Origin of the sequence: Salinisphaera sp. C84B14, from assembly GCF_040361435.1 — a bacterium.
Classification (GTDB): Bacteria; Pseudomonadota; Gammaproteobacteria; order Nevskiales; family Salinisphaeraceae; genus Salinisphaera.
The window spans coordinates 1-115,343 of sequence record NZ_APNL01000011.1; the positions used below are offsets into that span (position 1 = coordinate 1).

A 115,343-nucleotide genomic window follows, 5' to 3' on the forward strand; every position below is an offset into this window, starting at 1 on the left:
GTAATGTGCGATGAACCTTTTTTTTATCTAGGACTCATCGAACTCCCGACAGATAACAATTGTTCGACAGCCGCGTAGCGGCTGAATCGTGCAGCTTTAGCTGCACGAGCCCGAAAGGGCGAGCGGCGCAGCCGCGAGTAATCTTCCCGGGCCCGCCATGCAAAGAAGGCTTCCCAGACATGGGGAGCCTTTTTTATTTGCAACGACGCAATTCGAACTCCCGACAGACAACAAGAGAGTTCGACAACCGCGCGCAGCGCGGTTGAACGGGGCGGCGCAGCCGCACCGGCCCCGAAGGGGTGAGCCGCGTAGCGGCGAATAATCTTCCCGGGCCCGCCATGCAAAGAAGGCTTCCCAGAGATGGAGGGCCTTTTTTATTTGCAACGACGCAATTCGAACTCCCGACAGATAACAATCGTTCGACAGCCGCGTAGCGGCTGAATCGTGCAGCTTTAGCTGTACGAGCCCGAAAGGGCGAGCGGCGTAGCCGCAAGTAATCTTCCCGGGCCCGCGATGCCCCAGCGCTCCGTAGCCCGAGCGCGTTCCAGCCATGATCGCTACAACGCTAACTCGCAGCAGAACGCGGGTGGCAGCAAGCGGCGCGCAGCGGCCGCCCGCATGCGTCTCGTCTTAAAGTCGTATTGTCGGTGTTTATACCCATTACTTCCCGATGACAAAGGGATAACGTCTAGCGCTTATCGAGAACATGGGCCTGCCGCGGCGGGGAAGGGGGCGTGATGGGTAAGAAGGCATTCATGGCCGGGTGGGCGCTTGTTCTGTTGTTTGCCATGGGCCTGGCCGGCTGCGGCGATGGCGATGACGGGTCTGTAGACGTCACGAGCTCTCGCGAGCCCGTGGACGGCGGCGGTGGTGATCCTGCCACACCCGCAGCCCTGTTCTGCGACGAGAACGCACCCGCGCTTGAGGCCGGGCGCGTCGACGCGGTCACGCAATCGACCGATATCGATGGCACGACGATCGATGTGGCCATGACGTTGTATACGCCGGCGCTCGACAAAGGCGAGTGCGCGCCGCTGATCGTTCACAGCCACGGCTTTGGCGGCAGCCGGATTACCGCCCTCGACGACGTGGCAGACGACGCCAACGCGTCCGATCTGGCCACTCGCCAGGCGTGGGAATCGGGCTATTTCGTGGTCAGTTTCGATCAGCGCGGCTTTGGCGAGACGGGGGGCCGGGTGATGGTCGAAAACCCCGACTTCGAAGGCCGCGACACGACAGCGGTCATCGACTATGCGATCGAACGATTCGAGGGCCGTCTGGCCTATCGTCGCGGCGAACCCGTGCTCGGCGCGCTCGGCCTGTCCTATGGCGGCGGTTATCAGCTGGTGGGCGCCGGCGTGGACCCGCGCATCGACGCCATCGTGCCCGCGGCCACCTGGCACGACCTGACTTATAGCCTCGCACCGAACGGCACGCCCAAGACCGTATGGCTGGATCTGCTGGTCCTGCTCGGCGTGACCGGCGCCGAAGGTGCGCTCGATCCGTTTCTCTACGAGGGCTTCGTGCAAGCCCAGTTTGGCGAGATTTCAGAGGATATTCTCGCCGAGGTCGAAGGCAACGGGCTGAACGCCTTCTGCGATGGGTTACGCCCGAGCGAAGGCGTACCGCGCGTCGATGCGTTTTTCGTACAGGGCGTGAACGATACGCTGTTCAACATGAACGAGGCCGTGCGCAACGCCCAGTGCCTGCGTGCGGCCGGCAACGACGTGCGCGTGCTCATTCAGCGCACCGGCCATATCCTGCCGCTTTTCCAGGCCGTGCAGGGCGCGTTCGGTTTCGACCTGGACCCGCGTGTTACCTGCGGCAATGCGACCTATGCCACCTCGGAGCGCATGCTCAGCTTTCTCGACGAGAAGCTGCGCGGTGTCGAGGCCCGCCCGCCGGTCGACGACAATTGCTTCGTTCAGGAGGATACGCACGGCGTGGTGACCGACGATGTCCCGATCGGTGGGCAGCGTTACACAATACCTTCCACCACCCTGTCCACCGGCCCGGTGGTGGAAACCGTGGTCAACGTACTCCAGGGCCTGCAGATCAACGGCAGCCCGCTGCTGCCGACCGTGCTCGAGTCGCTGGGCATGACGGTGGCCAACCTGCTGGATACGCTCGAGGCGTTGTTGACCAACCCGGGCGAACTCGACAGCGTGCTGACCGACGAGGTGCTGCAGCTGCTACCGCCGGAATTGCTCAACGAGCTGACCGCGCCGTCGCGGGAACTGTTCCTGTTCACCGCAGAACAGCCGATGACGCTGGCGGGTATCCCCGTGGCGGACCTGAAGATCGAGAGCGCGGCGGAGAATCCCATCGTGTTCGTAGGCCTGGGCCTCAAACGTCAGGGCGAAACCCGCATCGATCTGATCAATACGCAGGTCGCGCCGTTGAGCGGGCACGCCGACGGGGTTTACCAACAGCCACTGGTGGGTATATCGACCCGGCTCAACCCCGGCGACGAGGTGTATCTGATGGTGTACGGCTTTCATAACCAGTACTACCTCAGCTTCAATCGTCTGCCGCGCGTGGTGACGTTTTCGGGCAGCGTGGATCTGCCGTTGCTGTCAGAAGCGATGCGCCCGTAATGACGGGTTGGTGCGTGACCGACGCTGGGTCACGTTCGGCGCGTCAGCCATGGTCGGTCGCCTCTATAGTCTTGCTGTTTGACCCCGCGTGACGGGCGCTACCACGGGGTTTGAACAAGGCGGCGAAGAAGGCGATCGCCATCGCGATCGCGGCCAGGTCGCCGCCGTAGTACATCAGCTCTGCTGCCAGCTGGCGCTGATCGAGCGTGCTCCCCGAGTCGAGCGGATAAGCGTGCAGATACATGTACTTCGACAGGGCGCCGTGGAGCGCCATTGCCACAAAGAACACGAGCAGGCGCAGACGCGGCCCGGGTCGGTGTGGGGCCGGGTCTGGCCCGGCGATCGACCATACGAACAGGCAGCCGGCGAGCAAGAAGTGCAGGTGCAGCAGCGTGCCTGCCCACGGCGTGTCGTGCATGAAGCCATACAGCGGGGTGAGATAGAGCAGGAACATGGCGCCGATATCCAGCAGCGCGGCGCTGACCGGATGGGCGAGCGCGCGTATCGGTACGCTGCCGAGAAGACGCACCAAGGTACGGCCAGCCCGCTGCGGCAGCACGCGTAGCGCCAGGGTGACGGGCGCGGCCAGCACCAGCCCGACCGGGGCATACATGCCGAGCATGAGGTGCTGGACCATATGGCCTTCGATGCGTGCATGGCCAAAATGCATCATGGCCGGGCTCAGCGCGATCAAGGCCAGTACGGCGCCGGCCAGCCAGCTGAGCCCACGTTGCAGGGACCATTCGTTTCGACAGGCATACCAGGCCAGGCCATAGGCCAGAGTTGCCGCGCCCAGGCCCGCGAGGAGCAGCGCATGCCCGATCACGGGGTGTCGCAGTGCCGCCGCGCGTGGCGCAGGGCGACCATTCCCGCCACAAGAATGAGCAGCCCTGCACCAATCCAAGCCACGTCGTAGGGCCAGACGGGGTCGACATAGCGCACCTGGTGCAGGCCGAGAATCTTGTGGTCGACCACCCCGTCGAAGACCTGGAAACCACCCGCGCCAAGCAAAAGGGCGGCCTTGAAATGCCGGGGCGCGAAGCGCTGTGTCTTCAGCAGGGAGCGGGCGATGAACGCTCCGGCGATAAGAAACAGCAGCTCGCCGGCATGTAGTAGACCGTCGGAGAACAGAGCGAAGGCGCCCGAGCGCGCGTCGACGAAGTGGTGCCAGGCCAGCAGCTGGTGGAATACGATCTCGTCGACCGCTGACATCAGCCCGATGCCGATGAGCAGGCCGGACTGGAGGGTGGCACGCGTATTGGCGCGGGTGGGTTCAAAAGCGGACATCGGGGCCTTGAACAAGAAATGGCGGCACGAGGCTAGGCCGGCATGCCGCCGCGAACAATACGCAATTTCCGCAGGCGGGTGCGGCGTGCTGGGTTGGCCATCGATATCAAAATCGATGCCCGCCCCCCGTGGGTACGGTTACGTACTTCTACTCAAGGAGGAAAAGCGCGCAGGGTTTTAGCATGGCGCCAGATTCGAAACGGCGATAACGCAAATGAGCGATGGAACGCTGGTTCTTCGCGAACCCGATGTAAACGACGGCGCGCGGCTGCATGGTTTCGTGCGGGCACTGCATCCGCTGGCCGAGAACTCGGTCTACTGCAATATCCTGCAGTGTACCCACTTCTCGGAAACCACCGTGGTCGCCGAACGCGGCGGCCGCATCATCGGCTTCGTGAGCGGCTATCTGCACCCTAAGAAGGCAAATACCTATTTTTTATGGCAGGTGGGCGTGCACGCCGAGGGGCGTGGCCAAGGCCTGCCGCTGCGCATGATCCAGGCCGTACTGGCGCGCCCGGTCTGTGCCCATGTCACAACCCTCGAAGCCACGGTGACGGCGAGCAACAGCGCTTCGCAGGGGCTGTTCCGACGCCTGGCCCAGGCCGAGGGCGCGCAGTGCCATGTGACCCCGGATTACCTGGAAGCCACACACTTCGGCCCCGACAACGTCTATCCGGAAGAACTGTTCACGGTCACGCCGCTATCGACACCGGGTCGAAGCCAGGCAAACGACGGTGCCTAGCCCAGACGCGGTGCCCGGTCAGTGAGCGGATGGGCCTGCTGTAGTACGCGCCCGGCGCGCATCACGAGATGATCGGCGTGGCGCGGGCCGACGAACTGGGCGCCGATCGGGCGCTCGCCGTCGCCGAAGCCGCAGGGCACGGTGATTGCCGGCTGGCCGCTCATGTTCCAGGGCCAGGCGAATAGTGCCCAGCTGGTCCAGCGCTCGTGCGGCCAGTCGGCTGGTACTTCGCGTCCGGCCTCGAAGGGCAGCACGGGGGCGGTGGGACAGAGCACGAGATCGTAGTCGCGATGAAAGTCGCTCATACGCTGCATCAGCGCGACCCGCTCACTGTCGGCAGCCAAATAATCCGCCGCGCTGGCCTGTAGATAGCGTTTGACCATTGGCTGTAGCGGCGCATCCAGCGTTTCGATCTGGGCCTCGCTCCAGTCGCGGGCCATGACCGCGGTCTCGGTGAAGAACATCTGGTGATAGCTTTCGCGCAGCGCGCCCGTATCCGGATGGATGGGCGGGTCGGTACGCACCACGCGCGCGCCGTGGCTGGCCAGCAGGTCCGCGCTATGCTCGAGCGCGGCAGCGATCTGCGGGTCCACGTCGACATCGAAACCCAGCGCCGGGCTGAAGGCGATACGCAGGCCGCGAATGTCGCCGGCCATGGCCCGATCGGAGCGGCTTTCGTCGCCGCCGTGCTGTGGCGTGCTCGGATCGCTTTCGGTAATCACGTCGATCAGCGTGGCGGCGTCCTGCACGGTCCGGGTGATCGGCCCGCGTTCGGTGAGCTTGTCGTGGTGACTGCCGGGCAGGGTGGGCGCGTGGCCATGCGATGGCTTGAAGCCCACCGCGCCGCAAAAGCTGGCCGGGATGCGTATCGAGCCGCCGGTATCGGCGCCGAGCGCGACCGGGGTGACGCCCGCGGCCACCGCCGCGGCACTGCCGCCGCTGGAGCCACCGCAGGTCATGGCGGTGTTCCAGGGGTTGCGGGTAATACCGGTCAGCGGCGAATCGGTCACCGCTTTCCAACCGAATTCCGGTGTGGTGGTCTTGCCGACGGGCACGAAGCCGTGGCGTCGACAGGCGGCGACCGTAGGCGCATCGAAGGTCTTGGCCCGGGTATCCGTAAGCTTGGAGCCGTCGCGGGTCGGCCAGCCGATCATGTCGAAGGCGTCTTTCACCGCCACCGGCAGACCGTCGATACGGCCCATGGGCTGTCCGGTGCGGTAGCGCTCGTCGGCGGCTTCCGCGGCATCGCGGGTGGCGCGTTCGTTGATATGACAGAAGGCGTTGAGCCGGGCATCCACCTGTTCGATACGACGCAGTGCGCAGTCGGCCAGCGTCGTCGCGCTGACCTCACGACGGGCCAGACGCGCCAGCATATCGCTCGCAGTCAGGCGGATGTAGTCATCGATTTGCATAGCTTTTTTTGGATAGTCCAAGTCTGCCTATCGCGTGCTCGCATTAAACGCCGTTGCGCGCGATTTTTCGATTCCAGTTGTTCGAGTACACGCGCCGCCCGTCTTCGTAGGCATCGAGTTCGGCGTGCACGTGAAAATTCTCACTGTCCGCGGTGAGCACGGTGCGGGTACGCGTGTAAATCGACCAGCCCTCGCGTTCGAGCGTGCGATGTGCCACGACTTCTGCGCTGGGCGAGCCGAAGTCGCCGGTGCGAAAGCTGTAGTACTCGCGCGTATCGTCGGCCACGGTCAGATCGGCGTCGGCAATGTGATAGCGCCCGCCGTCCTTGATGACCTCCAGCGTCGACTCGTTGCTGTCGAGGTCGCGATGCACCAGCCAGCGCTGCTGACCCTGGGTGAGTTGTTCGACGTCGAGCTTGGGCACGTCGCGCGGTGCATCGAAGGCGATATCGGCGTCGCTTGCCTGACGCGCGCGTTCGGGCAGACGCAGGCGCGAGTTCTCGGTATGTACCGTAAGCCGAGTGGACTGCGCCGGCGGCCAGGCCAGCGGGTAGTAGGAGCAGGACACGCTCAGACGCAGGCAGTGGCCGGCCGCGATGATCTGGCCCAGCTCGTTGCATTGAACCGATACGCGATAGCGTTTGCCCGGCTCGAGTTCCTCGACCCGGTCATGGCCGTTGCGATGGGTGAGGTTGAGCAGCCCGTAGGTGCATCGGGTAGCGCTGCCATCCGGGGCAACATCGGACAGACGCACCGCGACCATGCCGGTCGGCTGATTGCAGGACAGCTCCAGTTCGACCACCGGCGCGCCGAGCATTTCGAAATCCTGCTCGAACAGCTCGGTGTCGAACACCAGAGCGCCGCCGTCTTCCTCGCGCTGATCGTGCGGCAGGTCCGGGCCGGCTGCATAGGAGCACCATTTGCCGGCGAACAGGCCCACGCTCAACGGTGACTCGACATCGTGATGGCCAACTTCGGGGTCGTCGAAGTTCTCGGTCAGCAGATCGGGTTCGAGTTGAAACACGCGTTCATCGCGCTGCGGCGGCCACTGGCTTTCGCCGGCCCAGTAGCCGGGGCGGTAGCTGTAGCTGCCCGACGGCGGAATGCTTTCCTGCATCCAGGCCCGCAGGGCGGGCTGGTTTTCCACGCCGTTGTCGATGTTCTTGATCCAGCGATCGCACCAGCGCAGCACCTCGCCCTGGAAATCGATGGCCGGTCCGGGCACGCCCTGGTGCGGATACTTGTGGCTCCAGGGGCCGACCAGCCCCTGAGTGGGCACGTCCAGATTGTCGAGCAGGCGGAATACGGAATTGGTGTAACCGTCCGCCCAGCCGCTGACCGCGAGCACCGGGCACTGGACCGAGGAAAAATCCTCGCAGATCGAGCCGTGGCGCCAGTAGTCGTCACGCGTCTGGTGTGCCAGCCATTTTTCCAGCCACAGGCCACTGCCTTCCAGGCGCTTGAACCATAGGTCGCGCCATTGCTCGCCGACCAGCTGCGGGTCCGGCGGCAGCGAGTTGAAGGCGAACATCACCGACGCCCAGGACAGATTGTCGCCGAGCAGACAGCCGCCCATGTAGTGGACGTCGTCCGCATAGCGATCGTCGGTCGAACACACGCTGATGACGGCCTTCAACGCCTCGGGCTGGCGGGCTGCGACCTGCAGGCCATTGAAGCCGCCCCAGGAGATCCCGATCATCGCGACGCTGCCGTCGCACCAGGGCTGCTTGGCGAGCCACTCGATGATTTCCACACCGTCCTGGAGTTCGAGCTCGAGGTATTCGTCCTCGAGCACGCCTTCGGAATCACCGCTGCCGCGCAGATCCACGCGCACGCCGGCATAGCCGTTATCGGCGAATACCGGGTGCATGGTTTCGTCGCGCGAGCGGGTGAAGTCGCGCTTGCGGTAGGGGATGTACTCGAGGATCGCCGGCACCGGTTGGCTGTCGGCATCGTCGGGCAGCCAGATACGGGCTGCCAGACGGGTGCCGTCGCGCATCGGGATGGTGGTGTGCTCGATAACGCGGTGATTGGCCTCGTGTGCCGCTAGATCGCTCATGAAGTTCGCTTGTTCGACGTCGTGAATGTCAGTCGTAGTTGGTCTCGACCTTACGCGAGAACCGATATCCGAGGATATGCATGGCCTCGTGGAAATACTTGTTCAAGTCGTCGTAGTTGTCCGCGCCCAGGAACAGGTCGCCCAGCTCGAAGCTGTAGCTGTCCTGGTTGGGCAGATCCTCGAGCTGCATGCCTTCGCTGACATGGCTTTTGAACATCGCATGCGGAAAACGCTCGCGTAGCCGTTCGATGTCCTTTTCGCCCGGTACGCGGGTGACGCGCGCGCTGTCGTAGGCACGCGGCATGAATTTGGCCGAATAGTTGTACGGGCCGCCGCCGTTGGGGAAGTTGGGCTGCTTGCCCATGGCCACGTCAATCGCCACCTCGTGGTGCGACGCGCCCTCGACGAGATAGAACAGGGGCGAGTGCGACTTCGAGATACGTGCGTTGACCTCGAGCAGCTTGAGATCGTCACGCTCTTCGTCCCAGAGGAACTCGATATTGAACGGCGTATTGTCCAGCCCTATATGGGTGGCCAGCTCGCAGGATTTCTGGCGCATATGATCGAGCACGGCATCCGGCAGATTCGATGGATACACATAGCCCGTGAAGCTCGAACCACCCGGTGCACGCAGCGAATCGATCACGCCGTACACATGGGCCTCGCCGTTCTGCACATAGCCTTCGACGGTGCAGCCACGCCCGGCGATGATGCCTTCGGCCACGCAATAGCGTCCGCGCAGTAGCGCACGCTGATCGCCCAGCGTGGCGCGCTGGCTGAAGGCTTCGAAGGGCTCGGCGAACTTGTCGATGCCCTTGCGGATTTCGCGCAGCGCATGGCGCAGGTCTTCGCGGCCGTCGATACGAAAGCCCAGCGTGCTCGAAAACGCGACCACCGGCTTGAGCCAGAACGGATAGGGCAGGGGCGGATCGTCGAGCAGCGCGTCGTCTTCCGGATCGACGAGTGCAAAGGGCGGCGTCAGTTCCGGGGCGACTTCCGAGGTCGCCAGACGTGTGCCGTACTTGTTCTCGCACATCAGCGCGGCCTTGAGCGAGGGCGTGGCATGACCGGCGCGGTCACGCAGAATCGGCAGCAGGCTGGTGGTCGGGAAATCCCAGTGGCCGACGATCGCATGCAAACCGCCGGGGACCTTGTCCATGCCGTACTGGGCATCGTGGATGAAATCCTCGACCGGATATTTTTCAGGGTTCACGATCTGGTCGTAGTCGATCAAACCCGAGAAGTTGTAGCGTTCGGCGTCGCGTACCGTGCGCAACATCTCGAGGTTGAAGTCATCCAGACCGATGACGGCGATATTCTGCGGGTCGTCCATGTCGGAGCCTTTCCGATGGTCAAATCTATCTGCAGACGCAGGTATGCGTTCGACGGGCCTACGCCGGCCGCGCGGGTACGTCTGCATGTGAAGTTCACAGGAGCGGGCGAACCCTAGAGATCACGAAAGGCGGGATAAATCCGTATTTTCCCCCGCATTTCGAAAATCTTCGCGAGCCGCGGCGAAATGCGCAGAAACACGGACAGACGACGGCGCGGCCCGATCGCTAATGTGCCGGCAGACAGGCAGAACACGACCATAACGAAGGAGCTGCCCGGTATGGATCGTATCGAAGACATCGCGAATTTCCTGCTGCGTAACGAGGTCAAGCTCGCCACGGCCGAATCCTGTACTGCGGGATTGATCGTATCCGAGCTGGCACGTGTGCCCGGCAGCGGCCAGGCGATCGACTGCGGCCTGGCCGTTTACTCGCCGCAGGCAAAAAACCGCTATCTGAACGTGGCCTATGAACTCATCGACGAGCACGGGTTGACCAGCGAAGCCGTTGCCGACGCCATGGTGGCCGGCGCGCTCGATAACAACGATGCCAACGCGGCTGTCGCCAATACCGGCATTGCCGGGCCCGCGGCCGGCCCGAACGGGCTGGAGCCGGGGACGGTGTGCCTGGCCTGGGCGGTTCGCCGCGGCGACACGGTTCATCGATTCACCGAAACGCGCTATTTCGAGGGCGAGCGCAACGAGGTACGCCACGGCGCGGCCCATTACGGGTTGCAGCGGCTGGTGTTCTATTTCGACGAAGTCTTTTCCGGCCATAACCCGACGGCCGTGTAAGCCGACAACCAAGGAATGATCAATGGCTATGCAATCCCGGACCACGCAGCGAGACATCATCGAAGCGCTGGATGTTTCGCCGCGTATCGACGCCGAGCGCGAAGTCGAGCGCCGTATCGGTTTTCTTGCCGACTATTTGCGCCACGGTGGTTTGAATGCCCTAGTGCTGGGCATTAGCGGTGGCGTGGATTCCACCATCGGCGGACGGCTTTGCCAGCTTGCGGTAGAGCGCATTCGCGATGACGGGGGCGAGGCGCGTTTTTATGCCGTACGCCTGCCGCACGGTGAACAGCACGACGCCGACGATGCTCGTAGCGCGCTCGATTTCATTGCGCCCGACGAACTGCTCGATGTGAATATCGAGGCGCCCACGAGCGGCATGCAGCAGGCGCTCGAGAACAGCAACCTGAGCTTCGATGACGCCGAACAGGAGGATTTCATCCTCGGCAACGTCAAGGCGCGCCAGCGCATGGTCGTTCAGTACGCCATCGCCAGCCGGCATCAGGGCCTGGTGGTCGGAACCGATCAGGCTGCGGAAGCCGTGATGGGGTTCTTCACCAAGTTCGGTGACGGCGCGGCCGATGTGACGCCGTTGTTCGGCCTGACCAAGGGCCAGGTTCGTGCGCTCGGCGAACGACTCGGCGCGCCCGAGGAACTGGTGAACAAGCAGCCCACGGCCGATCTGGAATCGCTGCGTCCGCAACGCCCGGACGAAGAAGTCTTCGGCGTGAGCTACGACGAGATCGACCGCTTTCTCGAAGGTGGCGAGGTCAGCGCCGAGGCGCGTGAAACGATTATCGACGCCTACGAAGCCACCGCCCACAAACGCGCCATGCCGGCCGCGCCCTGAGCCGGCGATAACCGGCCGGCCCGAATGGCGCGGGCGAATGCACGGCGGCTTGCGCGCCTCGGCCTGCAACAAACGCAGGCCGAGGCGGATGGCGTTATTTCCAGACCTGTTCCGCGGTTTCGACCACGCGCTCCAGCTTGGCCCACTGCACGTCTTCGGTGATCTCGTTGCCTTCGGCGGTACTGGAGAAGCCGCACTGCGGGCTCAGGCATAGCTGATCGAGCGGCACGTACTGTGCGGCCTCGTCGATACGTTTGGCCAGTTCGTCGTGCGACTCCAGCGCTTCGCGCTTCGAGGAAACCAGGCCGAGCACCACGTCCTTGCCCTTGGGTACGAAACGCAGCGGCGCGAAGTCGCCCGAGCGTTCGTCGTCGTATTCCAGAAAATAGGCGTCCACGTTCAGCTCGTTGAACAGCACGTCGGCCACCGGCTCGTAGCTGCCCTGGGCAAACCAGGTGCTGCGATAGTTGCCGCGGCACAGATGCACGCCGACGGTCAGATCGTCCGGCTTGCCTTCGAGCGCGGCGTTGATGAGTTCGGCATAGCGGTGCGGCAGTTCGTTCGGGTCGTCGCCGCGATCGGCCGCGGCAGCGCGCATGTCCGGATCGCAGAGATAGGCCAGATTGGTGTCGTCGAGCTGGATATAGCGACAGCCCGCGTCGTGCAGGGCCGCGATCTCGTCGCGATAGCACTGGGCGAGATCCTCGAAGAAGCCGTCCAGTTCCGGGTAGGCCTCGATATCGATCGCCGCGCGGCCACCGCGAAAATGCACCATCGTCGGGGAGGGGATCGAAACCTTGGGCATGACGCCGCTATGGGCTGCCAGATATCGGTAGTCCGCAACCTGGATATTGCGGGCGTGGGCGAGCTTGCCGGTCACGCTGAGCTTGGGCGGCGTGAAGCCGTCGTCCGACGACTTGGCGTTGGGGTTGGCACTGATGCCGCCGGTGACGCTCACGCCATCCAGCTGTTGCAGAAAATCCAGATGGAAATAGGCACGCCGGAATTCGCCATCGGTCACACACGGGAGGCCAACGTTTTCCTGTTTTCTGACGACGTCGGCGATCGCCTTGTCTTCGACAGCGCGCAGCGCATCGGCGTCGATCTCGCCCCGCGCATGCTCGGCACGGGCCTGCATGAGGTTTGCCGGGCGCAGCAGGCTGCCGACGTGGTCGCAGCGAAAGGGAGGTTGGGTGCGATGCATGGGTCGTCCTTTTTTGGCTTTCTATTCAGCGTGATGGCTTGGCTCGGGACGCACAAGTCGACGCGCCGCGGCACGGCGTTGTCACGGCGCCCGATTATCAGAAATCGAAGAACACGGTTTCCTGCGGGCCCTGGAGATGGATTTCGAAGCGATAGCGTGGTGTGTCGGCCTGGGTATCGCGGCGCGCGATCAAGGTGTCGCGCCGACTCGGCGGCAGCGCGTTAAAGAAGCGGCAGCCGGCGTTCGCTTGGTGTTCGTCATCGAAATACAGCCGCGTATGCAGGTGGATATTGATGCCGCGTGCGAAGAGCATGAGGTTGATATGTGGTGCCATCGGCTGGCCGCCCGGGTGCGCCACACGGCCAGGTTTGACCGTATAAAACGTCCACCAGCCGTCGTCGGTCGCCGATGGCGCGCTGCGCCCGAAGCCGCGAAAGGCGTGCTCGGCGCGATAGTCGGTTTGATAGACGCCGTGTGCGTCGGCCTGCCAGGCCTCGACGAAGATATCCTCGACCGGATCGCCGTTGCCGTCGATCACCCGGCCGTGGATTTCGATCGCCTCGCCTGCGGCATCCGCGGCGGCGATCTCGGGGCCGATTTCCGACGCGCGCGGCGGCAGGCCGGCTACATCGAGTGCCAGGCCGATATGCACGAACGGCCCGGCGGTCTGCGAAGGGGTTTCCGGGTACGAAAGTCCTTCATCACGGGTGGGGCGCGTCATATTCAGCTCGCGTTTTCGAAGTAGGTCTGCAGCGCGCCGCGGGTGACGATATCGAAACGGTAGGCGAGACAGTCCATCGGCCGGGCCGCGGCCTTGTCGAGCCGGGCGACGAGGGTGGCGACCGCCTCCGGATCATCGAGCGTGTTCACGATCGGACACAGCGGGATGAGCGGATCGCCTTCGAAATAAAGCTGGGTTATTAGACGCGTACTGATCGACGGGCCCATCACCGAGACGTGGATATGCGCCGGGCGCCACGAGTTCACGTCGTTCGGCCAGGGATAGGGGCCGGGCTTGACGGTACGAAAGCGATACCAGCCGTCGTCATCCGTGATGGTTCGGCCCACGCCGCCGAAATTCGGATCGAGCGGGGCGAGGTAGCCGTCCTTGATATGGCGATACTTGCCGCCGGCGTTGGCTTGCCAGATCTCGACCAGTGTACCGGCCACGGGTTTGTTGTACTGATCCACCACGCGGCCGTGAACAATGATGCGTTCGCCGATGGGCAGGCCGTCCTGTGCCGTGCCCGAGCGAAAGTTCAGGAGCAGGTCGTTGTCGAAGCGGCCGAGCGCAAACCGGTCGAAATCCGGGCCGGTCAGTTCCGAGGCGGTCGGGCTTTGCAGGCTGACCAATGGCTGCTGCGGAGCCCGGGCGACGGATGTCTTGTAGGCGGGGGCATAGGGCCTTGGGTGCCATTCGCGATCACGCATGACGAAGCGGTTGTGCTTGTTCTGCGCCATGACCTCTCCTGGTGGTCGCGTATCAGCCGGCCCGTCCAATCGAATAGGCTGCATTGTGCAACAGATCGGAACCGTGAATCGAGTCCGCGTGTCGCCGCTGCCAAGCCAGGCCTACGCCGGGTCGCTGCGGCCCCAGCCCTGTTCCTTGGCGAGCTTGAAAGCGTGATTGGCCGCCGGCACGCCGGCATAGATCGCCACGTGCATGAGTGCCTGTCGCAGTTCGGCTTCGGGTACGGCCAGACGCTGTGCGGTCTTGAGGTGCAGGATCAGCTCGTCGTCCCGGCCGAGCGCGGCGAGTATGGCGATGGTGATCAGGCTGCGCTGGGTGCGCGGCAGGTCCGTATTGCCCCAGAGTTCCCCCCAGGCATAGCGCGTGATCATGTCTTGAAACGGCGCGTCCAGCGTTGTGGCCGAGTCGGCGGCACGATCGACGTGGGCGTCGCCGAGCACGGCGCGCCTTGTGTTCATCCCGTCGGCATGGGTTGCCGGCGTTGCGGGGCCGGGGTGGGCAGCGCAGGCCGCGACCAGGCAGTCGGCGAAGGCCGCGCTGTCTTCCACCGACGGCACGTGCGCCACGCCTTCGATCGTGGTGAGCGGCGCGCCGCCCAGTTCTTCGGCCAGGGCCTGCAGGGTGGCCACCGGCGTGGCCGGATCATCGCTGCCGGCAATCAGCCGGACCGGCCGGTCGATGGTGTTCAGCCGGCCGCGCAAGTCTGCGTCTGCGAGCAGTTCGCACAGCCGCGCATAGCTTTCGTTGTCGGTGCGTGCGAGCTGATACGTCCAGCCGGCCAGGCCGGCCGGCTGCTGTTGCTTGTAGGCCTGGCCAAACCAGCGCTGGGCAAGCTCGGGCGCCATCTGTGCAAGGCCTTCGCTGCGAACCCTTGCGGCACGCGTCTGCCAGTCCTCGGGCTGGCCGATCACCGCGCCGGTATTGGTCAGTACGGCCCGCTCTACAACGGCGGGCGCATCGAGCATCAACGCCTGCCCGATCACGCCGCCGATGGAGGAGCCCACGAACGTACAGCGTGGGATGGCCAGGGCGGCCAGCAGGGCGCTGGCATCCGCGGCCAGGTCGTGGGCGGTTACGGCGTGGTCGAGTGGCGCACTGGCGCCGTGGCCCGGCAAATCCCAGGCAATACAGCGCCAGCGCCCGCGCAGCCGGGCGGTGACCTCCCGCCATACATCGCGCGACATGCCCAGCGGATGTGCAAACAGCATCGCGGGCAGGTCGCTTTCGCCACTATCGTCGTAGCCAATGGTCCGGCCGTTGCACTCGACAAACGCCATGGTTTTTCCCGCTTGGATCAGACGCGCTCGATCACGGTGGCGATACCCTGGCCTACACCGATACACATGGTGCACAGCGCATAGCGGGCATCGGTGCGCGCCATCTCGTGCAGGGCCGCGCTGACGATGCGCACGCCCGACATGCCCAACGGGTGACCGAGCGCGATCGCGCCGCCGTTGGGGTTCACGTGCGGGGCATCGTCGGGCAGGCCCAGTTCGCGCAGGCAGGCCAACGACTGGCTGGCAAACGCTTCGTTGAGTTCGATGATGTCCATCTGCTCGATGGACAGTCCGAGACGGTCGAGCAGCTTGCGCGAAGCGTATACCGGGCCCATGCCCATGATGCGCGGTTCCACGCCGGCGGTCGCCATACCCAGAATACGGGCCTTGGGCTGCAGATCGAACTGCTTGATGGCCTCCTCCCCGGCCACCAGCAGCGCGCCGGCACCGTCGTTCACGCCCGAGGCGTTGCCGGCGGTCACCGTGCCGTTGCTGCGAAACGGCGTCGGCAGCTTGGCGAGTTTTTCCAGCGTGGTGTTCGCACGCGGGTGTTCGTCGGTATCGAACACGATCGGGTCGGCCTTTCGCTGGGGGATCTCGATCGGCGTGATTTCCTCGGCGAGACGGCCGGCCTGGCGGGCGGCTTCGGCTTTTTGCTGCGAGCGCAGGGCGAAGGCGTCCTGATCTTCGCGCGAAACCTTGTACTGCTCCGAGACGTTCTCGCCGGTCTCGGGCATGGAATCGATGCCGTACCACTGCTTCATCAGCGGATTGACGAAGCGCCAGCCGATGGTGGTGTCTTCCAGAATCTGCTGGCGGCTATAGGCGGATTCGGCTTTGGCCAGCACGTAGGGCGCCCGCGACATGGATTCCACGCCGCCCGCGAGCATCAGCTTCGTTTCCCCCGACCGGATTGCGCGGGCTGCCGTACCGATGGCGTCCATGCTCGAGCCGCACAGGCGATTGATGGTGGAGCCCGGTACGGCCGTCGGCAGCCCGGCCAGTAGCGCGCTCATGCGCGCGACGTTGCGGTTGTCCTCGCCGGCCTGGTTGGCACAGCCCATGAGCACATCGTCGATCGCGGCCGGGTCCAGATTCGGCGCCTGGGCGATTACGGCCTTGATGATATGCGCGAGCATGTCGTCAGGGCGCACGCTGGCCAGCGTGCCGCCGAAGCGGCCGACCGCGGTACGGGCTGGATGACAAAGATAGACGGTGTTGGACATGGCTGGATCTCGTTATGCGGTTGTTCGAATAGACGCGCGTCAGTCGCTGCCTCGACCGCGTCGCGGTCGATACAACCGACGACCCGCCGGTGACGGGCGTTCGAGCGCGTGCTGCAATCGCGGCATGATGTAACCGCAAACCTGCGGCTCTTGATGCAATGGTTCGCCTTGCGAACGTACGTTTGCATCGCGAATAACCTAATCGCTGTATGGTGCTGGCGTCAACGCGCGCCGTGCGCGCGCTGCGCGGCGTGTGGATCACCTTTTGTCGTGGGGTGGGCGATTACATCCGGTTCAGCATCTGGCGTACGCGTTCCACCTGCGCCAGGCTCGCGCCGACATGCGCCATCGGGTCGAGCGCGGCGCGCAGCCGTTGCTCATCGACGTGGGCCGCCACCTCGGGCCGTTCGAGCAGCACGTCGGCCAGCGCCCTTTTTTGGGCGACTGCCTGATGGATCGCTTCGGCGACAAGCCGTGCGGCCGCCGCGGCCGCGAGATGGGGCATCAGCATGTCTGTCGCAGGCTCGGCGAGAAATGCGCTGGCTGCCAGACGCAGATTGTGTTGCATGGCGTCGACGCGCACATCGAGCCCTTCGAACATCACGACCAGCGTATCGAGCATGCCCTCGACCAGCTGCAGGCTGTCGATGAGCGGTGCCCATTCGGCCTGCCATTCGCCGAGCCCGCGCTCCAGCGGCTGGGCGGCGACATTGTGCACCAGCGCCACGTTGGCATGGACCTGCCGTGCGGCCGTGCGCATGCGCGTACAGCCCACGGGGTTGCGCTTGTGCGGCATGGACGATGAGCCGCCGGCGCCGGTGGCTGCGGGTTCGCTCAGCTCGCCGATTTCGGTCTGGGCCATGAGCGCGACGTCGAGCGCGATCTTTTCCGCGGCGATCGCGACCGCGTCGAGCGCGTCTGCCAGGGCCACGATGGGCTGGCGATCGGTATGCCAGGGCAGCAGCGGGCGATTGAGGCCCAGTTCGTCGGCCAGGGCCTCCATCAACGCCGGGCCGTGATCGGGAAAGCCCGTATGTACCCCTACCGGCCCGCCGAACTGTACGAACAGACCGTTTGCAGCGATATCGACCAGGCGCGTTTCGGCTTGCGCAAGTCCCCCGAGCCAGTGCGCGACCTTGGCGCCAAAAGTGATGGGCAGCGCCTGCTGCATGAGCGTACGCCCGATCATCGGGGTGCGTGCATGGGCCGTCATCAGTGCGCTGCCGTGGCCGCGTGCTTCGACGAGGCGCTGTTCAATGCGTGCGAGCCCCGGTTGGATGACAAGCATCAACGCGGAGTCGACGATGTCCTGGCTGGTGGCGCCATAATGAAAATGCGCCCGCAGGTCGGCGTCGAGCAAGGCCTTGGCCTGCTTGACGAAGGGAATTGCGACGTTGCCGCCGTCGGCGGTATCGGCGGCCAGGGCGTCGAGGTCGAAGGCGTCGATATCCAGCCGGGTTTCGATCGCGGCGGCGGTGCCGGCGGGCACCAGCCCGGCGCGTTCCTGTACGCGGGCCAGCGCACATTCGACACGGCACATCGCCGCAAGGAAGTCCCGCGGCGAACAGGCAGCGACGCCGGCGCGGCTCATGAAGGGATGACGGATAAACGCGTCGAGCATGGCGATACTCCCGAACGGATCGCGCGGATTGGGCGCCGACGACCGGGCGTGGCGATCAGCCCACCTGGCGGGCGATCTCGTCGCAGGTCTGCTGCAGCAACGGCAGAAAGCGTGACTTGAGCGTCTTGCGATCCACTCGCGCCGCGTTGGTGCTGATATTGATCGCGCCCAGCAGTACGCCGTGCATGTTGTACACCGGCACGGCCAGCGAGCGCAGGCCCGATTCGAGCTCCTGATCGACGATACAGAAGCCCTGTTCGCGGGCCTTATCGAGATGTGCCCGCAGCTTGCTGACATCGGTGATCGTGCGCGGGGTATAGGTTTCGAACTTAAGATTGGCCAGCACCGCGTCCAGTTCGGCGGGCTCGAGCATGGCCAGGAGCATACGCCCCATGGAGGTGGTCGCGGCCGGCAGCGGGGTGCCGATCGACAGTGCGATCGTCATCAAACGATGCGGGGCCGCCGAGCGCGCCACGTAGATCACGTCCGCGCCCTGGAGCACGCCCATGGATGACGACTCGCCGGTGATTTCGGTAATGCGTTCCAGGTGCTGGCGGATGACCGGCTGGTAGTTGTTCGACGACAGAAACGCATAGCCCAGCTGCAGCGTCTTGGGCGCCAGCTCGAAATAGCGATCCTTGCGCCGAACATAGCCCAGCCCGTGAAGAGTCAGCAGAAAACGACGGGCTTTCGCACGGTTCATACCGGTGCGTGCGGCGACCTCGCTGAGGGTCATGCGTGGGTGGTCGCCGTCGAAGGCACGAATGACCTGCAGGCCGGTATCCAGCGCGGTAACAAAGTCGCGATGGTCGGGGGTCAGCCCCGTAAAACTGTCGTCCTGTTCGCGTGGCACGTCGCTGATCAACTGGTGGAAAACGGACGCCAGTGTAGCAACGACACGGGTTGTTCGCTTGGCGAACAACCATGCGGCGTGCGGATCAAGCGTCGGTCGCTAGCTCCAGGCCGATGCGTAGTCGTCGATATCCACGCCGTAGGCGCCGTTGGCGAGGGTGCGCACGATACGAAAATTGGGAAAGTGGTTGAGATCGCGTATGCGCTGCGGAAAGTAGCGACGCTTGCGATGGTCGAGCACCACCAGCATGGTCGGACGCGGCTGACGTGCTTCGCTCGGTACGACAAAACCGACTTCGCCGGTGTTGAGTTCGATCAGGCTGCCCACCGGATAGGCGCCCAGGGTATGGATGAACTGATCGAGCAGGGTGGGGTTGAAGTCGCCCCGGCTGCGGCTCATGAGCTTCATTACCTCGCCCGGTGCCCGACTTTCCTGATACACGCGATCGCTGGTCATCGCGTCGTAAACGTCGGCAATCGCCACGATCTGGGCGTAGTGCGAGATCTCGTCGCCGGTGAGTCCGTCCGGGTAGCCGTGGCCGTTCAGGCGTTCATGGTGTTCGCGCACGATGCGCAGGCTCTGCTCGGATAGCTGCGAGCCCTGCTCGAGCAGCTGTACACCATATTGCGGATGCTGCTTGATGACCGCGAATTCGGCGGCCGACAGGCGTGCCGGCTTGTGCAGGATATCCATCGGCACCTTCATTTTGCCGACATCGTGTAGCAGCGCGCCGACGCCCATTTCCTCGATATCGGCTTCCGGCTCGCCTCGGACAGTCGCCAGGGCCACCGAGAGCATGCAGACATTGATGCTGTGCAGCGCGGTGTACTCGTCACGGTTCTTGAGGTTTGTGAACCACACCAGCGCATCCGGGTTGCGCGATACGCTTGCCATCATTTGCACGACCAGCTCGCGCGCATCGAGTTGCTCCAGCGGCTGGCCCGCGCGGGCATCGGCCTGGATGTTGCGTACGAAATCGCGGGCCTGTTCGCGAATGAGTCGGGCCTGGGCGAGCTCGGCGCTGAAGCTCTGCGGTGAGCGGCTGTAGACGGCGGCGGGCGCAACCCCGCGGCGGGTGAAGCCGGCCGGTTCCGGGCGCGCGGGCGGCGGCGTACCCGGGGCCTCGGGCGGCGTAGAGACATAGACGTATTCGACGTGCCGGCTCAGACGCGCGATATCCTCCCGTGTCTTTATGTGCAGGCCCTGGAGCGGATAGTCGGTTTCGAGCCACGGCCGGTCCAGTGCCTCGACATACATGCCGAGCTCCAGTTCGGTGACCGGAATTTTTTTCGCATAGCGCAGCATGCAGGTCGAAATCTCGATCGGAGAAGCCTTCATTCTAGGCTGTTACGAAGATTACCGCGATCCGGTGTCCTGCGTAGCTCGGCCAGCGGACCCCATACATGCGCGTACCGTGTTTGCTAGCGGGAGAAGCGCTTATACCGGCGCCGGGCTCATGATTCTGGCGCGTGGGCGCCAAACGAGCGCTGTTTCGGGTGTCGTCAATTGGTCTTAGGCGGCCGCACGAGCCGGCGCATGCTCGAATGCCGCGAGGCCGTGAACGTGGGCCGGTTCTGCCTGTGGCCGGCTGCATTGCGAGGATACGGTGGCTGCCCTAGGCGGCGAATAATGAATTGTCGTTTCACGAACAACGTGATTAGCTTAGCGGCACACGCGCGGCCGGCCGACCGGGGAAGGCGCTGCACGACGCCGCGCACTCTTAGTCAATATATGTGCAGGGGATAAATGCATGGTTTCTCTGACGATGTCGCTTCTCGCGTTCGTCCCGCTGGTACTGGCCGGCGTGTTGTTGATCGGCTTTCGGGTGCAGGCCCGTACCGCGATGCCGATCGTGTTCATCGTGACCGTACTGATCGCGTTGCTGGCCTGGGATATGAGCGTGACGCGGGTGGTCGCGTCGAGCCTGCAGGGGCTGATGCTCACGATCTCGATCCTGTGGATCATTTTCGGGGCCATCCTTCTGCTTAATACGCTCAAGCATTCCGGCGGTATTGCCGCGATTCGCAACGGCTTCTCCGGTATCAGCCCCGACCGGCGTATTCAGGCCATCATCGTGGCGTGGCTGTTTGGCTGCTTCATTGAAGGCGCCTCGGGCTTTGGTACGCCGGCCGCCGTTGCCGCGCCGCTTATGGTGGCATTGGGTTTTCCGGCCCTGGCGGCGGTCGTGGTCGGCATGATGATTCAGTCCACGCCGGTATCCTTCGGTGCGGTCGGCACGCCGATTATCGTGGGCGTGGCAGGCGGCCTGCAGAAGAACCAGATCTCCGAACAGCTCACCGCCAATGGCTCGGACTGGGCGACCTATTTCCAGCTGATTACGTCGCAGGTTTCGATCACGCATGCCATCTGCGGCATCCTGATGCCGTTGATCATGGTCACCGTAATGGCGCGTTTCTTCGGTGAGCGCAAATCCTGGGGCGACGGCCTGGAAGTCGCGCCCTTTGCGCTGTTCGCGGGCGTGAGTTTCGTGGTGCCCTATGCGCTGGCGGGCGTGTTCCTGGGCCCGGAATTTCCGTCGATGATTGGGGCCATGGTCGGCCTGGCGATTGTCGTGCCGGCCGCACGTCGTGGCTTTCTGATTCCCTCCCGGCCCTGGGATTTCCCCGATGAAAGCCAGTGGCCGGCGGACTGGGTCGGCAATATGGAAATCAAGGCCGATCATGTGGCCGGTCGCACGCCGCTGACGCCGACCATGGGCTGGGCGCCCTACGTGCTGCTGGCAATCCTGCTGGTGATCTCACGCACGGTCGAGCCGATCACCAACGCGCTGAAGTCGGTGGCGATCGGTTGGAGCGATATTCTCGGTCAAACCGGTATTTCCGGGTCGATCGAGCCGCTGTATCTGCCCGGCGGCATCATCTGCATGGCGGTTCTTATTACGTTCTTCCTGCATCGCATGCGTGGCGGCGCCCTGGGCTCGGCGTTCAAGGAATCGACCAACACCATTCTTGGCGCGGGCTTCGTGCTGATCTTCACGATCCCGATGGTGCGTATTCTGATCAACTCCGGCGTGAACGGCTCGGATCTGGTGTCCATGCCGGTGGCCATGGCCCAGCTGGTGGCCGATGGCGTGGGGCATATCTATCCGCTGTTCGCACCGGCCGTGGGTGCGCTGGGTGCCTTCATCGCCGGTTCGAATACGGTGTCCAACCTCATGCTCAGCGACTTCCAGTTCAACGTGGCCGCCACGCTGGGGCTGTCGACCGCGATGATGGTCGCGTTGCAGGCCGTGGGTGCGGCCGCCGGCAACATGATCGCGATTCACAACGTGGTTGCCGCCTCGGCCACGGTCGGGCTGCTCGGGCGTGAGGGTACGACCCTGCGCAAGACATTGTTGCCCACGCTCTATTACTGCGTGCTTAGTGGCGTGATCGGCCTGATCGCGTTCTACGGCATCGGCGTGGTCGATGGCTTGATGAACTAAATCGCCGAAATGGACGAAAACGGCCCGCTTATGGCGGGCCGTTTTCGTTTGTCGCGTCGGTTGCTGAGCGCTTGAATACAGCGTTTATAGTAGTGGCCGTAACAACAATCCATTTAACTATCGGGATATGCCCATGAAACAGAAATCCGTAATCACGCTCGACGATGCCCACCAGATTCTCGATGCCGCGCAGAAGGAAGCCGAGAACCAGGGCTGGAACGTGGCCATTGCCGTGGTCGACGACGGCGGGCACCTGATCGCGCTGCGCCGCCTGGACGGCTGTGCGCCGATGGGCAGCTATGTGGCGACCGAAAAAGCGCGCAGCGCTGCACTCGGTGGCAAGGAAACGCAGGCCTTCGAGGATATGATCAACGGCGGGCGTGCGGCGTTCCTGTCCGTACCCGAGCTCAAGGCCACGATGACCGGCGGCGTGCCGGTGATGGTGGATGGCCAGCTTGCGGGCGCGGTGGGCGTGTCCGGTGTGAAGCCGGATCAGGATGCCCAGACCGCCAAGGCAGGCGTGGCGGCCGTCGCCGGCTAGCCTCGCTCGAGCGCTTAGGCGCTTGCGTTCGTAAAAAGGCGCGGCCCGGCTGGGCCGCGCCTTTTTTATGCCCGATGGCCGCGGCTCGCGCCGCTAGGTATAGCCGAAACGGGCTGCCACCGGCCCGGTAATCTCGCGAATGCGGGCCAGTTCGGCATCGCTGAAGGCCGGTTTGTAGTAGCCGGGCAGACGCAGCCGGGATGCGGCTTGTTCGATGGTTGCCGGGTCGGTTTCTAGCCCGCAATGGGCATAGAAGCGTTCGAGCACGGCCTGCGAATCGCCACACAGATCTTCGTAGCGGATGACCAGCGTGGCGTCGCTGAGCTGCTTGTCGCTGCTCAGACGCTGGTCGACATCTGCGTAGATCATGGCCCAGTAGTGGGCCCAGCCTTCGACCTCCTGGCCGTCGTTCCAGAGTTGCTGGATATGATCGACGGCGTCGTCGTCCCCGGTATGGATCGGGCGTCGATCCAGGCCGAATTCGAAATGTCCGACTCGCCGCATATGTTCGAGCGCACGCGGATGCGCGCTCTCGCCGGCCTCGAACAGGGTCTGTTGCTTCATCAGCGAGGCGATATGCCAAACCGGGTCGCGTACGGGCAGCACGAAGCAGGCATCGGAAAACAGCGACTGCAGATACTGCAGCCGCATGAGGTTGTAGTTGCCCTTGGCCGCATAGCGCTGGCGCTTGCGAATGGCGAGCAGCTTGCGGATATGGTCGCGATAGAATTGCTCGAATTCGGGGTTGCGCGTCTGCGCATCGAGCACGTTGCTGTGCGTGCTGTCGTGGATACGTTCGAAAAACGCCATCCAGAGCACTTCCTCGAAGGCTTCCGGGCTCTGGGAGGTGACCGCTATGCCGTCGCCGTGGGCACGCTCGGTCGCGGTTTCGCTGTTCTGCGGCACGCGTGCCAGCCAGCGATCCCACAGCCAGGGCGTGAATACCGGCGGGAAGTCGCGATAGCGATGGGTGGCCACGGTCGGATGCTCGGCGAGCAGCTCGAGCAGTATCGTGGTGCCCGAGCGTGCCAGGCCCGCTACGTAAATAGGCGCGGTGATCGCAATATCCTCGATCGCCTCGGCCGCCATGCGGGTGTCGAAGTTGCCCAGCTTGATCGCGGCCCTGGGGTGGCGATATTGCCAACCGCCGACTCGATCCATCCAGGTGGGCACGGCGAAGCTGTCGATGGCCGCATCACTGGGTTTCGAGCGCGCGGTACGGGGTGCGTCGGTAGTTGCCGTCATTCGATTTTCGCCCATTTATAGATCGCCAGCGATACGATGAACATCACCGGCATGAAAACGAACAGCCAGGAATGCATCCAGGCCGGGCCGAAGGGGATGACCTCAAGTACCGGTAGATCGATATGCACCTGGTCTACGGGGGCGTCATCCGGCAGATAGCCGAGCGGATTCTCGGCCAGCCAGTGCCACCAGGGCTGTTTGGTAACGATGCCCACGGGCGAGGTCATATCGAATTGTGCGATCGGCGCGCTCGCATCGCCTACCGTGAGCCGGGCGGGCTCTGCGCCGTTGCTCCAGCTGGTGGCAACTCCGTCCGGCACGGTGGCGATCTCGGGCGTGACGCCGCTCGGTGGCAGGGTATGGCCGTAGTGGGTTTCCGCCCAGAGCAAAAGCGCGAGCAGCGGCAGAATGGCCAGCAGCGTGCCCGGCACAACCATACCGACATGCTTGAAAGCGGTAGTGAACTGGTTCTTGATCAATGGCCCGGCATCGGCGAAGTCGCCGTCGAATGCGTTCAGCCGCTGCCGTGCGGCCTTGGCCTCGCGCTTGGCCTGGCCGATTTTCGCCTGCGGCGAGCACAGCTTGTAGAGAAACATGGTAAGGACCGCCCCGAACACCGCCCAGATCGCCAGCCTCGCGGCGGCGGGCAGGACGGTGGCCATGGCGCCGTCTAGCGCGTTGAACAACGGCGCCGGTAGGTCGAATAGCCCCATTGAATAATGTCCTTCGCGTGGCGGCCCGATCGCGCCGGGGCGACCGGGCCGTCGAAATGGCTAGTTGCGGGTCGGGCCGTTGCCGGGGTCGTTGCCCGGGGTCGCTGTATGCGCGTCGCGCGCGGCGGCCTGCTCCTTCTTGCGACGGCGCATGCGCCGGATCGGCCAGAGCAGAACGAACAACAGCGCAGCGCCAATCGCGGCTACCACGCCCCAGAGCGCGCCCAGCAGGCTCAGGCCGGCGCCCGGCCCGACATAGGCCTGGGCCGCCGCGAAGGGCGCGAGCACTAGGGCTAGCGCCAGGCCGGAGCGCAGCAGCGGCGCACGACGGTTGCGGGTTTCGAGTTTATCCATGACAGACCTCCTAGGGCGTTTGGATGCTTTCGCGGAAAGCCGGCTCCAGGTCCTCGGCACGCAGCCGCTGACCGGAAGAGACGACGGGGATGTACTGGTCCTGATCGCCGCCACGCACGGGATTGAAGAATTCCCAGACGATATCGCCGCTGGGCGCGACTTCGAACAGGCGCCCGCCGTCGGATTCGGTGATCAACCGGTTGCCGTTGGGCAGGGTGGTGATGGCACCGCGCAGACGGCTGGCGAAAGGATGTTGCTGGGAACCTTCGTAACGCCAGACGATTTCTTCGCTTTCGGGATCGACTTCGAGTGCGCGGGTCATGTTGTCGGCCTGGAAATGGCCGTAATTGTCGAACAGGGTGAAGTGGCCGTTGGGCAGGGCACGCGCCGAGTGCTGGCCAAGCCACGAGCCGGCCATTGCCCAGGTCATCTGGCCGGTATCCAGATCGATGAGCGCGGGTGTGCCGGGGTGGCGAAACGACACCAGCACCTGGTTGCCACGGCCCTGGGCCGGGGCGAAGTTTTTCGCCAGTTCGTTATCGATGAACTGCACGCTGTTGGTATGCAGCGGGTCCTCGAGCGCGAAATGGGCGATATTGGTCAGCAGCGGCTGATAGCGCGATTCGTAGAACGCCTCGAACAGCGGAATCTTGGCCTGCTCCTTGCCCGTATCGCCGTCGAGCACCACCACGTAGTCGTCGAGGAACGGCTTTGCCAGGGCGGGGAAGTTCTCGAAGCGCTTGTCGCTGAATTCATGCGTGAGCACGACGACACGCCCGTCCGGGGCAACGTCTATATCGTGGTGGGTCGCACCGTGATACTTCCAGATGACGTTGGAATCGGCGTCCAGTTTGACCAGACCGTAGCCCCAGGGCGTATCGCCTGCGGTGATATAGATCGCCAGCAGATCGCCGTTGGGGTACATGATGGCCTTGCGCCAGTACATGAGCGCGTCCTTGCGCGCGCCACGTCCGTCAGGCGCGGTATCCCAGAGCTTGCTGTAGTCCAGCTGCCAGCGATGGACTTCCTTGCCGTCCATGTCCACCAGCGAGGCATACGGCGCACCGCCCGAGGTATACAGGGTGTAGCCGTTATAGGCACGGTCGCTGTCGTTGATCGTGACGCCGCGCTTGTCGCTACGCGCTTCACGCCATTGATCGGTCTGCGTGTACGGGTCGTCGATCGAATCCTGAACAATCAGCGCATGACCGGCCTTGTAGGCGTCATTGAGCCATTCGTACGGAAATACCTTGCTGAGCACCACGAGTGTGCCGCCCAGAAAGGCAAGAAAGAGACAGGCCACGAAAAACGCCGCAAAGCCGGCGCGATCCGCTTTATCCATTGTTGAACCCTTGCTAAGGGTCCCCATACGAACGCTTCGACCCTCGAAGCATCCGCCCTCGGCACGATTACGACCGTAGCACGTTGTGAAGGTTCCGTTACGGCGACATCAATTTTTGCTGCGCGCGGCTCTTCTTACCGTCGCCGGCACGGTCTTCGAACGCGTTGGCGGCAGCCGGGGCCTGCCCACGCCAACACGTCAGTTGCGATCGACACGTACGAATACGCTTTCGGTAACGCCATCCGAACCACTGCTGCCGGATACGAGCTTCCACTCGCCCGTACCCATAAGCAGCCGTGTCTGGCTATGCATCTTGCCCTGCGCAATGGCATGGGTGAAGTCGATGGACAGGGCGATATCGCCGCTGTCGCCGGTGGCATCCATCCAGTACTCGAGCACGGCGTCGCGGGTTTCGATCCGCCCGCTGTCGAGTTCCGCTACGGTGGTCTCGATACGGCGTGACCTGGGCCCGTCCGTGGCGGGCCCGGCCGGATCGGCGTTTGCGCCGTAGCGGACTTTCAGCGTGAACGGCTTGTGCGTGTTCACGATCGCCGACTGGGCATGGACGACGCCGGCTGCAAGCAGCAGCAGTATGGCGCCGATGAAAACGTACAGCGGGGCAACCCGGCTGCGACTACGATCGACCATGGTGTGTTCCCCTCGCTGCAAGCCGTTTGTTATGAGCCCGAGGCGGGCGCTTCTGGTCTGGATCTGCAGTTATAGCACGGCGTCGACGCTGGCCCGTGTCAGCAGTCGGGCACGCGTTGCCCGCGGGCCGGGGCGCTGGCCGTGGCAGTGAGCAGATAGCGCGACAGCAGGGCCAGTAATGCGCCGTAGAGCGGCAAGAACAGGCCCAGGCTGATCAGCAGCTTGAATGCATAATCCACGCAGGCGATTTCCAGCCAGTGCTCGGCCATGAAGCCATTCGACGACCCGGCGAAGGCGATGGAAAAAAACAGCAGCGTATCCAGCGCGTTGCCGAACAGGGTCGAGGCCGTGGGCGCGACCCACCACTGCCGCAGCCGGCGCAGGCGCTGGAACACGCCGATATCCAGCAGCTGGCCGAACAGATAGGCGCAGAAGCTCGCCAAGGCGATACGGGCGACCAGGGTGTCGAATTCGGCCAGGGCATCGAGCCCCGCGAAACGCCCGTCCACGTACAGCACCGACAACAGATACGACACCACCAGCGCCGGCGCCATCGCGGCGGCCACCACCCGACGTGCGGTGGCACCGCCGAGCAAACGCACGGTCAGATCGCTCACCAGAAAGATGAACGGGAAGCTGAACGCGCCCCAGGTCGTATGCCAGCCAAACAGCGTGAAAGGCAGCTGCACAAGATAATTGCTGGCCGCGATGACCAGCACATGCAGACAGGCCAGCACCAGAACGACACGACGCCACTGCGAGCCCGATAACGATAACGACATGCCTATCTTCCTTTTTCGTGACGGGGTGAGGGAACCCGTGGCGCCATGCGCCCGAATGATGTGCTCAGTCCGCCGACGGTGCGTCGGCCGGCGGCGGATCGTAGTCGCCTGCGGCAATCTTTTGCAACTCGGCGTATAAATCCGCCTCGGCATGGATATTACGCAGGATCCAGTACAGGCCGCTGAGCGTGCGCATCAGGAAGACCAGCTGCGGGGCCGCGTTGAACAGCCGCCAGTGACGCAGCGAGGCCCGGATTTCGGCGCGTATGGACTCGATCAATCCGTCGTCGGTGAACACGTAAGGCGAGCGGTCACGGATCGGCTCGAGAGAGGCCGCCACGTGGCTGGCATAGATCTGTTCGTAGGTTTCGCCGTGGGCGGCCCAGCTATCGGCCGGCACCACGCCCAGATGTTCCAGCGCGAGGTGCAGATCCTGCCAGCGGCCGTCGAGCGCGGCCGCCACCACGTCGCGCAGACCGCGGCGGGTATCCCGGTCCAGCGTCTTGGTACAACCGAAATCGAAAAGCGCGATCGAACCGTCTTCGGTGACGCCGAAATTACCAGGGTGCGGGTCGGCGTGCAGTATGCCGTGGGTGAATACCTGCAGGTTGATCGCCTGGACGATGGCATGGCCGCGGTCGGGGGCGGCTTCGTCCACGGGGCGCGACTCGATATAGGTGGTGACCAGCACCGCATCGCTGCACAGTTCGGGCACCGGCTCGGGCAGTATGAAGCCGGGCAGCTCGATAGCGCGCAGGGCCTGTAGATGGGCCAGCTCCTGTTCGTAGTTCGTTTCCTCGATGAAACGCTCGCGCAGCTCGTCGAGCACCGCGTCGATATCGCTGCCGCGCATGGGCAGAAAACGCGACAGCTTGAGCAGCCGCCCGAGGTTGTCGATATCCGCGTCCACGGCATCGGCCACGCCCGGATAGCGGATTTTCACGACCACTTCGCGTCCGTCGGCGAGGGTGGCCCGATGGGCCTGGCCGATCGAGGCAGCGGCCATGGCCTCGTGGTCGATATGCGTCACGAGGGCACGCTGTTCGTCGCTCCAGGCCGCATCGATAACCGGCTCAAGGCGCTCGAAGGCCCAGGGTTCGGCGTTGCGTTGCAGCCGGGCGAGCTGTTCGACCAGCGGTTCGGGCAGAAAATCGCGGTACTGGGAGGCGATCTGGCCCAGCTTCATGGCCGCGCCCTTGAGCCCGCCCAGCGTATCGAACCAGTCCTGGCCGGTTTTCTGCCAGCTCTTGGCACGGTCGTAGCCGGGCATGGTCTGGAGCACGCCGCGCCCGAGGCTGCGCATGCCGGCACCGAGAATGCGCCGGCGGCGGGTCCGCTGTTCGCGCTTATCCGACACCGTGCACCTCGATGCCCGTTTCGTTGCGCAGCCAGCCGTAAAGCGTCTGCGCATCGCTGGGGCGCACGGCGGTGTTGGGCAGCACCGCGGTGGGGTGGGGCGTTCTATCGAGAAAGAATTCGCCCTGGCAATTGCGGGCGGCCCGGGCCGCGCCCAGCCAGACGGCGGTATCCGCGCCCATGCGGGCATCGCGCAGCATGCGCCCCATTACCTTGTCGAAGCCGGGCAGCGACTCGGTCACGCCCGGCGTGGCCACCCAGCCGGGATGCATGGCGTTGAAGTTCACCCCGGCATCGCCGTAGCGGCGTGCCCAGTGGCGGGTCAGCGCGACAAGCCCGCGTTTGGCACGGGCATAGGCCTTGTTGCCGCTGAAGGTTTCGTTCTCGAAATTCAGGTCGTCGAGCACGAGCGGCTGCAGATACATGCCGCCGCTGGACATGTTTACCACGCGCGCGTCGGCGGCCAGCAGCGCCGGCATGAGCGTTTCGGTGAGCACGAAGGGGGCGACCAGATTGATGGCCAGGCTGCGCTCGAAGCCGTCGTCGGTCAGCGCATGCTCGTGGAACAGGGCGCCGGCGTTATTCACCAGCACGTCGATCTTGGCGAATTTTTCGACCAGTCGACTGCCGAGTGCAGTGGTGGCGGCCACATCGAGCAGGTCGGCCTGTTCGGTATGGATACGCGTTTTTTCGCCGCCGGCGAAGTCCTGCACCCGCTGACGCGATGCGGCGAGCTTGTCGGCATCGCGGCCCACCAGCACTACGCTCGCGCCCAGGCGCGCGTACTCGGCAGCGATTGCTTCGCCGATACCGCTGGTCGCGCCGGTGACCACCACCACGCGATCATCCATGAACTCGCTATGCGCCTTGTCGTCGAGCGCAAGATAGCCGCGTTCGGTAAAGCCTGGTGCGGCCAGCAGCATGCTGCGATCCGCGGCATAGCTGACCCAGCTCTGGCGCGGCGGTTCGGTGCGAATCGTCAGCGCCTCGCGCAGACCGGCCACGGCCTTGCGTCCGATCCGCTTGAACACCGGCTTCATCGCGATTTCGCTGGCGCCCAACGCGCCGGACAAGGAAAAATCGGCGCGATAGTCGATGGTCGTCTCGCCGGCGCTGTTTTCCTCAAAGCGAATGGTTTCGCTCGAGCGGATGCCGGCACCCTGCATTTCCAGCGCGATATGGGCGTTCGCGGCGAGGTCGGTAATCCGGTAGGACAGCGTCGTGCGCCGGCCGAACATTCGCACGGTCACCTCGAATTCGCCGCCCACCTGCGGCGCGCCGGGGGTGAGCTTGCGTGCCCGGTAGACGCCCGGGTCCCACTGCTCGCAGGTCGAGAAATCGACCAGATAGCGATAGCTGTCGGCGGCACTACGGGCAACGCGAATGGTTTCGTGGAGTCGGATCATGAAATCTCGAAGCTGCGACCAAGGTCGAGTTATACGCCAGTCTGGGCGCGGCGGTTTAATCGTTGCAACCGTCATCGGCCTGTCAGGCAATTGTCATCATTTCGCCTTCTGCCATGGCTAGCCTGCGCATCGAATCTAACCGATGCTTTTTTGGGGGACCCATGACCAGGACGCAACCCGTCTGGCGGCGCGCGCTGCTTGCAATCTGTCTGACCGCGGCTATCGCCGGCTGTTCCGACAGCGATTCAGACATCGAGAATACGAACTCGCCGCAGGACGAGACATATCGCCTCCAGCTGCTGCATTTCGCGGATATGGACGGCTCCACCGCGGCGCTCGACTATGTGTCGAACTTCTCCCGCCTGGTCAACGCCTTCTCCAGTGACGAGGCGCTCGCCGAGCATACGCTGGTGCTCTCCTCGGGCGATAACTTCATCCCGGGTCCGCGTTATTTCGCCTCCGGCGCCCTGGCCGACGAAGACGTCCCGGCCGCGCTGGGTGCGGCGGGCAACGGCCGTGCTGATATCGTGTTCGTGAACCGTCTCGGCGCCGCTGCTTCGGCGCTCGGCAATCACGATCTCGATTCAGGCACGTCGGCGTTTTCCGACCTGATCGCCGGCGACGGCGAGGCGGGCGGCTACGCGGGTGCTGATTTCCCCTATCTATCCAGCAACGCCGATTTCTCGGGCGACGACAATCTCTCCGGCCTGATCGCAGAGAACGGCCAGCCGGCTGCCGAGGTCGCCGGCCGGGTGGCCGGCTCCACCACCGTGGAAGTCGGCGGCGAGACGATCGGCGTGGTCGGCGCGACCACGCCGCTGCTGGCCAGCATCACCTCGACCGGCGGAATCGACATGTCGCCGGACGATTTCGTCATGGACGATGCCGGCTACGACAAACTGGCCGCGGCCATTCAGCCGAGCGTCGATGCGCTGGTCGGCAAAGGCATCAACAAGATCGTGATCGTTGCGCACATGCAGCAGATCGCCATCGAAAAAGCCCTGGCTACGCGCCTGAACGATGTCGACATCATCATTGCCGGCGGCTCGAACACGCTGCTGGCCGACAGCAACGATGTGCTGCGCGACGGCGATACCGCCGCTGATACCTATCCGCTGTCGTTTCAGGGCCCGGACGACACGCCCACGCTCGTGGTCAACGTCGACGGCGACTACAAATACCTCGGCCGACTCGTGGTCGATTTCGACGACAACGGCGTGCTCCTGACCGATTCGCTGGATACGGCCACAAACGGCGCCTGGGCCTCCACCGATGCCGTGGTCGAACAGCTCGCCAACCGCGGTCTGAACACCACCGCCGACAGTGACATCCTGGCCGTGCAGTCCGCGCTACAGGATCTGCTGGTCGAGCAGGACGGTAATGTCCAGGGCATTACCAACGTCTATCTCGACGGTCGACGCACCCAGGTGCGTACCGAGGAAACGAATCTGGGTAATCTCACCGCCGATGCGAACCTCTACTACGCACGCCTGGCCGAGCCCGGTGTACAGGTATCGCTGAAGAACGGCGGCGGTATTCGCGACGATATCGGCCAGGTGGTGGTGCCGCCGGGCGGCACCGGCGACGCCGAACTACGCCCGCCGCAGGCCAACGCCTCCATCGACAAGCCGGCCGGTGGCGTATCGCAGTTCGATATTGCCGGCGCGCTGCGCTTCAACAACAGCCTGACGATCATCAGCGTCACCGCGGCCGAGCTGCGCGACATCATGGAACATGCCGTGGCCGCCACCACCGACGGCGCCACGCCGGGCCAGTTCCCGCAGATCGGCGGCATGCGTATCGCCTTCGATGCCGACCAGACCGCGCGTAGCGGCGGCCAGATGAACATGGGTACGTCGAGCAACGGCAACCGTATTCGCACGCTCGAACTCATCGATAACAACGGTGATACCACGGATACCCTTGTGACCAACGGTGTGTTGCAGGGTGACGCCGGCCGCGAGATTCGCATGGTGCTGCTCGCCTTCACGGCTGCCTGCGTGCCGGGCGACAACTACAATGCCGGCACAAGCGACTGCGGCGATGCCTATCCGCTCAAGGGCCTGTCCGATCCGCAGCGTGTCGATCTCGACCCGAACACCGACGGTGTGGTCGACGCGACGCAGATCAGCACGGCCTACGATCCGGGCCTAGCGATGTTCGCCCCCGCGGGCACCGAGCAGGACGCCTTCGCCGAATACCTGCAGTCGCGTTACAGCCCCGATAACGGCGGCAGCGCCTTCGACGATGCCGAAACCCCGGCCGCCGAAGACACGCGTATCGTCAATCTGAAGGCGCGCCGCAACGTGCGCTGATCGCCGGCGCCGAGTCGGCAAGGTAACGGGCCGCGCTGTTTTCAGCGCGGCCTTTTTCATGGGCGGATTGGGTACAAATCGCTAGACTCGGGGCATGAACGTCTTCGACCGTATCTATGCGCTGCACAAGCAGCTCGCCGGCGCGCGTCGGCCCATTCCCAAGGCCACCCTGGAACAACGCCTGGAATGCTCGCCGGCCACCGTCAAGCGCATCATTCGGGACATGCGCCTCTATCTCGATGCGCCCATCGAATACGACCGCGAGTACAACGGCTACTACTACGCCGGCGCCGATGGCAGTACGTCCGATGACCAGTTCGAGCTGCCTGGGCTGTGGTTCAACGCCTCGGAGCTGGTCTCGCTGCTGGCCATGGACCAGCTGCTCGAAACGGTACAGCCGGGGTTGCTCGCCCTCGATCTCGCCCCGGTACGCAAACGCCTGGAGCGCATCCTCGAAAGCCGGGCAATGGGCACCGGCGAGCTGGCCCGGCGCACGCGAATTCTGCGCGCCAGCGCACGCCGGCCGGGTCCGGCCTTTGCCGAGGTGGCCGGGGCCATGGCCATGCGGCGGCGGCTGCGTATTCGCTATCACGGGCGCGCCCGCGATACCGAAAGCCAGCGCACCATCTCGCCCCAGCGTCTGGTCTATTACCGCGACAACTGGTATCTCGACGGCTGGTGTCACGACGCCGACGGCCTGCGCAGTTTTTCGCTCGACCGTATTCGGTTGGCCGAAACGCTCGATGACGAGGCCATCGATATGGATAGCGATGCGCTCGAGGCCGAGCTGGGCGGCGGCTACGGCATCTTCTCGGGCACGCCCGACCATACGGCGGTGATCCGCTTTTCGCCCCAGGCGGCGCGCTGGGTGGCCGACGAACAATGGCACCCCGACCAGCAGGGCCGGCCGCTCGACGACGGCGGCTACGAGCTGCAGGTGCCGTATTCGGCCAGCGCCGAACTGCTGGCCGACGTGCTCGCCTACGGCCCGGAGGCCGAGATCATGGCGCCGGAATCGCTACGCCGGGCCGCCGCCGGGCGCCTGCGCGCCGCCGCTGAACGCTACGCCGAATACGTTTAATGTAAATTCATACAGCTCTGGGTCGCCGTTTGACCCACCCCCCGCGGCAAGCTCTCCCACGTTGACGACATCACGTGGACAAGGGAGAGCGACCCATGAGCGAAACAACCGCCCAAACACTGATTCATCCGGCCCATGCCGAGCTGGTGCAGGCCGCGCGCGCCGAACGCCGTGCGCTGGTGCGGGCTCTGGCCATCGAAGCCGACTGGCGTTTCCACGACGGCCCCGAATGGGCCGCGCGTTACTGGGCAGCGTTCAGCGACCTGCGTCGTGATGTGGACAGCGCCCCGGAACTGCGCCTGGCTGCCGCCCTGGCACCGCGCAGCGGCTGGTCGCCGCTGGCGCCGGTGGAATCCGACCAGGCCCGGGCCATCTTTCGAGCCCTGCTGGCGGCGCTGCATCCGCAGGTCGCTCCGCGTGCAGCGGCGGCCGATATCCACGGGCTGTGGTCGCTCGCGGTGCGAGCCTATCGTGGCGGGGATGCGGGGCAGCTGCGCGAACTGCTGGGTCGGGCACAGCCGAATGCCTCGACGGCGCGTCTGCCGGCGGACATCGTCGCGCTGCGGCGTGAGCACGACCGCCTGGCCGAGGCACGCGCTGCCGTCGATCGCCGCCTGGCCGAACTGAGCCAGAGTTTTCCATTCAATCTGCGCGACCGGCTCGACGACGCCGACTGGGTGCGCCGCCAGCGTCTGGGGCTGCGCCAGGTGCTCGAATTCGCAGCCCCGCCGCGCCGTCGATCTGCGCAGGGGGATCGCCAGCAGGTATCCTGAGCGGCTTGCCGCAATTACGAATTGATGGTCGCCCATGGCCCAGGCCCAACAGCATCGTCTCGATCTCGACAGCGAAGACCTGCACACGCGGGTCGCCGAGGAAACCCTGTACTGGATCGAACGCGCTCGTGAAATTACGGGCGCCAGCGCACGCCGGCTGCCGGTGCCGGCCGTGGCTTTCGACCTGCGCGGGCGGGCCGCCGGCCAGGCGATATTCGCGCGTCGCAGCCGCGACTGCCGCATACGGATCAACGCCGCGCTGCTGGCCTCGCATCCCCGGGAGATGATTGCCGAAACCGTACCCCACGAAGTCGCCCACGTGGTGATCTATCGGCTCTACGGCCGCCGTGCCCGTCCGCACGGCAAGGAATGGAAAGCGCTCATGCGGGCCTTCGGCGTTGACCCGGCGCCGTGTCATACGCTGCCCACCGAACCCGTGCGCCAGCTCAAGCGCTTTCGCTATGCATGCGGCTGCGACGAACCGGCCTTTCTCACCAGCATCCGTCACAAGCGCGCCCAGAAGGGCACCGATTATGTGTGTCGCGTTTGTGGGGAAAAACTGCGGTTTGCCGACGAGGGGGCGGGTTCGTAGCGATTAGTGGATGGCGCCTAGCTTTCAACCTGAACCGCTCGTTTTTCGGATGAACTGTGCGGGTGAATTCTGGCTTGGGGTTTCGCGCTGCTGTGCGAGTGACTTTCACTTGCTTGTCCAGGTAAGTAACCAAAGCAAAGGACACCCTGTCTTGCGCCGATGCTGCGCATCGGTTCCCTGCGCGGCTCCGTCCGAACGCGGGCCAGCTGGAAACTCGCTTCGCTCAGACATCCGGCTGGCCCTAGGCAATTAACAAGGCCGCGATCGCCTCCGCTGCTCGGCGCTACGCCCAAGGGACCCAAATACAGCCAAGCTCGCTAACGCTCGCTCAAGGTTGCGTCTGTGGTTAATTGTCCGCCTGCGCCAAGGACTGGCGCCCCGCCCAGTCGCGGGCGAACTGCTCGGCGGTACGCCCGCTGCGGGTGCCACGTGCCAGCGCCCACTGCAGGGCGGCCCGTTCCCAGGGCGCGTCGACGCCGATTTCGGCATCGATACCGTGCGCGGCCAGATGCTTGACCGCGATGGCGAGATAATTCGCCTGGTCGAACGGATAGAACGACAGCCACAGGCCGAAGCGTTCCGACAGCGAGATCTTTTCCTCGACTGCTTCGCCGTGGTGTATCTCGCCGTCGATTTGCTGCGCGGCCTGATTCTCGGGCTGGAACTCCGGCAGCAGGTGGCGCCGGTTCGAGGTCGCATAGATCAGCACGTTATCCGGCGCGGCGGCGAGCGAACCGTCGAGCACGGCCTTGAGCGCCTTGTAGCTGCCGTCACCGGCTTCGAACGACAGATCATCCGAGAAGACGATGAATTTCTCCGGTCGCTCGGCCAGGGTAGCCACGAGGTCGGGCAGATCGACCAGGCGATGTGCGGGTACTTCGACCACGCGCAGGCCGTCGTCGACGAAGGCGGGCAGCAATGCCTTGACCAGCGATGACTTGCCCGAGCCACGCGAACCCCAGAGCAGGGCGTTATTGGCGGGTAGGCCGGCCACGAACTGGCGGGTATTGGCCAGCAGGCGCTGTTTCTGGGTGTCGATACCGTGCAGCCGATCCAGCGGCAGCGCCTGCGGTGCATCGATGGCCTGGAGGCGGCCGTCGTCGCGCCAGCGAAACGCATGCGCCGACCAGTCGATATCCGCGCCGACCGCGCGGCGCGCATCGGCAAGCTGTGCTTCCTGTGTATCGGCAATACGCTCGAGCTGGGCCGCGATCCGGCCGAGGATGTCTGTATCTGGCATGCGCTGCAGTCTATGGCAGCCGGCCCGTTTCGTGAAGCCGGCAGGCCATGGGCAGGGTCAATCGGCGCGCCGCGGCCACCCGCCGGGCGGCCGGGCGTATTGCGTCAGGGCTGCATCACCACCTTGATGCAGTTGTCACGCCGGGCCTGGAACATCTCATAGGCCTCCGGGGCCTGATCCAGACGCATGCGGTGGGTGATCACGAAGCTCGGGTCGATATCGCCGCGCTCGACGTGATCCATCAACGGCTTGAGATAGTGCTGCACATGGGTCTGGCCGGTCTTGATCGTGAGTGCCTTGTTCATCAAAGCGCCGACCGGGATCTTGTCGGCAATACCGCCATAGACCCCGGGAATGGATACCGTGCCTGCCTTGCGACAGGCCATGATCGCCTGGCGCAGCACGACCGGCCGTGCCGTTTCCATCTGCAGGCTTTGCTTGATGTTGTCGTACCAGTATTCGAGACCCACGCCGTGGGCTTCCAGGCCGACCGCATCCACGCAGATATCCGGCCCACGGCCGGCAGTCATGTCGCGTAGTGCTTCAACCAGCTGCAACGTATTGCCGACTTCACGCGGGTTGAGTGTTTCGGCGCCGTGCTGGGTTGCTGCCATATCGAGGCGTTCGTCGACGGTATCGATGGCGATCACGCGTGCCGCGCCCAGCATTTTCGCGCTGGCGATGGCGAACTGGCCCACCGGGCCACAGCCCCAGATGGCGACGGTATCGCCGGGCTGCATATCGCACTGGGCGATGGCCTGATAGCCGGTCGGAAAGATATCGGTCAGAAACAGGGCCTGCTCGTCAGATACGGAATCCGGCACGACCATCGGGCCGACATCGGCATAGGGCACACGCACATACTCGGCCTGGCCACCGGCATAGCCACCCAGGATATGCGTATAGCCGAACAGCCCCGAGGGCGATTGGCCCCACATCTTCTCGGCCACACCGGCGTTCGGGTTGGAGTTGTCGCACAGCGAGTGGTAACCGCTGTCGCAGAAGAAGCAGTGGCCGCAGGCGATGGTGAACGGCACGACCACGCGATTGCCAATCGATAGGTTGGTGACCGCCGAGCCGAGCTCGACGACCTCGCCCATGAACTCGTGGCCGACGATATCGCCGGCCTGCATGCCCGGCATGAAGCCGCCGTAGAGATGCAGGTCGGAGCCGCAGATCGCGGTCGAGGTGACCTTGATGATGGCGTCGCGCGGATTGAGAATCTGCGGGTCGGCCACGTTATCCACGCGCATGTCCTGCGCGCCGTGCCAGCATACGGCTTTCATCGTGCGACTCCTTCGTGGGCCGAGGCATGAATGGCACCGGTCGGTACTTCGCCGGCCTCCATCACCTGCTTGAAGTGGCGTAGATCCTCGCGCACGGCTTCGCGCGACAGCGCATTAACGAAATTCAGCGGCGCCGCCGCCAGCAAGCCGTGCGGCAGTTCGTAGCGCAGGTTGAGTTCCACCTGCGTGCCGCGGCCGGCGGGCGCCGGGGCAAAACGGATCTCGCCGGTCTGGGGTACGTCCGACCCTTCGACACTGCGCCAGGCGATGCGCTCGCCGGGCACGTCCTCGACGATTTCAGCCTCCCATTCGTAGGTGCCGCCCAGCGGTGTCTCGGCCTGCCAGCGCGAGCGACCGTCGGGCAGGTTATCTACCGCGGTAATGGCGGTCATGATCCCGGGCAGACGGGTGAAATCGCGCCAGAACGCATACAGCTCTTCGCGCGAACGGGCGATGGTGATGCTGGCCGAGAGATCCAGCGGGCCCGTGCGATGGCCGGTCAATGTACGTTCGGCGCCGCGTGCGAGGGCGCGACCGGTACCTTTGAGCCCGCGCCCGGTGGAGGCGCGATAGGCCAGATAGCCGCTGAAGGCGCCGAGCACCAGGCCCGATAACCCGCCGCGTCGCATGCCGACCATGAGCGAACCCACGCTGGCTGCCAGGGCGAGGGCGCGCTGTTTTTCGCGCTCGCGCGCGCTGTCCAGCTCGGTGTTGTCGTCGTTGCGAGGGTCGATCGGTCGGTATGGGGTCATGCGTGCGCTCCGTACTCTAGGCGACCTTCAATGTAGCGCGCCGGGCAGGGCCGCGCGTCGGTGGAAGTCCTGACATGATTTCAGCGTTGCCGGGGGTACACTCGACAAGGGTTCGACCGGATCGCGAGATGCCGGTCAAGCCACTTGAATACGCCGGGTGCGGATGGCCGCGCCCCGGATCGGGACACGGCCGGCAGACGCTGCAAAGGTCGTGAGCCAGCTGCCTCGGGAGAGATTATGAGTACGGGATTCGAACGCCGGAACGCACGCCCGCTTACCCCATCGCGCGTGGTGGATGAAGTCTGTCGTCACCCGGTAATTACCGGCGCGGCGGTTGTTGGCGCGGCGGTCGTGCTCGGCGCGCTCTTGCACTATGGCCCGCAACCGCGCAAACGGCGCTCGCTTTTCGAACGCGTTAGGGCCTCGCTGCGCTCATTGTTCGACTGAACGCGCCGCGCCGGGTATTTGATTCCGGCCATAAAAAAGCCCCGATCGATCGCCGACCGGGGCTTTTTTTCGTGCGGTTCAGGCAGCGCGGCGATCAGGCCAGCTTGCGGTGCTTGGCCTTCGCCGAGCCCTCGGAGGCATTGCCGAGGCGGCGTTTGCGATCGGCTTCGTAGTCCTGGTAATTGCCTTCCAGGAAGACCACGTCATCGTCCTCGAACGCGAGGATATGGGTGGCGATACGGTCGAGAAACCAGCGATCATGCGAGATCACGAGCACCGCGCCCGGGAACTGCAGCAACGCTTCTTCCAGCGCACGCAGGGTTTCCACGTCCAGGTCGTTCGTCGGTTCGTCGAGCAGCAGGGTGTTGCCGCCTTTCTGCAACAGCTTGGCCAGCTGCAGCCGGTTGCGTTCACCGCCGGAGAGTTCCGATACCCGCTTCTGCTGGTCCGAGCCCTTGAAGTTGAAGCGGCCGATATAGGCACGCGACGGGATCTCGTAGTTGCCGATCTGCAGGATGTCCTGTTCGTTGGAGACTTCCTGCCACACGGTCTTGTCGGAGTTGAGCTCCTCGCGTGACTGGGTCACATAGGCCAGGTCGACCGTATCGCCCACGCGGATTTCGCCCGAATCGGGCTGCTCTTCGCCGTTGAGCATACGAAACAGCGTCGTCTTACCCGCGCCGTTGGGGCCGATGATGCCCACGATCGCGCCCTGCGGAACCTTGAGCGATACGTCTTCGTAAAGCGTGCGGTCGCCATAGGACTTGGTGACGTTGTTCATCTCGAACACGAGATCGCCCAGGCGCGGCCCCGGCGGGATATAGATTTCGTTGGTCTCGCTGCGCTTCTGGTATTCCTTGGACTGCAGCTCCTCGAACTGCTTGAGGCGCGCCTTGGACTTGGACTGACGGCCCTTGGCGTTCGAGCGCACCCATTCCAGCTCGGCCTTGATGGCCTTCTGGTGGGCGTCTTCGGATTTCTGTTCCTGTTCGAGGCGTTTTTCCTTCTGTTCCAGCCAGGAGGAATAGTTGCCCTCGTAGGGAATACCGTGGCCGCGGTCCAGTTCCAGAATCCAGCCGGCGACGTTATCCAGGAAGTAGCGATCATGGGTCACGGCCACGACCGTGCCCGAGAAGTCCTTGAGGAAGCGTTCCAGCCAGGACACGGATTCGGCGTCGAGATGGTTGGTCGGCTCGTCGAGCAGCAGCATGTCGGGCTTGGACAGCAGCAGCCGGCACAGAGCCACGCGGCGGCGCTCACCGCCGGACAGCTTGGAGACGTCGGCGTCCCACGGCGGCAGGTTCAGTGCTTCGCCGGCACGATCCAGCGTGTTGTTGATTTCCCAGCCGTCGGCGGCGTCGATGGCTTCCTGCAGCTCGGCCTGTTCGGTGAGCAGGGCATCGAAGTCGGCGTCCGGGTCGCCAAAGGCTTCGCTGATTTCGTTGAAGCGGGCGAGCTTTTCGGCGATGTCGCCGAGGCCTTCCATGACGTTGCCGCGTACGTCCTTGGATTCGTCGAGCTGCGGCTCCTGCGGCAGATAACCGATATTGATGCCGGGCATGGGCCGGGCTTCGCCTTCGATCTCGGTATCGATACCGGCCATGATGCGCAGCAGGGTGGACTTGCCGGCGCCGTTGTAGCCGAGCACGCCGATCTTGGCGCCCGGGTAGAAGGACAGATAGATGTCTCGAAGAATATGTTTCTTCGGCGGCACGACCTTGCCGACGCCGTTCATCGTATAGATGTACTGAGCCATGGTTTCGCGAGCCTGTGTCAAAGGGTCGTCAGTGTAAGCCAACACGCGCCTCGACTGAATGGCTATCGCGTCCCGCACGAGCGCAAACGATGATCCGGAAAATATCGTTATTCCGGATCAGTCTAAGAGTGCGTCTTTAAAATAACGTATTCGCGCTTATCATAGGCGTCATTCAAGGTAGCGCGATGCGAGGGTTCGCTCGTCGGCGTCGCGCATGAAGCAATTCAAACGAGGTAGCAGCATGCAAGTCGATGTCGCCAACGCCAATGCCGAACTCGCCGGCAAGCATCCGAAGGAAATCGTTGAATGGGCGGTCGGCCTCGGTGGCAAGACCATCGTGACCACCAACTTCGGCCCGGAAGAGGCGGTGATCCTGCATCTGGCAACCCAGGTTCAGCCCGACATGGACGTGGTCTGGATCGACTCCGGCTACGCCACGCGCAAGACCTATCTGTTCGCCGAGAAGCTCATCGAAGACCTCAAGCTGAACGTGCACGTGTTCAACCCGCTGTCTTCGGCCGCACGTCGTGATGCGCTGATGGGCATTCCGGACGTCGACGATCCGCAGCACGAAGAGTTCACCCGCCAGGTCAAGCTGGAGCCCTTCGGCCGTGCCATGCAGGCGATGGCGCCGGATGTGTGGCTGACCGCCGTGCGTCGCGACCAGACCGAGTTCCGCAAGAACATGGATATCGTCTCCCAGGACAAGCCGGGCGGCGTGGTCAAGGTCGCGCCGGTGCTCGAGTGGACCGCCGACGACATGGCGGCCTATCGCGAGAAGCATGGCCTGCCCAACGAGACCAACTACTACGATCCGACCAAGGTGCTGGGCAACCGCGAATGCGGCCTGCATAACCGCTTCACGGCCTGATCAGGTAACGGTTAGTCGAATCGCAAGGGCGCGCGGCTTCGGTCGCGCGCCTTTTTTTTTGCCTGCACGAGGCGTGGAACGCCGTATCGTGCAGGCAGCGACGAAAACTCAGCGCTGTTTCGCTGTGATCCGTTCAGGGCCTTTTTTCTCGGCGACCGTGAGCAGCGGACAGGTGCGGCAATAAACCGGCGGCTGCGTGGCCTTGAAGTACAGACAGCAGGTACGCCGAAAGCGCACGGTCTCGCCATCGGCCCGGCGGGTGGGCGCATACAGGAAACGCGCCAGTGGATTGACGGACCCGCCGAACAGGGCCGGCGGGGCGTCGATGAGAAAACCCCAGTCCGCATCGCGGCGCGCGATCGCCGCCGGTTCGGTGAAGTCGACCATACGGCGTTCATATAAGGAATAGACACGTACTGCCGTGTTTTCCCAGAGCATGCGCATGGGCACGCCGCTGACCTGGTGCAATACCGACCACAGCGGCGCGATGAGGCCGGCAAATACCTGGCCGACAAGCACGCTCCGGGCGCGATCGCGCTGATTGGACGGCAAGGCCTGCGCATCGAGACGATGCAAAGGCAGGCAGGATGTCCAGCGCGTGCCGTCGTGGCTGGGGTCGATACGGCAGTTGTCGGCCGATATGTCCAGGCTGCGATTACAGGCGGACAGGGCATAGAGGCTCGCGCCCGTGATCAGGAAAGCCAGCCGTTTGGATAGCAGCGAGGCAGTGACACGCCGCGACGGCGCGCCGATGACCGGGCCGAGTTCGTCGAGCAGCTGGCGACAGCGCGCCGCGTCGGTGAAATCAGCCACGCTCAATGTCGGCCGATCGAGGCGTGCGGCATCCACAAGCTGCAGCGACCCGGTCAGATATTGCCAGTCAGCCGCGCTGAAACTATTGGTCGCCGGCATCATTTGGTCGCCGGCATCATGAAGACGGGGCGCGGCCGAAAGGAATACACAACGGCACGCCGAAGAACGGGTCGGCAATGACACGGCAGTCGAGTTCGAAAACCTCGCGTACATTGACCTCGGTAACCACGTCATCGGGCGTACCCTGGGCATGAATACGCCCATGCTTGAGTGCCACCATGTGATCAGCATAGCGGCAGGCCAGATTGAGATCGTGCAGAACCAGAACGATCGTCTTGCCGGCATCGCGATTGAGCGCCTTGAGCAGATCCAGCACCTCCAGCTGGTGGGTGAGATCGAGAAAGGACGTCGGCTCATCGAGCAGCATGAGCGGCGTATCCTGGGCCACGGCCATGGCAATCCAGGCGCGCTGGCGCTGGCCACCGGACAACGAATCCACGGGGCGATCCGCCAGCGTCAGCAGGTCGGTGCGCGCCAGTGCGTCGTCCACACAGGCCTCGTCGCGCTCTGACCACTGGGAAAGCCAGCTCTGATGCGGATGGCGGCCGAGCGCGACCAGTTGACGGACGCTTAAGCCTTCGGGTGCGACCGGCTGTTGCGGGAGCAGCGACAACGTACGGGCGACGGCTTGCGTGGGCTGATGGTGGATGTCTGCGCCATCAAGCAGAACCTCCCCGCTCCAGGGGGCGAGCAGCCGGGCAAGCGTTTTCAACAGCGTGCTCTTGCCGCAGCCATTGCTGCCGATCAGAACCGACAGTTGTCCTTCCGGCAGCGTCAACGTCAGTTCGCGCAGGATCGCTTCGCGCTGATAGCCGGCCGTGATATGCGTTGCCGAAAGCTGCGTCATAGCTGCCGCGCCTGTCGCAGAAGCAGGGTGAGAAAGAAGGGGGTACCGATTGCGGCCACGAATATGCCGGCCGGCAGATCCAGGGGCGCGAACAGCGTGCGCCCGAGCAGATCCGAGAGCATAACGAGGGTCGCACCCAGCGCGGCACTGGTGATCAGCTGTGCGGCGCCGGGCGCAGGCGTAATCCGGCGTGCCATATGGGGCGCGATCAGTCCCACGAACGCCATCGCGCCGCCCCAGGCAATTGCCACGCCTGCCAGCAGCGAGGCCAGCAGCGTCAGCAGCACGCGCATGCGCTGAACGCGAACCCCCAGACCGGCGGCGAGGGCGTCGTCGAGCGGCGCGAGCAGGGCATGCCTGAGCAGGGGTACGAGCGCCAGCGCCAGTCCGGCACAGCACAGCGCCAGCTGGCGGACTTCGACCCAGTTTGCGCCATAGACGCTGCCGGTCAGCCAGACGTAGGCCGATAGCGTGGTCGTCAACGGGCTGGAGACCAAAATGAAGGTGGTAGCCGCCCCGCAAAGAGCGGCCATGCCGATACCCATCAGGATGAGCCGAAGTGGCGTCGTGCCCGCATGCCAGGCCAGCCGATAAACCACGGCGATGACGGTGAGCGCCCCTGTGATCGCGGCGATCGGCAGGCCGGCCATGCCCCAGTCCGCGGCCAGATACGACAGATAGGCGATCGCTGCCGCGCTGGCACCGGCCGTGACCCCAAGCGTGTCGGGCGAGGCAAGGGCGTTGCGCATCACCTGCTGGAACAACCAGCCGGAGACCGCCAGCGACGCGCCGCAGAGCAGCGCCAGTAACACGCGCAGACCGCGCAGCTGCACAACGATCACCCCGGCGTGACCGTCGGGTTGGACGAAGGCCTGCAGCAGCGCCAACGGCGATAGCGGCACCGCGCCGAGCAACAACGCGCACCCACCGGCAAGGCCGCAAGCCAGCACCGCGCCAAGCGCATTACGCCAGGAATACAGGTCGAACTGGCGCGACCAGCGACCCAGGCGCAGCGTGCGCGACTCAGGCATGGCCACGTCCTTGCCGACGTACGAGGGCGATGAAAACCGGGGCGCCGATCAGCGCCGTCATCACCCCGATCGGCACTTCGCTCGGGGCCATCAGCAGGCGGGCCGCAACATCGGCCATCAGCGTAAGAATCATCCCTATCAGTGCTGCGCCCGGCAGCCAGATACGATGATCGGCGCCCAACAGTCGGCGGGCGATATGCGGCACGACGAGGCCGATGAACACGACATTGCCGGCCATGGCGACCGATGCGCCGGCAAGCAACACGATTACGCCCATGGCCAGCATTTGCAGACGCCGAAGGCGAAGGCCGGCCGCCGCGGCAACCGTATTGCCGGTGGCAAGCAGATTCAAATCGCGCAGCAGCGGTATACCCACCAGCAGGCCGATGATCGCCACGGCTATCAACGGCCATACCGTATCCAGGCTGCGTCCGGCGACCGAGCCGGCGAGCCAGAACAGCACGGTATCCAGCCCGTGCTGGTCAATCACCAGTAGTGCCTGACTTATGGCGCCGAACAAGGCCGCGAGCGCGGCGCCCGCAAGGATCAGGTGCAGTGGCGCGGCAGTCTGTCGATAGCTTGCCAGTCGCCATACGACGGCCGCGGCAACCGCCGCACCGACAAAGGCTCCGATATAGGGGCTCAGGTGCGCAGCCACGCTATCGATGGTGGCGATGAGCACCACGGCCAACAGCGCGCCGGCATTGATGCCGAGAATACCCGGCGACGCGAGCGGGTTGAGTGTCAGCGTTTGCAGAATACCGCCGGCCACCGCCAGGCTGGCGCCCACCACAATCGCCAGTACCGTACGCGACAAGCGGGTGGTGCGGATGACCAGGTCGTCGACGTTCGTCGCCGAGGGCATCCAGAAGGCATGGCCGATATCGGCCGGACTCATCCAGTGGACACCGGCCATGAGGCTTACCACCGCGCAGCCGATCAGTACGACAACGAGTGCGAACAGTCGCTGCGGTGTGTTCATGCGCGTGCGCTCTCACGATCGAGCCAGTGCTCGATATCGTCGAGCATGTGCATGACCCCGAGGATGCCGCCGGAAAGCACCCAGGCCACGGCATCGACTTCCCAGACCTGCTCGTGTCTCGGGGCGGCCATGCGTTGCCAGAGCGGATGGGCCTGCAAGCGTCGATAGTGCGCAGAGACCGCGCGGCTGCGACTATGCAGGATCACGAAGAACACGTCGGCATCGACCGCGGGCAGGCTTTCCACGCCGCTCAACTTCAGCGATACGCCGTTTGCGCTGCGGCTGGTTTCGTTCCAGCGAAAGCCGAGTGCTTCAAGCACCGAACCGCCGAAGCTGGACGCCAGATAGCTGCGGACCTCGTTGGCCCGGATATCGAGCAGCGACACCGTCAGCGGCCAGCGCCGGTCGAAACGCGTATGTAAGCGGGCGCGCAGATCCTGGATACGGTGATTCAGTTGTGTGATGAGCTCCCGTCGCTGTTGTTCGCGCCCGAGCGCCTCTGCCATGACCGACAGCGTCTGTCGGAACCGATAAATGTCGTCGAGCATCACGACCGGTGCAATCCGTGCGAGCAGCGGCTCGATACGCGCATGCCGAAAACGCGAGGCAACGATGACGTCCGGCTCGAGCAACACGATATGTTCCAGGCTCGGCTGCGTTTCGAGACCAACCACCTGGGCGTTCGCCAGCGCCGTACGCAAGTAGGGGTAGATCGGTTTGTCCTGCCAGGATTCGACCACGCCCACCGGCGCCACGCCGAGCGCGACCGCGGTGTCGGTCGCGCCTTGAAAAAGCGTGACGACGCGCAGCGATTCGGCGCTTCTCCCGATCAGCGGCCAGAGCGTAGCGCCCGCCAGCCCGAGCAACAGCCGCCGTCGCGAGCGAAACACCGCGCGGCTGACTGAAACACCCGCCAGAGAACGATCCATGCCGGCCATCAGGGTGTTAACGACGTTCTGGAAATCGGCAAGAGCGATGTCTCAAGGCATGAGCGACGAGGGGATTGAACGCTACAAGGCGCACAGCGAGCGTCGCACTGTAATGAGAATCATTGTGATCCTCAACGGAAAGCTCCTATGGCGTGCGCGATATTCGAGCCTGTTCGAGACCGGTGTCGGTGCCAGTGCGACCGGGCGAGAGCAACGGCCTGCAACAGGCATGACGAAGAGTTGCGCACAACGGGTTATGCAAATAAGAATCAATATCATTTATATTCGCGGCCGATTTTTGCCAATTGCTACTTGTAAAGGGGATAGCCTTGTCGATTACCTGGGGCCAGGATGCGCGGCGGCGCCGTGTCAAACGTACGGCTGTGGCAAGCGCCATGGTTATTTCGTATAGCGCGATGCCCATTAGCGCGTATGCGCAGGACTCGCTCAAGCCGGTGAGCGAAACGGAACTGGGCCCGATTACGATCAGCGCGACGCGTAACAAAACCGAGAAAGACAAGTCGCCGCGTCGCATAACGGTCATTGATCGACAGCAGATCGAACAGCAGTTGGCCACAACCAACGACCCGGGTCAGGTCCTGTCCAATCTGATCCCGTCGTACTCGCCGAGCCGGCAGAAGCTGTCCAATGCGGGCGAGACACTGCGCGGCCGCGACCCACAGTTTCTAATCGACGGTGTGCCGCAATCCAACCCGCTACGCGACAGCTCGCGTGACAGCTATACGATCGACATGAGCATGGTCGAGCGTATCGAGGTCATCTACGGTGCCAGCGCCGAACGTGGTCTGGGCGCGACGGGCGGCATCATCAATTTCATCACCCGTCGGCCCGAGGGCGGCGAGGTCAACCAGCATGCCGGCCTGAGTCTGACCAGCGACGACGACTTCCGCGGCGACGGGCTCGGCTACAAGGCCGACTACCGCATCAGCGGCGCCAAGGGCGACTGGGATTATCTGGCCGCCGCGAGCTGGCAGGAGCGCGGTGCTTTTTACGATGGCAATGGCGAGAATATCGGCGTTGCCTATCCGGGCGAGATCCAGGATTCCGACAGCTACGACATTCTGGCCAAGGCAGGCTACTGGATCGACGACGACCAGCAGGTCCAGTTTTCCTTGAACCATTTCGACCTGGAAAGCGACGGCGATTACGTGCCCGTGGTCACCGAGGGCGGCCGCGCCAACGGCGTGCCGACGACTGCCCGCAAGGGCGACCCGCTCGGCGATCCGGGCTATAACCGCGTGACCACGGCGCGGGTGTCCTACGAGCATGCCGACTGGCATGGCAATTCGGTAGACGCGCAGATCTATACCCAGCGGTTTCGTGCCCAGTTCGGGACCACGACGTTCTTCCCCTACCAGGTCAATGGCGAAGAGGCCTTCGATCAGACCCGCAACGAATCCGACAAGTACGGCGCCCAGTTCTCGCTCAACCGCCAAGGCATGTTCGACGGCTTCGTCGATGTGGCCACCGGCTTCGATCTGTTGCAGGACGAGACCCAGCAGGTACTCGCCCAGACCGGGCGCACCTATGTGCCGGAAACGCGTTTTCGTAGCTACGCCGGTTTCTTGCAGACCGATCTGCACCCGTTCGAATCGCTGACCCTGACCGGTGGTGTTCGCGAAGAACGGGCACGGCTCGATGTCGACGACTATGCGACCATCGACCGCAGCAACATCGTCAACGACGCTGTGGAGGTGGGCGGCGGCACGCCGCGCTATTCCGAAACGCTGTACAACGCCGGCCTGGTCTATCAGGCCACGTCCTGGGGCCAGCTCTATGCGAGCTACTCCGAAGGCTTCGGCATGCCCGACGTCGGCCGTGCGCTGCGCGGTATCAACAAGGCCGGCCTGGACGTGGACGAACTGATAGAGCTCACGCCGATCGTCACCGATACGCGGGAAATCGGCACGCGCCTGGACTGGGAGCGCTACGGCCTGGAACTGAGCTACTACGAATCCAACTCCGATCTCGGCGAGCGTCTGACCGAACGCAATGGGTCGTTCGTGGGCAGCCGGGAAAAAACCGAGATTCACGGTTTCGAAATTACCGGTCGGGCCCATGTCGGCGACCGGCATCGCTTCGATCTCTCATATGCCCAAGCCGAAGGCGAATCCGATACCGACGGCGATGGCCGTGTCGATACCGATCTGACCGGTATCAATATCGCGCCCGACACGCTCACTGCCGGCTGGAGCGCAAACTGGAATCCGGATTTTTCGTCACATATTCAGGCCGTGCATTATTTCGATCGCGACGTGGAGAACGAGCAGCTCGATTTCGACGGCTTTACGCTCGTCAACGCGTCCATTGGCCACGCCCTGCCGGTGGGCCGGATGAGCCTGGGTATCGACAACCTGTTCGACAAGGACTACTTCACCTACTACTCGCAGGCCGCGCGTATCAGCGACGAGTACTATTTCAAGGGCCGTGGGCGGACCTTCAAGCTCGGCTACGAGGTGGATTTCTAGCGGCGACGCGGCTCGGCGTCGCAGCGTCCGGTCGGGTTGCTAACACCGTGGCCCGACCGTTTTTGTCGTGTTCTGATGTTGGTACGGTCGGTCGGCTGCGGGTCGCGACTCAAAATCGTGCCAGACAAGGCGCGTGGCGCCGGCCGAAGTTATTCCAGGGCCGAGCCGCGCACGGCGTCTTGTCTTGTAAAAATGAGCGCGGCACGACGATTTGATTGGCGTTAACAGGCCTAGAACGCAGGGGAATCGATCGATATCGTCGTCTTGTTTTCGGTGCCGTTTTCGCTTTCGGGCGCGGTGGGCGACTGGCCCTCGTCGAGGGCGGGCGGTTCCTGGGTGGTGCGGTTGTTGGTCATCCACGACAGGATGTCGAAGTAGGCGCGAATATTGCCGACATAGGTCGCGGCTTCGTGGCCTCGGGCATAGCCGTAGCGGGTATCCGAGATATAGCGTTCCTGGGTGAGCCAGGGCAGGGCATCGCGCAGGTTGACCCATAGATTGGGGTCGCGCCCGCGATCCTCGAGCAGGCGGCGCGCGTCCATGACGTGGCCATAGCCGATGTTGTAGGCGGCCAGCGCGAACCAGGTGCGATCGGGCTGCTGTATTTCATCCGGCATGCGTTCGAGCATGCGCACGAAGTAGCGGGCTCCGCCGTCGATGCTCTGGGCCGGATCGCGGCGGTTGGTTACGTCCATGTCGGACGCGGCGGCCTGTGTGAGCATCATGATGCCGCGCACGGTGGTGGGGCTGACCGCGTTCTTGTCCCAGTGCGACTCCTGATAGCCGATCGCGGCCAGCAGGCGCCAGTCGAGGCCGTATTCGTTGCCGGCGCGCTTGAAATAGTTTTCCCAAAGATGCAGCCGGTTATCCACCTGGCGGGCGAACTCGTGGCCGCCCACGAAGCCGAGCCTTTTTACATGGCCGAAGTAGCGGTCGCGCAGGATATGCAGCCGGCCGTTTTCCTTGGCCTGTTCGAGAAAGGCGATCGCTTCGTTATAGAGGGTATCGTCGCCGTTCATGTCGCCGCGGCCGGCCACGGCCCAGGCGGTGTGCTGGCGCACGTCGTCGAGGGTGAATGCCACGCGCAGGTTCGGGTAGTAGCGCTGGTTCATGTCGACGATATCCGCGCTGGCTACCGTGGCCACAAGATCGCCCGCGGCCACGCGGTCCATCAGCTCTTCGGTGTTGGCCTGATCATCGACGCGGAATACGATCTCCGGACGGTTGCTGCGCAGCCAGTCGGCGAATGCCGTATGTGCCGGCAGCACCAGGTCGCCGGATAGATCGGCCAGGGTTTTCGGCTTGTGCTTGTACACCCGGTAGACGGCCTCGAGCGCGGAGTCGTCGTAGGGCGGGGTGAAGCGCACGCGCTGGCGGCGCGGCTCGCTGACCGCCACACCCACGCCGATATGCGCATGGCCGGAGGCGACAGCATCGATCACGGCCTGCTGATCGGGCATCACCACCATATCGAAGCGCAGCCCCAGCGACTGGGCGAATTCGCGAATCAGATCGTATTCGAAGCCGGTGGGGCCGTCGGCGTCGAGATAGTAGGTGGTCGCGGAATTGACCGTGGCCACGCGCAGCGTGCCGAGGGTGTCGATCTGTTCGAGCAGGCCGGGGCGTTCGATACACGTCGACAGCGCCAGCGTGAGCGCGGCGATGGTGGTCAGCTGCAGAATGCGCAGCAGTTCGCGCAATCCGCTCATCGCATCGCGGACCGAAAAAAGCGCAGTGGCGGGCGTTGTGGCAAGAACCGGGTCATGTGTTCAGGCTATCTTGCACGCAAGTCTTGGGAAAGCCGTCTTAATCATTTAACATACGCGACTTCGCAATAAGCCTGCGGCCAGCGTACCCCGCAAAAGCGCCGGCAGGCTGAACGAGTTTCAGGAGAGGTACCGAAGCGGTCATAACGGCACCGACTCGAAATCGGTTGGGGGCTAACCGCCCCACGTGGGTTCGAATCCCACCCTCTCCGCCATCTTTTGACCCCCTGGATCGGCCCTGCCATGTCGTCAGCAGACTCCAAGCAGCGTCTCTACCGCGTGGCGTTCTTCAACCAGGGTGAAGTCTACGAAGTATTCGCGCGCTCTGTCTCCCAGGGCGCGCTGTTCGGGTTCGTCGAAATCGAAAAGCTCGTCTTCGGCGAGCGCTCTTCGCTGGTGATCGACCCGGCCGAGGAAAAGCTCGCCGATGAGTTTGCCGACGTCGAGCGCTCCTATATTCCCATGCATTCGGTGATCCGTATCGACGAAGTCACCCGGCGCGGTACGGCCAAGGTCACGCCCGCCAACGGCGACAGCAAGGTGCGTCCGTTTCCGGTGTATACGCGCCAGGGGCCAGGTGGCGGCAACCCCGGGTCCGGCGGCGGCCAGGGCGGCCGCTAGTGCAGCGTTGCAGCAAGCGCGCATGAACCGGGTTCACTCGGACATGCGGTTCGCGCTGCTGGGCAGCGGCAGCAAGGGCAACGCGCTGGTGGTGGAATACGGCCAGACACGGCTGCTCATCGACTGCGGGTTCTCCGCCCGCGAGATGGAGCGCCGGCTCGCGCGCCTGGAACTCATGCCGTCGGATATCGATGCCCTGGTCATCACCCACGAACACGACGATCACTGGCGCGGCGTATCGCGTTTTTCGCGCCGTCACGAAATTCCCGTGTGGCTCACGCCCGGCACCCAGGCAGCCAAGGCCAGCGACGCGCTTGCTGCCACCGAGCTGTATTCCCCGCACGAGCCGTTCGCGATCGGCGATCTGGAGCTTTTTCCCTATCCGGTGCCCCATGACGCGCGCGAGCCCGCGCAGCTGATCGTGGGCAACGGCGACAAGCGCCTTGGCATTCTCTCGGACAGTGGCTATGCCACGCCGCACGTGCGCGAAATGGTCGATGCCTGCGATGCGCTCGTGCTCGAATGCAATCACGACCCGGACATGCTGGCCACCGGCCCGTATCCGGCGTCGCTCAAACGACGGGTGGCCGGCAAGCTCGGCCACCTGAGCAACCAGCAGGCTGCCGAGCTGCTGACGCAAATCGATGCCACCGGCCTGCAGCAGCTGGTCGTGGCGCATATCAGTGAATCCAACAATCGCCCGGAACTGGCCCAGGCCGCGCTTGCCCAAGCGCTGTCGACCACGGCCGACTGGGTGCATGTGGCCAATCAAAGCGAGGGTCTGTCGTGGCGCAGTCTGGTCAATCGGTAGGCGAACACGCGATCGCCGCCGTACACGTCATCGTCGGTAAGCCGGCGCTGGCAGAATTCGAACTCGAACGCCTGCGCGGCGGCCTGTCTGGCGCCGGCATCGACGTGGCCAGCCTGGTGGCCCGCGAAGTGTTCGTTGCGGCGTTCAACCATACGCCGAGCGACGACGATCGCGCGCGCCTGCATGCGCTGCTGGGCGTCGATGCCAGTGACGACATGCCCGAAGGCGTGATCGCGATTCCGCGGCTGGGCACGGTATCGCCGTGGTCGACCAAGGCCGAGGACATCGCCCATAACAGCGGCCTTGATGCGCTGGCGCGCCTCGAACGTGGCGTGGTGTTCTCGTTCGGCAGCACGCCGGATTTCGAAGCACTCGCCCAGAGTGGTGTGCTGCACGACCCGATGACGCAGTCGCTGCTGCCCAACGCCGAACGCCTGCCGCGGCTGTTCGATACGCTGGCTCGGCGCGGTCTGCGCCGGGTGCCATTGGCCGAGCAGGGCATGGCGGCGCTTCAGGCCGCCAATCGCGACTGGGGTCTGGCCCTGGCCGACGAGGAAATCGAATACCTCGCCGAGCAGTATCGCGCGCTCGATCGCGACCCGACCGATGTCGAGCTGATGATGTTCGGCCAGATCAACTCCGAGCACTGCCGGCACAAGATCTTCAATGCCGCGTTCACGATCGACGGCGAGACCCGTGCCAAGTCGCTGTTCGACATGATCCGCGATTCGCATCGGGCCGCGCCAGAGGGCGTGCTTTCGGCCTATCGCGATAACGCATCGGTGATCGAGGGCCATCACGCGACCCGCCAGCTGGTCGGCGCGGATCGGGTCTATCGCCTGCACGAAGAACCCGTGCATCTGCTCATGAAGGTGGAAACGCATAACCACCCGACCGCGATTGCGCCCAATCCGGGTGCGGCCACCGGTGCCGGCGGCGAGATTCGCGACGAAGCCGCGACCGGGCGTGGCGGCAAGCCCAAGGCCGGGCTGACGGGTTTTTCGGTCTCCGATCTGCGCCTGCCGGGCGATATCCAGCCCTGGGAAATCGACGATGCCCGCCCGGCGACCATCGCCACGCCGCTGGAGATCATGCGCGATGCGCCGATCGGCGCGGCCCGCTACAACAATGAATTCGGGCGGCCGGCGCTCGGCGGCTATTTCCGCAGTTTCCAGTACCAGTCCGAGGCCACCGGCATCCGCGGCTATCACAAGCCGATCATGATCGCCGGCGGCATGGGCAACGTCCGCCCCGACGACGTCGAAAAACACGTGGTGCCGGTCGATGCCGCGCTGATCGTGCTCGGCGGGCCGGCCATGCTGATCGGCCTGGGTGGCGGCGCGGCCTCGTCGATGGCCAGCGGCACCTCGTCGGCCGAGCTGGATTTCGCCTCGGTACAGCGCGCCAACCCGGAAATGGAGCGCCGCTGCCAGGAAGTCGTGGAAGGCTGTATTGCGCTCGGCGCCCACAATCCGATTGCTTCGATCCATGACGTGGGCGCAGGCGGGCTGTCGAACGCGCTGCCCGAAATCATCGATGCCGACGACCGCGGCGGGCGTATTCGCCTGCGCGACGTGGACGCGGCCGACGTGAGCCTGTCGCCGATGGAAATCTGGTGCAACGAATCGCAGGAGCGCTATGTGCTCGCGATCGCGGCCGACCAGCTCGACGCCTTCGAAGCGCTGTGCGCACGCGAGCGTTGCCCCTATGCCGTGGTCGGCACGGCCACGGCCGAGTCGCGGCTCACCGTCGAAGACGGCGAAGCCGACAACGAGGACGCACGTTATCCGGTCGATATGCCCATGGGCGTATTGCTCGGGCGTACCCCGCAGATGCAGCGCGACGTCGAACACCAGCGCCTCGAGCTGGACGCCTGGGATCACAGCGAGATCGACGTGGCCGAGGCTGTCGAACGCGTGCTGCGCGTGCCCAGCGTGGCCAGCAAATCGTTTCTGATCACCATCGGCGATCGCAGCGTGGGCGGCATGACCGCACGCGATCAGATGGTCGGGCCCTGGCAGGTGCCGGTGGCCGACGTGGCCGTGACCACGACCGCTTATACGGGCGACACCGGCGAAGCGATGGCCATGGGCGAGCGCACGCCGCTGGCCCTGATCGATGCGCCGGCCTCCGGCCGGATGGCGGTGGCGGAAGCCGTGACCAATATCGCGGCCGCCCGTATCGACAAGCTCACCGATATCCGTTTGTCCGCCAACTGGATGGCGGCCTGCGGCGAACCGGGCGAGGATGCACGGCTCTACGACACCGTACAGGCGGTGGGCGAACAGCTGTGCAGCGAACTGGGTCTTGCGATTCCTGTGGGCAAGGATTCCTTGTCCATGCGCAGCGTCTGGCGCGACGACGACGGCAACGAACGCCGCATGAGCGCGCCGCTGTCGTTGATCGTGTCTGCCTTCGCGCCGGTGAGCGCGGCCCGTGCCACGCTCACGCCTCAGCTCATCGCGCCGAGTGAAAACAAGACCGCGCTCGTGCTCGCCGATCTGGGCAACGGCAAGAACCGCCTCGGCGGTTCGGCTTTCGCCCAGGCATTCGGGGCGCTCGGTAACGTCGCACCGGATCTGGATCAGCCCAAACAGCTGCGCCAGTTCTTCGGCGTCGTCCAGCGCCTGGCCGGAGAGAACCGGATCAAGGCCTATCACGACCGCAGCGATGGCGGCCTGCTGGCCTGCGTGGCCGAAATGATATTCGCCGGCCGGGTAGGCGCGGATATCGCGCTCGACGACCTCGGCGACGATGCGCTGGCCGCGTTGTTCAACGAAGAACTGGGCGCCGTGCTGCAGGTCGGCGCGGACGATGCGTCGGTGGTGGTCGGCGAACTGCGCGCCGCGGGCCTGACCGCGCATGCGATCGGCACGGTCACGGCCGAGCCTGGCCTGGTGGTGCGTCACGCAGGGCAAACGATCTATACGAACACGCGCGCCGCGCTGGAACGGACCTGGGCCGCGACCAGCCATGCCATGGCCGCGCTGCGCGACGACCCGGCGAGCGCCGATCAGGCGTTTGAGGCGCTGCTCGACGACGAAGATCCCGGCCTGCCGGCGGCGCCGTCGTTCGATCTCAGCGAAGACCTGGCCGCGCCGTTCGTGAATACCACACGCCCGCGGGTGGCGATTCTGCGCGAGCAGGGCGTCAACGGCCATAACGAAATGGCCTGGGCGTTCTCGCGCGCCGGTTTCGAAGCGGTCGACGTGCATATGAGCGAGATCGCGGCCGGTCGTGATCTGTCGGACATGCAGGGGCTGGCAGCCTGTGGCGGCTTCTCCTACGGCGACGTGCTCGGTGCCGGCCAGGGCTGGGCCAAATCGATTCTGTTCAACGCCGGCGCACGCGCGGCTTTTGCCGACTTCTTCGAACGCGACGAGACGTTCACGCTGGGCGTATGCAACGGCTGCCAGATGCTGGCGGCGTTGGCCGAGATCATTCCGGGCACCGAACACTGGCCGCGTTTCGTGGCCAATGCGTCGCGCCAGTTCGAAGGGCGCACCAGCGGCGTGGAAATCGTCGAGTCCAAGGCGGTCCTGCTCGAGGGCATGGCCGGCACCCGTGTGCCGATCGCGGTGGCTCATGGCGAAGGCCGGGCCGAATTCGCGGATGCCAACGATCTGGACATGCTCGCCGCCAACGCCCAGGTCGGCATGCGCTATGTCGACGGTCGCGGCGCGCCGGCGAGCACCTATCCGGCCAACCCGAACGGATCGCCCCAGGGCGTGACCGGGCTGTGCAATGCCGATGGCCGGGTGTTCATCACCATGCCGCATCCCGAACGTGTCACCCGCAGCGTGAACCTGTCCTGGGCGCCGAAGGGCTGGGGCGAACTCAGCCCCTGGGCACGGTTGTTCGGCAACGCGCGGCGTTTCGTCGGCTAGCGGTCGCGGCTTTCAGGGTGGCGGGTTTTACGCTGCGGGCGTTCGCGCCCGATGACCTAGAGCAGCTGGTGGCCTTGTGGCAGGCCTGTGGCCTAACCCGCCCCTGGAACGACCCGTATCGCGATATCGAGCGCAAACTGGCGGTCGATCCGGAACTGCTACGGGTGGCCGAGCGGGCCGGCGAACTCGTTGCCAGCATCATGATCGGCTATGAAGGCCATCGCGGCTGGGTCAACTATCTGGCGGTCGCACCCGCATGCCAGCGCGAAGGCATCGGGCGTGCGCTCATGGCGCACGCCGAGCACCTGCTGCACGAGCGCGGCTGCCCCAAGATCAATCTGATGATCCGGGGCGACAACACCGAGGCGCTCGCTTTCTATCGACGCCTGGGCTATGTGGCAGACGATGCCATCCCGCTGGGCAAACGCCTGGTCGCCGACGACTAGCTTTCAGCGTAAATCCGTCGCAGATCCTTGCGCGACACCTTGCCAATGGCGTTGCGCGGTACGGCGTCCACCACGCGCGTATCGTTCAGGCGCTGGAACTTGCCCAGGCGTTCGTTGGCCCAGGCCTGAATCGCCTCGGCATCGATATCCGCACCTGGAGCGAGGGTGACGAAAGCCACGGGGGTTTCGCCCCATTGCTCGCTGGCCACACCGAACACGGCCACATCGGCCAGCGCTTCGTGCTCGCGCAGCACCGCCTCGATATCGCTGGGAAAGATATTGAAGCCGCCGGAGATGATGGTTTCCTTGGCGCGGCCGACGATGTTGAGAAAACCGTCCTCGTCGAAGTAGCCGATATCGCCGGTGCGGATGAAGCGGGCGCCGGTGTCGGGCTCGTACCATTCGGTTGCCCGCGTGCGCTCGGCGTCGCCGTGATAGCCGCGCATGATGAAGCCCGAATGACCGACGATTTCGCCCACGCGGGTGCGATCGATCTCGACGCCGTCTTCGTCGATGATGCGCAGCTCGTGGCCCGGCATGGGCTGGCCGACGGTATGCAGCTTGTCCGGATGCTCGTGGGCAACGAGCATGCAGCTGCCCCCGCCTTCGGTCATGCCATAGAATTCCAGCAGCCCGCCCGGCCAGCGCTCGAGCACTTCGGCTTTTACGTCGGCGCCGAACGGCGAGCTGGTGCAGCACTTGACCTGGAAGCTGGACAGATCGGTGCGATCGAAATCGGGATGATCGAGCAGGCGCCGATACTGCACGGGCACGAGCATGGCATGGGTGACGCGGTGTTGTTCGGCGAGCGCGAGAAAGCGTGCGGCATCGAATTTCGGCATCAATACCAGCGTGCCGCCCGCCGCCAGCGCCGGCATGAAGCTCACCAGCGTGGTGTTCGAATACAGCGGCGTGGATACCAGCGTGACCGAGGTTTCGTCGTAGAGCTTGACCACGCCGCCGGCGATCTGCGGCCAGCGCAGGCGGTTGGTATGCACGATGCCCTTGGGCGCGCCGGTGGTGCCCGAGGAATAGATGATATTGAAGATCGTATCTGGATCCGGCTCGACCGGGGTCGGCAGCACGCCATCGTCGGCAAGCCAGTCGTCGATGCCTTTATAGCGTGTGTCGCCGTTGATGCTGATCGTGCGAATGGCAGGGCGCGCCCCGAGCGCATCACAGGCATTGCGGCCGTAATCGTCGACGAAGGCGAACGTGGCGCCGCTGTTGTCGAGCATCAGCCCCAGGGCTTCAGCCGTGCTCGAAGGCGCCAGCGGTGCGAACGAGCCGCCGGCCCGCAGCGCGGCGAGCATGGCCACCACATAATCGATGGAGTTGGCGGCGCAAAGGGCGAGGACGTCGCCCGGTGCGAAGCCGTCACGCTGAAGCGCGGCGACGGCGCGGTTTACCACGCTGTCCAGCGCACCGAAGGTCGTGCTGCGCTCGGCGTCGATCAGCGCAACGGCGTCGGGTCGGCTGAGCGCGTGCTCATGAACACGGCCGGGCAGGGTGCCGAATTCGGCCATGGCCTCGGTGGGGGCGTAGCTGGACATGAAAGCTCCTCGTGCAGAGCCGGCTGTTCTGCGCCGGCGGATTTTAGTCGTTGTGCTGCGGAGTCTTGCACGCGGCCATGCCGATCGCAACGAAAGTGAAACCGTGTTTCGTTGGTTCGTGTGGCGTCGTGTCCAATGGCTCGGAAAATCGCGAGCGGGCCGGCAACTCAAAGCAAATGCGCGCCAATCGGGACGATCATTCGATAGGAGTCGCGCATTTGCTAAGCCGGCGCCTGCTACGGGCCGGGCGCGGCGCCGGTCCCGAGCAAAAGAAAGGGCCGCGCTAGGCGACCCTTTCTTGCAGTGACTCGATCCGCTGACAGGCGCTACGGCTTGGCCGGGCTTCTCAGGCGAATCACGTCGTTGAGCGCACAGAAATCGATGATGGCGCGCATCTGTGCCGGGGCGTTGATGAAGCTCAGCGACGCGTGGTTGGCATGGGCATCGCGTACCCATTCGAGCAGCAGCGCCACGCCGGCGCTATCGACGCGCTCGACGCCGGACAGGTCGATCACCGTTTCTTCCCCGTGCACGAACCAGTTTTCCGATTCGCGCAGACGGCGAGGTACGGTTTCCGCGTCCAGCTCACCCGAGAGCTGGACGTGGTCGGTGTGCGTATCCTGATCGGTCATGTCGAGCGCGCCGTCTGCGACTAGCTGCCGGTGTTGTAGCGCGATTCCATGCGCTCGATGAGCTGTTCGAGGCCGCCGTTGCGAATCTGCGAATTGAACTGCCCGCGGTAGTTGGTCACGAACGACAGATTGCCGACGCTGCCGTCGTAGATCTTCCATTCGCCATCGACCACGTGCAGCTGGAAGGTCACCGGCGTCTTCTGGCCGTCGTCGGTGGTCACGATCGCGCGGAAGGTGACGTCATCGGCGCCTTCGGCAGCACGCACGGGCTGGTATTCGATTTCCTGGCTGTCGTCGAAGCTGAGCAGACCGTTGCCGTAGGTCCGGATGAGCATGTTCTTGAAGGCCGTCTGGAAGCGGTCGCGCTGCTCGGGGGTCGCGGTGCGCCAGGCACGGCCGAGCACCAGCTGCGACATATACGGCAGGTCGACCAGGGGTACCAGTTCACGATCGATGAGCTGGTAGAGTTCCTGCGGATTCTTGCGCAGTTCGTCGCGCCGGCCTTCCATCTTGGAAAGCACCGACTGTACCGTTTCGCGAGCGAGCTGGTCGGGCGGTGTGGGGGCTGCCAGGGCCAGCGCCGGCACGAGCAGCGCCACGGCGAAAGCAGTAATCAGAGAGCGCTTAATGCGTAACATCGCGAATCCTCGCAGGGTTGTTCGACAGGAGTGTTCGAATGGCATCGAGTATCGCCGACAGCGATGAATCGAATCTGAATTGATTGTGCGCGAGCGAGATCGCCCGCCCACGAACTAGGGGGCGGGTAGGGCGTTGTTGCCGCTGCCACCGCCGCTCGAACCACCGCCGTTGCCGGAACTGCTGTCGTCCGAGCCCATGCTGGTCATGAACTGGCCGATGAGGTTTTCCAGCACCACCGCACCCTGGGTGATGATGAATTCGTCGCCGTCCTGCATGTTGTCCAGCGAGCCACCGGGGCCGATACCCACGTACTGCTCGCCCAGCAGCCCGGAGGTCAGTACTGAAGCGTCCGAGTCCTTGGGCAGCTTGTACTGGCTGCCGATACGCAGGCGCGCTTCGGCGCGATAGGTGTTCTGGTTGAGGCTGATATCGGCGACACGGCCCACACGGACGCCGGCCAGATTGACCGGCGCGCCAACCTTGAGCCCGCCGATATTGTCGAATGCGGCCACCACGGTATACCCGCCGTCCACATCGCTGGTATCCGCCAGGTTGCTCACCCGCATGGTGAGGATAAAGATCGCCGCGATACCGAGGCAGACGAAGAAACCGACCAGAAGCTCTACTGCACGAGACTGCATAGACGAACCCTAATTACTGCCGAAAAGCACGGCAGTCAGCATGAGATTGGCGCCGAGGATCGCCAGGGATGCGATGACGACCGTATTGGTGGTCGCGCGCGACACGCCCTCGGATGTCGGCGGCGCATGATAGCCCTGATAAACGGCGACCCAGGTGATGATCGCACCGAACACGCCGCTTTTCAGAAAGATGTTGACGATGTCTTCGCCGAAGTCGACGTTGCTCTGGATACCCGACCAGTACGAGCCGGCGTCCACGCCGAGCATGTCCACGCCCACGAAATAGCCGCCGCCCGCGCCGATGGCCATCACGCAGAATATCGAGGTCAGCAGCGGCAGGGCGATCACGCCGGCCAGAAAGCGCGGCGCGACGATACGTTTGACGGGATCCACCGCCATCATTTCCATGCCGGATAGCTGGTCGGTGGCCTTCATCAGGCCGATTTCCGCGGCGAGCGCGCTGCCGGCACGCCCGGCGAACAGCAAGCCCGTGACCACCGGGCCGAGTTCGCGTACCACAACCAGCGCGACCGACGTGCCCAGCGCCTCGGTGGCGCCGAAGCCCACCAGCAGACGGTAACCCGACAGGGCCAGCACCATGCCTACGAAGATACCGGCCACCACCACGATCACCAGCGACAGCACGCCCACCGAATAGATCTGCTCGACCAGCAGGCGCGGCTTGAGCAGCAGCGACGGCAGGCTCATGAGAATACGCAGCAGAAACAGGGCGCCGCGGCCCAGGTCGGCGATCCACGACGTGGTGGTGTTGAAACCGCGTTGCAGCGCACTCATCAGCGTTTGGCCTCGAGCAGGTCGTTGGCGTAGGGCTCGCTGGCCTGATAATGGAAGGGCACCGGGCCATCTGCTTCGGCGTGGATGAACTGCTGGACCCATTTGGAACTGGAGTCGCGAATTTGCTGCGGCGTGCCGTGGTCGATGACCGTGCCGTCGGAGATCACGTACACATAGTCGGCGATGCCCAGCGTTTCCTTCACGTCATGGCTGACCACGATGGCGGTCAGGCCGAGCACGTCGTTGAGCCGGCGGATCAGGCGCAGCAGTACGCCCATCGAAATCGGATCCTGTCCGGCGAAGGGCTCGTCGTACATGATCATTTCCGGATCCAGGGCAATCGCGCGCGCCAGCGCCACACGCCGTGCCATGCCGCCGGACAGCTGGGCCGGGTAGAGCGCGCGTGCGCCGCGCAGGCCGACCGCCTCGAGCTTCATGAGCACGATATCGCGAATCAGCCGCTCGGGCAGCTTGGTGTGTTCGCGCAGCGGGAAGGCCACGTTATCGAATACCGATAGATCGGTGAGCAGCGCGCCGGATTGAAACAGCATGCCCATGCGTTTGCGCTGATCGAAGAGCTCGTTCTGCGACAGCTTCGCCACGTGCCGGCCGTCGAAATAGACCTTGCCGGCGGCGGGGCGCCATTGGCCGCTGATCAGGCGCAGCAGGGTCGTCTTGCCGGTGCCGCTGGGGCCCATGATCGCGGTGATACGACCGCGCGCAATATCCAGATCCACGGATTCGTAGATCACACGCCGGCCAATGGTGAAGTGCACGCCGCGCACTTCGACCAGGTTGTCGGGTACGCCGTCCCGATCGTCAGCCATGGAGGTTTCTGGATTCATTGAGCATTACACACTTAACTTGCGCGCAGCCTATCAGATCGGCAAGGCACCGAGATGTTCCGCGGCACGAACATTTAAAGTGCGGCAGAGCTGCGTACTCAGATCGTCTGCCACCACGTCGAGCGACGCCGGGCCACCCAGCGCGGAAACCTGGGTCATGGCCAGGCCGTGATAGCCGCAGGGATCGATTCGCGAGAAGGGCTCGAGATCCATGTCCACGTTCAGTGCAAGCCCGTGATAGCTCGTGCCCTGGCGAACGCGCAGCCCGATAGAGCCGATCTTGGCTTCGCCCACATAGACCCCGGGTGCGTCGGGTTTGGCGAATGCATCGATATCGTAGCCGGCCAGCGTGGCGACCATGGCCTGTTCGAGCGCGGTGACCAGGCTGCGAATGCCGATACCCAGCCGGCGCAGATCCACCATGACGTAGGCCATGATCTGGCCCGGCCCGTGATAGGTGACCTGGCCGCCGCGATCGATCGGCACCACGGGGATATCGCCGGGCGCGAGCACGTGCTCGGCGCGGCCGTTCTTGCCCTGGGTGAACACCGGGGCGTGATTGAGCAGCCACAGTGCGTCGTGGCTCTGGTCATCGCGCGTTTCGGCGAAATCCTGCATCGCCCGCCATACCGGCTCATAGGGCTGGGGTGCCCAGCCGAAACGGGTGACCTCTATTAACGGGGCGGTCATGCTAGAGCGCCATCAGCACGGCGCTGTCATTGCTCAGATCGCCGTAGATCGCATCCAGCTGAGCCTGGCTGCGGGCCGTGATGTTGGCCGTCACCGCCAGATACTTGCCGCCGCGGCTGTCGCGCGCGCTGACCGCGCTGCGCTCGAGTTCGGGGGCGTGCTGCTTGATCAGCGTATAGATATGTTCTTCGAAATCGCCGGCATGCTTGCCAAAGGCCTTGATCGGAAACTCGCAGGGGAATTCGAGTAGGGTTTCTTGCTCAGTCATGGGGCATAGCTTGCAGCGCGGCGTGCATGCGCGTCCAGAGCGGTCCCGGTTTGCCGTTGCCCACGCACGCGCCATCGAGCTCGGTTACCGGGAAAATCTCGCGCACCGACGAGGTGATCCATATCTCGCTGGCGCGCTGCAGATCCTCTCGCAGAAGGGTTTCGACTTCGGCGTGCTCGACCTGCTCGCGCGCGGCGAGTTCGAGCACCGCCGCCCGTGTGATGCCGGGCAGAATGGTATCGCGCAGGGCTGGCGTGACCAGGCGATCGTCGATTACCGCGAATACGTTTGAGGATGTCCCTTCCTGGATACAGCCGTCGCGCACCACGAGTGCTTCGCTGGCGCCCTGTGCCCGGGCCTGGTCGGCGGCCAGCACGTTGGCCAGCAGCGAAGTCGATTTGATCGTGCAGTAGCGCCAGCGCGTATCGTCATGCGTGACCGCGGCGATCCCGTGCGCCAGTACGGCCGGGTCCACGGGCGCGCGACTCTGGCAGAAGGCCACCACCGTGGGCTCGATATCGTCGGGAATACGATGATCGCGCCTTGCCGGCGCGCCGCGGGTCACCTGGATATACAGAGAAAGGTCGCCGCCGCCATTGGCGTCGATCAAGCCTGCGATGATCTCGTGCCACCGCGGGCGATCGTAAGGGTCGCGGATACGCGACAGCCCCAGGCTGCGTGCCAGACGATCCAGGTGCTCATCCAGTCGAAAGCCCCGGCCGGCATAGAAGGGCACCACTTCATAGACGCTGTCGGCGAACAGAAAGCCGCGATCAAGCACCGATACGCGCGCCTGGGCCAACGGCAGGAACTCGCCGTTCACGAAAGCCGTGTTCATCCGTGCCACTCCCGGCCGGTCATGCCATTCGCTCGCACCGCAGGCCCGCCCGCCTGCGCGATTCGCAGGCGTAAGCCGGCGTTGCCGATCATTCGAACATCATCATCACTTCGTCGGTGAGCTGACGGAAGATGCCGCCTTTTTCGATGTCCTTGCCGGCGAACAGGGGCACCTGCGCAAGCGTCTTCGTGTCGTACTTGATCTCCAGCGTACCCAGGCGCTCGCCTTTCTTGATCGGCGCGAGCAGGGTGGACGGCAGCTCGGCGTTGGTGGTCAGCGCATCGCGCTGGCCACGCGGGAAGGCCACGTCCACCGCGCCCTTGGCGACCACGGGCAGCATGGTGTCATCGCCTTTCCAGACGCGTACTTCGGCGATCTGCTTGCCGGCGTCGAACAGATGGCCGCTTTCATAGAAGCGAAAGCCGTAGTTGAGCAGGGCCGCGGTCTGCGACTTGCGCGCATTGTTCGAATTGGTGCCGGTTACCACCGCGACCGTGCGCATGCCGTCCCGCTTGGCCGAGGCCGACAGGCAATAGCCGGCCGATTCGGTATGGCCGGTCTTGCCGCCGTCCACGCTTTCGTCGGACCACAGCAGCGAGTTGCGGTTGTACTGCTCGATACCGTTATAGGTGAACTTCTTCTCGCTGTAATACTTCTTGTAAAGTTCCGGGAAGTCGCGGATGACCGCGCTCAGCAGACGCGCGATATCGTGCGCCGACATGTAATGGTTTTCGTGCGGCCAGCCGCTGGCGTCCACGAAATGGCTGTTTTCCAGCCCCATCTCGCGCCCGTACTGGTTCATGTAATCGGCGAACGTCGCCTCCGTACCGCCGACATACTCGGCCAGCGCGACGGTGGCATCGTTGCCCGATGCGGTGATCATGCCGTGGAGCAGGTCATCGACCGAGACCTGGGTGCCCACCTCGATGAACATCTTCGAGCCGCCCATGCGCCAGGCTTTTTCGCTGACCGTGACCTTGTCCTCCAGCGAGATGTTGCCTTTCTTGATCTCGTCGAAGACGACATAGGCCGTCATCAGCTTGGTGATGCTCGCGGGCTCGATGCGCTTTTCGGCGTTCTTGGCCGCCAGCACCTGCCCCGAGTTGAAGTCGACCAGGATGTAGCTGCGCGCATCGAGCGTCGGCGGTTCGGGGATCGGCAGCGGCTTGGCCAGCGCGCTGGCCGTGACCAGGAGAAGAAAAACGAGATAAAGCAGGCGTTTCGCGTGGCTCATCGACTTCGGCTCTTTGACGGACAAACAAGGACGGTTCCGAAGCGCGGCAGTTTAGCGCTTCGAGGCCATTCGGGCTAACGATCGACTTCCTGGGCGGAAAATCCCTGCTCGCGCAGAATCTGGCGGTTCAGGGCACGGCTGCGTTCATCCGGATAAGGCCCGAGTTGAACGCGATAGATCGGTGTGGCGCCGCCGGACTCAACCACGCGCACCTGCGCAAAACCTGCATTCTGCAGGCGCCGGTTCAGACGCTGTGCATTGGTCGGGTTGCCGAAGGCGCCGGTCTGCAGATAGAGCGTGCCCTCGCTGCGATTCGCCGTCGAGGCGCCGGCCGCGGAGGCATTCGTACGATTGGCGACCTGGACGGCCCGGCCGGGCGTATTCGCGGCCGGCGTTGCGCGGGCGGGCGCCGAGGCCGGCGCGCGCGCACTCGACGAGGCGGGCGGCTGATTGCGATACGGCGGCGTGGCGGCGGCGACCTGCCGGTCGCTCTGGGCCTCGCGCTGCTCTGCCTTCAGGGTGGCGGGCGTAACCGTTTCGATACGCACCGGCACGCTGCCATGGGCGACCACGTCGAGCCGGCGAGCGGCCACATAGGACAGATCGATGATGCGGCCATCGTGGAACGGGCCACGATCGTTGACGCGCACGATCACCTGCTTGCCGTTGTCCAGATTGGTCACCCGCACATAGCTGGGTACCGGCAGGCGTTTGTGCGCCGCGGTCATCTTGAACATGTTGTAGGGCTCGCCGCTGGAGGTGCGCCGCCCATGAAACTGCTTGCCATACCAGCTGGCGCGTCCGGTCTGGGTAAAGCCGGCCGCGCTGGGCAGTACGTAATAGGTCTTGCCGAGAGCTTCATAGCTGGCCGGGTTGCCATAGCGTGAAGGTGGCTCGTCGCGGGGCACGGCGTCCGGTATCGCGTCGATATCGATATTCTCGTCGTCCGGCGGGCCATCGTTCTGGTAGTAGCCGCCGCCCTTGCTCGCCTGTGGCGAGGGCGAACCGGCGCTCGAGCCGCCGCGCGGCTGGCTCGCGCAGCCGGCCACGACCAGGGCCAGAAAGGCCAGTCCCAGCGTTCGGCCTGTGCTGATCATCGGTCCGTGTCGCCGCCAAGGGCGGCGTTCTGACGGGCGAAGGCGATTTCCTGGCCGAGCTGGTAGACGGCCATGGCATACAGCGGGCTGTGGTTGTAGGTGGTGATCACGAAGAAGTTGTTCAGCCCCAGCCAGTACTCGGTGCCCTGTGCGCCTTCGAACTGCAGCAGGCCGACCTGGGCATCATCGGCCGGCGGATCATCCACCCGCACGCCCAGCTGGTCGAGCGCGTCCCAGCGATAGGCGGGTTTGCGCTTGCTGCGTTCGATCTTATCGAGGTTCTTGTCGCTGCCGATCCAGGCGGGCAAGGCCACCGATTCGTCGCGCGCCCAGCCGTGTTCGGCGAGGTAGTTGGCCACCGAGTAGATGATATCGGCCGGCTCTTCCCACAGATCGCGCTTGCCGTTGTCGTTGCCGTCCACGGCATAGGCGCGATAGCTCGAGGGCATGAACTGGGGCAGGCCCATGGCGCCGGCATAGGAGCCGATCTCGCGGTCACAGGCGAGGTCTTCCTCCACGCAGAGCACCACGAAGTTTTCCAGCTCCTTGATGAAATAGTCGGCACGTTCCGGGTAATCGAAGCCGAGCGTGGCCAGGGCGTCGAGCACGCGATCACGGCCGAGAAAGGCGCCGTACTTTGTTTCCACGCCAATGATCGCGGCGATGATATTGGCTGGCACGCCGTACTTGGCGACCGCGCGGTCGAACAGTTCGCGGTGCTCTTCGATATAGGCCGCGCCCTTGCGCGCCCGTTCGGGCTGCAGAAAGATCGGCCGATAATCCGCCCAGGTCAGCGTGCGCTCGGCGGGTTTGCGCATGGTGGCCACGATCTTGGGCTGGTACTTGGCGTCTTCGAGCAGGGCGCGAGCCGCGTCGATATCCACACCGTCGGCTTTTTCCAGGCGTTCGAGCAGCGCCTTGCCTTCCGGGCGTTCGGCATAGTTGCCGGTCGCGGCCGTGGCGATCACGGGCGCGCTGGCCAGCGCCAGCACGAGCAGTAGAAGGGATCGTGTCATGTGGCGAGCAGTTTCCGATGGGTATGAATGGACATGAGAATGCCGAACGAGGCCAGCAGGATCACCATGGAGGTGCCGCCATAGCTGATCAGCGGTAACGGCACGCCGACGACGGGCAGCAGCCCGGCGACCATGCCGATGTTGACGAAGACGTAGATGAAAAACGTCAGGCTCAGGCTGCCCGCCGCCAGACGCTGGAAGGTGTCCTGGCTCTTGAGCGCGATATACAGCCCGCGGGCGACGATGAAGCAGTACAGCCCCAGCAGCGCCATCACCCCGAACAGACCCGTTTCCTCGGCGAATACCGCGAACACGAAGTCGGTATCCGACTCCGGCAGGAAGTTCAGGTGGGCCTGGCTGCCGTTGAGCCAACCCTTGCCGAACAGCCCGCCCGAGCCGATGGCGATCTTGGACTGCGAGATATGATAGCCGGCGCCCGTGGGGTCGCGTGCCGGGTTTAAAAACGTGAGCACGCGTTCCTGCTGGTAGTCGTGCATGTTGTACCAGAGCAGCGGCGCGGTCGCGGCGGCCACCAGCACCAGCAGCAGGATGATGCGCCAGCGCAGCCCGGCAAAGTACAGCGCAAAGCTGCCCGCCGCGGCGATGAGCAACGCCGTACCCAGATCCGGCTGGTCGGCCACGAGCAGCACCGGAACCGCTACCAGCAGCGCGGCCACGCCGACGTCCTTCAGGTTGGGGGGCAGGCTGCGGTCACGAAAATAGGCGGCCACGGTCAAGGGCGCGGCCAGCTTCATCAGCTCGGAGGGCTGAAAGCGCACCACGCCCAGGTCCAGCCAGCGGCGTGCGCCCATGGCGGTATCGCCCAGCAGCACCACGAGTACGAGTAGAAAGACGCCGAAGCCGAACACCCAGGGCGCGGCAACCCGAAACCACTCGGGCGGTATCTGGGCGACCACCAGCATGCCGAGCAGGCCGATGCCCAGACGGATCGCCTGGTTGATGACCACGGCGGTGGACTGGCCCGAGGCGCTGTAGAGAACGAACAGCCCCAGCGCGGCACAGCAGGCCAGCGCTACGAGCAGCTGCAGGTCGATGCGCCAGTAGACCAGCCATTCCGACAGCGTCGACGGCGCATTGGTGGCGTTGGCGCTCATCGGCCCGCTCCGGCCGATGCCTGCAGTACCGGCGGCTGACTGCGGAATGCGTCGATCACCTTGCGGGCCACCGGCCCGGCGACGCTGGAGCCGCCGCCGCCGTGTTCGACGAGTACCGCCACCGCGATTTCGGGATCGTCGATGGGGGCAAAGGCAATGAACAGCGCGTGGTCACGAAACTGGTGTTCGACGTCCTCGATATCGGGCGCGGCCTGGTTCTGGGTCAGCTTGGTCACCTGGGCGGAACCGGACTTGCCGGCGATCGTATAGTCCAGGTTCTGGCCCACGTAGTAGTGCGCGGTACCGCGGGGGTTGGTGATGACCTGTTCCATGCCGCTGATGATCACGCCCCAGTGCGAGGCGTCTTCCAGCTGGATCGGCCGCAGGGCCGTGGGCTTGGTCTGGTGCATGGTGCCGTCGAGCGGATCGCGCCAGCCGCCGAGCACGTGCGGTTTGTAGCCTTCGCCGCGTTCGGCGATACGGCTGGTCATCTGTGCGAGCTGCAGCGGCGTCGTCGTCATGAAGCCCTGGCCGATGATCGTATTGAGCGTTTCGCCGGGGAACCACGGCTGATTGCGGGTGCCGTTCTTCCAGGCGCGAGACGGCATGATGCCGGAATTCTCCCGGGGCAGGTCGATCCCGGTGCGCGATCCGAGGCCGAACATGGCGCCGTAGCGATGAATATTGTCGATGCCCAGCTTGAGCCCGAGCTTGTAGAAATACACGTCCGAGGAGCGATAGATCGCCTCGGGCATGTCCACCCAGCCGTGGCCTGAGCGTTTCCAGTCGCGATAGCGATGATTGCTGCCCGGCAGGGTGATGAAGCCGGGGCACCACACCTGCTTGTCGGCGGCGATCTGGTCGGTTTCGAGCCCGGCCAGCGCCATCACCGGCTTGACCGTCGAACCCGGCGGGTACTGGCCCTGCAGCGCGCGGTTGAACAGCGGTTTGTGCGGGTCGGATATCAGCTGCTGGTAGTTCACATGGCTGATCCCGTCCACGAACAGGTCCGGGTCGTAGCTGGGCTTGGACACCAGGGCCAGCAGCCCGCCCGTTTTCGGGTTCATGGCCACCACCGCGCCGTCCTGATCGCCGAGGGCGTCGTATGCGGCCCGCTGCAGGCGCGCGTCGATGGTCAGGAACAGGCTTTCGCCGGCCACCGGGCGATTCATTTCCAGTTCGCGCAGCGCACGACCGCTGGCGTTGGTTTCGACCACCCGCGAGCCCGGCTCGCCGTGCAGGCGCGATTCGTAGCTGTACTCGACGCCCGACTTGCCGATGTGGTTCGAACCGCGATAGCGCTTTTCATCCACGCGCCGCAGGTCTTCCACGGTGATGCCGCCGACATAACCCACGAGATGGGCCGAGACATCGCCCAGCGGATAGTGGCGGGTCAGGCCGGCGCGCACCTCCACACCGGGGAAGCTGCCGCGGTTGACTTCAAAGCGGGCTACCTCGCGCTGGCTGAGGTTCAGCCGTATGGGCACGCCGCGAAAGCGCGGTGTCTTGGCCATGCGATCGCGAAAGCGCTGTCGGTCGGCATCGCGTATTTCCACGATGCGCGACAGACGATCCAGGGTGGCGTCCACGTTCTCGACCTGCTCGGGCACGATCTCGAGACGGTAGGCGGGCAGATTGTCGGCCAGCACCACGCCGTTGCGGTCGTAGATCAGCCCGCGTACCGGCGGCATGACCTGTACCCGCATGCGGTTGTCCTGCGAACGGGTTTCGTAATAGCCGTAGCGCAGCACCTGCAGAAAACCCACGCGAAAGAGCAGCACGCCCACGAGCACCATGATCACCGCGCCCGCCACCGCGGTGCGCAGCAAAAACATGCGCCGCTCGGCCGCATGGTTTTTGATCGCGTTATCGGAGACCATGCGGCGTTGAAAACTCCCGTGCCCCAAGGGCCTGCATTAATCTATTGAAGTATGACCTGAATCGTCGCATTGCGTGCGAACGGATGCAGCGCCGCGACGCAGCGCAGGATCGCGCCCAGCGGATTCGACCGTGGACCCCGGCAGCGATCACGAACCTTTTTGAATTCCCTCGCCTATCCGACCTCTAATTCGGCGATGCGTTCCAGCAGCGATGCCCACACCGGCCAGACGAGCGTGGTCGTTGCCACCGGCAGCCAGCGCCACCACTGATTGACTTCGGCCCCGGTCACGCCATCGATCCAGAACAGCACGAACTCATAGAGTAAGAACACCGGCAACAACAGCACGCTCTGCTGCCAGATCGGAAAACTCCACAGCAGCTCGCGCATGCGGATGACGGCATAGCCTGCCACGGCGAGCGCAAGCCCGTGTTCGCCCAGCGGCGTGCCGTAGATCACGTCGATCAGAACGCCACAGGCCCAGGCTGCGAGCAGGCCAAACCGCCCCGGCTGCATCAAGACCCAGAACAGCACGGTCGCCGGGTACATGGCCGGGCGGATCGCCGACAGCGCGTCGGGCAGCGGCAGAATCGCCAGAAACAGCGCGCCGCCCAGCGTAGCCAGAATAAGCAGGCCGCTGACGCGGCGCTCGGTAATCATGGAGCCGGGGTGTCGCCGTTCGCATTGCCGTTCGCATCGCCATTGGCCGGGCCGGCACTCTCGGCCTGAGCCTCGGCAACCGGGTCGCTCGTGTTATCGGTCCACACCAGCAGCACTTCCCGGCCGCGATTGAGGTGGGCCGTGGGGCTGGCCACCACTTCCAGAAACTCGTCGCCCGGCTGGTGGACCACGCTGGTGACCTCGGCCACCGGGTAGCCGGCGGGATAGCGCCCGCCCAGGCCCGACGTCACCAGCAGATCGCCCACCTGAATATCGGAATTGTTGGCCAGAAAAGGCAGCCGCAGCTCGTTCGACTTTCCGCTGCCCTGGGCAATCGTCTGCAGGCCGGTACGGTTGATCTCGACCGGAATGCCGTGATTGGCATCGGTAATCAGGATCGCGCGCGAACCCATGGGCGTGACGTCGGTGACCTGGCCCATGATGCCGTTGGCGTCGACCAGTGCCTGGCCAACGAACACGCCGTCGGTGGAACCCTTGTTGAGCTTGATGTAGTGGCGATACGGGTCGGGGCTCACCGACAGGATGCGCGCGATCAGCACGTTCTGGTCGAGCGAACTGGCCGAGGCGAGCAGGGCACGAATACGCTCGTTTTCTGCCTGCAGGGATGCCAGGCGCTGCAGGCGTGCCTGAAGCAAAAGCACTTTCTGTTCAAGCGCTTCGTTGTCGGCAATGAGCTGGCCGCGATCGAAATAGCGGCCCATGTAGTGGGCCATCTCGCCCGGCAGTTCGGCGATCATCTGAATGGGCTGGGTCGCGACCGCCAGCGTGCTGCGGATCGGCTTGAGCGAAGTGCTCGCGTGATCGACCATCATCAGGATAATCGATATAACCACGATCGCGACGATCCGAAGGCCCGGCGTGATGCGTCGTCCCAGCAGCGATGATTTGTCGTCCTCGGCGAGTCCGCGCACTCAACGCCCCTGAAACCGTGGAATAAACCGTAATTATCGCGCCAGATTAGGCCGGCGCACGGACCTTCGCAACTTTCATGCAGTTGCGAAGGCGACAGACCGCGGTCTTACTCCAGCGCGAGCAGCTGGCCGGTCTTGCGGTCGATCATTTCCAGGAGAATGCCGCCACCACGGGCCACGCAGGTCAGCGGATCGTCGGCCACGATCACCGGCAGGCCGGTTTCTTCGGAGATCAGTTTGTCCAGGTCGGCCAGCAGCGCGCCGCCGCCGGTAAGCACGATTCCGCGCTCGGCCACGTCCGAGCCCAGCTCCGGCGGGGTGGACTCCAGCGCCAGCTTCACGGCGCTGGTGATGTTGGACAGCGGTTCCTGCAGCGCATCCAGCACTTCGTTGGAATTGAGGGTGAAGGCACGCGGCACACCCGCCGACAGATGCCGGCCCACGACCTCGATTTCCTTGACCTCGTGGCCCGGGAAGGCGGTGCCGATCTGCTGCTTGATCGATTCGGCGGTGGATTCGCCGATGAGCATGTTGTACTGGCGCCGCACGTAGTTGACGATCGCTTCGTCGAACTTGTCGCCGCCGGTGCGTACCGACTCGGCATAGACGATGCCGTTGAGCGAAATCACCGCGACTTCCGAGGTACCGCCGCCGATATCCAGAACCATCGAGCCGCGTGCCTCGCCGATGGGGATACCGGCGCCGATGGCCGCTGCCACGGGCTCTTCCACCAGATACACGCGGCGCGCGCCGGCGTTGGAGGCCGATTCGCGGATCGCACGGCGTTCCACCTGGGTCGAGCCATAGGGCACACAGACCAGAACGCGCGTCATCGGACGCAGCATGCGCTTCTTGTGCACCTTGCGGATGAAGTGCTGGAGCATCTTCTCCGTGACGGTGAAGTCGGCGATCACCCCGTCCTTGAGCGGACGGATGGTGGTGATGTGGTTGGGTGTGCGCCCGAGCATGCGCTTGGCGTCGTGGCCGACCGCCTCGATACGCTTGCCGCCGCGCGCGTCCATGCGCACCGCGACAACCGACGGCTCGTTGAGCACGATGCCCTGATCGCGCGCATAAATCAGCGTGTTGGCTGTACCCAGATCAATCGAGAGATCGTTGAGGAACAGGCCGCGAAAATTGTCGAACATGTAGAGCACACCCGAGGGCAAGTACAAAAAAGCGCGTGATCGGCACGCGCGGCGGGCGCCGCGAAGTTGCATGGCGGCGCACAAGCGAACCCGTGAATAGGTCAGAGGTTCTTCAGGAGCGCAATGCTAGCAACGGGCTTGCGTAACGGCAACGCTGACGACGGCCGCCATGGCACTTATGCTAGTTTTAGCCGCGCGCGGCGGCGCTGCGCTGTGTTTTTACGCCCCCTGTACTGGTTGGAAGAATTACTGTGAGTCTGAGCGAAGAGCAGGTTCGGAATGTGGCGCGTCTGGCCCGCCTGGGCCTCGATGACGACCAGATCGCCGAATATGCCGGCGAGTTGTCGAACATCCTCGACGTCGTGGCAAGCCTGGAACAGGCCGATACCACCGATGTGGAGCCCATGGCCCATCCGCTGGATCTGGCCGCGCGGCTGCGCGCCGACGAGGCGGTGGCGGTGCAATCGCGCGAGGATTTTCAGGCCATTGCGCCCGCGGTGGCCGAAGGCGTCTATCTCGTGCCGAAGGTGATCGAATGAGCGACGAGCGCAGTATCCGCCAGCTGGCGGGCGATCTGGCGGCGAAAAAGCTCAGCGCCGTCGAATTGACCGACCACTTTCTCAAGCGCATTGCCGCCCATGACGAGCGGCTCAATACGTTGATCAGCCACAGCGAGTCGACCGCGCGCGAACGCGCCGCGGCCATCGATGCCGGCACCGACGCCGGCACGCCGCTGGCCGGGGTGCCCATCGCGCACAAGGATATCTTCTGCACCCGCGGCGTACGCACCAGCTGTGGCTCGCGCATGCTCGACAACTTCGTTGCACCTTATGATGCGACCGTGGTCGAGCGCCTGGCGGCGGCGGGTACGGTGTCGCTCGGCAAGACGAACATGGACGAATTCGCCATGGGTTCGTCCAACGAAACGAGCTTCTACGGCGCGGTACGCAACCCCTGGCACACCGACTACGTGCCGGGCGGCTCCTCGGGCGGCTCGGCCGCGGCGGTGGCCGCCGGCCTGGTTCCCGCGGCCACGGGCAGCGATACCGGCGGCTCGATCCGCCAGCCGGCCGCCTTCTGCGGCGTGACCGGTATCAAACCGACCTACGGGCGTGTATCGCGCTACGGCATGATCGCCTTTGCATCGAGCCTGGACCAGGGCGGCTGTTTTGCCCGCTCGGCCGAGGACTGTGCCGCGGTTCTACAGGCCATGGCCGGCTTCGACGAGCGCGATTCCACCAGCGTCGAACGCGCGGTGCCCGACTACAGCGCGGCGCTTGACGCCCAGGGCGATGATTTCCTGAAGGGCATGAAGGTCGGCCTGCCGAAGGAATACTTCGCCGAAGGGCTGGACGACGCCAGCCGCCAGGTCATTAACGCCGCGATCGCCGAATTCGAGGCGCGCGGTGCCGAGATCGTCGAGATCACGCTGCCGCATACCGATCTGGCGGTATCGACCTATTACGTGCTGGCACCGGCCGAGGCCTCCTCCAACCTGGCTCGGTTCGACGGCGTGCGCTATGGCTATCGCTGCGACAACCCGGTGGACCTGGAAGACCTGTATACCCGCTCGCGCGGCGAGGGCTTCGGCCGCGAAGTGCAGCGGCGCATCATGGTGGGCGCCTATGTGCTGTCGGCCGGCTATTACGATGCCTACTATCTCAAGGCGCAGAAGACCCGCCGCCTGATCGCCCGCGACTTCAGCGATGCCTTCGACAAGGTGGATCTGATTGCTGCGCCGGTCACCCAGGCGCCGGCCTTCAAACTGGGCGAAAAGCTCGACGACCCGGTATCGATGTATCTCAACGACGTCTACACGCTGCCGGCGAGTCTGGCCGGCCTGCCGGGCATGTCGGTGCCGGCCGGCTTTGTCGACGGTCTGCCCGTCGGCCTGCAGCTGCTCGCACCGTGGTTCGAGGAAAGCCGTCTGCTGGGGGCCGCGCATGCCTATCAGCAGTCCACCGATTGGCACAGCAAGCGTCCGGCAGGGTTCGAATAATGGCCTGGGAAACCGTCATCGGGCTGGAAGTGCATATCCAGCTCGCAACGCAGAGCAAGATCTTCTCCACGGCGCCGACCGCCTACGGGGCCGAGCCGAACACCCAGGCCAGTGCGGTGGATATCGCGCTGCCCGGGGTGCTGCCGGTGATCAACGGCCAGGTCATTCGTATGGCCACGCTGTTCGGCCTGGCCATCGATGCGGATATCGCGCCGAAATCGGTGTTCGCGCGCAAGCATTATTTCTATCCGGATCTACCCAAGGGCTATCAGATCAGCCAGTTCGAGCTGCCGATCGTGGCCGATGGTCACCTGGATATCGTGTTGCCGGATGGCACCGAAAAACGGGTGGGCATCACCCGGGCGCATCTTGAGGAAGACGCCGGCAAGTCACTGCACGAAGCGTTTGATCGCGATACCGGCATCGACCTCAACCGGGCCGGCACGCCGCTGGTCGAATGTGTCTCCGAGCCGGATATGCGCAGCGCGGCCGAGGCGGTGGCCTATGCCCGCAAACTGCATGCGCTGGTTCAGTATCTGGGTATCTGCGACGGCAACATGCAGGAAGGCTCCTTCCGCGTGGACGCCAACGTCTCGGTACGCCCGGGCGGCTCGACGGAGTTCGGTACCCGTACCGAAACCAAGAACGTGAACTCCTTCCGTTTTCTGGAAAAGGCGATCGAGTTCGAGGTCGAGCGCCAGATCGACGTGCTCGAATCGGGCGGCACCATCGTGCAGGAAACCCGGCTCTACGATCCGGACGCCGACGAAACCCGCTCCATGCGCAGCAAGGAAGAAGCCCACGATTATCGCTACTTCCCGGACCCGGATCTGCTGCCCGTGGTCATCGACGAAGAGTTCGTCGCAGCCGCGCGCGCCGATCTGCCGGAGTTGCCGGACGCCAAGCGCGAGCGTTTCATGGCCGAATACGCCCTGGGTCGCGAAGACGCCGCGGCACTGACCAATTCGCGCGCCCTGGCGAACTATTTCGAGGCCACGGTGGCCGCGGTCGGTGGCGACGCCGCCACCCATGGCAAGCCGGCCGCGAACTGGATCATGGGTGATCTCTCCGGCGCGTTGAATCGCGAAGGGCTGACGATCGCCCAGTCGCCGGTCAGCGCCGAGCAGCTTGGCGGCCTGATTGCCCGCGTGGCGGATAACACCATCTCCGGCAAGATCGGCAAGGACGTGTTCGAAGCCCTGTTCAAGGGCGAAGGCGAGTCCGCCGACGCGATCATCGAAGCCAAGGGCCTGAAACAGATCACCGACAGCGGCGAAATCGAAGGGTTCGTGGATCAAGTCATCGCCGACAACCCGGATCAGGTCGAACAGTACCGCGAAGGCAAGACCAAGGTCATCGGCTTTCTCGTCGGCCAGGTCATGAAAGCCTCGAAAGGCAAGGCGAACCCGAAAGAAGTCAATCAGATGATGGCGGCGAAGCTCGCCGAATAGCGCGGCCGGCCGGTTTGTCGGCCGCAGATTTCGCAGGCTGGCTGTACCGCTTGTCGGGAAGAGGGTCGTCTTGCGGGGCGCGAGGAACCACCGGCTATGTTCGTCTGTGGGTTCGCACTACGGTCGGTTTGCTTGTTTGTCCGCAGATCAACGCAGATCGACGCAGAAAAAATCAAAGGTTGGATCGGATTGCCAGGTACACCCGACCACTCGATGGCCTTGTCTTTCAATCTGCGTAATTCGCTTAGTCTGCGGATTGTCTTCGGGGAACACCGACGCCGTTCTGTCCGGTGCCTGAAGGCGCGATAGCCTGTCGCGCGTGATCAACCGTCTTCATCTGTGTAGATCTGCGTCGATCTGCGGACAGTATTCCGCGGCAGCAGTTGTCGTGCGTTGCTTGCATTGCTGCGGGAAGTGTTTGTCTCGTCGGTCGCCTGGGTTGTTTGTCCGCAGAGCAACGCAGATACAAGTAATCACATGCTTTTGGCGTGTTTGGACCGTTAGCTTGGCGCACTTGAGGGAATCCGCGTAATTCGCGAAGTCTGCGGTTTGTTTCATGAAGCGGGCGCTATTCTTCCGTATGACAGAAGGCGCGATCACTTTTCGCGCGATAAACCGTCTTTATCTATGTAGATCTGTGTAGATCTGCGGACAATATTCCGCGGCCGTAGATTTCCTGCGTTGCTCGTATTGCTGCGGAACGTGGTTGTCTCGTCGATCTGCGGACAAAAAATGCCCCATGTGCAACGCCCTTGTAATCCCGGTGAAAGGCGCCACGATTAAACGCATGCAACGCACGCTTTCATTCCAGACGCCCGGCCGTTCGACACGGGATATCACCGAAGACGTCAACGCGGTGGTACGCGAGGCGGGCGTGGCGACCGGCGTATGCCATGTATTCATTCGGCACACGTCGGCGTCACTGATGATCTGCGAAAACGCCGATCCGGATGTGCGCGAAGACGTGGAACGCTGGATGGCCAAGGCCGTGACCGATGGCGACCCCATGTTCGTGCACGACATGGAAGGCCCCGACGACATGCCCGGCCATATTCGCAGCATTCTGACCGGCATGGATCTGACCGTGCCGATCACCGACGGCGCGCTCAACCTGGGCACCTGGCAGGGCATTTATCTCTACGAGCACCGCAGCGCGCCGCATAACCGCGAGGTGGTGGTGACGCTGCTGCCGGCGGCAGGGTAGAGCGCGAGCGCCAGGCGCAAGCAGCCGGCCGTGTCGGCTACGGCTCGCCGCGAGAACCACTTACCGGCCTGACTATCTTCGACTTGTAGGTCGCTGCGCCCGCGAGCGGTTCCCCAGCTCAGGCAGTAACGCAACGGCCCCGCGTCTATTCGATCACGCCACAGTACATGCGTGCGCCGCCCTTGCCGTGGGCGTGGTTCGACGCCGCGTGGTGCTGGTAGCGGTCGGCGCCGGCGTGGATCATGATCGAGCGCCCGGCGAGATCGGCGACGCGCAGGCGTGGCGCCAGAACCGGAATGGTCGCCGAACCGCCGGGCTCGACCGCGAGATTGGGCAGATCGCCGAGATGACCCTGACCGTAGGGGCCGCCATGCCGGCCGGTATCGTGCGGGTCGTAATGGCCGCCGGCAGCGGCACCTATCGTCATGTGCCCGTCTTTCGCTGCGGCGCTGCAGTCGGCATGGCTATGGATATGGGCGCCGTGCAAGCCGGCCGGTTCGAGATCGTGAAGATCGGGCGTTACCAGCAGCCCGTGTTCAGTGTCGGAGAACGTTACGACGCCGACGAATGCGCTCGGCCCATCGTGGCTGAGGCGATGCACTTCGACTGTCTTGGCGCCGGCATCTGCGACCGCGCTCATTGTCAGTGCCAGTGATGCCGCGATGGCGAGGCGCCCGGCGTTCACGGCGCTCGGGCGATCGGCGCCACCGGCTTCCATTCGGTGACGCCTTCGATCGCATCCTCGCGTTCGCCTATCGTCACCGGGATCGACCAGCGCTTGATCACGTTGTCATTGTCATCGGACTCGACCTCACCGAGGTGGCCGATACGAGGATCGACCCAGCCATAGCGTGGCTGGCTCGAAACCTCGGCCCAACTCACGCCATTGCCCGCCTCGTAGCCGGGCGCGCCGGCAGGCGCGGCCTGCTGCCAGGTCGTGCTATGCCGGTTCACCGCCACGCCGCGCTCGTCGAAGCGCAGCATGGGCTCGGCGTCGGCGCCGTGCACCACCAGCGCCGCGTCGCCGGCATAGGACAGGAACAGCCCGGCACGCGCGCTGCCGTTCATGGCGCGCACCACAACGTTCGAGGCCAATGCGTTCGTCACACGGGCCTCCGGAATGCCGGTGGGTTCGGGCACGAACTGAAAACGGCCGCTGATGGCGCTGCGTGTATCGCCATATTGCACGGGGATGCGCCATTCGCCGACGTCGGCGCTCTTGCCTTCCCGGCGAACGGTGTCCGCTACGGCGACGGTGTCGGTGCGCAGACGCAGATCGAACCAGCCCCAGTTCGCGGCCGGTTCGACCTCCTGCCAGTTCGGTGCCCGGGAGGCATCGGCAGAGAAGGTGCCCGGCGCCATGAGCGTATTGCTGCGGTGAAACGCCGCGGCGCCCAGGTCGGCTTCGACAACGCCGCCGCCGATGCGCAGAAACGCACGCCCGTTGTCATCCAATATCGTCAGCGGCCGCTCACCCGGATTGGCCACGAGCAGCTGCGGGGCGAGGGTACGACGCAGCTGTACCCGTACGCCCTCGAGCTCGGCCGGCAGCGGGTCGAGCACGGCACGCACGGTGGCGTCGTCTTCGTTGCCGGAATGCCCGGCATGGCCGTGGGCCAGCGCGCTCGCGCCCAGAAGTATCAGGAGGGTAAAGTGCCGGCTCGTGGCAACGAGCCGGCGTATGGATAGACGGCGCATCATTCGCCGTCTGCCTCGTTGTTGCCGGCGCTTTCGCCGAGATCCTCGGCAAGGCCCTTTCCGGCTTCGGGCAGGCTCGTGGCGGTATCGACGCCCACACCCGCGGCGCGCTTGCCGGCCTGGGTGAGTTCCTCTCCCACCGCGGGCGCGCCCTCGATCAACTCGCCCGGTGCCGGAATGATGCTGGTCACGCCCGACAGCAGATCGGTGATCGGCATGATCGGCGAGACGTCGTCTGCGGCCTGGCCGCTGCCCAGCAGGCCGTCGCCGGCTAACAGGCCGCCGACCAGCCCTTCGCTGTCATCGCCGTCGGCAACCGGGGTCGCCGGTTCGGGCTGATTGATCTCACCCTGACCGGCCGGGTTCGGGGCCACGCCCACCGGCGTCGACACCGACGGTACGCGTTTGCCGTCGGCGGCTTCGAAGCTGGCGAACAGCATGTACTGGCCCGCGGGCAGTACCGCCGGATTGGCCGTCATCTGTACGGTGAGCGCGTTGCCACTACGCGAAACGATCGGCAGCACCACCGCGCGTTGATCGCCGTCGACCAGGTGCGTGGTGGCCGTACGGCGAATGAGCATGACCTGATCCACGGCCAGGTTGCTCACCGTCATGGTGAAGGTGTCGCCGTTGGTTTCGAGGTCGGCGGGCGCGTTCTCGATCACGGGCCGGTCGCTGCGCATGGCGTAGGGCGGGGTATAGATCTCGAAGGAGGGGTCGCGGCTTTCGTAGTTGGCCAGGCCGATACTGTCGAGGTTGATGTTCGATGCGTAGGCCGTGTTGATCGGCGAATGGCCGCCGACGAGCACGCGCCCGTCGGGCATCAGCAACGCCGTGTTGTGGTAGGTACGCTTGCGATGCGCTCGCGTCATCACCTGCCAGGTTTCGGTCTGCGGATCGAAGCGTTCGGCTTCGCGGATCGCGCCTTCCGCCCCGGGGACCACCACGCCGTCCCGATCGCCGCCGGAGAAGATCATGACGCTGTCGTCAGGCATGATCACGGAATAGCTGTACCAGCGCGGCCGGCTCAGCGGTCCGGTCAGTCGCGAGGAATAGCGCATGTCGTCGCCGTTGACCTCGACCGTATCGATACGCGAGGACGACACCGGCAGGTAGCCGCCGGGGCTGCCCACGGTGACATAGGTGGGTACACCGCCGGCGGTCAGGAACTCGGCTTCGTGGTAGCCGCCGTTTTCGTCCGGGCGCAGCGGGAGCATGGCCGAGAAGGTCGAACCGCGCATGCCGGAGCCGATCGTACGTTCCAGCGTGCGGGCGTCGACCGGCGTATCGGCCAGTTGCTCGATTGCGGCCGCGGGATTGCTGACGGTCGTGCCCACCAGATCGCCAAGCAGGCTGGTGACCTGTTTGCCGTTCAGATTGGTCGGGTTGAGGGTGCTGGTCAGTTCCTTGAGTCCGATCTCATTGAACTTGAGCGGCAGCCCGGCATAGCCCAGATCGGTCCATTGCTGGGTGTCCGGATCGTAGGCGGCCACGATATTCCAAAGTGCCTGATCGTAGGCCTGGCCGAACGGATTGAATGCCTGGCCGCCGGCGTTGTAATAGACCTGGCCGTTCGGCAGCAGGTGCAGGCGCGGGAACAGCGGCAGCGAGCGCTGTGCGGCGTCGCCGTTCTCGCTCCAGCGCCCGGTATCCAGGTCGTAGGTTTCGGTTTGCGTGACGTTGCGCCCGGAGTTCAACGGCTGTTCCGGATACACCGGCTTGAGCAGCTTGGTGACACCGCTGGCCACGAACACGTCACCGTCGGCGAGGGTCACGAGGGTGGGGTACCAGCGCCCGAACGTCATGTCGCCGCTTTGCGTCCACGTATTGCTTTGCGGGTCGAAGATACGCGAGGACTTGAGCCCTTCGAGTTCGACCACGCCCACCGGCAGGCCGTCCACGCCGGGCTCGGTGTAGTAGTCGGTCCCGCCTACCGCCATCATGCTGCCATCGGCAAGGAATACCACGTCCGCGCAGAACAGGGCGCCGTCGTTCTTGGCGGTGTTGTCGGCGGTGGACAGAATGCCGTCGGGCACACCCGGCAGGCCGCGCGCGATGGTTTCGCTGTCGTTGCCCTTCGGGTTGGCGCCGCCGTCGATCGGGGAGGGTTTTTTCCACGACGGCGTGTCGCCTTCGCCCAGGCTGAGTACCCGCGACTGATCGTTGACGGTGACCTCGCCGAACTCGGCCACGATCGACAGCTCCACGTTCTCGGTGCCTTCCAGGGCATTGAGATAGACGAAGCGGCCGTCGCCGAGATTGGCCACCGTGCCGGCCGCCGGCTTGCAGCTCAGCGTGCCGTCCTCGCGCGTCAGGCAGCGTTCGTCGGTTTCCACCGTTTTACCGTCGACCACGAGGGTGGGTTCGGCAAAGGGTTCGCTGAAACGACCGCCGATCTGCGGCGGCAGGTTGTTCGCCTCGGCGCCGCGTGGCGCGGCGGCGGGTCTGGCCGTAGACGCAGTGTCCGCGGATGCCGAAGCCGTATCGGTGGAGTCGCTCTGTGCGGGCGTATCCGGCTTACCGGCATTGAGCAGTTTGCCCAATACGCCGTCGTCGAGGGCAGCCAGCGCCGGGCTGGATGACAAACAGAAAGCCAGGGCGGCCGTCGTCGCCGCAGACAGGGTCGTGCGCATCGGGTTCTCCTCCGACAACTTCGAGGCATTTTTGTCGTTTTGCCCGAGTCGTTTTATTTGTGATCGGTCGGAAGCAACCGTTAGCACGCGCCAATTAATTGGCGCAAACACGAAATTCGCGTCGGAAAGCCGTCTGTCGCGGCACAAGGCTTTGACTACAGGGGGTTAGCCAGTCGTCAAATTTTTGGGAAAAATTACCCAGAGACGTTTCTAGCGCCCGATCGGCTCGATCCAGCGCAGTCGGGCCGGGTGTTGCGCCCGGCCCGCAGCGGCCCTAGTGATGAAAGTGGCGAATGCCGGTAAAGACCATGGCAATGCCGGCTTCATCGGCGGCGGCGATCACTTCGTCGTCGCGAATCGAGCCGCCGGGCTGGATCACGGCCTTCACGCCGGCTTCGGCGGCGGCGTCCAGGCCGTCGCGGAAGGGGAAGAAGGCATCCGATGCCATCACCGACCCGGCCACTTCCAGCCCCGCATCGCGGGCCTTGATGCCGGCGATACGGGCTGAATCCACACGGCTCATCTGCCCCGCGCCCACGCCGATCGTGCGCCCGTCGCGGGCGTAGACGATGGCGTTGGATTTCACGTACTTGGCCACTCGCCAGGCAAACAGCAAGTCCTGTAGCTGGGTGCCGTCGGGCTGGGCCTTTGTGACCACATCGAGCTTGTCGCGGTCGAACAGCAGGGCATCGGCGTCCTGTACCAGCAGCCCGCCGGCGATCTGGCGCATGGCCAGCTTCGGCGTGTCGCCGGCCTTGAAGTCGCCGGTGGCGATCACGCGCAGATTCTTCTTCTTGGAGAAGGCCTCCAGCGCGGCGTCGTCGATACGCGGGGCGATGATCACTTCCGCGAACTGGTTGGCCAGAATCTGGTTCGCCGTGTCTACATCCAGGGCCTCGTTGAAGGCGATGATGCCGCCAAAGGCCGAGGTGGGGTCGGTGGCGAAGGCGCGCTCGTAGGCGGTCTTCAGGTCGGGACCGACGGCTACACCACAGGGGTTGGCGTGCTTGACGATCACGCAGGCCGGGGCCTGGTCGAAGGCGCGTACGCAGGCCAGAGCCGCGTCGGAATCAGCCAGGTTGTTGTAGGACAGCGCCTTGCCCTGGCACACGCGGGCATCCACCAGGCTCGCGGCCACCGGGTTGGAGGCGGCGTAGAGGGCCGCCCGCTGGTGCGGGTTCTCGCCGTAGCGCAGATCCTGGCGCTTGGTATAGGTCGCCGCGAAGCGGGCCGGCAGCACGTCTTCGGCTTCGCTGTCGGGCGTGCTCTCGTCGCCCTGCAGATAGTCGGCGATGGCTCGGTCGTAGCCGGCGGTATGGTTGAAGCCCTTGGCAGCCAGACGACGGCGGGTGGCGGTCCGGGTGCCGCCATGGGCACTCAGATCATCCAGTACGGCGTCGTAGTCCGCAGCATCCACGACCAGGGTCACGAAGGCGTGGTTCTTGGCCGCGGCACGCAGCATGGCCGGGCCGCCGATATCGATCGTCTCGATGGCCTGATCGCGCGGGCAGTTCGGGTCGGCCACGGTCTGTTCGAAGGGGTAGAGATTGACCACCACCAGGTCGATGGGCGCGATGCCCTGTTCGGCCATCACCTCGTCGTCCTGACCGCGCCGGCCGAGAATGCCGCCATGGATCTTGGGGTGCAGCGTCTTCACGCGCCCGTCCATGATCTCCGGCGCGCCGGTGTGGGCGGCTACATCGACCACCTCAACGCCGGCTTCGCGCAGCACGCGGGCGGTACCGCCGGTCGAAAGGATTTCGACACCGTGCTCATCGGCCAGCGCCTTGGCAAAGGCGGCCACGCCGGTCTTGTCGGAAACGCTGATCAGGGCGCGGCGGATGGGGGCGTGTTCGGTTGCGGTCACGATAGCCTTTGTCCGTGAGACGGTTTGTATTGGGTTCAAATAAAAACACCCGCAATGCGGGTGGTAGCGTTCTTGCCGTGATGCGACGGTCTAGCGGTCGAGGGCGTAGTTGCGCAGCTTCTTGCGCAGGGTGCCGCGGTTGATGCCCAGCATTTCCGCGGCCCGCGACTGGTTGCCCTGGCTGTAGTCGAGCACGCGCTCGAGCAGCGGCTTTTCGACCTGTTCGAGCACCATCTGGTACAGGTCGCGCGGCGGTGCGCAGCCGTTGAGCGATTCGAAATAACGATCGAGACTGGCGCCGACATAATGACTGAGCGGCTTGGCAGCGTCGGAGTCGGTCTTCGGCATTCGAAACGGGCGCACTGGCGGGACAAGGCGCAAAACTATAACGGCATTTCCCGCCCAGAGAAAGACGACTTTCGGCTATTCGTTACCCAGCCCCGTGGCGCCAGCCGTTCAGGCGTACCCAGTCCTCTTCCACGGCCGGTTCGGCGAACTCGAATGCGCGATCGTAGGCGTTCTTCACATCCTCGATCTGGCGCGTGAGCAGTCCCGACAGCACCAGCGGCGCACCGGGTGCGGCATGGGCGGTCAGCGTGGGGGCGAGGGCGATCAGGGGCTTGGCCAGAATGTTCGCCAGCACGATATCGAAGCGGCGTTCGCCGATGCCATCGAGGGCCGGGGTCTGGATACGCTCGAGCACGCCGTTGCGTTCGGCGTTTTCCTGGGTCGCCCTGACCGCCTGGTCGTCGATATCCACGGCCGTGACCGAGGCCGCACCGAGGCGCGCTGCGGCCACCGCGAGAATGCCCGAACCGCAGCCATAGTCGAGCACGTGCTTGCCGGCAAGATCGGCCTCGGCCAGCCACGCCAGGCACAGGGCCGTGGTCGGGTGGGTGCCGGTCCCAAAAGCCAGGCCGGGGTCCAGGCGCACGACGATGGCTTCATCATCGGCCTCGACCGGGGCGTTGTGGGGCGCGATCCACAGCCGTTCGCCAAAGCGGATCGGCGGATGCTGGGCCAGCCAGGCGCTGGCCCAGTCCTGGTTTTCCAGGCGATCCGTGCGAATGGTTGCCTCGTTGCCCAGCGCTTCGCGCAGAGCGGCTTCGATGGGCTCGGCACGGGTGCCGTCGGTGAACAGGCCGGTAATGCGCGAATCCACAAAAGCCGGCTGTTCGTTGGGCGTGTTTTCCACGGTGATGTCGTCGCCGGCATCGAGCACGGTCACCGCCTCGGCATCAAAGCTTTCGAACACCGCCTCGGCCAGCGACGCCCGCGGCGTTTCCACCGTAATCTGCAGCCATGCGACGGGGGCGTCAGCCACGGCCGCTTTCTTCCTTGAGCTTCTTTTCCAGCCAGTGGATCGATACGCCGCCGGCGATATGGGCCGGATCGTGGATGATGCGCTTGTGCAGGGCGATGTTGGTGTTGATGCCCTCCACGACCATCTCCGAAAGTGCCATATCCAGACGCGCGGCTGCGGCTTCGCGGGTATCGCCATGGGCGATGAGCTTTCCGATGAGCGAATCGTAGTAGGGCGGAATGCTGTAGCCGGCATAGATATGCGAATCCATGCGAATGCCCGGGCCGCCCGGCGCGTGGTAGGCCTGGATCTTGCCCGGCGAGGGCACGAAGGTTTCTGCGTGCTCGGCGTTGATGCGGCATTCGATGGCATGCCCGCGCAGGACGATGTCTTCCTGCTTGTAGCGCAGCTCGTGGCCGGCAGCGATACGCAGCTGCTCGGCAACCAGGTCCACGCCCGTGATCATCTCGGTCACCGGATGCTCGACCTGAATACGGGTGTTCATTTCGATGAAATGGAACTCGCCGTTTTCGTAGAGGAATTCGAACGTGCCGGCGCCGCGATAGCCGATGCGCTTGCAGGCATCCACGCACAGCTTGCCGATATGCGCCCGCTCTTCGGCGGTGATGCCCGGCGCCGGCGCTTCTTCCACCACCTTCTGGTGGCGGCGCTGGGGCGAGCAGTCGCGCTCGCCCAGATGGATGGCATTGCCGTGGTTGTCGGCCAGCACCTGAACCTCGATATGCCGGGGCAGTTCGAGGTATTTCTCCATGTAGACGGCCGGGTTGCCGAAAAAGCTCGCGGCTTCGCGGCGGGCCATGTCGATGGCGCCGGCCAGGGCCTTGGCCTCGTAGACCACGTGCATGCCGCGCCCGCCGCCGCCGCCGGCGGCCTTGATGATGACCGGAAAACCGATCTTCTGGGCCAGCTTGCGGTTGGCGGCGTCGTCGGCGGTCAGCGGCGCGCCGGAGCCGGGCACACAGGGCACGCCCGCGGCCTGCATTTCCTGAATGGCCGAGGTCTTGTCGCCCATCAGGCGGATGGTTTCGGCACGCGGGCCGATGAAGGTGAAGCCGGACTGCTCCACGCTTTCCGCGAAATCCGCGTTTTCGGACAGAAAGCCGTAGCCGGGATGAATGGCGCTCGCGCCGGCCACTTCGGCCGTGCTCATGAGCGCGGCCATGTTCAGATAGCTCTTGGCGCTTTCCGCCGGGCCGATACACACGGCTTCCTCGGCGAGCAGCACATGCTTTTGTTCGCGGTCGGCGGTGGAATAGGCCGCGACCACGGGCACGTCGAGTTCGCGGCAGGCGCGCAGAATACGCAGCGCGATCTCGCCGCGATTGGCGATGAGGACTTTGCCTAACATGGGCGCCCCCTTACTTGACGACGAACAGCGGCTGATCGAATTCGACCGGCTGGCCGTTTTCGACGAGCACGGCGCTGACTTCACCCGAAACTTCCGCCTCGATCTGGTTGAGCATCTTCATGGCTTCGATGATGCACAGCGTATCGCTGGGCCCGATCTTGTCGCCCACGTCCACGAACGGCTTGGCGTCCGGCGCCGGTGCGCGATAGAAGGTGCCCACCATGGGCGAGCGCACGATATGGCCTTCCGGCGTATCGTCTTCTTCCTCGGCGCTGCCGGCGTCGCTGCCAGCGCTTGTCGCGGCGGCGGCGGGCGCCGGGGCGGCCGGCGCCATCGGCTGCGGCGGGGCGGCCGGCATGCTGCCCGGCGCCGGATAGCGGCCGATACGAACGGATTCTTCGCCTTCGGTGATCTCGAGTTCGGCGATGCCCGAATCCTCGACCAGCTCGATGAGCTTTTTCAGTTTGCGGATATCCATGGGGGGCTATTTCTCCTCGGTGGCCTCGGCGGCGCGCGCCATCGCAGCATCCAGGGCCAGGCTGTAGCCCTGCGCGCCAAAACCGGTGATGGTGCCGATCGCGATATCGGCGATATAGGAATGGTGGCGAAACGCTTCGCGTTGCGCGGTGTTGGATAGATGGATTTCGATACAGGCCAGCTGGGTGCCCAGCAGCGCGTCTCGCAGCGCGATGCTCGTATGCGTGAACGCGCCGGGGTTGAACAGCACGCAGGCGACGTTTTCATCGCGGGCGGCGTGAATGCGATCGATCAGGTCGCCTTCGCTGTTGGACTGAAAACTGGCCAGGCTATGGCCGTGCTTGCTGGCGCGTGCTGCCAGGCGCTGCTCGATATCGGCGAGCGTGTCGTGGCCGTAGACCGCCGGCTCGCGGGTGCCGAGCAGGTTCAGGTTGGGTCCATTGAGCAGCAGAAAATGAGCCACGCAGGCCGTCCGTGTCTGGCGATGGCTGGAGTCTGCCCCAAGGAAATTGGCGTTACAACCGAAAAGAAAGTGTTTTCGCGACCGTTCGCTGCCGTATTGTCGGTAATTCGGCGACGTTCACCCCAGCCGGGCCGCATCGTTGCGGCTGTTTCGCGCCATTCGGGGCACTGGCTCAGTCTTTGGTGGCAGATGCCCTTTTTTCGAGCAATGGCTGCACGATATCGGACAATCGCGCATGACCCAGCGCACCGGCGATACGGGCAACGACTTTGCCATCCCGATCGACGATGGCCGTGAACGGCAGCACCCCGGCCGGCGCATCGGCGGCGGTATAGCGATCCTGGATGCGGGCGCCTTCGGTGGCATCCGCCAGCACCGGATAGTTGATGTCGTAGCGCTCGGCGAATTCGCCCGCGGCGTCCGCTGTATCGACGGCAATACCCAGAATCTGAAGGCCCCGATCGCCATATTCGCGCTGGGCGTCGATAAGCATGGGCACTTCTTCGCGACAGGGTTTGCACCAGCTGGCCCAGAAGTTGAGCACCACCACCTGGCCGTCATAGTCGGCCATGGCATGCGGCTGTCCCTGCAGATCGGTGAGGCTGAAGTCGGCACGGTGCGGCGTGTCCTCGGCGCTGTACCCGTAGAGCAGCGCGGCCGCGGCTGCCACGGCGACCAGCACGACCACGCCCAGGATATTGGCGGTGCGACGAGTCATGGCGAACGCTCCAGGCGGTTCAGACGATCGATGAAGCCGGCCGGGTCAATGGTGCCGATCAGGCGCTGGTCGTCGGCTTCGCTGCCGTCGGGGCGATAGAACAGCACCGTGGGCGGGCCGAATACGTCCAGCTCGCGCATGAGCGCGCGGTCGGCGCCGTCGTAATCGGTGACGTCCACCTGCAGGGCCACAACATTCGAAAGCGCTTCGCGCACATCCGGCTCGGCGAACAGGCCATGCTCCATCTGTACGCACTCCACGCACCAGTCGGCATAGAAATCCACCACTGCGGCCCGGTCGTTTTCGCGGGCGTTGGCGAGCGCGGCCTGAAGCTGGTCGAGATCGGCCACGCGGGTGAAGGGGGAGCTCGTATCGTCTTGCGTTGGGCTGCCGGCAGCGGCCGGGCCCGTAGTCAGCGGCGCGAGGGGGCGCACGGCGGTCGCGTTTTTCGCGCCGGCCAGTACGCCCACCGTGGCCGCCCCGGCATAAATGAACAGCAGGAAGACCACGCCGCGCAGAACGGCACGCCCGGCACGCGCGGCCGGGTCCAGCGTGGACAGATAGCTGCCATAGCCTAGGGCCAGCAGACCCCAGCCGGCCAGGCTGACCGGGTTGGGCAGAATACGGGTGAGCAGCCAGAGGGCAACGGCCAGCAGGATCACGCCGGACAGGATCTGGACTTCCTTCATCCAGGCGCCGACATGGGGCATGAGCCGGGCGCCGAACACGCCAATCGCGATCAGCGGTACCCCCATGCCCAGGCCGAGCATGAACAGCGCGGCACCGCCCAGCAGCATGTCGCCGCTGCTGGAAATATAAAGCAGCGCACCCACCAGCGGCGGCGCCAGACAGGGCCCGGCGATCAGGGCCGAGAAAAAGCCCATCAGCGACGCGCCGGCGATGCCACCACGGCGGGCGCCGATGGCGCTGGCACGCTGGCGGATCGGCGCCGGCATTTGCAGCTGGAACAGGCCGAAGGCTGCCAGGGCAAGCAGCACGAACACCACGGCGAAAGGAATGAGCACCGCCGGCATCTGCAGCGCGGCCTGGAGGTTGGCGCCAAAATAGCCGGCGATTACGCCGAATACGGTATAGGCCGCGGCCATGGCCAGTACATAGGCCAGCGACAGCGCGAACGCCCGGGCCGGCGTCGCCTGGGCGCCGACGATCAACCCCGACAGAATCGGGATCATCGGCAGAATGCAGGGCGTGAACGCCAGCAGCAGGCCGAACAGGAAGAACAGCCCCAGCGTAGGCAGCGTGCCGGCACGGGCGAGCCGGCCGGCCAGATCGTCCTGCTGGGTGAGAAAGCCGCTATTGCTTGCGGCCGTTCCCGTGTCGTTTGTATCTGCCGCGTCGCCGACAGGCGCCGTGCCAATCGTCAGCGTTTTCGTCTGCGGCGGATAGCACAGGCCGGCGTCCGCGCAGCCCTGATAGGTCACGCGAATACGCGCGTCGTCGGCAAGCGTCGTATCGCGGGCCACCGGCAACACCACTCGTATACGGTCGCGATACGTTTCGACCGGGCCGAAGAACTCGTCGGTATGTTTCTCGCCGTCCGGAACCTGGGCCTCGCCCAGGGTCGACGGACCGGCGTCGACCAGTTCGAAATCGAAGGCGTGGCGATACAGGTAATAGGCGTCGGCAATCTGCCAGGTCACGGCCACATCGCCCTCGGCGGTGCGCGTCGCCGTGGGGGCAAAGGCTTCGTCTACCGGCAGAAAGTCGCTCGCGGCGGAGGCGCTCACGCTGGCGAGGCTGGCCAGGGCGAGCAGGCAGAGCGCCAGCGCCTGCCAAAGCCATCGCCGATGCGCTGGCCGGGCTGTATCCAACGCGGCGTTCACTGGGGGCGGGTCTGCTCGTCGAGCCAGTCGAGATAGGCCGCCGAGCCCTCGACCAGGGGTACGGCGACCAGCTCGGGCACATCGTCCGGGTGCAGGGCGGCCACGCGCGCCTGGATTGCCGGCAACTGTTCGGCGCGGGTCTTTATGAGCAACAGCAGTTCGCTATCGATTTCGATCTGGCCCTGCCAGCGATAGACCGATTCCAGCCCCGGCACGATATTCACGCAGGCAGCTTCGAAGTGTTCGACCACGGCGCTGGCAATACGGCGGGCGGTGTCGATATCCGGGCAGGTCACATAGACCATACGGGCGTCGGCGGAATGTCGCGTTTCGTTCATGGCCCGCATTCTAGAAGTTTGCGAGGCGTTGCGCGATCACACGGCGGTCTTGTCCACGGCGAACCCGGCCCCAGAATAAAAACCTAAGTGAAAGTTATTTAGTGGCCGCGAATGGCACTGTTATAGTCGCGCCACAACAACGAACGGAGTATTCGACATGAGTTTGCGACTGGGCGATACCGCACCCGATTTCAATGCCGACACGACCGAAGGCAAGATCAACTTCCACGAATGGCTGGGCGACAGCTGGGGCATGCTCATGTCGCATCCCGCCGACTTCACCCCGGTCTGCACCACCGAGCTGGGCGCCGTGGGCGGCCTGACGGAACGCTTTGCCAAGCGCAACGTGAAAGCGATCGTGGTATCCGTGGACTCGGTCGAGGACCACAAGGCCTGGTCCAACGATATCCAGGAAACCCAGGGTAATGCGGTCAACTTCCCGATCATCGGCGATACCGACCGCAAGGTGGCTCAGCTCTACGACATGATTCACCCCGGCGAAGGTGATACGTCGACGGTGCGTTCGGTGTTCATTATCGACCCGAACAAGAAGATCCGCATGACGCTCACCTACCCGAAGAGCGCCGGCCGTAACTTCGACGAAATCCTGCGCGTGATCGATTCGCTGCAGCTCACCGACAACTACAAGGTCACCACGCCGGCGAACTGGCAGGACGGCGACGACGTGATCGTCTCGCCCGCGCTGTCCAACGAGGAAGCCGAGAAGCTCTTCCCGGCCGGTTGGAACGAGCTCAAGCCCTACCTGCGCATGACCAAGCAGCCGAACAAGTAACCCCCTTTTTCGGCAGGCAAACGAAGGCGCGGTCTTTTCAGGCCGCGCCTTTTTTTGTGTGTACTGCACGGGTCGCGGCATACTAGCCGGCTCGATCACGGGCAGGGCCAGAGCATGGCCCGCCGGGCCGCGAGCCCGGGCGGTGCGCAGGCCACGCCCGAGATGAACAAACACACGACTTTTCAGACCCACCACGAGAACACATCATGGCCGAGGACACGCCGAAACAGCGCCGCAGTCACGTCGTCACCCAGGGCACCTCGCGTGCACCCAACCGCGCCATGCTGCGCGCGATGGGCTATACCGACGAGGACTTCAACAAGCCCATCGTAGGCATCGCCAACGGCTACTCGACCATCACGCCCTGCAATATGGGCCTGAACGATCTCGCCAAGCGGGCCGAAGGCGCGCTCGAAAACGGCGGCGCCAAGTCGCAGATGTTCGGCACCGTGACCGTGTCCGACGGCATCTCCATGGGCACGCCGGGCATGAAGTATTCGCTGGTCTCCCGCGAAGTGATCGCCGACGTCATCGAAACCGCTGTGCAGGGCGAATCCATGGACGGCGTCATGGCCCTCGGCGGCTGCGACAAGAACATGCCGGGTGCCATGATCGGCATCGCCCGCATGAACGTGCCCGCCATCTTTGTCTATGGCGGCACCATCAAGCCCGGCCATGCCTTCGGCGAAGACCTCACCGTGGTCTCCGTTTTCGAAGCCGTCGGCCAGCGCGTCGCCGGCAAGATCGACGACGAACGCGTCAAGACGGTTGAATGCAACGCCTGCCCGGGCGCCGGTTCCTGTGGCGGCATGTTCACCGCCAACACCATGTCCAGCGCCTTCGAGGCCATGGGCATGAGCCTGCCGTATTCCTCCACGATGGCGGCGGAAGACGAAGAAAAGGCCGAAAGCGCTGCCCGCTCGGCGGAAGTGCTCATTCAGGCCATCGAGAAGGACATCAAGCCGCGTGACCTGCTCACGTTCGAGGCCTTCGAGAACGCCATCACCCTGATCATGGCCGTGGGCGGCTCCACCAACGCCGTGCTGCATCTGCTGGCCATCGCCCAGGCCGCGGACGTGAACCTCACCATCGACGACTTCGAGCGCATCCGTGCCAAGGTGCCGGTGTTCTGCGACCTCAAGCCCTCCGGGCGTTTCGTGGTCACCCAGCTACACGCCGCCGGCGGCATCCCGCAGGTGCTCAAGATGCTGCTCAACGCCGGCCTGCTGCACGGCGATTGCCTGACGATCACCGGCGAAACGCTGGCCGAACCCCTGGCCGACGTGCCGGACGAACCGCCGAAGAGCCAGAAAGTCATCCTGCCGATGGAAGAGGCACTGTATAAGTCCGGCCATCTGGCCATCCTGAAAGGCAATCTGGCCGAAGAGGGCGGTGTCGCCAAGATCACAGGCCTCAAGAACCCGGCCATCACCGGCCCCGCCCGCGTGTTCGACTCCGAAGAAGAAGCCATGCAGGCGATCGTCGACGAAAAGATCGTCTCCGGCGATGTCGTCGTCATCCGCTACGAAGGCCCCAAAGGCGGCCCGGGCATGCGCGAAATGCTCTCGCCGACCTCGGCGATTGTCGGCCGTGGACTCGGCGAAGAAGTCGGCCTGATCACCGACGGGCGTTTCTCCGGCGGCACCTACGGCATGGTCGTCGGCCACGTCGCCCCGGAAGCCGCCGTCGGCGGCAATATCGCCCTGGTGCAGGAAGGCGACACCATCACCATCGACGCCCACGAACGCAAACTGCACCTGCACGTCAGCGACGAAGAACTCGCCGACCGCCGCAACGCTTGGCAGCCCAAGCCGCCGAATGCGACTCGGGGTGTGTTGGCCAAGTATGCGCGGTTGGTTGGGACGGCTTCGAAGGGGGCGGTTACGGATCAGGGCGACGATTGACTGGCACTGGTTGATTAACCGTCTATTGAAAGCCCGCTTCGTGCGGGCTTTTTTATGTTCATCGATTCTGAGATGCTTTAAGCGAACAGCGGGGAACGCCGGTCGTACGCGTTAAAACCTAATCGAAAAATCGGTATTCCGCTTTTCGATAACTACAAGCTGTAAGTGTTTGAACAATAGATAGCCACGTATTGCTATGCGAAAACAGGTGTAATCGCTATACCTAGCTTCGTCCGTATACTTGGCGTTAAACAACACTCGGGTTAAGGGGCTATATCGACGAATTTAGGGTAGAAAAAGCCGAAAAAGCATGATATTTACGAAGTGACAGCGAGCTGGCGCATAACGAAGTTCATGCGACATCACGCAGCCACTTCGGTCCGCGGACTTTCGCGCCTTTATCTGCTTATTTCGACGCTAGCTATGCGGGAGTCGTTCAGTGTCGTCTAACAGCCCGTTGAAGCGGACGTTACTTACTTCACGGATTTTTTTATGTGCGGCAATACTCAGGTAGCACGTGCCATCTGCGGGTCTGTGCCTGACGCCGCTTAACTGGGTGGCGTTGGGTACTATTCGTATGAAGCTAGTAGTCCTCATGTTATCGACCGCGTTAATTAGCGGATGTGGGGCGCGCAACGATCTATGGCAGCCACATTCAATAACTCCGGCATCGGTAACGGCTAAGCCGCTTGATGATGTGACGTCATTTCCAGCGCGCTTCTTGCCTGCAGTGCTGACTGCTCGGGAGTACTTGGCGAAGAATGGTAACGACCCGGCTGACTTCTACGTTGGCGAAATTTCTGAAGATTCAGGAGAGGTTGAGTTGCCGTTGTGGCACGTTACTGCGTTTGAACCGGAGCAGGCAGCAGTGGGGAACCCCGGCGGAAAGAGTAGAACGCTTCGGTACGATCCGGAGTCAAGAAAGATAACCAGTGAGTTGTACTGGCAGTGAAGCTCGTGTCACCCAACAGGTCGCTGCAGTTGACCGCCCAAAGCGCTGCCGCGCTTCGGCCGGCAACTGAGCTTGGGCGTTGGGCACAATGAGAACCTTCCTTCAAGGGCTTGCTTTGGGGCGTGTGTGTTTCAGCCGCGATATTGGTGGCAGCTTTATCAGCAATATATTTGTCCGACCCTAAGTCGGCAGAGTCCATGGCCAGACTGGCCGCTATCTCTGTGGCCTTGATCGGCGGCTATGTCTACAGAGTAAAAAACGGGCCTCTTATATACGCTGACGATGGCGTCGAAATTGCAGTTAAGTGTTTGGCATTTTTCGTATTGGGCTGTGGCGCCATCCTCGGTCCGTTCAAAACACTAATTATCGGTAACGTTTTCGGCGGTTTTTCTTTCTTCGTTGCATTGGCCGTAGTAGCTATCTCAGTACCTTTGTCGGGCATGTCGGTACTTGGCGCGATGCTCGTCGGTAGCCTTTTTCGCCACGTACAGTCGTAATGGTGCCCAACAAAACGCTGCAGTTGACCGCCCAAAACGCTGCCGCGCTTCGGGTTCCCTCCGCAGCCTACGGCTGCTCCGGCGGCAACTGAGCTTCGGCGTTATGCCTTACGGGGTGCATATGGAAACACCTGAAAAGAACATGGTTAATGCTGGTATCATTTTTATGTTCACCGCATGGCTACAGGGCCAAATGTCGGATCTGATTATATTTAAGAACAATCCAAATTTGATTTCTGACTTCGTGAAGAACCCGGCGCGAGTCCCTCCAGAGTTCCATAGCATCAGGGTTTCTTATTGGGAAAAGCAGTTCGGTCCAGTAAAGAATGAATTCAAGGAATCGTTCTCGGATATTCTTACGGATGACGAGAAAAAGGACGTTGAGGAGCTTTACCACCTCAGAAACATGATTGCACATGCTCATGTTTCCGTCGGCAGGGACTATATGCTTTATCGTCCTTTCGGTGGAGAGCGAAGGGAGCAAAAACTAATTGATGATCTTCAACTACAGCCTATCGACGATCAGTCAGATCCCATGGTATTGAAAATTGAGTTGTGGCGAGAAGACAGATTCAAACATGCTAACGATCTTATCGAGCGTCTTGAACAAGTCACATTAAAGAAAGTAGCGGACAGCATCGGTGTGCCACACAGTAGAATCAGATAGCGGGCATAACAAGGCCAGGCACAGCGACGTCTTTTTCGTTGCGGCTTCGCCTCCACTACAAAGCCGCGCGTGCTGGCGGTGTTAGGCAAAGGGATCGTTGACATGTGTTTACACGTATTTCTTGGGAATAAAGAGGTTAAATTCGAACGCCAGATTGAGCCTCATAACGAACCTAGTGCCTTCGAGTCTGGATTTGATTCGGCGGCACGCCTAGGCGAAGAGTCGTCGTGTCCATTCCCGCCATATTCAACCGCCGAAAAAGACTGGCTAAGAGGCAGGAAACTATTTCAGCTCCGGAAACAACGGTACCGGTGGTTCGTCTGGGATAAAGACGGTTTGCCCGGCGAAAGCACGAACAAATCCTTCACGCATTTGTGTTTAGTTGTAGATACGGCTGGTCTGTATCGACATATGCCATGTCAATTTACGTGGATGGGGCTGGAAGGAGGTATCTGGACGCCTTACAGCGGCCATCAAAAGACTGAAGTCATAGAATGGACCTATGTCGAAAAACCGAATCCGATGCATGGCTTGGCAAGAAAGCAACGCAACGCCTGGTTCGATGGCTCGTTAATCGACGCAGAATTTCTTAATTATGCCTAACAGAGCGCTGCAGCTGACCGCCCAAAGCGCTGCCGCGCTTCAGGTTCCCTCCGCAGGCTTCGCCTGCTCCGGCGGCAACTGAGCTTCGGCGTTGGGTAGAAAAGACAAGGGGGTCAGTTGAATTGGACTTTAATTAACTCATTTGCAGATTGGTTTTCTGCGTTTGGGACAATATCCGCAGTCGTGGTATCGCTGCATTTAGCGCGCCGGGACAAGAGCCCACGCCTTAAAATTTTCGCCGGTCACCGTTTGCTTGTTCAACAGGGTGTACCAAATCCTCAGAATCAAGATTATCTAGTTATCGGTGTTACCAATGTTGGCTTAAGAGATGTGCAAGTAACAAACATCGGGTGGAAGATAGGGGTGCTAAGAAAGCAATTCGGCATCCAAACTATCGAGCCAATACGACTCTCGAGCACGATCCCAACAAAACTTAGTGATGGCGAAGAGGCTCACTACTTAAGACCTCTGTTCGACGGCAAAGACTGGGCGAGGAGGTTCTATAAAGACTTTTTAGCTCCTAATCCAAGTGTGCGAGTTCGGCTAACTTGGCTTCAGGTCCACACGTCGGTCGGAAAGACCTTCAAAGCTCGAATTGAGCCAGGGCTTCAGCGAAAAATCCTTGAACTGGGAGCAACCCAACAAAGCGCTGCAGTTGATGGCCGCTAGCGCGGCCACAACTGAGCTACGGCGTTAGAGATAATAATTGACGTGAGCATGTAGCTAGGGCAATATAAGCACCGGTAGCAAAACATGCTTCGTGTATGTGTTGCGCCATTTCCGAAGCCCGGCATTTATGGCCGGGCTTTCGTGTTTCTGGGGTAAGCATTTCTATGCTTTATGTAGCGTACCTTGATGAATTTGGTCACGTAGGCCCATACGTAGACCACGACCACCCAAGACACAACACGCATCCGGTCTTTGGGCTTGGAGGGTTGGTTCTGCCCTACTCGGAAGTCCGTCGGTTCTCAACTTTTTTCTTCCAGCTTAAAAATCGTCTACTGGATTTTGAGCTCAAACAAAGTGGCGACCATCCCGCCAAATGGGAGAAGAAGGGTTCCTCGCTTTATACGACACGGAACATCGAGAAGTACCGCGAACTCAGACAGGCTACAAACCGCCTCATTAACCAAATCCACAAGATAGATGGTTTTGCGATTTACGTGGGTATAGAAAAGCGTCGAGACGAGCAAAGGCACGATTCGAAACAACTCTATCGCTCGGTTTTGCGCGAAGCGATTAAGCGCATCGATCAGGAATGCGATGCGAAACAAGCAAAGTTTTTGCTATTGCTCGATGAGCAAGAAAAAAACGTCATGCGCGCCCAAATCGTAGAGACCGCTTCGATAGAAATGTTTGGCTCTAATTCGAGGTACAACCTTATTGAGCCACCCATGCAAGTCGAAAGCCATCTTTACCAGACGGTGCAGTGTGCGGATTGGCTCTGCGGCATTTTCGGCCGCTTGGCTTATAACGAATGCGATCCCAGCGCCAAACCTCAGAATGCGGTCGCTGAAAAATATTTTGGCAATCGAATTCGCTCTGTTTGCACCAGAAGTAGCTTACGACGTCTCGAATAGGTCAGCTTTGAAAGCGCCGCTCGACTTTTCTAGCGAGTCTCTAACGGTGATCCGGGGACAGTATATTTAATTCAGCCTATTGGCCGACGAACGTTGGTCTGATCGCATCGCGGAAGCTGTAATCAAATGTACGCTTCCGGATATAAGGTGCGTTAAGCATCTACACGGTGCGCGCCTTATCAGCCGAGCACCAACGCAGTGATGCCACAGACCATCCCGGCGGCTGCGATCAGCCGGCTGCGCAGCTGGCCTTCGTCGAGTAGACGCGAGCCGACTGCAACGCCGATCAAGATACTGACTTCTCTTGCCGGTGCGACATAGCTCACGGGCGTGCACGTCATGGCCGTCAGTACGAGAATATAGGCTAGCGGGCTCATGATCGCGACGCCGAGGATTGCGCCGCGGTTGGCTTTCCATTCGGCCGTGATCTCGTCGCGGCGCCGCAGCGCGTATGGAGTGATGAGCAACATGCGGCCGAGATTGCCGAGCCAGTCGTAGAGCAAGGGTGGGACCAGCAGCATGCCGACCGCGTATTTGTCGAGCAGCGTGTAGCTGGCGATCAGCACGCCGGTAAGCAGCCCGTAGCCGATAGCGGCCGCCGACGGTCGTCGCGCAACGTTGCGTGGGCCGCCGGCCAGGATGAATACGCTAGCCACGATCAGGCCGGACCCCAGCAAGCCTAGTCCGGTCGGCCGTTCTTCCAGCACAACAACTGCCAGCAGCATCGTGAGCAACGGGCCGGTGCCGCGTGCCAATGGGTACACCACGGACAGATCGCCGCTCCGGTAGCCGCGCTGCAGTGGCAGGAAATAGCCCATATGCAAAAGCGATGTGCCAGCTACACACCACCAGGCCGCGACGTCGAGATCCGGCGGGTAGGCCAGAGCCAGCGCCGCGACGAACGGCGCATAGATGAGGCTGGCACAAGCGGCGAACAGCCATACGAAGATTGCGCCGCCGCTGCTTTGCTTGGCGAGGAAATTCCAGCCGGCGTGCAGGAACGCGGCAACGAGAATGAGGGCAAGGGCTAGAAGCGTCATGCAGGAAAGTCTCTTGGGCCGGCACGTACGCGTCGACCGTGTATGAGACCTCCAGGCTTTTATCCCGTCAGTTGTCGGCACCGCGGCGCCGTGACACCGCTCGGTCCAGTCCGCCGAATAGGGCGCGGAACCCTAGGTGTAGTCGCTATGCACGCTAGCATGCGGTGATATCGACGTTCAATGTATGGCGCAGCGAGGCGGCAAGGTGGCTGTCGGCAATAGGGGCGGGCTGCCGGGGCGGGAGCGTTGAGCCCGAAGCGGTGGGCGGAAACAGGTGTATTCGGCATTCAGGCGACCTATTCAGACGACAGTGTATTTATCTCTGTCGTGTGGCTTCGCACGCATCGCGCTTCTCTATCTCCACGGGCCGGGCCGGTCGTTGTCCAGCTTCTGTGACGTTCTAAAAAGACGGGCCTTAATCCATTCGGGGAGTGGAAAATTAAATATTCGGCCTATGAGTATCGGAAATTGTGTCCGGATATGGCGGAGATCGTCGGCTATACTTCGCGTCCTCCGTGTGTTTGCTCCTAGAGCGTGTAGCAGGAATATGAGAGTACTTTCGATCGTAAAATATACTTTTACAGTCGCCGGTCTTGGTATGTTGATCGGTGGTTTTTATTCGTTCAACAGTACACGAGTGTTCTTGAGCGATGCGCTAACCACTCAGGGAAAAGTCGTTGAACTCGTTCGATCAAGATCAAGTGACTCGATCACATATAGACCCGTCGTTGAATTCACAACACGAGAGGGTTTGAGTATTGAGTTTGCGTCATCGTCCGGGAGTAATCCGCCAAGCTACACGCCCGGCGAATCTGTTGACGTCGTGTATCAAGCGTCGTCTCCTGCACAGGCAGAAATAAATAGTTTTTTCTCGTTGTGGGGCGCTGCAACCATTTTTGGATTGCTAGGTTCTGTATTTTCCATCATCGGGTTTTCGATCATGCTCCTGGCGCGTCGGAAGCGTAAAAAGATAGAGTTTTTAAAGAAAAACGGGGTGCCTATCAAGGCAGAAGTCACAAGTGTCGCTATCAATACGTCACTTCAGGCCAATGGCCGGAACCCGTATCAAATCGTATCTCAGTGGCAAAACCCGGCGACATCGAAAGTACACGTGTTTTCCAGCGAGAATATATGCTTTGATCCGAGTGATTACATCAGTGGTGATGAGGTAACGGTTCTAATAGAAAGGAATAATCCCGAGAAATACTACGTCGATATTTCTTTCCTTCCTGAACTTTCAGGCTGAAATGGCGGTGACAAACACGGCCGCTGTCAACCAGTAAATCGCCATTTTTTGTTACTCATGGCCGCTACGGGCAAGAGGTGGAAGCGCCCCTTCTGCTGTGCATCAGTAGGCAGTTACATATCCCGGCGGTTGGGTCTGCGACCGGCGTGTCAGGGCGCAAGGCGGTCTGATTTCGATTAATAGTCAAATGGCAGCAGAGTTTAGGTGTCCGCAGACGGACACGGAACTCAGTAGTAGCTGGGCCGGCAGCGTGGATTGCCGAATCTGTGTAGGGATTTCCACCGCAACCAGCGGCATTGTCCGGACTTGAGTACTACGCGGATTAATGCGCCTGCTCCGTCAGATGGGCATACTAAAAAAGCGAGTGTGTTTTGCCGGGTTCTGTGGGTTTCTATTGGGGGATAGCATGGATTTTCTGCGAGTTTTTGTCATTGCGAGCCTTTTAGTCTTAGGTGGCGCTTCTAACGCGACGCCCGATTCGGGCGCAACTTCGCCGGGCGACATGGCGCCGGTCGGGAGCGATCTCATCGTCGGAACATGGGCGTGGACGCGCCAGAGTAACCGCTGTACGGAGGTGTATCGCTATTACGGCGATGGCACGATGGCGGTGATCAGCGGTAAGGAAGTCACCCTGGGCGAATACGAGATCGCTTCGCAGCCAAACGATGCCGGGCGCTACAAGCTTATCGACACGATTCTCGTCGACCACGGCGGTATGGACTGTGGGAATTCGAATGTCGACAATACGGGCGAGTCGGCGACGACTTATATCCTGTTTCACGAGTCCGGTAATGCACACTGGTCCATGTATGAGCCGACAGGCGATATTGGTTTCGGCCCGCTCTTCCGGATTTCAAAATAGCGTGCTATGCGCACAGGGCGTCGACGCAGTTCTTGCGATATCTTGTATGTGATGTAAGGCGTGATCCTATAGGATGGGTCGCTTGTACAAAGATAGGGACGCCTCAGTACTCGCCAGCCCGAAGACTGGAACGGCTAGTAGGGCAACCATCAATCTAGGCGCATATGCCTTCATCCGCTCACTGCTTGTATCGGAGCATGGGGGTTCGCGTCATGGCTTGTGCATGGCGACTGGCGGTCTTGCTGACTGTTCGTCCAGCTTGCCGTTCAACCGAACACTTGCCGCCATTGTTGCGTTCCGGCGTAGAAGCCCTCTTTGCGAACTCGTCAATCATCGTGATGAAGCTCTGCTGGTGATAGTATTTCCTGGACTACATCAAATACATCAGGGAGTTGTAATGAATCAGGTTATCTATCTCGTCGGTCTCGTGGTCGTTGTGATTGCGGTCCTCTCGTTTGTGGGCGTTATCTAGAACACGGCTTGTGAGGGCGGTGCCCGAGGCGTAGCTGTACGCGGCGGGCGCCACCCACCTCCGATCAGGTCGTCTCTTGTGCATAGAGCGATCTATTTTGACCTTTGGGCGCGTCGCCAGCCGGTTATCGAGTGAAGACCGGAAAAGCGTTGACCCCACGCCGCGTACTTTCTGGCGATTGCCATCCCCCATCGAATACCGCAGCAAAAGCATCTCGCTCATACGGCGTTGGTGTGGATCGATCACAGTAGGGGGTAGATCGCGGCGCAAAAGATCTGGCTGTTACTTAGTCACAGCATGTTGGCGTGTTCTTGTGGATCGCGCCCATTGTTCGTCCCTCCTCGTTGCTTGAGACTTGGTTGAAACGCCGATGGCGAGGCTGTTCAAGCCTCGTACAGCGGCTGTTCCGTCATCACAAGAACAAGAGGAGATGGGCTTTTCCGGTTGCCGGCTCTGAGCCGTCGTGACTGTGTCAGCCCGTTGGACAACATGATTAGAGATCGAACGACGCGATCCGCCGGGATCATTCGTACAGAGGCGGATATCGAAGCGTTGGAGCGGCACGAGCGCTCCGAGCTGATACCGGCACGCAATACCTATGAGTTGTTCGAGACCACGGCCGCGCTGCACGGCGATCGCCCCGCGCTGACCATATTGCATACGCCTGAGCCAGACGGGCCGTCGACTGCCTATACCCATCGGTCGCTGTTGCATGAGCTCACCCGCACGGCGAACTTGTATACCGCGCTGGGTGTTGTTGCCGGCGACGTGGTTTCGATCCTGTCGCGAACGCATCCCGAGGTGCCTACCGCCATATGGGGTGCACAGATCGCGGGGACGGCGAGTTGTATCAATTACCTGTTGGCGGCGAACGTTATCGCGGCATTGCTGACATCCGAAGACGCTAAAGTGCTGGTGTGTCCAGGTCCCGATCGGGATCCTGAGATATGGGCGAAGGTGGAACATCTGGCCCAGGAGTGCGCCTGCCTTGAAACCATTCTGGTACTGGGCGAGATACACGAGAATGCGGACCCGCGCTGCCGCAGTTATGGCCGCCTTCTTGAAGACCAGAGCGGCGATGAGCTATTGCGCGACACCCTGCCGGACAGCACGGAGATCGCAGCGTTGTTCCATACCGGCGGGACGACGGGCATTCCCAAGCTGGTACCCCAGAGCCACGAAAGCCAGATTCACGGCGCATGGTCTTTCGCTCAGGTGTTCGATCTTTGTGAGACGGATACCTGTTTGAACGGATTTCCGTTCTTTCATGTCGGTGGCACTGCGACCATGGGGCTGACGTTGATGGCCGCGGGCGGGCACGCCGTGATCCTCACAGCCAATGGCTTCAGAGACCGTGGCGTGGTGCTGAACATCTGGAAACTCGTCGAATATTTCGGTGCGACAGTTCTGGGCGCGGTACCGACAGCCATCGGAGCGATGACGAACGTGCCGTTGGCCGGTTCAGATATCAGCACGCTGCGCTACATGCTATCGGGTGGGGCGGCGATACCGCGTGCGGTTGCAGACCGGTTCGAGGCCCATACCTGCGTACCGATACTCGAGCAATACGGCATGACGGAAACGAATGCCGCGATTGCGACCACGCCACTGCATGGCTGGAAAGTTCGAGGCGGTTCCGGACTGCGATGCCCGTTTTCCAGGATCAGGATCATGAAGCCGGGCCCCGCGGACGCCTTGAACGATGAATGCGAGAAGGGCGAGGTTGGATTGGTCACCGTCACGGGGCCGCAGGTCGTGAAAGGCTATCTGGCCGAGCAGCACACCCGCTCTGCGTTCACGCCGGATGGCGCGATCATCACCGGCGACCTGGGTTATCTCGACGAAAACGGTTATCTGTTCATCACCGGGCGGCAGAAGGATTTGATTATCCGCAGCGGCCACAATATCGATCCGGCGTCGATCGAAGAAGTCGCGAACCGGCACCAGTCCGTGGCCTTGAGTGCCGCGGTTGCGATGCCGGACGAGTACGCAGGCGAGATACCCGTTCTTTACGTGTCGGCCATTCCCGGCAAATCAATTGATCTGGAAGACCTCGAGGCCTACCTGCGATCGAATATCCACGAACCGCCGGCGCGACCGCGCCATATCTTCGTTCTGGACGAGATACCGGTTACTGGCGTCGGCAAGATCTACAAGCCCGCGCTTCGCAGTCTGGCGATCCGCAACAAGCTGCACATGCTGGTCGACGACCTGAACAAGCCGAACGACGCAATTGCAATCGAAGTCGAGGAACAGGGGGCAGACAAGTTTGCCTTGACGATTCGCTCGGACAACGACAACGACCTCTGTGATTGGCAATCGATACTGCGTCAGCGATGTGCGGAGTTGCCGGTAAACATCGAGCTTCGGCTGAGCTGATCCCTTATCCAGACCCCGCGCGGAGACCGTGCGACGCCGACGGCGCGTGGATGCCGTTCGGCCGTATCCCATAGGCGATAAACACAACAAAGCTCGACAAAGAAACTGATGATCGAGAGATACAAAGAGGAGAACCAAGATGACTATAGCTAAGAAAACAGCATTTCCCGCGGTATGCGCAGCGGCGTTAGGCATGTTGTTGGGAACAGCCGGGCTCCCGCAGCCGGCCGAGGCGCAGACCACGACAACCTGGCGAATTCAGACGCACCAGCCTGCGGGCAGTGGTTCTTACCAGGACAGCTTCGTCGGCATGGCTGAAGCGCTTGAAGAAAGAACAGACGGTCGCTTGAAGCTGGAACTTCACCCCGCCGACTCGTTGATGGGCGCGACCGAGATTTTTCCGGCCGTAAGCCGCGGCATCATCCCGATGGGGTATACCTCGACGGGCTACATCATGGATTACGTGCCGACCGCCGGGCTGGCCTTCACCGTGCCCGGTGTTTTTCGCAGCACCGACGAGGCCGTCCACTTCTGGATGGAGGACGGCTTCGAAGAGCTGCTCAAGGAAGAAGCCGCAGAACACAACGTGATGTATTTCACGGAGAAGCTGTATCCGACCAGTTTGATTCTTAAAAAACCGGTCGATTCGCTTGCCGAATTCAGTCAGCTCAAGATTCGTAGCGCCGGGCTGTTGCAGACGTTCCTGTCGGAAGTCGGCCCCGCCACGACCTATATTCCGGGGCCGGAAATCTATCAGGCGCTGTCCACCGGCGTGGTGGACGGAGCGCATTGGGGCGCCATGCAAGAAGCAAACTCGCTCAGCCTCTATGAAACCGCCAAGTATCAGATGACGCCGCCACTGGGCATCGGCAATCCGGAAGCCTGGATCATCAACAAGGACGCCTTCGAAGCCTTGCCGGATGACGTGCAGAAGATTCTGGTCGACACGATCGAAGAACGGTTCTACTCGCGAACCAAGGAATATGCGCAGCAGGAAGAAGCCATCAAGGCCAAGCTGCAAGAGACCGAAAACGTTCAGGTGGTCGAGTTGCCCCAGGACGTTCAGGACAAGATGAAGCAAGCGAGCGCCACGCTGCGCAGCCAGGAAGCCAAGCGTAGCGAAAACACGGCCGAGGCGGTTCGGCTTCTCGAGCGTTTCATAGAAGAACGCGACGAACGCTAGCCGCTATCCGGCGGGCTGTGCTGGCACAGCCCGCTCTTTTCCAATGACGGTCAGACGAGCGTAACGCCCGCTTCGTGCTACGAGCCGGCGGGCGTTGTCCTCGTGGGAGGAGACCATGAAGTTTCTAGCCGGGTGCGCGACGGCCATATCCTGGATGAATGATCGAATCGGCCGTTGGCTGATCTGTTATCTGCCAATGGTGATGTTCTTGCTCTTGGTTATCGAGGTGGTCGCTCGATATGTTTTTGCCGCGCCAACGATCTGGGCCTCCGAGCTGGCTCAGATGGTCTTTGCGCTTTATGTGATTCTCTCCGGCGGATATCTGCTTTTTCACGACAGTCATGTCCGCGTGGACGTGATCTATTCAAGATTTTCGGCGAAAGGGAAGGCTATCGCCGACATCGCAACGTCACTGCTGTTTTTCGCGTTCGTATTGGTTCTTCTCAAAGAGGGCTGGAACGTTGCCGAAGGCGCGGTAAGCCGCTGGGAAAGCTCGCACTCTGCCTGGGACCCGCCGATATGGCCGCTGAAGGTCGCGATCCCTGTGGGTGCCGGCCTGCTGCTGCTTCAGGGCGTGGCCAAACTGATCCGCGACATCGAGATTCTCGTTTGCAGTTCTCCGGCGCCAGCGCGTAGCGACGAGCGGAGTGCGCCATGAGTACCGAACTGCTTACGTTACTTTTCTTCGGCTCGTTGTTCCTGTTCGTTTTTCTGGGGGCACCGCTTGCGTTCGTGCTGGGCGGGGTGTCGTCGGTATTTCTCTACTGCACCTGGGGTATCGACGGCTTCTTTCTGATCGGCGGCCGCGTGTGGTCGACGATGAACAGCTTCACGCTTGTTTCTATCCCGCTTTTCATTCTGATGGCGCTTATTCTGGAGCGCACCGGCATCGCAGATGCCCTGTATCGGATGATGCATCTGTGGATTGGCAATGTTCGCGGTGGGCTGGCGGTCGGTACCGTGGTGATCTGTACGATCTTTGCCGCCATGGTGGGCATCAGTGGAGCGGCCGTCGTGTCGATGGCAGCCGTGGCGCTACCGGCGATGCTGGATCGCGGCTACGACAAGAAACTTGCGCTGGGGTCGATCAACGCCGGGGGCGGTCTTGGCATTCTGATCCCGCCCAGCGTGGTCATGATCATCTACGCGCTGAATACCGGCACGTCGGTGGGGGCGTTGTTCGCCGCGGGCATCATGCCCGGCATTCTGCTGGCCACACTGGTGTCGCTTTATATCCTTTTGCGGTGCTGGCTGCAGCCTGAGCTGGCACCGGCGCTACCCGACCACGAGAAGGGGGACTGGAACGAAAAGTTCCGCGCTCTGCGAGCCGTGCTGTTGCCAATGGGTATCGTGATGATGGTGCTCGGTTCCATTCTGAGCGGCATCGCGACACCCACCGAAGGCGCCGCGATCGGGGTACTGGGCGCATTGATCGCGGCGCTCGTCCACGGCTCGTTTTCAATATCGATGCTGCGGCAGGCGCTGCTCAAGACGCTCGCTATATCCGGCATGATCATGTGGATCATGATCGGCGCACAGGTGTTCAGCACCGCCTACAACGCCATGGGCGCGCAAAGCTTCATCATGGATCTTGTCGCCAATATTCCCGGTGGTGCTGTCGGCGCGCTCGTTGTCATGCTCACGATCGTTTTTCTGCTCGGGATGGTCCTCGACCCAATCGGCATCATGTTGATCACGCTGCCGGTCTTTAGCCCGATCGTCAGCCAGTACGGGTTCGACCCGGTGTGGTTCGGCATCCTGTTCGTCATCATGATGGAAGTCGGCTACATGACGCCGCCGTTCGGGTTCAATCTCTTCTACCTGAAAGGCGCTGCGCCGCCGGAGATCTCCATGGGCGATATTTACAAGTCCGTGGGCCCGTACGTCGCCGTCATCATCGCGGGTCTCGTGCTGATCGCGGTCTTTCCGCAAATTGCGCTTTGGTTGCCTGGGGTACTGCACGAGTGAGCACCGAACTGATGAGCAGGTCGAGCAGGGCCTGCAAGGTTCTGCTTCGATCGTCCCGGGCGCGTCGAGAGATGCGCTCGGCCTGCGGCGGCAACGCCGCCAAGCTCATGCGGCCGCATGGGCGGCGGCGTTGCCATGGCTGCGGCTTGCCTGAGGTGCGGCCGCTCGCCTTGGCCGCCCGCGGTGCTGCCGTGTTTGTATCGGGCACCGCCTGTTAATATCCATGAACGTCATAAGCAGTGAGCATTCCGTAGAACAAACCTATCAAAGACTGTTCTCCGAGCTTGAGCAGGGCGCTGATCTGGGTACGCTCACCGCGCTGCTTTTGGAGATCGAAACGTCGCAGGTGGATGACGCGTCGAAACAGGGGCTGGTGAATGCCGCCAAGCAGGCCATTGCGCTCTGCCGCCGGCTTGCACAGTACCAGCAGCGTGACCGCGCGCTGCGCTCGGTTTTCGAAATAGCGCAGACGCTGACCGCTCTGGACTGCCTGGACGATGTCCTGTTCAACATCGTCGAGCGTAGCCGCAAGCTTCTGGGTAGCGATCTTGCATGGCTGGCCGGCGAAGAAGATGGCCAGGCCAAGGTAATCGCCATCGACGGCGCCACGACCGCTGCGATCCGCGAGATGGAATGTCCGATCGGCTACGGTATTTCCGGTTATGTTGCACGGCACCGCACGCCGTTTTCGACTCAGGATTACCTGAGCGACGATCGCATCGAACATACGGAGTTCGTCGACTACCGCATTCGCCTTGAAAAGCTGCGTTCCCTGATTGGTGTACCGATCGTCACCGATAATCGAGTCATCGGCGTGCTCATTATTGGCGATCGGAGTCATCGTATTCACCATGCTTGGGAGGTCTCGACACTGGCAACCCTGGCCGCGCATGCCGGCGTCGCTATTCAGAATGCGCGCAACAACGATCAGAAATCGGCCGCGCTGCAGTCGGAGTTACGCGCGAATGCAGAGCTGGAATATCGCATTCGGGCGCTGGAGCAGACCAACGCGGCGCACGAATTGCTATCCAGGCAGCTTGCGGACGGTGTCGATCTTCAGCAGTTGCTTGAGCATATGGCACAGATACTCTCCGGTGCCGTGACGTTTTTCGACCCGGCGGGGAAGATCGTGGCCAGCGCGCTGCAGCCGCCAGACGGTGATGTCCTCGCTGAGCCTGATGGCCGCGATGCCGCACGTCCACGTGAGGTCGGCGGGCTGTACGCGGAGTCGGAAGAGAGTCGCTCCACGGGTCGATCGCTCGTGGTTCACGCGAATCCGAACGAGCGCCTCATGGCCGTATCGAGCGGCGACGATTATCTGGGCCACCTCGTTATACGCACGTCGACGCCTTTGGCGGATCATCAAGTTCGAATCTTCGAACGATGTGCAAACGTCGTCGCCGTACTCAAACTGCTGGAAGAGCGCCGGTTCGCAACGAATCGCGACGACATCAACCTGACCGTAAGAGCGCTGGTCGATTTCGAACAGAACAGCCGAAAAGACCTGTTGCAGCGCGCCAGACAGCACGGCTTCAACCCGGACGAGCCCATGATGCTGGCGGTCGCTGCGCTGGAGCGATCGAAGATCGCGCATGCGCTCAAGGGGCTTCAGGACCGCTTGCGCTGGAAAGCGCTGCTCGTGACGGAAATCGATGACCAAATCGTCATTCTTGTGAATGCAACCGATGCCGAAGCGGTTCGCCTGGAGATCGAAAAAGTTATCTTCCAGACCTGCAAGGCCGCTGGCACGGCATGCTTATCGTTTGTGATGCACGACCCGTCCATGCTCCCGACCCAGTTCAGCCGCGCGAGGCGCGCGAACTCATTGCTGAGGAAACTGCAGCGTGAAAACCGGGTTTTCTACGAGTCGGAGTTGACGGTCTACTCGACTTTATTCGAGCAGACGAGTCCCCAGCGTATCGAGCAAATGATCGAATCGACAATCGGTCCGCTTCTCGCTCACGATCGCGCCAAAAAAGCCAGGCTCGCGAGCACGCTACTCACGTTCCTCGAGAATCGGCAGAACGCGAAAGCGACCGCTCAACGCCTTGATCTGCACGTCAACACGATACATAACCGCCTGGAAAACATTACGAATCTTCTCGGAGCCTGGGATACCGACGGACGCGTAATGGAAATACACATGGCGCTAAAGCTCGAAGCTTTGCGTTCGTCGGACGGTACGATCGGCCTCAATTGAAAGATCGGGTTCGCTAGTCAAAGCCAGGGCGTTGATCGCAGCCGTGGTCTGTGCCCGTTTGCCTGCCCACGCGCTATCGTTGATCAGCTTTCAAGAGCACCGGCCTTCTCCATAGCCTGAACGGGCGAAGGGGCGGGGTAGACACCGGGTCTGCGCCGGTTATCTCCTCTAATAAATGCGTTTGCGCTGCCGATAACTTGATTGCGGTTGCGACTTCGGCGGCGTGCGTTTACAAGCCCGGCCCGTCGGATATGGCGCGTATCGAGGCGCCGCTACGATACACGGGCGGCGCTTATCGCCCGCTAACAACTCGCGCTGCAACGGGAAACAAGACAAAGGACAGGTATGGCGCGTCATCAGGAGTGGCCCTGGCGTATTCTCGATCGGCACGGGTTAACGCTGACCAACCCGATGGACTGGCGTGCGATCGATCGGCACATACTGCTGGCGGTGCTCGTGATGCTCGCCCCGCTGTGCTTGGGGGGCTATCTGCTGGGGACCCTGGTGATAGCGCCGGAATTCCTGCACGTCGACGTGGCGATCGCGCTCCTGGCTTTCTATGCTCTGTTCAGCGTGGTGTTTGGCAGCCTTATCACCAGCGCGTTCTTTCTGCGCCGCCAAGTCGACGAATGGCACAGCTTTGAATACGTCGTCATCTACGGCTTTATCGTGGTCGTGCTGCTGACCGGTTATCTAACCGGAACCTATCTATCGCACGCATTGCTGCTGCTTTTTCTCGGGGTCAATATCACCAGCGCGCTTTCCGATGTCGACAAAATCCGCGTTGCGTACTGGCAAGTCGGCGCTGTGTTGATTGTCATGACCGGTGTGAACCTGCTGGGCTGGACGACCTATGCCCCGCTGTTCAGCCAGTCCGTACACACTCCGGCGGGCGCGCCGTTCATGGGCTGGTTCTTCGCCGAAATTTTTCTGGCCGGCGTGCTCTTTGCGCTGGTCTATCTGGTCACGTCGGCGATCAAGCGTTGGGTGATCCGTGAGGAATTATTCAAGAACATGTCCAAGACGGATGGGCTGACCCAGTTAACCAACCGCAGCACGTTCATCGACCAGGCCAGCAAAGAAATCGCCCGCGGCAAGCGTTTTATAGATGAATCCCGTCCGTGGATAAGCTGTGTGATGATCGACCTGGACTATTTCAAACAGATCAACGACACCCTCGGTCATGCGGCCGGCGATGCCACGCTCGTCGACGTATCGCGGATCCTGAAGAACAACGTTCGTGAATACGACGAAGTAGGCCGCTACGGGGGTGAGGAGTTTTCGGTAATGCTACCGGCGACCGGCCCGGAAACGGCGCGAGCCATCGCCGAGCGATTGCGGCATGCGATCGAAGCCTCGGAGGTTCATTACGGCGACCGACCCATTCGCTATACCGCAAGCTTCGGTGTCGCCTCCCAACGGTATGCCCAACTCGAAGAACTTAACGACCTGCTCAAGGAGGCCGACGCCGCACTCTACGACGCCAAGAGATCCGGTCGAAACCGCGTCGTTTTCTACAATTCCGATGTCGGCGCGGGGCGAAGTGGGAAGCAGGTCAAGGCGCTCGGCTGACAAAGGACGGGAGCCGGGGAGGTTGTGCGTTTTTTGACCGGCGAGGGTAAGAGTCGCCTCAAACGCTTCCTAACGCCTCGGACTGCCAGAATGGGTTGGCTGGTGCTCACGGGTATCGCGTCCTTTGTCGCTATGAAAGTGGCCGATTACAAGGAATATCAGTTCGGTGAGGTGTTCTGTTCGAGCCTGCTTTCGCAACGGGACGAGATCGAGTTCGAGTCCCAAGACTTTGAGAATGAAAAATCCTACGCGAGCTTTCGGTCAACGGAACCGCTTGATTCCGTCGAGCAAGCGCGCGCTTATAGTGCGGAGCTGGATGGCGTTTTGACGGCTACGTTTTGCGAGGCCCGGGCGATAGCGGAACTCGAAGACGAACAGGACCATTTCATGGTTGTTATTAGAGGGTCCTTAGACGGCTCTAATAGGATTATCGTCAGCAAGATTATGTCCGGCGATAGCTGCCAGTAAGCGGGTCGCTTCAGGTTCCAATCGCGATAAGGCCGTTCTGGGCGGGGCTTCGTTAGGCGTTTCGGGGATCGAGGACACTACAAACATCGTGGCGCTCCTTGCTGTCATGACGACCCTTGAGAGCCAATTTCCCGCACCGCTGCAGTAGACTGACCGAAGGATGTCCGTAGCGCGACCACCAATCGCGGTTTGGACGTTGGTCATCACCCAGGGGGCGTCATCGTGGAAGTACAGGCCGATACGCAGCACATAGACGGCATTCTCGAACCCTGGCAGGCGACTATCGGTCGAGATTACGAGGGCTATCGGAATCATGTGGTTCGGATGGCCACGTTCTGCCTCATGCTCAAGCCTTGCAGCCCGCAGGCGCAACGCCGGATCGAGATCGCGGCTTGCTTTCACGATATCGGCATTTGGACCGCCGATACGCTCGACTACCTGGAGCCGTCCGTACCGCCGGCGCTCAGCTACCTCGATGCGCACGGTCTATCTGATTGGGGGCCGGAAATCACCGAAATGATTCTCGAGCACCATCGCGTTCGCGAGATCACGCACGGGCTAACGCCGCTGGTCGAACTGTTCAGGAAAGGCGATCTGGTGGATTTCTCGAAGGGAATCGTTCGGTTTGGCCTGCCTAGACGGGTGGTCCGCGACGTCATGCAGACCTACCCGAACGCAGGATTCCACCGGATGCTCGTCAAGGCTGCCGGGAAATGGTTTGTCAGGCATCCCCTGAATCCAATGCCGATGATGAAATGGTGATTGGCTAGCGCGAGCGCGTCTTGGCGGCGATCGAGCGTCGCGGTACCCGTCGTATTGGAAGTTTCGTTCGTGATACTGGCGCTGACATGGGCACCGACTCGTGGGCCGCGTGAATGACCTTCGCCGCGGACTGCGCTTACGGTGAGCCTGGTTCGCTGTTGCCTGATGCGACAACACCAAACATCGGTCCGTAGCCCCCGTGCCAGGAGGCGTCATATCGGTTGAGGGCGGGGCTGTATATGCCGGCGCCGCGTCCGCCGTCGAGGAACAGGGCATTGGGGCAGTCGAGCCGATCCCGGAACAGCCGGGCGAATTCGTGGAAGTTCACGCTGCTTTCACTGATGGCGAACCGCACAGCGCCGTTTTTGCACACGCCCACGCCGCTGCGGCGTGTGACCGAGGTGGAACCTTCGATCAGTGCGGGGTGCAGCACGTTATCGATGACGAGCATGGGCCCGGACTGGGTGGCGAAGCGAGGCGACAGGTCGGCGTCTGCATAGGCCGAGGTGGGGAGAATGCCCGCGCGGCCGTTCGCAAGATAGAACACGCCGTTGGGTTGCTTGTAGAAGTTGGGCACCCGGGCGGGCATCGCATCGATGCTGCGGGTGTTCAACGGGCGCAGGGTTTCCCCGTTCTCGATATACAGCCCTACGGGCACGAAGTCGGTGGTGTACATGCCGGCATTCAGGGCGAATTGCAGCGTATCGCCTCGGGCCTGTATTTCGTCGGCGAGGCGGTCGAATTGGCGATACGGTTCGCCGTGCGCGTCGTGCCAGAACAGGCGTAGATCGCTAGACGCCGGATCGAAGGTGCAGACGACATAAGCGCTGTGCGCGAATGATTCGCGCTGGCAGCCGTCTCTCTCGGCCGCCTCGGCGCTGAAGATGAGGCCGACGGATAATAGACAGAGCATAAGGAACGGACATATCACCGTCCCGACGAGCTTGCCGGCCAGCGGTCTGGCCCGACGGTAGTTCGACCCATACACCGGCCCGCACTCACGGTCAGAACGCCTGGTCCGGGAACCGGTAGAGCGAAGTGCGACAAGGTATTGCATGGGGCGATCGTATCGCGGACCACGGTATGTTCGTTACCAGGTCCTGGCCAAGACACCCGACGATACGGATAGTGCTTTGCCTGTTGATTGGCTGCGTATGCCGGGGCCGTTGTGGAGTTGGGCAGGTGTTTGTGGCGGTGATTGTTTTCACGTCTGACGGGGTGGTCCATGCCCGCGCCATGATCTATCGCAACCGATGAGCGGCGGCGAGATATAGCATGGCGCCCGAATTCGTCATCGCCATTCTGAATAAAGGGTATGGATTATGGATAAAGACCAAGCGCTGGCGTTCGCGCATGAGTGGGTGGCGGCATGGAATGCCCATGACCTGGGCGGGATTCTGGCCCATTACGAAGAGGATTTCGAAATGACGTCGCCTGCGATCAGTCGCTTGACCGGCGAGGCGTCGGGCAGGCTCAAGGGCAAGGCGGCGGTTGGGGAATACTGGGCGGGCGCGCTGGAAAAGTTTCCCGGTCTTCGGTTCGAGCTGTTGCATGTGCTCCGGGGCGCGGACAGCGTGACGCTGGTCTATCAGGGCGTGCTTGGGTTGTCTGCCGAAGTGTTTCATTTTTCGCCGTCGGGGAAGGTCGCGAGGGCTTTCGCGCATTACGATCTACCATGATCGAATGCGGGTGCGGTCGATGCGAACGGGGTCGAACGCTGCGGCCACGCCTGACGTAACTTTGCACCTGTAATGGCTTTCCAGGTTTCGGCCGGGTTGCCCTTATTCGACGTTGGGCAGGGCACATGGGCGCTTCGAGTTGAGGCTCCGCCTACATTTTTACGTCGAATGAGCCGGCCGCCGTCAGGTTTTCCAGAGCCAGGGCACGTTGTTCAATACCCGGAAAGTCGCCAGCTCGCGCACGCCCGGGTCGGGGGCGGCGATGGTATCGACAGCCATATAGCGGCAGGTCAGGGCGGCTTCGCTCATCTCGAGCACGGCATAGCCATGGGCGGCCGAGTTCCAGTAGCGGATATGGGGGTTGGCCAGGCGCACCGCGGGTTCGAGTTTGTTGGCACGCAGGCCAAGCCGGTCGGCCGGCATGGGCGCGCTCGGCAGGTTCAGCCCGGCGCGAATCTGGTCGTCGAGGTTGGCGGAGGTCACCGAGCCCACCATCAGCTCGACGCCCACCGGGTATTCGAAGAAGTCGTCGAAATCGGTCTTGAGATAGCCGGCTGTGAATGTGTGCAGATCGCCGGTCAGGGCAACCAGGTTGGTGGTGCCGGCGTCGCGCAGGGTCGACAGGATATGCCGGCGCTCGGCGGGGTAGCCGTCCCACTGGTCGAGGTTGACGAATAGCTCGCCTACCTTGAGCTGCATGAGCATCACTTCGTTGGCCCAGAGTTTCCAGCGGGCGGGGGAGCGGGTCACCGCGTCGATAAACCAATCGCGCTGCCTGTGGCCGAGCATGGTGCGGTCAGCGTCTTCGCGGGCACGGCAGCCGAGCGTGGCGTAGCGCTCGCCGACGGTGTCGGTGCCACAGGGCGGGCCGTCGCGATACAGGCGTTCGTCGGTGGCGATCAGCTCGGCGAGTTGGCCGAAGCGAAAGCTGCGATAGATCTGGATCGATTCGTTCCAAGGCCGGTCGGCGTCGAAGGCGGTATTCGCCGGAATGTACTCGCTCCAGGCACGATTGGCGGCCTGGCGCAGGGCCGGTCGCGGCGTGGTCGCACCGGTGTCGGTATCCGGGGGCACGTTGCCGTGACAATCGTTACCGAATTCGTGATCGTCCCAGATGGCGATCATGGCAAAGCGCTCGTGCAGACGCTGCAGCTCGGCATCGCTGCGATAACTGCGATACAGGTAACGATAGTCATCGATGTCGGCCGGCGTGGGGTTGCCGGAAGGCAGCGGGCCAATCGGGCGCGCGCCGCCCTGCTGAAAACCGGCTTCGACGGTTTCGTAGATGTAGTCGCCCAGGTGGATGACGTAGTCCACGTCTTCCTCGGCGAGGCGGGCAAGGGCGTTGTAGAAACCGAAGCCGTAGTCCTGACAGGTGATATAGCCCAGTCGCAGCCGTTCGAGGTTGGCGTTCGCGGACGGCAGCGTCTTGAAGCGCCCGGTGCGGCTGGCCACACCCTGGACGATGAAACGGTAGTAATACGTTTTGAAACCGCTCAGCGCCGAATGGGCGATGGCGAGCTTGACGGTGAAGTCGTCCGCCGGGTTCGCGCCTGCGGCGCCGGCGAGTACGACATCGCCAAACCCCTCGTCCCTGGCGATCTGCCAGGCCACGATCGCGTCCCCGGCTGCGGCATCGCTTTCGGGCGCGAGGCGGGTCCAAAGCACGATGCCTTGTTCCTTCGGGTCGCCCGAGGCGACGCTCTGCGGATACCACATGGTCTGATGCCGTGCCGTGGCGGCGTCATCGACAACGAAGGCCTGGCCCTGCGGGCCGACGTCCGCAGAATCGATGAACGGCACAGGGCTTTCGAATACGCCGCCCAGCGCCCGCGCCCAGCCCTGGGTGGCGGTCAGGCTCCAGCCAACCGCGCCCGCGGCCGATAGAGTCGAAAGAAAACGACGACGATCCATGACAGCCCCCGTAGTGCGAACCAAGTTCAGTGCACTCCACGCTAGCCGTGCGACGTGACAGAACGACGACGCGGCCGATGTGTCGCAAGTGGATTGCTGCCGCGTGCGGCAGGTTCTGCAAAGCGGCGATATGCGATCGGTAGATCCGCGTTCGCGTGAGCCGGCTGCGCTCAGGCGCGCACACAAGCGAGGGCCGGAAAGGCCGAGCCTCGCGGTGGCGAGCGGCCGCAGATTTGTTTTTTGCCACGCGGGCCGACCTTGGGCCGAAGAGAGTACGCTTGATCGGCAGCGCCCGACTTGATGGCGCGTTGTAGGGGTGCCCGTTATCCGCCTGAATGGCCGTGCGGATGATAGTTGCAGTATTCAGCAGTCAAAGATAAAAAAATAAACGCCCGACGCGCTCATTGCTTCAAATGAGACGAAAGGTGACTGCTATTTAAGTGAAATTTCGGATAGGAATAGGGCGACAGTAAAAATTATATATAACAGCAGGGCGCGGATAGCAGGCTCGGCTGACTGCCGGCGACGGCCCTGTGAGAACGTGCTGCCGAACGGTGCGTTTCGGACTCAGCAAGTGCTTGGAGTGGCATGATCGAACAACGGGGGCGGCCCAAACGGCTGTTGGTGCTGGACGACGAGCGCGATGTGGGCGCCACCATCTGCATGATGGCCCGCAACGCCGGCTATGAAACGGACTACACCGACAGCATCGACGTGTTCATCGAGCGGCTGCAAACCACCGCACCGACGCATGTGGTGGTCGATCTGCAGCTTGGCGACGGTGACGGCATCGACGTCATCCATCGCCTGGCAAAGCTGGATTGTGGCGCCGGCCTGATTATCGTTTCGGGCCTGGGTGGGCGGATTCTCGAATCCGCGGCACGTGCGGCGGTCGAAAATGGCCT

104 protein-coding genes, 1 tRNA gene and 1 pseudogene (1 of these 106 running past the window's edge) are annotated in these 115,343 nt (G+C 63.0%); 42 read left to right on the forward strand and 64 right to left on the reverse strand.

The features are described from left to right. The first annotated feature begins 737 nt into the window (after nt 1-737). Nucleotides 738-2,597, forward strand: a complete 1,860-nt coding sequence (locus C84B14_RS10765) for a CocE/NonD family hydrolase (protein WP_353223996.1) — start codon at nt 738-740, stop codon at nt 2,595-2,597. A 43-nt stretch (nt 2,598-2,640) separates the two neighbouring features. Here the strand turns inward: C84B14_RS10765 and C84B14_RS10770 are convergent, their stop codons facing one another. Both C84B14_RS10770 and C84B14_RS10775 read right to left on the reverse strand, forming a co-directional pair. Beyond that, the gene (locus C84B14_RS10770; RefSeq protein ID WP_353223998.1) at nt 2,641-3,423 is read right to left on the reverse strand and encodes a cytochrome c oxidase assembly protein; all 783 of its coding nucleotides are present in this window, start codon (nt 3,421-3,423) and stop codon (nt 2,641-2,643) included. After that, nucleotides 3,420-3,884 (reverse strand): DUF2243 domain-containing protein, encoded by a 465-nt coding sequence (locus tag C84B14_RS10775; RefSeq protein ID WP_353224000.1) that lies wholly within the window; start codon nt 3,882-3,884, stop codon nt 3,420-3,422. Before C84B14_RS10775 ends, C84B14_RS10770 begins: the two co-directional genes overlap by 4 nt. 214 nt (nt 3,885-4,098) lie before the next feature. On the opposite strand from C84B14_RS10775, the gene ectA reads away from it, so the two are divergent. Next, nucleotides 4,099-4,626: a diaminobutyrate acetyltransferase gene (gene ectA / locus C84B14_RS10780; RefSeq protein WP_353224002.1), complete on the forward strand. Its 528-nt coding sequence runs from the start codon at nt 4,099-4,101 to the stop codon at nt 4,624-4,626. Here ectA and C84B14_RS10785 read toward each other — a convergent pair. Genes C84B14_RS10785 through C84B14_RS10795 form a run of 3 tightly spaced genes read right to left on the reverse strand, consistent with a single transcriptional unit; the run spans nt 4,623 to nt 9,430 of the window. After that, a complete protein-coding gene (locus C84B14_RS10785) occupies nt 4,623-6,038 on the reverse strand; it encodes an amidase (protein ID WP_353224004.1) in 1,416 nt (471 codons plus the stop codon). The genes ectA and C84B14_RS10785 overlap by 4 nt on opposite strands. 43 nt (nt 6,039-6,081) lie before the next feature. Next, complete coding sequence (locus C84B14_RS10790; RefSeq protein WP_353224006.1) at nt 6,082-8,097, reverse strand: CocE/NonD family hydrolase; 2,016 nt, start codon at nt 8,095-8,097, stop codon at nt 6,082-6,084. 28 nt (nt 8,098-8,125) lie between these two features. Continuing rightward, nucleotides 8,126-9,430 carry an ATP-grasp domain-containing protein gene (locus C84B14_RS10795; protein ID WP_353224007.1) on the reverse strand — a complete coding sequence of 435 codons (1,305 nt, stop codon included), beginning with the start codon at nt 9,428-9,430 and terminating at the stop codon, nt 8,126-8,128. A gap of 279 nt (nt 9,431-9,709) precedes the next feature. On the opposite strand from C84B14_RS10795, the gene C84B14_RS10800 reads away from it, so the two are divergent. Both C84B14_RS10800 and nadE read left to right on the forward strand, forming a co-directional pair. Beyond that, on the forward strand, nt 9,710-10,222 hold the full coding sequence (locus C84B14_RS10800) for a CinA family protein (RefSeq protein ID WP_353224009.1): 513 nt from the start codon (nt 9,710-9,712) through the stop codon (nt 10,220-10,222). 22 nt (nt 10,223-10,244) lie between these two features. Further along, nucleotides 10,245-11,072: an NAD(+) synthase gene (nadE, locus tag C84B14_RS10805; RefSeq protein WP_353224011.1), complete on the forward strand. Its 828-nt coding sequence runs from the start codon at nt 10,245-10,247 to the stop codon at nt 11,070-11,072. A 94-nt stretch (nt 11,073-11,166) separates the two neighbouring features. On the opposite strand, the gene C84B14_RS10810 is transcribed toward nadE, so the two are convergent. From C84B14_RS10810 to C84B14_RS10845, 8 genes are all read right to left on the reverse strand, one after another. Next, a complete protein-coding gene (locus C84B14_RS10810; RefSeq protein WP_353224013.1) occupies nt 11,167-12,276 on the reverse strand; it encodes a 5-methyltetrahydropteroyltriglutamate--homocysteine S-methyltransferase in 1,110 nt (369 codons plus the stop codon). 97 nt (nt 12,277-12,373) lie between these two features. Beyond that, complete coding sequence (gene pcaG, locus C84B14_RS10815) at nt 12,374-12,997, reverse strand: protocatechuate 3,4-dioxygenase subunit alpha (RefSeq protein ID WP_353224015.1); 624 nt, start codon at nt 12,995-12,997, stop codon at nt 12,374-12,376. A gap of 2 nt (nt 12,998-12,999) precedes the next feature. Continuing rightward, the gene (gene pcaH, locus C84B14_RS10820) at nt 13,000-13,737 is read right to left on the reverse strand and encodes a protocatechuate 3,4-dioxygenase subunit beta (RefSeq protein WP_353224016.1); all 738 of its coding nucleotides are present in this window, start codon (nt 13,735-13,737) and stop codon (nt 13,000-13,002) included. Between the two features lie 111 nt (nt 13,738-13,848). Then, complete coding sequence (pcaDC, locus tag C84B14_RS10825; RefSeq protein WP_353224018.1) at nt 13,849-15,024, reverse strand: bifunctional 3-oxoadipate enol-lactonase/4-carboxymuconolactone decarboxylase PcaDC; 1,176 nt, start codon at nt 15,022-15,024, stop codon at nt 13,849-13,851. Nucleotides 15,025-15,041: 17 nt separating this feature from the next. After that, complete coding sequence (gene pcaF, locus C84B14_RS10830) at nt 15,042-16,250, reverse strand: 3-oxoadipyl-CoA thiolase (protein ID WP_353224020.1); 1,209 nt, start codon at nt 16,248-16,250, stop codon at nt 15,042-15,044. Between the two features lie 283 nt (nt 16,251-16,533). Further along, complete coding sequence (locus C84B14_RS10835; RefSeq protein ID WP_353224022.1) at nt 16,534-17,871, reverse strand: class-II fumarase/aspartase family protein; 1,338 nt, start codon at nt 17,869-17,871, stop codon at nt 16,534-16,536. A 55-nt stretch (nt 17,872-17,926) separates the two neighbouring features. Further along, the gene (locus tag C84B14_RS10840; RefSeq protein WP_348767294.1) at nt 17,927-18,733 is read right to left on the reverse strand and encodes an IclR family transcriptional regulator domain-containing protein; all 807 of its coding nucleotides are present in this window, start codon (nt 18,731-18,733) and stop codon (nt 17,927-17,929) included. Nucleotides 18,734-18,823: 90 nt separating this feature from the next. Then, nucleotides 18,824-20,062: an HD-GYP domain-containing protein gene (locus C84B14_RS10845; protein WP_353224023.1), complete on the reverse strand. Its 1,239-nt coding sequence runs from the start codon at nt 20,060-20,062 to the stop codon at nt 18,824-18,826. Nucleotides 20,063-20,474: 412 nt separating this feature from the next. Between C84B14_RS10845 and C84B14_RS10850 the strand changes: the two genes are divergently transcribed. Then, nucleotides 20,475-22,169, forward strand: coding sequence for an L-lactate permease (locus tag C84B14_RS10850; protein ID WP_353224024.1), 1,695 nt, complete (start codon nt 20,475-20,477; stop codon nt 22,167-22,169). Nucleotides 22,170-22,302: 133 nt separating this feature from the next. Continuing rightward, nucleotides 22,303-22,710 (forward strand): GlcG/HbpS family heme-binding protein, encoded by a 408-nt coding sequence (locus tag C84B14_RS10855; protein WP_348767284.1) that lies wholly within the window; start codon nt 22,303-22,305, stop codon nt 22,708-22,710. 93 nt (nt 22,711-22,803) lie between these two features. Here the strand turns inward: C84B14_RS10855 and C84B14_RS10860 are convergent, their stop codons facing one another. The 8 genes from C84B14_RS10860 to C84B14_RS10895 all read right to left on the reverse strand — a co-directional run bounded on the left by C84B14_RS10860 (nt 22,804) and on the right by C84B14_RS10895 (nt 30,556). Further along, on the reverse strand, nt 22,804-23,955 hold the full coding sequence (locus C84B14_RS10860) for a sulfotransferase (RefSeq protein ID WP_353224026.1): 1,152 nt from the start codon (nt 23,953-23,955) through the stop codon (nt 22,804-22,806). Continuing rightward, the gene (locus C84B14_RS10865) at nt 23,952-24,668 is read right to left on the reverse strand and encodes a hypothetical protein (protein ID WP_353224028.1); all 717 of its coding nucleotides are present in this window, start codon (nt 24,666-24,668) and stop codon (nt 23,952-23,954) included. Before C84B14_RS10865 ends, C84B14_RS10860 begins: the two co-directional genes overlap by 4 nt. A gap of 60 nt (nt 24,669-24,728) precedes the next feature. Continuing rightward, on the reverse strand, nt 24,729-25,022 hold the full coding sequence (locus C84B14_RS10870) for a hypothetical protein (RefSeq protein ID WP_353224030.1): 294 nt from the start codon (nt 25,020-25,022) through the stop codon (nt 24,729-24,731). Nucleotides 25,023-25,032: 10 nt separating this feature from the next. Further along, nucleotides 25,033-26,364 (reverse strand): arylsulfotransferase family protein, encoded by a 1,332-nt coding sequence (locus C84B14_RS10875; protein WP_353224031.1) that lies wholly within the window; start codon nt 26,362-26,364, stop codon nt 25,033-25,035. Between the two features lie 198 nt (nt 26,365-26,562). Then, nucleotides 26,563-27,012, reverse strand: a complete 450-nt coding sequence (locus C84B14_RS10880; RefSeq protein WP_353224033.1) for a hypothetical protein — start codon at nt 27,010-27,012, stop codon at nt 26,563-26,565. A 98-nt stretch (nt 27,013-27,110) separates the two neighbouring features. After that, on the reverse strand, nt 27,111-27,794 hold the full coding sequence (locus tag C84B14_RS10885; protein ID WP_353224035.1) for a 7-cyano-7-deazaguanine/7-aminomethyl-7-deazaguanine transporter: 684 nt from the start codon (nt 27,792-27,794) through the stop codon (nt 27,111-27,113). A 64-nt stretch (nt 27,795-27,858) separates the two neighbouring features. Then, nucleotides 27,859-29,151: an ABC1 kinase family protein gene (locus tag C84B14_RS10890; protein ID WP_353224037.1), complete on the reverse strand. Its 1,293-nt coding sequence runs from the start codon at nt 29,149-29,151 to the stop codon at nt 27,859-27,861. Further along, nucleotides 29,141-30,556, reverse strand: coding sequence for an SDR family NAD(P)-dependent oxidoreductase (locus C84B14_RS10895; protein WP_353224039.1), 1,416 nt, complete (start codon nt 30,554-30,556; stop codon nt 29,141-29,143). Before C84B14_RS10895 ends, C84B14_RS10890 begins: the two co-directional genes overlap by 11 nt. A gap of 161 nt (nt 30,557-30,717) precedes the next feature. On the opposite strand from C84B14_RS10895, the gene C84B14_RS10900 reads away from it, so the two are divergent. From C84B14_RS10900 to C84B14_RS10915, 4 genes are all read left to right on the forward strand, one after another. Further along, the gene (locus C84B14_RS10900) at nt 30,718-32,871 is read left to right on the forward strand and encodes a bifunctional metallophosphatase/5'-nucleotidase (protein ID WP_353224041.1); all 2,154 of its coding nucleotides are present in this window, start codon (nt 30,718-30,720) and stop codon (nt 32,869-32,871) included. 94 nt (nt 32,872-32,965) lie between these two features. Continuing rightward, on the forward strand, nt 32,966-33,952 hold the full coding sequence (locus tag C84B14_RS10905; protein WP_353224043.1) for a helix-turn-helix transcriptional regulator: 987 nt from the start codon (nt 32,966-32,968) through the stop codon (nt 33,950-33,952). Nucleotides 33,953-34,047: 95 nt separating this feature from the next. After that, complete coding sequence (locus C84B14_RS10910; protein WP_353224045.1) at nt 34,048-34,725, forward strand: hypothetical protein; 678 nt, start codon at nt 34,048-34,050, stop codon at nt 34,723-34,725. Nucleotides 34,726-34,759: 34 nt separating this feature from the next. Further along, the gene (locus C84B14_RS10915; RefSeq protein WP_353224046.1) at nt 34,760-35,317 is read left to right on the forward strand and encodes a SprT family zinc-dependent metalloprotease; all 558 of its coding nucleotides are present in this window, start codon (nt 34,760-34,762) and stop codon (nt 35,315-35,317) included. Nucleotides 35,318-35,663: 346 nt separating this feature from the next. Here the strand turns inward: C84B14_RS10915 and C84B14_RS10920 are convergent, their stop codons facing one another. From C84B14_RS10920 to C84B14_RS10930, 3 genes are all read right to left on the reverse strand, one after another. Next, nucleotides 35,664-36,557 (reverse strand): ATP-binding protein, encoded by an 894-nt coding sequence (locus C84B14_RS10920; RefSeq protein ID WP_353224048.1) that lies wholly within the window; start codon nt 36,555-36,557, stop codon nt 35,664-35,666. A gap of 104 nt (nt 36,558-36,661) precedes the next feature. Further along, nucleotides 36,662-37,843, reverse strand: a complete 1,182-nt coding sequence (locus tag C84B14_RS10925; protein ID WP_353224050.1) for a zinc-dependent alcohol dehydrogenase — start codon at nt 37,841-37,843, stop codon at nt 36,662-36,664. After that, a complete protein-coding gene (locus C84B14_RS10930; RefSeq protein WP_353224052.1) occupies nt 37,840-38,595 on the reverse strand; it encodes an SRPBCC family protein in 756 nt (251 codons plus the stop codon). Before C84B14_RS10930 ends, C84B14_RS10925 begins: the two co-directional genes overlap by 4 nt. Before the next feature lie 237 nt (nt 38,596-38,832). Between C84B14_RS10930 and C84B14_RS10935 the strand changes: the two genes are divergently transcribed. After that, nucleotides 38,833-39,042 (forward strand): hypothetical protein, encoded by a 210-nt coding sequence (locus C84B14_RS10935; RefSeq protein ID WP_348766747.1) that lies wholly within the window; start codon nt 38,833-38,835, stop codon nt 39,040-39,042. Nucleotides 39,043-39,136: 94 nt separating this feature from the next. Here C84B14_RS10935 and ettA read toward each other — a convergent pair whose 3' ends face one another. Then, nucleotides 39,137-40,798: an energy-dependent translational throttle protein EttA gene (gene ettA, locus C84B14_RS10940; protein ID WP_353224054.1), complete on the reverse strand. Its 1,662-nt coding sequence runs from the start codon at nt 40,796-40,798 to the stop codon at nt 39,137-39,139. 241 nt (nt 40,799-41,039) lie between these two features. Between ettA and C84B14_RS10945 the strand changes: the two genes are divergently transcribed. Beyond that, nucleotides 41,040-41,669 (forward strand): phosphoadenosine phosphosulfate reductase domain-containing protein, encoded by a 630-nt coding sequence (locus tag C84B14_RS10945; RefSeq protein ID WP_348766749.1) that lies wholly within the window; start codon nt 41,040-41,042, stop codon nt 41,667-41,669. Between the two features lie 108 nt (nt 41,670-41,777). Here C84B14_RS10945 and C84B14_RS10950 read toward each other — a convergent pair whose 3' ends face one another. The 5 genes from C84B14_RS10950 to C84B14_RS10970 are packed head-to-tail and all read right to left on the reverse strand — an operon-like array spanning nt 41,778 to nt 46,331. Next, complete coding sequence (locus C84B14_RS10950; protein WP_353224056.1) at nt 41,778-42,581, reverse strand: (2Fe-2S)-binding protein; 804 nt, start codon at nt 42,579-42,581, stop codon at nt 41,778-41,780. Nucleotides 42,582-42,597: 16 nt separating this feature from the next. Beyond that, nucleotides 42,598-43,389 carry an ABC transporter ATP-binding protein gene (locus C84B14_RS10955; RefSeq protein WP_353224058.1) on the reverse strand — a complete coding sequence of 264 codons (792 nt, stop codon included), beginning with the start codon at nt 43,387-43,389 and terminating at the stop codon, nt 42,598-42,600. Then, a complete protein-coding gene (locus C84B14_RS10960) occupies nt 43,386-44,420 on the reverse strand; it encodes a FecCD family ABC transporter permease (protein WP_353224060.1) in 1,035 nt (344 codons plus the stop codon). The genes C84B14_RS10955 and C84B14_RS10960 overlap by 4 nt, the downstream gene beginning before the upstream one ends. After that, nucleotides 44,413-45,402: a FecCD family ABC transporter permease gene (locus C84B14_RS10965; RefSeq protein ID WP_353224062.1), complete on the reverse strand. Its 990-nt coding sequence runs from the start codon at nt 45,400-45,402 to the stop codon at nt 44,413-44,415. Before C84B14_RS10965 ends, C84B14_RS10960 begins: the two co-directional genes overlap by 8 nt. Beyond that, nucleotides 45,399-46,331, reverse strand: a complete 933-nt coding sequence (locus tag C84B14_RS10970) for an ABC transporter substrate-binding protein (RefSeq protein WP_353224064.1) — start codon at nt 46,329-46,331, stop codon at nt 45,399-45,401. The genes C84B14_RS10965 and C84B14_RS10970 overlap by 4 nt, the downstream gene beginning before the upstream one ends. Between C84B14_RS10970 and C84B14_RS10975 the strand changes: the two genes are divergently transcribed. Both C84B14_RS10975 and C84B14_RS10980 read left to right on the forward strand, forming a co-directional pair. Further along, nucleotides 46,330-46,743: a hypothetical protein gene (locus C84B14_RS10975; protein WP_353224066.1), complete on the forward strand. Its 414-nt coding sequence runs from the start codon at nt 46,330-46,332 to the stop codon at nt 46,741-46,743. The two genes, C84B14_RS10970 and C84B14_RS10975, sit on opposite strands and share 2 nt — an antisense overlap. A 4-nt stretch (nt 46,744-46,747) precedes the next feature. Further along, on the forward strand, nt 46,748-48,820 hold the full coding sequence (locus C84B14_RS10980; protein WP_353224068.1) for a TonB-dependent receptor: 2,073 nt from the start codon (nt 46,748-46,750) through the stop codon (nt 48,818-48,820). A 230-nt stretch (nt 48,821-49,050) separates the two neighbouring features. Here the strand turns inward: C84B14_RS10980 and mltF are convergent, their stop codons facing one another. Further along, on the reverse strand, nt 49,051-50,529 hold the full coding sequence (gene mltF / locus C84B14_RS10985; RefSeq protein WP_353224070.1) for a membrane-bound lytic murein transglycosylase MltF: 1,479 nt from the start codon (nt 50,527-50,529) through the stop codon (nt 49,051-49,053). A 180-nt stretch (nt 50,530-50,709) separates the two neighbouring features. Between mltF and C84B14_RS10990 the strand changes: the two genes are divergently transcribed. From C84B14_RS10990 to C84B14_RS11010, 5 genes are all read left to right on the forward strand, one after another. Then, a tRNA-Ser gene (locus C84B14_RS10990) sits at nt 50,710-50,801 on the forward strand. Between the two features lie 28 nt (nt 50,802-50,829). After that, nucleotides 50,830-51,207, forward strand: a complete 378-nt coding sequence (locus tag C84B14_RS10995; protein ID WP_348766758.1) for a DUF1820 family protein — start codon at nt 50,830-50,832, stop codon at nt 51,205-51,207. Between the two features lie 22 nt (nt 51,208-51,229). Further along, nucleotides 51,230-52,018 (forward strand): MBL fold metallo-hydrolase, encoded by a 789-nt coding sequence (locus C84B14_RS11000; RefSeq protein ID WP_353224072.1) that lies wholly within the window; start codon nt 51,230-51,232, stop codon nt 52,016-52,018. Then, on the forward strand, nt 51,994-55,905 hold the full coding sequence (purL, locus tag C84B14_RS11005; RefSeq protein ID WP_353224074.1) for a phosphoribosylformylglycinamidine synthase: 3,912 nt from the start codon (nt 51,994-51,996) through the stop codon (nt 55,903-55,905). The genes C84B14_RS11000 and purL overlap by 25 nt, the downstream gene beginning before the upstream one ends. Before the next feature lie 32 nt (nt 55,906-55,937). Then, nucleotides 55,938-56,351, forward strand: a complete 414-nt coding sequence (locus tag C84B14_RS11010) for a GNAT family acetyltransferase (protein WP_353224178.1) — start codon at nt 55,938-55,940, stop codon at nt 56,349-56,351. On the opposite strand, the gene C84B14_RS11015 is transcribed toward C84B14_RS11010, so the two are convergent. The 17 genes and pseudogenes from C84B14_RS11015 to C84B14_RS11095 form a co-directional block, all read right to left on the reverse strand. Continuing rightward, nucleotides 56,348-57,904, reverse strand: a complete 1,557-nt coding sequence (locus C84B14_RS11015; RefSeq protein WP_353224076.1) for a class I adenylate-forming enzyme family protein — start codon at nt 57,902-57,904, stop codon at nt 56,348-56,350. The genes C84B14_RS11010 and C84B14_RS11015 overlap by 4 nt on opposite strands. A gap of 326 nt (nt 57,905-58,230) precedes the next feature. Then, nucleotides 58,231-58,536: an STAS domain-containing protein gene (locus tag C84B14_RS11020; RefSeq protein ID WP_348765641.1), complete on the reverse strand. Its 306-nt coding sequence runs from the start codon at nt 58,534-58,536 to the stop codon at nt 58,231-58,233. Nucleotides 58,537-58,556: 20 nt separating this feature from the next. Next, on the reverse strand, nt 58,557-59,174 hold the full coding sequence (locus C84B14_RS11025) for an MlaC/ttg2D family ABC transporter substrate-binding protein (RefSeq protein WP_353224078.1): 618 nt from the start codon (nt 59,172-59,174) through the stop codon (nt 58,557-58,559). A 186-nt stretch (nt 59,175-59,360) separates the two neighbouring features. Beyond that, nucleotides 59,361-59,816: pseudogene (gene mlaD, locus C84B14_RS11030) on the reverse strand (outer membrane lipid asymmetry maintenance protein MlaD); the annotation flags it as partial. 9 nt (nt 59,817-59,825) lie between these two features. Continuing rightward, on the reverse strand, nt 59,826-60,611 hold the full coding sequence (gene mlaE / locus C84B14_RS11035; RefSeq protein ID WP_348765639.1) for a lipid asymmetry maintenance ABC transporter permease subunit MlaE: 786 nt from the start codon (nt 60,609-60,611) through the stop codon (nt 59,826-59,828). Further along, nucleotides 60,611-61,438, reverse strand: coding sequence for an ABC transporter ATP-binding protein (locus C84B14_RS11040; RefSeq protein ID WP_353224080.1), 828 nt, complete (start codon nt 61,436-61,438; stop codon nt 60,611-60,613). The genes mlaE and C84B14_RS11040 overlap by 1 nt, the downstream gene beginning before the upstream one ends. Nucleotides 61,439-61,489: 51 nt before the next feature. Next, nucleotides 61,490-62,146 (reverse strand): lipoyl(octanoyl) transferase LipB, encoded by a 657-nt coding sequence (gene lipB / locus C84B14_RS11045; protein ID WP_353224082.1) that lies wholly within the window; start codon nt 62,144-62,146, stop codon nt 61,490-61,492. A gap of 1 nt (nt 62,147) precedes the next feature. Then, a complete protein-coding gene (locus tag C84B14_RS11050) occupies nt 62,148-62,414 on the reverse strand; it encodes a YbeD family protein (RefSeq protein ID WP_348765636.1) in 267 nt (88 codons plus the stop codon). Continuing rightward, nucleotides 62,407-63,252: a D-amino acid aminotransferase gene (locus C84B14_RS11055; RefSeq protein ID WP_353224084.1), complete on the reverse strand. Its 846-nt coding sequence runs from the start codon at nt 63,250-63,252 to the stop codon at nt 62,407-62,409. The genes C84B14_RS11050 and C84B14_RS11055 overlap by 8 nt, the downstream gene beginning before the upstream one ends. Nucleotides 63,253-63,340: 88 nt before the next feature. Next, nucleotides 63,341-64,486, reverse strand: a complete 1,146-nt coding sequence (locus C84B14_RS11060; RefSeq protein WP_293627799.1) for a D-alanyl-D-alanine carboxypeptidase family protein — start codon at nt 64,484-64,486, stop codon at nt 63,341-63,343. A 74-nt stretch (nt 64,487-64,560) separates the two neighbouring features. Beyond that, complete coding sequence (locus C84B14_RS11065; RefSeq protein ID WP_293627801.1) at nt 64,561-65,583, reverse strand: septal ring lytic transglycosylase RlpA family protein; 1,023 nt, start codon at nt 65,581-65,583, stop codon at nt 64,561-64,563. Further along, a complete protein-coding gene (gene mltB, locus C84B14_RS11070) occupies nt 65,580-66,599 on the reverse strand; it encodes a lytic murein transglycosylase B (RefSeq protein WP_353224087.1) in 1,020 nt (339 codons plus the stop codon). Before mltB ends, C84B14_RS11065 begins: the two co-directional genes overlap by 4 nt. Then, entirely contained in the window at nt 66,596-67,714 is a 1,119-nt protein-coding gene (gene rodA / locus C84B14_RS11075; protein WP_293627805.1) for a rod shape-determining protein RodA, read from the reverse strand. The genes mltB and rodA overlap by 4 nt, the downstream gene beginning before the upstream one ends. Beyond that, the gene (mrdA, locus tag C84B14_RS11080) at nt 67,711-69,549 is read right to left on the reverse strand and encodes a penicillin-binding protein 2 (RefSeq protein ID WP_293627807.1); all 1,839 of its coding nucleotides are present in this window, start codon (nt 69,547-69,549) and stop codon (nt 67,711-67,713) included. The genes rodA and mrdA overlap by 4 nt, the downstream gene beginning before the upstream one ends. A 218-nt stretch (nt 69,550-69,767) precedes the next feature. Next, nucleotides 69,768-70,253, reverse strand: a complete 486-nt coding sequence (gene mreD, locus C84B14_RS11085) for a rod shape-determining protein MreD (RefSeq protein WP_293627809.1) — start codon at nt 70,251-70,253, stop codon at nt 69,768-69,770. Further along, on the reverse strand, nt 70,250-71,185 hold the full coding sequence (mreC, locus tag C84B14_RS11090) for a rod shape-determining protein MreC (RefSeq protein WP_293627811.1): 936 nt from the start codon (nt 71,183-71,185) through the stop codon (nt 70,250-70,252). The genes mreD and mreC overlap by 4 nt, the downstream gene beginning before the upstream one ends. Before the next feature lie 107 nt (nt 71,186-71,292). Then, the gene (locus C84B14_RS11095) at nt 71,293-72,333 is read right to left on the reverse strand and encodes a rod shape-determining protein (protein ID WP_006915356.1); all 1,041 of its coding nucleotides are present in this window, start codon (nt 72,331-72,333) and stop codon (nt 71,293-71,295) included. Between the two features lie 251 nt (nt 72,334-72,584). Between C84B14_RS11095 and gatC the strand changes: the two genes are divergently transcribed. The 4 genes from gatC to C84B14_RS11115 all read left to right on the forward strand — a co-directional run bounded on the left by gatC (nt 72,585) and on the right by C84B14_RS11115 (nt 76,987). Then, the gene (gene gatC, locus C84B14_RS11100; protein ID WP_293627814.1) at nt 72,585-72,872 is read left to right on the forward strand and encodes an Asp-tRNA(Asn)/Glu-tRNA(Gln) amidotransferase subunit GatC; all 288 of its coding nucleotides are present in this window, start codon (nt 72,585-72,587) and stop codon (nt 72,870-72,872) included. Next, a complete protein-coding gene (gene gatA, locus C84B14_RS11105; protein ID WP_293627816.1) occupies nt 72,869-74,332 on the forward strand; it encodes an Asp-tRNA(Asn)/Glu-tRNA(Gln) amidotransferase subunit GatA in 1,464 nt (487 codons plus the stop codon). The genes gatC and gatA overlap by 4 nt, the downstream gene beginning before the upstream one ends. Beyond that, nucleotides 74,332-75,783, forward strand: coding sequence for an Asp-tRNA(Asn)/Glu-tRNA(Gln) amidotransferase subunit GatB (gatB, locus tag C84B14_RS11110; protein WP_293627818.1), 1,452 nt, complete (start codon nt 74,332-74,334; stop codon nt 75,781-75,783). Before gatA ends, gatB begins: the two co-directional genes overlap by 1 nt. Nucleotides 75,784-76,570: 787 nt before the next feature. Further along, the gene (locus C84B14_RS11115; protein WP_293627820.1) at nt 76,571-76,987 is read left to right on the forward strand and encodes a secondary thiamine-phosphate synthase enzyme YjbQ; all 417 of its coding nucleotides are present in this window, start codon (nt 76,571-76,573) and stop codon (nt 76,985-76,987) included. Between the two features lie 145 nt (nt 76,988-77,132). On the opposite strand, the gene C84B14_RS11120 is transcribed toward C84B14_RS11115, so the two are convergent. The 12 genes from C84B14_RS11120 to cutA form a co-directional block, all read right to left on the reverse strand. Continuing rightward, the gene (locus C84B14_RS11120; protein ID WP_353224091.1) at nt 77,133-77,627 is read right to left on the reverse strand and encodes a superoxide dismutase family protein; all 495 of its coding nucleotides are present in this window, start codon (nt 77,625-77,627) and stop codon (nt 77,133-77,135) included. 41 nt (nt 77,628-77,668) lie between these two features. Next, nucleotides 77,669-78,688, reverse strand: a complete 1,020-nt coding sequence (locus C84B14_RS11125; protein WP_293627824.1) for a hypothetical protein — start codon at nt 78,686-78,688, stop codon at nt 77,669-77,671. Then, complete coding sequence (locus tag C84B14_RS11130) at nt 78,685-81,318, reverse strand: galactose oxidase-like domain-containing protein (protein ID WP_293627826.1); 2,634 nt, start codon at nt 81,316-81,318, stop codon at nt 78,685-78,687. The genes C84B14_RS11125 and C84B14_RS11130 overlap by 4 nt, the downstream gene beginning before the upstream one ends. 274 nt (nt 81,319-81,592) lie before the next feature. After that, nucleotides 81,593-83,185 carry a bifunctional phosphoribosylaminoimidazolecarboxamide formyltransferase/IMP cyclohydrolase gene (gene purH, locus C84B14_RS11135; RefSeq protein ID WP_293627828.1) on the reverse strand — a complete coding sequence of 531 codons (1,593 nt, stop codon included), beginning with the start codon at nt 83,183-83,185 and terminating at the stop codon, nt 81,593-81,595. A gap of 90 nt (nt 83,186-83,275) precedes the next feature. After that, nucleotides 83,276-83,533 (reverse strand): DNA-binding transcriptional regulator Fis, encoded by a 258-nt coding sequence (gene fis, locus C84B14_RS11140; RefSeq protein ID WP_293627830.1) that lies wholly within the window; start codon nt 83,531-83,533, stop codon nt 83,276-83,278. A gap of 82 nt (nt 83,534-83,615) precedes the next feature. Further along, the gene (gene prmA / locus C84B14_RS11145) at nt 83,616-84,509 is read right to left on the reverse strand and encodes a 50S ribosomal protein L11 methyltransferase (RefSeq protein WP_353224094.1); all 894 of its coding nucleotides are present in this window, start codon (nt 84,507-84,509) and stop codon (nt 83,616-83,618) included. Further along, on the reverse strand, nt 84,502-85,857 hold the full coding sequence (gene accC / locus C84B14_RS11150; protein WP_353224096.1) for an acetyl-CoA carboxylase biotin carboxylase subunit: 1,356 nt from the start codon (nt 85,855-85,857) through the stop codon (nt 84,502-84,504). Before accC ends, prmA begins: the two co-directional genes overlap by 8 nt. Nucleotides 85,858-85,867: 10 nt before the next feature. Beyond that, on the reverse strand, nt 85,868-86,335 hold the full coding sequence (gene accB / locus C84B14_RS11155; protein WP_353224098.1) for an acetyl-CoA carboxylase biotin carboxyl carrier protein: 468 nt from the start codon (nt 86,333-86,335) through the stop codon (nt 85,868-85,870). A 6-nt stretch (nt 86,336-86,341) separates the two neighbouring features. Then, on the reverse strand, nt 86,342-86,797 hold the full coding sequence (gene aroQ / locus C84B14_RS11160; RefSeq protein ID WP_353224100.1) for a type II 3-dehydroquinate dehydratase: 456 nt from the start codon (nt 86,795-86,797) through the stop codon (nt 86,342-86,344). A gap of 172 nt (nt 86,798-86,969) precedes the next feature. Next, entirely contained in the window at nt 86,970-87,515 is a 546-nt protein-coding gene (locus C84B14_RS11165; protein ID WP_353224102.1) for a TlpA family protein disulfide reductase, read from the reverse strand. Beyond that, nucleotides 87,512-89,359, reverse strand: coding sequence for a protein-disulfide reductase DsbD (dsbD, locus tag C84B14_RS11170; RefSeq protein WP_353224104.1), 1,848 nt, complete (start codon nt 89,357-89,359; stop codon nt 87,512-87,514). The genes C84B14_RS11165 and dsbD overlap by 4 nt, the downstream gene beginning before the upstream one ends. Continuing rightward, nucleotides 89,356-89,697 (reverse strand): divalent-cation tolerance protein CutA, encoded by a 342-nt coding sequence (gene cutA / locus C84B14_RS11175; protein WP_353224106.1) that lies wholly within the window; start codon nt 89,695-89,697, stop codon nt 89,356-89,358. The genes dsbD and cutA overlap by 4 nt, the downstream gene beginning before the upstream one ends. A gap of 157 nt (nt 89,698-89,854) precedes the next feature. Here cutA and C84B14_RS11180 point away from each other — a divergent pair, with 157 nt between their 5' ends. From C84B14_RS11180 to C84B14_RS11210, 7 genes are all read left to right on the forward strand, one after another. Then, nucleotides 89,855-90,490 (forward strand): peroxiredoxin, encoded by a 636-nt coding sequence (locus C84B14_RS11180; protein ID WP_353224108.1) that lies wholly within the window; start codon nt 89,855-89,857, stop codon nt 90,488-90,490. 206 nt (nt 90,491-90,696) lie between these two features. Beyond that, nucleotides 90,697-92,394, forward strand: a complete 1,698-nt coding sequence (ilvD, locus tag C84B14_RS11185) for a dihydroxy-acid dehydratase (RefSeq protein WP_353224110.1) — start codon at nt 90,697-90,699, stop codon at nt 92,392-92,394. A 1,149-nt stretch (nt 92,395-93,543) separates the two neighbouring features. Further along, the gene (locus C84B14_RS11190) at nt 93,544-93,843 is read left to right on the forward strand and encodes a hypothetical protein (protein WP_353224112.1); all 300 of its coding nucleotides are present in this window, start codon (nt 93,544-93,546) and stop codon (nt 93,841-93,843) included. A gap of 121 nt (nt 93,844-93,964) precedes the next feature. Continuing rightward, nucleotides 93,965-94,510: a hypothetical protein gene (locus C84B14_RS11195; RefSeq protein WP_353224114.1), complete on the forward strand. Its 546-nt coding sequence runs from the start codon at nt 93,965-93,967 to the stop codon at nt 94,508-94,510. 69 nt (nt 94,511-94,579) lie between these two features. Further along, the gene (locus tag C84B14_RS11200) at nt 94,580-95,113 is read left to right on the forward strand and encodes a hypothetical protein (protein WP_353224116.1); all 534 of its coding nucleotides are present in this window, start codon (nt 94,580-94,582) and stop codon (nt 95,111-95,113) included. Nucleotides 95,114-95,230: 117 nt separating this feature from the next. Then, the gene (locus C84B14_RS11205) at nt 95,231-95,782 is read left to right on the forward strand and encodes a hypothetical protein (protein WP_353224118.1); all 552 of its coding nucleotides are present in this window, start codon (nt 95,231-95,233) and stop codon (nt 95,780-95,782) included. 164 nt (nt 95,783-95,946) lie between these two features. Beyond that, nucleotides 95,947-96,693: a DUF3800 domain-containing protein gene (locus C84B14_RS11210; protein WP_353224120.1), complete on the forward strand. Its 747-nt coding sequence runs from the start codon at nt 95,947-95,949 to the stop codon at nt 96,691-96,693. Between the two features lie 179 nt (nt 96,694-96,872). On the opposite strand, the gene C84B14_RS11215 is transcribed toward C84B14_RS11210, so the two are convergent. After that, complete coding sequence (locus tag C84B14_RS11215) at nt 96,873-97,814, reverse strand: EamA family transporter (protein WP_353224122.1); 942 nt, start codon at nt 97,812-97,814, stop codon at nt 96,873-96,875. Between the two features lie 517 nt (nt 97,815-98,331). On the opposite strand from C84B14_RS11215, the gene C84B14_RS11220 reads away from it, so the two are divergent. After that, the gene (locus tag C84B14_RS11220; protein ID WP_502949905.1) at nt 98,332-98,979 is read left to right on the forward strand and encodes a DUF3592 domain-containing protein; all 648 of its coding nucleotides are present in this window, start codon (nt 98,332-98,334) and stop codon (nt 98,977-98,979) included. A 406-nt stretch (nt 98,980-99,385) separates the two neighbouring features. Further along, nucleotides 99,386-99,841: a hypothetical protein gene (locus C84B14_RS11225; protein WP_353224126.1), complete on the forward strand. Its 456-nt coding sequence runs from the start codon at nt 99,386-99,388 to the stop codon at nt 99,839-99,841. 370 nt (nt 99,842-100,211) lie between these two features. Here C84B14_RS11225 and C84B14_RS11230 read toward each other — a convergent pair whose 3' ends face one another. After that, nucleotides 100,212-100,535: a hypothetical protein gene (locus tag C84B14_RS11230; protein WP_353224127.1), complete on the reverse strand. Its 324-nt coding sequence runs from the start codon at nt 100,533-100,535 to the stop codon at nt 100,212-100,214. A gap of 267 nt (nt 100,536-100,802) precedes the next feature. Between C84B14_RS11230 and C84B14_RS11235 the strand changes: the two genes are divergently transcribed. From C84B14_RS11235 to C84B14_RS11270, 8 genes are all read left to right on the forward strand, one after another. Beyond that, nucleotides 100,803-102,692 carry an AMP-binding protein gene (locus C84B14_RS11235; protein ID WP_353224180.1) on the forward strand — a complete coding sequence of 630 codons (1,890 nt, stop codon included), beginning with the start codon at nt 100,803-100,805 and terminating at the stop codon, nt 102,690-102,692. Between the two features lie 193 nt (nt 102,693-102,885). Then, nucleotides 102,886-103,875: a TRAP transporter substrate-binding protein DctP gene (gene dctP, locus C84B14_RS11240; protein ID WP_353224129.1), complete on the forward strand. Its 990-nt coding sequence runs from the start codon at nt 102,886-102,888 to the stop codon at nt 103,873-103,875. Between the two features lie 115 nt (nt 103,876-103,990). Further along, complete coding sequence (locus C84B14_RS11245; RefSeq protein WP_353224131.1) at nt 103,991-104,533, forward strand: TRAP transporter small permease subunit; 543 nt, start codon at nt 103,991-103,993, stop codon at nt 104,531-104,533. Beyond that, on the forward strand, nt 104,530-105,843 hold the full coding sequence (locus C84B14_RS11250; RefSeq protein ID WP_353224133.1) for a TRAP transporter large permease: 1,314 nt from the start codon (nt 104,530-104,532) through the stop codon (nt 105,841-105,843). The genes C84B14_RS11245 and C84B14_RS11250 overlap by 4 nt, the downstream gene beginning before the upstream one ends. Nucleotides 105,844-106,066: 223 nt before the next feature. Continuing rightward, entirely contained in the window at nt 106,067-108,043 is a 1,977-nt protein-coding gene (locus C84B14_RS11255; protein ID WP_353224135.1) for a helix-turn-helix domain-containing protein, read from the forward strand. A gap of 411 nt (nt 108,044-108,454) precedes the next feature. Then, nucleotides 108,455-109,615 carry a GGDEF domain-containing protein gene (locus tag C84B14_RS11260; RefSeq protein ID WP_353224136.1) on the forward strand — a complete coding sequence of 387 codons (1,161 nt, stop codon included), beginning with the start codon at nt 108,455-108,457 and terminating at the stop codon, nt 109,613-109,615. A gap of 90 nt (nt 109,616-109,705) precedes the next feature. Continuing rightward, the gene (locus C84B14_RS11265; RefSeq protein ID WP_353224138.1) at nt 109,706-110,083 is read left to right on the forward strand and encodes a hypothetical protein; all 378 of its coding nucleotides are present in this window, start codon (nt 109,706-109,708) and stop codon (nt 110,081-110,083) included. Nucleotides 110,084-110,305: 222 nt separating this feature from the next. Next, a complete protein-coding gene (locus C84B14_RS11270; RefSeq protein ID WP_353224140.1) occupies nt 110,306-110,845 on the forward strand; it encodes a hypothetical protein in 540 nt (179 codons plus the stop codon). A gap of 136 nt (nt 110,846-110,981) precedes the next feature. Here C84B14_RS11270 and C84B14_RS11275 read toward each other — a convergent pair whose 3' ends face one another. Beyond that, nucleotides 110,982-111,758 (reverse strand): phosphodiester glycosidase family protein, encoded by a 777-nt coding sequence (locus C84B14_RS11275; RefSeq protein WP_353224142.1) that lies wholly within the window; start codon nt 111,756-111,758, stop codon nt 110,982-110,984. Nucleotides 111,759-112,167: 409 nt separating this feature from the next. Here C84B14_RS11275 and C84B14_RS11280 point away from each other — a divergent pair, with 409 nt between their 5' ends. Then, nucleotides 112,168-112,524 carry a nuclear transport factor 2 family protein gene (locus C84B14_RS11280; RefSeq protein WP_353224144.1) on the forward strand — a complete coding sequence of 119 codons (357 nt, stop codon included), beginning with the start codon at nt 112,168-112,170 and terminating at the stop codon, nt 112,522-112,524. A 183-nt stretch (nt 112,525-112,707) separates the two neighbouring features. On the opposite strand, the gene C84B14_RS11285 is transcribed toward C84B14_RS11280, so the two are convergent. Next, nucleotides 112,708-114,438: an alkaline phosphatase D family protein gene (locus C84B14_RS11285; protein ID WP_353224146.1), complete on the reverse strand. Its 1,731-nt coding sequence runs from the start codon at nt 114,436-114,438 to the stop codon at nt 112,708-112,710. A 588-nt stretch (nt 114,439-115,026) separates the two neighbouring features. Here C84B14_RS11285 and C84B14_RS11290 point away from each other — a divergent pair. Continuing rightward, nucleotides 115,027-115,343, forward strand: partial view of an EAL domain-containing response regulator gene (locus tag C84B14_RS11290; protein WP_353224148.1) — the start only. It continues 889 nt past the right edge of the window; 317 of the gene's 1,206 nt are visible here — the first part of the coding sequence; the start codon lies at nt 115,027-115,029; its stop codon lies off the right edge, out of view.

Coding starts and splice junctions, on each gene's coding strand:
- ettA (WP_353224054.1), bottom strand. CDS start 40,798: ATGGCTCAGTACATCTATACGATGAACGGCGTCGGCAAGGTCGTGCCG.
- C84B14_RS10790 (WP_353224006.1), bottom strand. CDS start 8,097: ATGAGCGATCTAGCGGCACACGAGGCCAATCACCGCGTTATCGAGCAC.
- C84B14_RS10960 (WP_353224060.1), bottom strand. CDS start 44,420: ATGCCTGAGTCGCGCACGCTGCGCCTGGGTCGCTGGTCGCGCCAGTTC.
- cutA (WP_353224106.1), bottom strand. CDS start 89,697: ATGAACGAAACGCGACATTCCGCCGACGCCCGTATGGTCTATGTGACC.
- C84B14_RS11285 (WP_353224146.1), bottom strand. CDS start 114,438: ATGGATCGTCGTCGTTTTCTTTCGACTCTATCGGCCGCGGGCGCGGTT.
- C84B14_RS11025 (WP_353224078.1), bottom strand. CDS start 59,174: ATGTTACGCATTAAGCGCTCTCTGATTACTGCTTTCGCCGTGGCGCTG.
- C84B14_RS11260 (WP_353224136.1), top strand. CDS start 108,455: ATGGACTGGCGTGCGATCGATCGGCACATACTGCTGGCGGTGCTCGTG.
- C84B14_RS11180 (WP_353224108.1), top strand. CDS start 89,855: ATGAGTTTGCGACTGGGCGATACCGCACCCGATTTCAATGCCGACACG.
- ilvD (WP_353224110.1), top strand. CDS start 90,697: ATGGCCGAGGACACGCCGAAACAGCGCCGCAGTCACGTCGTCACCCAG.
- gatA (WP_293627816.1), top strand. CDS start 72,869: ATGAGCGACGAGCGCAGTATCCGCCAGCTGGCGGGCGATCTGGCGGCG.
- C84B14_RS10800 (WP_353224009.1), top strand. CDS start 9,710: ATGGATCGTATCGAAGACATCGCGAATTTCCTGCTGCGTAACGAGGTC.
- C84B14_RS11020 (WP_348765641.1), bottom strand. CDS start 58,536: ATGACCGATCAGGATACGCACACCGACCACGTCCAGCTCTCGGGTGAG.
- C84B14_RS11040 (WP_353224080.1), bottom strand. CDS start 61,438: ATGGCTGACGATCGGGACGGCGTACCCGACAACCTGGTCGAAGTGCGC.
- C84B14_RS10835 (WP_353224022.1), bottom strand. CDS start 17,871: ATGCTCGACGCGTTTATCCGTCATCCCTTCATGAGCCGCGCCGGCGTC.
- mreD (WP_293627809.1), bottom strand. CDS start 70,253: ATGATTACCGAGCGCCGCGTCAGCGGCCTGCTTATTCTGGCTACGCTG.
- C84B14_RS11220 (WP_502949905.1), top strand. CDS start 98,332: ATGTTGATCGGTGGTTTTTATTCGTTCAACAGTACACGAGTGTTCTTG.
- pcaH (WP_353224016.1), bottom strand. CDS start 13,737: ATGGCGCAGAACAAGCACAACCGCTTCGTCATGCGTGATCGCGAATGG.
- C84B14_RS10995 (WP_348766758.1), top strand. CDS start 50,830: ATGTCGTCAGCAGACTCCAAGCAGCGTCTCTACCGCGTGGCGTTCTTC.
- C84B14_RS10860 (WP_353224026.1), bottom strand. CDS start 23,955: ATGACGGCAACTACCGACGCACCCCGTACCGCGCGCTCGAAACCCAGT.
- C84B14_RS11265 (WP_353224138.1), top strand. CDS start 109,706: ATGGGTTGGCTGGTGCTCACGGGTATCGCGTCCTTTGTCGCTATGAAA.
- C84B14_RS10850 (WP_353224024.1), top strand. CDS start 20,475: ATGGTTTCTCTGACGATGTCGCTTCTCGCGTTCGTCCCGCTGGTACTG.
- C84B14_RS10845 (WP_353224023.1), bottom strand. CDS start 20,062: ATGAAGGCTTCTCCGATCGAGATTTCGACCTGCATGCTGCGCTATGCG.
- mltB (WP_353224087.1), bottom strand. CDS start 66,599: ATGACACGATCCCTTCTACTGCTCGTGCTGGCGCTGGCCAGCGCGCCC.
- C84B14_RS10855 (WP_348767284.1), top strand. CDS start 22,303: ATGAAACAGAAATCCGTAATCACGCTCGACGATGCCCACCAGATTCTC.
- C84B14_RS11000 (WP_353224072.1), top strand. CDS start 51,230: ATGAACCGGGTTCACTCGGACATGCGGTTCGCGCTGCTGGGCAGCGGC.
- C84B14_RS11095 (WP_006915356.1), bottom strand. CDS start 72,333: ATGTTCGACAATTTTCGCGGCCTGTTCCTCAACGATCTCTCGATTGAT.
- lipB (WP_353224082.1), bottom strand. CDS start 62,146: ATGACCGCCCCGTTAATAGAGGTCACCCGTTTCGGCTGGGCACCCCAG.
- C84B14_RS11130 (WP_293627826.1), bottom strand. CDS start 81,318: ATGCGCACGACCCTGTCTGCGGCGACGACGGCCGCCCTGGCTTTCTGT.
- C84B14_RS11245 (WP_353224131.1), top strand. CDS start 103,991: ATGAAGTTTCTAGCCGGGTGCGCGACGGCCATATCCTGGATGAATGAT.
- C84B14_RS10925 (WP_353224050.1), bottom strand. CDS start 37,843: ATGAAAGCCGTATGCTGGCACGGCGCGCAGGACATGCGCGTGGATAAC.
- C84B14_RS10785 (WP_353224004.1), bottom strand. CDS start 6,038: ATGCAAATCGATGACTACATCCGCCTGACTGCGAGCGATATGCTGGCG.
- C84B14_RS10895 (WP_353224039.1), bottom strand. CDS start 30,556: ATGATCCGACTCCACGAAACCATTCGCGTTGCCCGTAGTGCCGCCGAC.
- ectA (WP_353224002.1), top strand. CDS start 4,099: ATGAGCGATGGAACGCTGGTTCTTCGCGAACCCGATGTAAACGACGGC.
- C84B14_RS10945 (WP_348766749.1), top strand. CDS start 41,040: ATGCAAGTCGATGTCGCCAACGCCAATGCCGAACTCGCCGGCAAGCAT.
- C84B14_RS11235 (WP_353224180.1), top strand. CDS start 100,803: ATGATTAGAGATCGAACGACGCGATCCGCCGGGATCATTCGTACAGAG.
- pcaG (WP_353224015.1), bottom strand. CDS start 12,997: ATGACGCGCCCCACCCGTGATGAAGGACTTTCGTACCCGGAAACCCCT.
- C84B14_RS11225 (WP_353224126.1), top strand. CDS start 99,386: ATGGATTTTCTGCGAGTTTTTGTCATTGCGAGCCTTTTAGTCTTAGGT.
- C84B14_RS10795 (WP_353224007.1), bottom strand. CDS start 9,430: ATGGACGACCCGCAGAATATCGCCGTCATCGGTCTGGATGACTTCAAC.
- C84B14_RS10955 (WP_353224058.1), bottom strand. CDS start 43,389: ATGACGCAGCTTTCGGCAACGCATATCACGGCCGGCTATCAGCGCGAA.
- C84B14_RS10775 (WP_353224000.1), bottom strand. CDS start 3,884: ATGTCCGCTTTTGAACCCACCCGCGCCAATACGCGTGCCACCCTCCAG.
- C84B14_RS10880 (WP_353224033.1), bottom strand. CDS start 27,012: ATGGTCGATCGTAGTCGCAGCCGGGTTGCCCCGCTGTACGTTTTCATC.
- C84B14_RS11195 (WP_353224114.1), top strand. CDS start 93,965: ATGGAAACACCTGAAAAGAACATGGTTAATGCTGGTATCATTTTTATG.
- C84B14_RS11015 (WP_353224076.1), bottom strand. CDS start 57,904: ATGTCCAGCTACGCCCCCACCGAGGCCATGGCCGAATTCGGCACCCTG.
- fis (WP_293627830.1), bottom strand. CDS start 83,533: ATGCCGAAGACCGACTCCGACGCTGCCAAGCCGCTCAGTCATTATGTC.
- C84B14_RS10935 (WP_348766747.1), top strand. CDS start 38,833: ATGAGTACGGGATTCGAACGCCGGAACGCACGCCCGCTTACCCCATCG.
- C84B14_RS11250 (WP_353224133.1), top strand. CDS start 104,530: ATGAGTACCGAACTGCTTACGTTACTTTTCTTCGGCTCGTTGTTCCTG.
- C84B14_RS11115 (WP_293627820.1), top strand. CDS start 76,571: ATGCAACGCACGCTTTCATTCCAGACGCCCGGCCGTTCGACACGGGAT.
- C84B14_RS11165 (WP_353224102.1), bottom strand. CDS start 87,515: ATGACTCGTCGCACCGCCAATATCCTGGGCGTGGTCGTGCTGGTCGCC.
- C84B14_RS11060 (WP_293627799.1), bottom strand. CDS start 64,486: ATGAGCCACGCGAAACGCCTGCTTTATCTCGTTTTTCTTCTCCTGGTC.
- C84B14_RS10970 (WP_353224064.1), bottom strand. CDS start 46,331: ATGGATCGTTCTCTGGCGGGTGTTTCAGTCAGCCGCGCGGTGTTTCGC.
- C84B14_RS11065 (WP_293627801.1), bottom strand. CDS start 65,583: ATGATCAGCACAGGCCGAACGCTGGGACTGGCCTTTCTGGCCCTGGTC.
- C84B14_RS11120 (WP_353224091.1), bottom strand. CDS start 77,627: ATGAGCGCGGTCGCAGATGCCGGCGCCAAGACAGTCGAAGTGCATCGC.
- C84B14_RS11055 (WP_353224084.1), bottom strand. CDS start 63,252: ATGAACACGGCTTTCGTGAACGGCGAGTTCCTGCCGTTGGCCCAGGCG.
- C84B14_RS11230 (WP_353224127.1), bottom strand. CDS start 100,535: ATGAGCGAGATGCTTTTGCTGCGGTATTCGATGGGGGATGGCAATCGC.
- C84B14_RS10975 (WP_353224066.1), top strand. CDS start 46,330: ATGCCGGCCATCAGGGTGTTAACGACGTTCTGGAAATCGGCAAGAGCG.
- C84B14_RS11050 (WP_348765636.1), bottom strand. CDS start 62,414: ATGACTGAGCAAGAAACCCTACTCGAATTCCCCTGCGAGTTTCCGATC.
- mltF (WP_353224070.1), bottom strand. CDS start 50,529: ATGAGCGGATTGCGCGAACTGCTGCGCATTCTGCAGCTGACCACCATC.
- C84B14_RS10910 (WP_353224045.1), top strand. CDS start 34,048: ATGAGCGAAACAACCGCCCAAACACTGATTCATCCGGCCCATGCCGAG.
- pcaF (WP_353224020.1), bottom strand. CDS start 16,250: ATGTCCAACACCGTCTATCTTTGTCATCCAGCCCGTACCGCGGTCGGC.
- C84B14_RS11280 (WP_353224144.1), top strand. CDS start 112,168: ATGGATAAAGACCAAGCGCTGGCGTTCGCGCATGAGTGGGTGGCGGCA.
- C84B14_RS10765 (WP_353223996.1), top strand. CDS start 738: ATGGGTAAGAAGGCATTCATGGCCGGGTGGGCGCTTGTTCTGTTGTTT.
- nadE (WP_353224011.1), top strand. CDS start 10,245: ATGGCTATGCAATCCCGGACCACGCAGCGAGACATCATCGAAGCGCTG.
- C84B14_RS10930 (WP_353224052.1), bottom strand. CDS start 38,595: ATGACCCCATACCGACCGATCGACCCTCGCAACGACGACAACACCGAG.
- accC (WP_353224096.1), bottom strand. CDS start 85,857: ATGTTAGGCAAAGTCCTCATCGCCAATCGCGGCGAGATCGCGCTGCGT.
- C84B14_RS10905 (WP_353224043.1), top strand. CDS start 32,966: ATGAACGTCTTCGACCGTATCTATGCGCTGCACAAGCAGCTCGCCGGC.
- C84B14_RS10965 (WP_353224062.1), bottom strand. CDS start 45,402: ATGAACACACCGCAGCGACTGTTCGCACTCGTTGTCGTACTGATCGGC.
- C84B14_RS11125 (WP_293627824.1), bottom strand. CDS start 78,688: ATGATGCGCCGTCTATCCATACGCCGGCTCGTTGCCACGAGCCGGCAC.
- C84B14_RS10875 (WP_353224031.1), bottom strand. CDS start 26,364: ATGGATAAAGCGGATCGCGCCGGCTTTGCGGCGTTTTTCGTGGCCTGT.
- rodA (WP_293627805.1), bottom strand. CDS start 67,714: ATGAGCGCCAACGCCACCAATGCGCCGTCGACGCTGTCGGAATGGCTG.
- pcaDC (WP_353224018.1), bottom strand. CDS start 15,024: ATGGCGTTTGTCGAGTGCAACGGCCGGACCATTGGCTACGACGATAGT.
- C84B14_RS10980 (WP_353224068.1), top strand. CDS start 46,748: ATGCCCATTAGCGCGTATGCGCAGGACTCGCTCAAGCCGGTGAGCGAA.
- C84B14_RS10885 (WP_353224035.1), bottom strand. CDS start 27,794: ATGTCGTTATCGTTATCGGGCTCGCAGTGGCGTCGTGTCGTTCTGGTG.
- C84B14_RS10915 (WP_353224046.1), top strand. CDS start 34,760: ATGGCCCAGGCCCAACAGCATCGTCTCGATCTCGACAGCGAAGACCTG.
- C84B14_RS10810 (WP_353224013.1), bottom strand. CDS start 12,276: ATGCATCGCACCCAACCTCCCTTTCGCTGCGACCACGTCGGCAGCCTG.
- gatB (WP_293627818.1), top strand. CDS start 74,332: ATGGCCTGGGAAACCGTCATCGGGCTGGAAGTGCATATCCAGCTCGCA.
- dctP (WP_353224129.1), top strand. CDS start 102,886: ATGTTGTTGGGAACAGCCGGGCTCCCGCAGCCGGCCGAGGCGCAGACC.
- C84B14_RS10870 (WP_353224030.1), bottom strand. CDS start 25,022: ATGGATAAACTCGAAACCCGCAACCGTCGTGCGCCGCTGCTGCGCTCC.
- C84B14_RS10920 (WP_353224048.1), bottom strand. CDS start 36,557: ATGCCAGATACAGACATCCTCGGCCGGATCGCGGCCCAGCTCGAGCGT.
- C84B14_RS10950 (WP_353224056.1), bottom strand. CDS start 42,581: ATGCCGGCGACCAATAGTTTCAGCGCGGCTGACTGGCAATATCTGACC.
- C84B14_RS11210 (WP_353224120.1), top strand. CDS start 95,947: ATGCTTTATGTAGCGTACCTTGATGAATTTGGTCACGTAGGCCCATAC.
- mrdA (WP_293627807.1), bottom strand. CDS start 69,549: ATGTTTTTGCTGCGCACCGCGGTGGCGGGCGCGGTGATCATGGTGCTC.
- C84B14_RS10900 (WP_353224041.1), top strand. CDS start 30,718: ATGACCAGGACGCAACCCGTCTGGCGGCGCGCGCTGCTTGCAATCTGT.
- accB (WP_353224098.1), bottom strand. CDS start 86,335: ATGGATATCCGCAAACTGAAAAAGCTCATCGAGCTGGTCGAGGATTCG.
- C84B14_RS10865 (WP_353224028.1), bottom strand. CDS start 24,668: ATGGGGCTATTCGACCTACCGGCGCCGTTGTTCAACGCGCTAGACGGC.
- C84B14_RS11190 (WP_353224112.1), top strand. CDS start 93,544: ATGGCCAGACTGGCCGCTATCTCTGTGGCCTTGATCGGCGGCTATGTC.
- C84B14_RS11255 (WP_353224135.1), top strand. CDS start 106,067: ATGAACGTCATAAGCAGTGAGCATTCCGTAGAACAAACCTATCAAAGA.
- C84B14_RS11275 (WP_353224142.1), bottom strand. CDS start 111,758: ATGCTCTGTCTATTATCCGTCGGCCTCATCTTCAGCGCCGAGGCGGCC.
- mlaE (WP_348765639.1), bottom strand. CDS start 60,611: ATGAGTGCGCTGCAACGCGGTTTCAACACCACCACGTCGTGGATCGCC.